The following is an 84165-nucleotide window of genomic DNA, read 5'->3' as shown; positions in this document are numbered from 1 at the left end:
CAAGGCTTGACAAGGGCCGGGGGTTTTGCTATCTTGGTAGCGTGCCCACTATCAGCCGAAGGGCACAAAGGGGGTTAGCATGGCTGAGCTTTCGGGGGGGGTACGGCCCTCGTAGGGCTCCTGCTTCCCTCTAGCCTCTGGGGAGTGACCGCCGTCTCCGGCACCGTCAGCCTGGAGTTCTGGACGGCCTCGGCGGAAAACATCCCCGTGACCGTGGAGATCCGGCAGGGAAACCTCACGGTCCAGACCACAACAGTGAACCTCGCCTCGAACGGCGGATACACCGTCCCGCTGCTGCAACCCCTGGACTACGGAACCTACGACGTGACCATCAAGGCGAGCCACTGGCTCAGGGTGCTGGGGCAAGGCATCACGGTCCCCGGCGGCACGTTCGACGCAGAACTGAAGAACGGCGACGCCACCAACGACAACGTGGTGGACGTGCAGGACCTGAACTACGTGTTGGTCCGCTTCGCCACCACCGACCCCACCGCCGACCTGGACGGCAGCGGGCTGGTGGACCTTCCCGACATCAGCATCGTGCTCTTGAACTTCACGATGCAGGGCGTTCCTCCGGCGAACAACGGAGCGGCCGCGCCTTCTCTAGATGGGCTCTCGGGCAACGGGCGGAACCTGTTGTTCCTCGACTTGGGGCAGGGCGGTAACCCCTACGCTCCGTATCGCGTCTATAGGAAGGCGGGCGGGGGCAACTACTCGTTCGTCGGAGAGACCCCGATGCGGCTGTTCTTGGACACCTCGGCGACGAACGGCACGGCGTACACCTACAAGGCGTGCGTGCTGAACGCGAGCGGCGGGGAGGCGGCCTTCTCGCCGGAGGTGGTCCTCACCCCGACAGCCGATAACCCGACCTGCACCGCTACGGTCACGTCGGAGGGTGGCACTTCCGCGGCCTACGGCGCGGCATGGGCCAACCTGAGCGCCTGGTCCGACGGGGTCGAGGCGATGGCCTTGTGCTTGGACGGGGAGTACGTGGACTACTCAGGGAACGCGCAGCCCTCTCTCTCCTACGATTCGGAATGCGGGCGCAACGGGCTCCGTGCCGCAGTGGTAGTCGTGTGGGATGACGAGGAGCGCTACGGCTTTTCGAACATCACCCCCATGACCTTCGTGAACGAGTTCTCGCTCAAGTCGCTGACAACCTACGAGCTCAACCCCTGGAGCTACCCTCCGGAGACAACGGCTTTCGCGTGTCGTCTCAAGTCCCCGGAGGACTACCGCGTGGAACTGGTGGACATGGACGCACTCAATGTGGTCAGGACATGGGAGTCCACAGCCCCCGCCGTAGTGGTTGCCTGCGAGTGGGATGGAACGAACGCCATCGGGGATCCTGTAGACGACTCGACCTATGCGTTCATCGTCACCCTTAGGAACAAGGTGCCACCCGTCCCCCCGAGCGCACCAGAGAGCCTGGAGGCGTGCAGTGTAACTGAGCCCAGGGCGGTCATCGTCAACACTTTTCTCCACGAGGGCGTGGGCGGCGACCCTGCGCTGCGGGGATACGAGTTCGTTCGACACATCCGCCAGGCGTGCAACAGGGCAGGCATCTCTGTGAAGGTGTTCAACCCTGGCAATGCGTACTGGGAGGACTACGGCCCGGACAATCGGTACCAAGGAGTCGCCTCCCTGTTGGAGTCAGACCGACTCCGCATGTTCTTCTTCCTTGGACACGGCACGCACAACGTGACGCTGCAGAGCCCGAATGACCTCACATCGTTCAAGATCCGGAAGCGCCCACCGCCACCCGGCACGGAAAGGCCCGTCGCTCCGGCATGGGGTTGGATGGCAGTTCGCAAGCCAGATCTCCAGCAGCTCACCATCGAGGCTGGCAAACTACGACTGGTGTGGATCCACACCTGCGGCTCCGGGCGTTACAAAGGCAGAGTCGCCGTTGACTACCTCAAGGACCCCGACGCGTGGCGCAACGTGATTCCCCACGAGATGAACGATCTCGCGGAGGGCTTCGGGATTCAGCGACCCGAGTACAGACTCGATCCCTCATTCTACATGGGCTTCTATGGGTACGCCTATGCTCGAGACTCGCATCCTACCTACCTGAATATGGTCCAGGCGTTCTTCGAGCGATTCTCCTTACCGGACGGATACGGCGGAACGCTCTACACCATCGGAGAGGTTTTGTCGTGGCTGAACGTGCAGAGCGAACACGACGTCAGGTCGGAGTTTCCTGGACGGCCTCCTACCATAGTCTGGGACGATCCGAGGCTGTGGCTCAAGAACAGCCCACCTTACTACAACATCCGCGTGTTCAGCGACACGGACCGAGGCACGGGGCCGTACTACGGTGACTTCAAGATGCAGCATCTGCGGCAGTAGGCGTGGGAGGTAGTGTGACATGAGTGTTAGACGACTGCTCAGCGGCGTTGCCGTCCTAAGCCTAACCGTCACGTGCGGGCCTTTCGGGTGCGGCACGACCTCGGGAGGGGATATGCAGCGTGCCGAGCAGAAGGAAGGCCCCTTGGCTCCAAAGGATCTGGCACCGAAGAGCCAAGATGATATCGAGTGGTTCCTGATCGGTCAGTACCTCTTCCGAGGCGACTACGACCCCGAGCTGACCAAGTGGGTGTTCACTGCATTTCACGCGCCCATGCCGTACCTCCGATTCGAACCCGGCACCGCTGACCTCGCTCCATACACGACCACACCGTTCGCTGTCGGGGTGCGCGACGGCCGCGTAGTCCTCGCGTGCTGGGATAGACTGATGCGGCACACGATCGGACGGGAGGTGTTCTCTCGTGCTAGGCGGCACATCCCAATGGGACTCACCGATGCCGAGCAAGAGGGTGCGTTGGGACTGACGCCTTCGGAAGACATGCGGCTGCGCCCCGGCTCCTGGCGGCTCATCGCCATCGGCGTGAAGTCCAGGCGTCCATCCGAGAGCTGGGACGCATGGAGCGGCCCCGTTCCTGCTGACTGGCGCAGCCGCATCGCTACCGCTCTGTCGTCCGCCAGGCGTATCTACTTCTCGCTGGATCCGTACTCCTCATTGGAGGGCCGCACTATGGCGCCTACCGGCTACGCTGCGGCAGGGCGGCCCCCCTGGCGCATCGAGTTCGACTCGCCTATGCCCATCGAGGTGATCCCCGTGGAACAGTGGGACCCGTACTACTACCTTGAAGGGCGCGAGGGAATGCACCGAGATCACCTTCGGGAGCCTCAGCCCAGAGCCGTGCCTGGCCGAACGCAGGCACTCAGCGTGAAGCTCGAGCGTCGCCACGTGGATCAAGCCGTCATCCTTCCGCAGCGAGCGTATCCAGACACGGCTCAGGTGTACGTACGGATATCCGACACGAAGCAGTGGCTCAACGCGGGCATCGTGCCGCTGAAGTATCCGTAGACGACGCGCGGGTGTGCTTGCCCTCCGCTGCGCTACCTCAGCTTCCTGAACGGTTCTGGGAGGAGCGAGTTGAGTGGGAAGGTGCGGGCGGTCGGGTTGGGCCCGTCCGAATACACTCGTAGCGGGATGTCGGGTGCGGCGGCGTGCTCCGAGATCACCTGCAGGCACGCGCCACAGGGCAGGGCGCCGTTCGAAGTCACCACCACCAGCTGGGCCACCTTCCGTCCCCCTGCAGCAACCATCGCGGCCACCGCGTTGCGCTCGGCGCACACCGTCAGCCCGGAGCTAGCGTTCTCCACGTTGCATCCCACGTGCACCCGGCCCTCCGTATCCAGCACCGCCGCGCCCACCGGGTAGCTCGAATAGGGGCAGTAGGCATGGTCGCGCGCCGCATTGGCAGCAGCTACCATCCGTTCGGTTATCTCGTCCTCAATCACCATCGACACCCCTCAATCAATATCATGCGGAGCAGATGCCTCTTCGGCCCCCGCTATGGAGGTCGCAGGCTACCCCTCACTACAAGGACCATCCTCTCTAGCTCGTGCTGTGGACGCATGGATGGGCTCTCTCATCTCGTGCTGCGCCCTTCAATCATTATCGGAGGCCTCACCGCTTCAATTCCGCGATGGTCACGCCGGCTCCGCCCTCGGAGGCCGCGCCAAGCCGATAGCCCGCAACTCCCGGATAGTTACCCAGGAACTCGTGCACCAGCTTCCGCAGGGTCCCCGCGCCCTTGCCGTGCACGATTCGCACCCTGTCTAGCCCTGCCAGTACCGCATCGTCCATGTACCTTTCCAGTTCCTCCAGCGCGTCCTCCGCCCGCATCTGGCGAATGTGCAGCTCGGGCGAGATGTCCACGGCCCGGCGGAGCGCCATCCGGCCCGTGCCCGTCGGGCGGACGGCCTTCTTCGGTTCCTCCAGCACCTCGAGATCCTCCAGACCAACCGTCAGCTTCAGCGCACCGACCTGCACCTGCACACGCCCGTCTGCAAGGTCGGACACCACGCGTCCAGTCTGGCCATAGGACCGCACGCGCACCGTGTCGCCCTTCGCGGCTGCACGACCGACGGTTGGCAACGTCGGAGTCTCCTCCATCTCTTCTACGAACTCGCGCGCCACGGCATCTAGAGCTTTCAGGTCTTCCCGCGCCTTCTCGGTCTCGCGGCTCGGGCTGGGAGCAGCCCGCAGTTTCTCGAACAACTGCTCGGCCTCGGCGCGCAGCTCCTTGCGGATGGCCTCCATCTGCTCGGCCACGCTCTCCCGAGCCTTGCGCCTCGCCTCGTCAGCCTCGCGTATTCGTTCCTGCAGGGTGCGTCGCTCCGCCTGCAGCTCTTTCGAGAGCCTCTCCGCGTCCGCCCGCGCCGAGTCGGCCTGCTTCTGCGCGAGGTCCAGCTTCTCCAGCATCTTCATCACTTCTTGCTGCTCCACCGACAGCCCGGCTCTGGCCTCCTCCAGGATCTCGGATGGGATGCCGTAGCGCTGCGCGATGGTGAGGGCGTGGCTGGCTCCCGGAATGCCGATGCGCAGGCGGTAGGTCGGCCGCAAGGACTCCACATCGAACTCCATCGACGCATTCTGCATGCCATCCGTGTTATAGGCAAAGGCCTTGAGCTCGCCGTAGTGAGTGCTGCACAGCGTCAGAGCGCCGACTCGAAGTAGGTGGTTCAGGATGGACTTGGCGAGCGCCGCGCCCTCGGTCGGGTCGGTGCCCGCGCCGATCTCGTCCAACAGCACGAGCGCGCCCGGCTGAACTGCATCCAACATCCTCTGTATGTTCCTAAGGTGCGCGCTGAAGGTAGAGAGCGATTGCTGAAGGCTCTGCTCGTCTCCGATGTCCGCCCAAACCTGTGGGAAGACGCTCAGCACTGCGTCGGCGGCCGGCACGTGGAGCCCACACTGCGTCATCGCCACTGCCAGCCCCGCCAGCTTCAGCACCACCGTCTTACCGCCCGTGTTGGGTCCCGTAATCAGCAGGCACCGATAGCCCTGCCCTACGTCCAGGTCGGTGGCTACCACTTCGTCGGGCGGGAGGAGAGGGTGTCGGGCCTGCCTCAGGCTGAGTCTGGGCGTATCGCTAATCCGAGGCGGAACGCAGCGAAAGTCCAGCGACAGCCGCGCCTTCGCGAGAATGAGGTCCAACTCTTTGCACGCTGCCAGTGAGCCCAGGATGTCCTCCGCTCGCGTTCCTACCAACCCCGAAAGCTCGCGCAGAATCCGCTCGGTCTCGTGACGCTCCTGCGCCTCCACCTCGCGAAGCTCGTTGCCGATGGCCACCACCTCTTCCGGCTCCACGAACACCGTCATGCCCGTCGCGCTGGTGTCGTGAACGATGCCACGCACCGCGCCCTTGTGGTCGGAGCGGACCGGCAGGCACCACCGCCCCGATCGCTGTGTGACCACCGAGTCGGACAGAGAGTCTCGATAGCGATTGCATAGTGCCTGCATCCGCTCGGTCACCCTTCCGGCCAGCACCGCTTTCTTTGACCGAAGCCGTGCCAACTCGGTGCTCGCCGAATCCTTCACCTGTCCATCCGGCAGCACCGTTTCCGAGATACGCCGCTCCAGGTCGGGCTGCGGGACGATGCGGCTTGCCACGTCGGCAAGCGTCGGCGCGGCTGCGCTCTTGCCCATGAAGTAGGCATGGGCCTTGCGCGCGGTCAGAAGTGTCTCGTAGACGCGGAACAGCACGTTGCCCGGCACGTGCATGCCCCGTCGGGCACCATCCACCGCAGCCCCGACGTCCCGAAAGCCGGAGAAGGAGACCACCACGTCGGTCTCCAGCAGCCGACGCGCTTCCGATGTCTCGTCCTGAAGCCGCTGCACCGTAGAAGGCTCAGTGCGTGGCTCGAGCGCTCGTGCAGCCGAGGCTGCTGCCTCGGTCTCGCAGCGGTCGGCGAGCAGCTCCAGCACCTGGGCAAACTCGATGGCCTCGAGGGCATGGGGGTCCACAGTGGGATTGTACCAACAGGCCCCAGAGCGACCTAGCGGCCCAGCATCGGGATCACGGCGTCGAGCACGCGTTCGGCCACCTCGCGCTTGGAGAGCAGCGGCAGCTCCTCGGTCCGCCCGTCCTTGAACAACAGCGTCACGCGGTTGGTGTCGGTATCGAAGCCCGAGTGCATATCGGTGATGTCGTTGGCCACGATAATATCCAGGCCTTTGGCGGTCAGTTTGTGCCTCGCGTTCTTCACCAAGTCGTCACTCTCCGCGGCAAAGCCGACCAACACCTGCCGGTCCTTCACCGCGGCCAGCCCCGCGATGATGTCCTCGTTCGGTTCCAGCGACAGGCTGATAGCAGCATCGCCCCGTTTGATCTTGCGCCCGGACACCTTCTTCGGTCGGAAGTCGGCCACAGCGGCCGCACCGACAAACAGGTCGCAGTGTTGAAAGGCTTCACGTGCCGCCCGCGCCATCTCCGCTGCGGTCTCTACATGTTGCGTGTCCGCGCCCGCTGGATCGGGCAGTGAAGTGGGGCCGCTGATGAGTGTCACTTTCGCGCCACGGTCCAGCGCCGCCCGCGCCAGCGCATGACCCATCTTGCCGGAGGAGCGGTTCCCGATGAACCTCACTGGATCGATGGGCTCGCGAGTGGGACCGGAGGTAATGACGACGTGTAGACCAGCCATGGACATACCCGTGCCCAGTGCCGCCAGCGCTTCTTCCACGATGGCTTCTACCGATGCCAGCTTGCCTTCACCCACTTCACCGCAAGCGACCGTCCCGCTCTCCGGCATCACGAAGTGCGTGCCACGCTCCTGCAAAATGCTAACGTTCGCTTGCACCGCAGGGTGGTCCCACATGCTCGGGTTCATCGCTGGTGCTACCACAGTGGGACCGTGATAGGCGAGATACATAGCACCTACCAAGTCGTCTGCAAGTCCCAGTGCCATCTTTGCCAATGTGTGAGCACTGGCAGGGGCGCAGAGAAACAGACTGGCCTGCCGCGCCAAGTCAATGTGTGCCATGCCGCCCGGTCTCGGCTCTTCGAACATATCGTGCACGGCGGGTCGTCCGGTCAGCCACGTGAACAGTTCGGGTGTGACGAAGTGCTGCGCGGCACGCGTTAGCACGCACTGAACACCGAAGCCGGAACGCATCAGCTCCCGCGCGACGTCTGCAGCGCGGTACGCAGAGATGCTACCAGTTACGCATAGCAGTACCACGCCTCGCTCACTCTCCACGGCTGGACCTCGCTTCCGTTACGATGGCATCCACCTCGGCCACAGCGCGCTGGAGGTCGTCGTTCACTACCACGTGTTCGTAGTTGGACGATGCCTGCATTTCACGCCTTGCGTTCTCGAGGCGCAATCGAATAGCCTCCTCGCTGTCCGCGGCGCGCTCGCGGATCCTTCGCTCTAACTCCTCCCAGGAGGGTGGGGCGAGGAAGATCGTGAGTGCCTCGGGTCGTGCTGCTTTGACGGTGGCTCCGCCTTGCACGTCAATTTTAAGTACTGCAATCAGACGGCTCTCCACCAACTCGTCGGTTTCACTAGCAGGTGCGCCGTAAAAGTTGCCATGCACGCTCTTGAACTCCAATAACTCCCCCGAGGCAGCGCGCTTCTGAAACTCCAAGGGATCGAGGAAAGTGTAGTCCACACCATCGCGCTCGCCAGGTCGCGGTTGTCGCGTGGTACAAGTTACTACCCTGCGCACGTCCGGGTTGCGCTTCTGCCACTCGCCGATCACGGTGTCTTTGCCGACTCCCGAGGGCCCCGACAGTATCACGATAATCCCCTTCATCGCTTTGCACCTCCCACTCGAAGGATCGCCTCGGTCAGCCTCACCGGGTCGTGTCGAACCACGTCCGTTTCCGAGATAAAGTCTCCTACCACCGGCTTGAGTCCCATCGCACGGAGTCGGTCGGCATCCGGCACGACCAGCTCCTGGTTCGAAGCTCGGTACTTTTCGATGAGTGCCTCACCGGGAATCGCCTTGTTGACGATCACGTACTGAAACACATGCCGGCCGGTGTGTGCTTCGATGGCTCGAACGTGATCCGCAGCGGTGAAACCGTCCGACTCTCCTGGCTGCGTCATCACGTTGCACGCATATACCTTTACGGCCTTCGAAGCCGCGATCGCATCCGTCATCCCTCGAACCAACAGGTTCGGTATCACGCTCGTATATACGCTGCCTGGCCCGATTACGATGATATCGGCGTTCCTTATCGCATCCAATGCCTCTTCCAGCGGCGGTGGGTCGGCAGGCACGAGTGACACCTTCCGGATACGGAGGGGCGACTCCACGATCGCGGTCTCGCCGTCAATCAGCGACCCATCTTCCATCTCGGCACGCAGTGTCACGTGCGCGAGCGTAGAAGGCAGCACCATCCCCCGAATGTTCAGGACCTCGTACAGCTTCTTGACACCCTTCTCGAAATCTCCCTCGATGTCCGCCATCGCCGCGATCAGCAGATTGCCGATAGAGTGCCCTGCCATCCCCCCACCGCGCTGGTCGAATCGGTGTTGAAAGAGCGCAGTCATGGCCGGCTCGGCGTCTGCCAGAGCAACCAGGCAGTTGCGAATATCGCCGGGCGGGATCATCCCCATCTCACGGCGCAGCAGCCCGGAATGCCCGCCGTCGTCCGCCACGGTCACGATAGCCGTGATGTTGGAGGTGCGTTGCTTGAGACCGCGCAGTAGCGTCGAAAGACCTGTGCCTCCTCCGATTACGACTACACGCGGGCCAGAGAGCAGGCTGCGTTTGCGCATGTACGCGTCCATCACGCGGCCTTCCATCTTCGGATTGATGACTCGCGTGAGCCCGCGAAACGCTTGGCGGAACGAGTGGACGAGCAGCCCGACCCCTACCACGGCCAATAGCACCGCCACCACGCCGCGCACCGTGGGTAAGTCCTGCATCGAGGCAAAGCCGAGCAGTGCGCGGTCCGTTCCTTCCGTCAGCCGCAGAACGAAACCGCCCAGTGCCGCGCCGAAGCCCACCACGATTGCGACGAACAGGACGGCGAGGCCCAGGGCCGTCAACCCCCAGATGGTCAGAATTCGAGCTGACAAGGGACCGCGTTACTCCTTCCTATCGGGAAGCAAGAAGCCGAGCGCCGTGCTGAAAACAGACACGCACAGCGTGCCGAACAGCGCTCCCCAGAAGTTCACTACTTCGAGACCCAGCCCCAAATGCCCTACCCAATAGAATAGCGCAACGTTGATGACAAACGTGGATGCGCCGAGAGTGGCGCAGTGCAGCGGCATGGTTATCAGCTTGAGCAGCGGCAGCACCAAGGCGTTGATCAAGCCGATCAACACCGCCGCGAGCGGCAGCTTCCACACGGCTTGCTCAGTCAGGTTCAGACCCACCTTCAGTTGCTCGCCCAGCAGTCCGGTCAAGAGCAGAGCCACCGAGATCAGGGCCCATCGCCACACCAGGTTCGTCACGTCGCCTCCTGCCCCGTATTCTAGCCAAACCCCCTTCGAGGTGTCCACTCTCGTTTGACACTCCGTTCGGCTCCGGGTTATAGTCACCGCACCCATGATCGAGCGGCGCGCCCACACACCCATGATGCGTCAGTACTTCGAGGCCAAGAAGCAGGTGCCCGAGGCACTGCTCGCCATGCGCGTGGGCGACTTCTACGAGTTCTATGGCGAGGACGCCGAGGTGGCTGCGCGCGAACTGGAGATCGTACTCACCGCAAAGGCCGACGGCCCGAACGGCAAACTGCCGATGGCCGGAGTGCCCTATCACGCGGTAGAGCGCTACGTGGCTCGGCTGTTGGCGAAAGGCATCAAGGTCGCGCTGTGCGACCAAGTGGAAGACCCGAAGAAGGCGAAAGGACTGGTCAAGCGGCGGGTCACTCGGGTGATCACGCCGGGCACCGTGCTGGAAGACTCGATGCTGGACGCCTCGTCCGACAACTACCTGGCGGCTGCAATCCCTGCGGAAGACCTATTCGGCCTCAGCTACGTGGACGTGACGACTGCCCGCTTCTTGGCGACCGAGGTAGGCGGAAAGCAGTCTTTGGAACGCACACTGGCCGAACTTGCCCGCCTAAGCCCGGCCGAGCTGCTCTTGCCCCAGGGATGCGACGACCTGGCCGAGGCGGCACGGAGTGCCTGCGGAGCCGCAATCACCACCCTAGACGCAACCCCGAGCCCGAACGCTGCACGCACCATGCTACAGGAGCAGTTCCAGGTCGAAACGCTTGCGGGCTTCGGGTTGGACCAGTACACGGCGGGCGTGCAAGCAGCAGCCAACGTACTCAACTACCTGAAGCGCAACGAGATTGCCGTCGCGGCTCATCTCCGCTCCATCGCCACCTACAGCGTGGACAGCTTCATGCGCTTGGACACGACGGCCCGGCGCCACCTCGAGCTAGTACGCAACCTATCCGACGGGGGACGACGGTTCACGCTCATCTCCGTCATCAACGCCACATCCACGGCGATGGGTGCCAGGCTGCTTCGCCGCACGGTTCTCGAGCCGCTGCTGGACCGCCAAGCGCTAGAGGCCCGCCACGACATCGTCGAGGCACTCGTCTCTCGTCACTTGTTGCGCGATGAGCTGATTGGTCTTCTTCGATCGGTTCAGGATATCGAACGCATCACCTCGCGTGCGGCAACCGGCCTCGCATCTCCACGAGACCTAGCGGCACTCCGCGACTCCTTGGCCGTGATTCCAGCCATCCGCGCCGCGCTCACGAAGGAACAACAACCAGTTCTCAGTGCTCTCGCCGAGCGCCTGGACCCACTGACTGGCATCCAGGACCTACTCACGCGCGCCATCGTGCCGGAACCGCCTGCCACGGTGCGCGAGGGCGGCGTGATATGTCAAGGTTTCAGCCAAGAACTAGATCTTATCCGGCAAAAACGAGTGGGTGCACGGGAATACATCGCATCGCTCGAAGCCAAGGAGCGCGAAGCCACCGGCATCGGCAGCCTAAAGGTCGGGTTCAACTCCGTCTTCGGCTACCACATCGAGGTGTCCAAGGCAAACCTCGCCAAGGTCCCCCCGCACTACATCCGCAAGCAGACCACGGCCTCGGGCGAGCGCTACATCACGGCGGAGCTGAAGGAATACGAGTCCGCAGTCCTGGCTGCCGACGAGAAGATTGCCGAGTTGGAGGCAGACCTGTTCGACAGCGTTCGATCCGACATCGCCGCCTCGGCGCCACGGCTACTGGAGACTGCTGGTGGGCTCGCCGAAGTGGACGTCCTCTTAAGTCACGCCGAGACCGCTGTGCGCTACCGTTACGTACGGCCAGAACTGCATGACGGCGATGCAATGGAGATCATCGAGGGACGCCATCCCGTGGTAGAGAGCCAGGACCCGGGGCGCCGATTCGTCCCGAACGACCTGCGCCTCAGCGACGACTTTTCACTCATGATTCTCACCGGACCAAACATGAGCGGCAAGTCCACCTACCTGCGTCAAACGGCTCTCATCGCGCTTCTCGCGCAGATCGGCAGCTTCGTCCCCGCGAAGTCCGCCCGGCTGCCCATCTTCGATCGCATCTTCACTCGCGTCGGTGCCCACGACGAGCTTGCGACGGGGCAAAGCACGTTCATGGTGGAGATGGCAGAGACGGCGAACATCCTGCACCATGCAACGCGCAAGAGCCTGGTCATCCTGGATGAAATTGGACGGGGCACTAGTACCTACGACGGCCTCGCCCTCGCTTGGGCGACTGCCGAGCGTCTTGCCGACGTGCGCGCCAAGACCCTGTTCGCAACCCACTATCATCAGCTCAACGATCTCGCCGAGAGCTACCCCAACGTGCGCAACTTCCGTGTGGCGGTCAAAGAGGAGAGCGACCGAGTGGTATTCCTGCATCGAGTGCTGGAGGGGGGAACGGACCGCAGCTATGGCCTGCAAGTGGCGCGCATGGCGGGGGTGCCGCCGGACGTGCTCGCCCGCGCAGCCGAGGTGCTGCGGGAGCTCGAAGACGCACACGGCCCGCGCCGTGCCCCGCAACCGACAACGGTACAACTAAAGCTGTTCGAAGCCGAAGAGCCCGACATCATCGCCGAATTACGCGACCTTCACACCGAGCAGATGACCCCCATCGAGGCACTCACCAAGCTGGACGAGTGGAAGCGCCGTTTCGGCGTGTAAGTGGCAAGAATCCCGCAAGGTCTCGAGCCCTCTCCGCCGAAACGACCCTTCGTGACCGAGCGCTACGATATCGCCGACGTAGTGGTGGACGTCCGGGTGAAGGAAGGCAAGCCAGCCTACTCCTACCGCGTCCCACCCAACCTCGACCGCGAAGCCACTCCAGGGACTCCGGTCGTGGTGAGTTTCCACGGACGGACTGCCCTCGGCTATGTGGTGGGGCGTCGTACGTGCTCGGTGTCCGAGTTGCCCATCCCGCTAGACGCGCTCAAGCCCCTGCTGGGTGTGGCTCGCGGCGCGCGACTTCCCAATGACCTGCTGGAGCTGATTCGGCACGCCGCCGAGGAGTACGTGGGCCCGCTCTGGCTGGCCGTCCAGACCGCCGTCCCGCGAGCCTCGCGCTCCCGCGTTCGCCCCTTTTGGCAGGTGGTCCCTGATGCGAAGAGACCTGACCTTGCAGCAGAGGACGAGGCCTTGCTCGGTCGTCTGGAGGAGCGCGGCGGCGAAGAGTTGGAGATCACCCTCTTTCGCACATTCGGAGATATGGCCCGTGACGGCCTGGAGCGCCTGAAACGCAAGGGCATCGTTCGCAAGGGATGGGAGCTGGTCGAGCCCCCGCGGCCTCGCACAACGGTCACCCACTATGCAGTCGCCCCTTCGGATGCTATCGAGAAGTTCGTCTCGACTTGTACCCGCAGGCCCGCCCAGGCGCTGGCCGCCACCGCGCTGTTACCTCACGCCAACGAGGTGCTGTCCGTTGCCGAGATGGCAAGCCTGGGTCTGCGAAAGGCAGTACTCGACAAGCTGGCCGTCGCAGGTGTATTAGTGCCTGCAGATCCCAAGGCGATCCTGGCGCGATTCGCGGTGTCCGACCGGCGGCTCGTCGGCGCACAGGCCCATGCGGTAACGGAGATCGTCGGCGCACTCGAAGAGGGGCGAGCCGAGCAGTTCTTGCTACATGGTGTCACGGCTAGTGGCAAGACGGAGGTGTACTTACGCGTCATCTCTGCGTGTCTACGCCTCGGCCGAACTGCGATCCTGTTAGTGCCGGAGATTGCCCTCACCGGGCAGGTGGTCCAGCGTGTGCGCGAGCGCTTCGGGGACGCTATCAGCGTGTTACATAGCGGCATGGAAGGCTCGCAACGGTTCAGTCAGTGGCAACGCATCGCACGGGGTGACACCCCCATCGTCGTAGGTCCTCGCTCGGCGGTGTTCGCGCCTCTGCCCGCGCTGGGACTGATCCTGATAGATGAAGAGCACGACTCGTCGTACAAGCAGTCGAATCTGCTTCGGTACGATGCACGGGGGCTGGCTAAGGTTCGTGCGCGCGAGACCGGTGCGGTCGTGGTGCAGGGCTCCGCCACCCCCTCGTTGGAGAGCACGTACGCTGCGAAGGCGGGGCGCATGAAGCTCATCTCGATGCCGGAGCGCGCCAGTGGCTCTGCACTCCCTCCTCTGGAAATCGTGGACCTGCGAGCCGAAGGCAAGATGAAAACTGCCTTCAGCACGTACCTGGCAGAGGCCGTCGAGCAGGCGCTCAGCCGCGGTGAGCAGGTGGTGCTCTTCCTCAATCGCCGAGCCTTCGCACCGTTTCTACTTTGTCGCGAGTGCGGCTACGTGCCGCGCTGCGAGCGGTGCTCGGTGTCACTCTCGTTCCACAAACGCGACGGGCTTCTGAAGTGTCACCACTGCGACGCTCGGGCCAAGCCCACCGACCGCTGTCCGCGCTGTAACTCCACACGATACATCCCGCACGGTCTGGGCACCCAACGAGTGGAGCAGGACGCGATGGACCTCTTCCCCACTGCGCGCGTGGGCCGCCTCGACCGGGATGTGAAAGCCCAAGAGGATGTATTGTCCAGCTTTCGTGAGCGAGACTTGGATATTCTGGTCGGCACTCAGATGGTGGCCAAGGGCCTCGACTTCCCCGGCGTTTCCTTGGTCGGCATCATGAATGCGGACACGGGCCTCAACATGCCGGACTTCCGAGCGTCCGAGCGCACCTTCCAACTTCTCGTTCAGGTTGCCGGGCGGGCGGGTCGTGCCGATGTGCCGGGACGGGTCATCGCACAGACCTTCGACCCCGACAGGCCCGTTATCCGCTTTGCTCAGGCCTACGACTACGAGGGGTTCGTGGACTACGAGATGAAGGAGCGCGAGGCTGCCGGCTACCCACCGTTTCGCAGGCTCGCCCAGGTCGTGGTTTCGAGCGAGGTTCGGGCGATAGCCCTTCACGACGCAGCTACCGTGGCTCGAGCAATGGCACCGATCCCGGGTGTCGAGGTGCTTGGCCCGGCCGAGGCAGTCCCCGAACAGGTGATGGGCGTGTACCGGCGGATTATCCTCGCCAAGTTTGCCCCGGATGCCCGACCCGGCCCCCTCCTACGAGATGCGCTGCGCGGCGGCAAGTTTCGCGCACGGTTGGCCGTAGATGTCGACCCGCAGACCCTCGCATGACCCTACATCGCTTCGGCCCGGTACAATCTTCTTCGTGAACAGTATCGTCGCAACAGAGGTGGTGATCCCGGAGCACGTCGCCGACTTCTATGCATCGGCCAATCCGGGCGTGGTGAAATACCCCGATCCGGTTCTGCGCGCCGTTGCCGAGCCAGTCAAGCGAATCTCGCCGGACGTACAGGATCTCATTCGGCGCATGATCACTATCCTCAAAAGGGCAAACGGCCTGGGTTTGGCAGCGCCGCAGGTCGGCGTGTCAGAAAGGGTTATCCTTGTTGCCCCCGTTGGAGAGGACATCCATGTGCTGATCAATCCCGAGGTCGTGTCGGAGAGCGGGGCGATCTTGGGCCAAGAAGGGTGCCTGAGCCTTCCCGGACTGTACGGGGACGTCGAGCGCGCTGCCGAAGCCGAAGTGCGTGCACTAAACCGCAAGGGCAAGCCAGTGCACCTGAAGCTGAGCGGCATGCCCGCACGCATCGCATTGCACGAAATCGATCATCTGAACGGCATTCTCTTTACGGACCGCGCAGTCGCCTCCAGCCTCCACTGGCACATTCCGGAAGACGACGAGGGCGAAGAGCCCGAGATATGAGGGTTCTGTACTTCGGCACCGCCCCGTTCGCGGTGCCCGCCCTGCGAGCCATCGCCAACTCGAACCACGACCTGATTGGCGTGGTTAGCCAACCGGACAGCCCCTCGGGTAGGGGTATGCGACTGCGTCCCAGCGCCGTCACCGAGACTGCGACTGAACTGGGAATCGAAGCGTTGCGGCCAGAGAGCTGTCGATCCGAAGAGTTTCTGCGACTGGTGACCGGGCTGCGTCCCGACGTGCTGGTAGTCGCCGCCTACGGACAGATCATGCCGGTGACGCTCCTGGAGGCCGCTCCGCTCGGAGGCATCAACATTCACGCTTCGCTGCTCCCGCGCTGGCGAGGCGCAGCCCCCATCCCGCGAGCCATCGAGCATGGTGATGCCGTGACCGGAATCACGATCATGCTGATGGACGCTGGAATGGACACGGGCGACATTCTGCTGCAGGAAGAGACCCCGATCGGTGAGGACGAGAACGCTGGACAGCTCACGGAACGTCTAGCCGTGATGGGTGCGCATCTGATTGTTCAGGCTCTCGATCTTCTCCCGGATGGACTCACTCGCACTCCGCAAGACTCGGCGCTTGCCACCAAGGCGCCCAAGGTGAAGAAAGAGGAGGGCCTCCTGGATTGGGCTTTGTCGGCCCGCACCCTGCACAACCGGGTCCGGGCGTTCACTCCACAGCCGGGAGCGCACACCACGTATCAGACCAGCAGTGTAAAGGTCTGCGCCACTAAGTTGATCGATTCCTTCGTGTCGGCCGAACCGGGGAGTGTTGTGGCAGTCGGACCCGACGGCATCGGGGTCGCTTGTGGGGACGGTGCACTGCTGCTAACCGAGATTCAGCCCGAGGCGAAGCGGCGGATGACCGCCCTCGACTTCTCCAATGGGTACGGCGTCCGCCCCGGCACTCGCTTCGGGACGTAGGGCGCTCATAACCTCCGTGCCCTGGCCCGCGTTGGCCGCGCTCCACCCACCGAACGAGCATTGCCAACCCTAGGGGGCACGACCCGGACGTGCCGCGCCAGTGCAGTCATCGCGTCATTCAACAGGCCCGGGCCGGAAGGAATGCGGGTATGGACAGGGAAGTGGGTGGAGCCGGGGCTAGCCCCGACGAAGGCTGCACGAATGAGAACTACCAAGACACTCCTTTGGCTCGTGGGGCTAATCGCTTTGCTGCTAGGCTTCTGGCTGCTCTCGACCTGGGGCAAGGGGCAAGCGCCTATCCTCCCCGCCAACACCTCGGGATGGCTGGCCTTCGTCTCGGATCGCGAAGGCCCGGCTCACATCTGGTTCCTCAAGCCCGACGGGACCGAAGTGCGGGCAGAGCCCGACTCCAGTTCAGAAGACCTCGAGCCAACCTGGCAGTTGCCCGACGGCAAGACGTTGTTCTTCGTCTCGAACCGCACAGATCGTATCTTCCAGATCTTCCACCTGAGCCCGAGGGATGGAACGGCGAACCAACTCACCGTGAGCCACTCGCGAAAAGCAGAGTTGTCATCCGATCCTACCGGTCAGCGCATCCTGCACACGGCGGGTGGGACGGTATCCGTGCTGTACCTGGGCGAGCGGCACGCGGCGCAGCTTATCCCGCCACCTACGATCAGTCCAGGAGAGCGAAAGGCTCTTATGGACGCATGGCAAGCCGAGTTCGGCGCATCGTCTTTTCGAAAGGTGACATGGGGGCGCAGTGCGGGCACGCTGGTGGGGGTGATAAGTGGAGACACCGGAGATGTACTCATCGTGCAGCAGTACGATCTGCGGGCGCGACAGCAGAAGCCTCCGGTGGTATGGCTCTACGCCAAACGCATAGATATTGCGTACCATCCGACGGAAGACAAATTCATCGTGGCATACGTGGGTGCCCAAGCCAAGGAGACGGAGGAGGCCGGACGCTCATGGGAAGCAGGGGAGACCGTCCAACCGGAACCCGAGGGCCCCACCGACGCGTTGCTCATCGTTAGCCTCGACAACGCCAAACTGACTCCCGTACCCGTTTTCGCGGAAATCGGCGCGAAATCGGTTCTCGTCTCGCCCTCTTGGTCTCCGGACGGTTCGCAAATCGCCGCGATCATGGCCAAGGTCGAGGGCGACGAAGTAGTACCAGAGGCCTTAGTATTGCTGCCTGCCCAGGAAGGTGGCGTCAGGTTACTGACAGAAGCCGATGTGGGGTTGTGTGGTGACCCGCAGTGGTCACCCGATGGAAGGAAGATCGCCTACACCAAAGGGCCGTCTGGGCAGCGGGACATCTGGCTGTACGAAAGCGATCGCGAGCCGAGAAAACTCGTCGGCAGCGCGGGAGATGATTTCTGGCCTCGATGGTCACCTAAGGTGGACCGGTGAAGGGGGAGTGAGTTGAAGACGATAGGGTTCATCGGACTTGGAGTGATGGGGCGGCCGATGGCCGCCCACGTGCTGAATGCCGGCTACGATCTGTGGGTGCACAATCGGAGCCAGCAAGCCGTCACCGAGTTGGTTGGCAAGGGGGCGAAGCAATCCGACCCGGTGGAGATGGCCGGCAGATGCGATGCCGTGCTCCTCTGCCTGCCGACGAGCGTTGAGACCGCCGAGGTCACCGAGCGACTATTGGCCTCTGCACAACCAGGGCTCATCGTGTGCGACCACTCCACCATTCAACCGCGTGTGGCTAAACGTCTTGCACAGCATGCCACCCGCTTCGACGCCACCTTTCTGGACGCACCGATCACGGGCGGAGAGAAGGGCGCGATCGAAGGGACGCTAAGCACCATGGTCGGGGGGGACCCAGAGGCGCTTGCCAGGGTCGAGCCCGTGCTGAAGGCGTTCTCCGCCAAGGTCACTCACGTCGGAGAGTCGGGTTCGGGCCAGATGACCAAACTGGCCAACCAAATCGTGTGCGCAGTGACCATAGCAGCCGTGGCCGAAGGCCTAAGTTTTGCGAAAGTTCACGGCCTAGATCTAGACAAAACCATCGACGTGTTGTCCGGAGGCGCCGCAGACTCGTGGACCTTACGCAACCTCGGATCGAAGATGGTGAGTCACGACTTCCGCCCTGGATTCTCCCTACGGCTCGCACTCAAGGACCTGAGGTACGCCATCGAATCCGCGGCCGATTGCGGAGCATTCGCTCCCGCCACCGCCCTAATCCAGCAGCTCTTCGGCTCGCTCGTCGCGCAGGGCCGAGGACAGGAGGGGATCACGGCCATCTACGATCTCTACTGCCGGCTAAGTACACCGGAGGCAGTCTCCGAGTGAGTCCCGCGGTCCGGATGTCGGGGGTCACCAAGCGATTCGGTCGGCTTGTGGCATGCGACCGAGTGGATCTCGAGGTGGCAAGGGGGGCGACACACGCCATTGTCGGCGAAAACGGTGCGGGCAAAACGACCTTGATGCGCGTCCTGTACGGGCTGTACCGACCCGATGCGGGAAACATCGAGATTGCGGGCAAGCCGGTGCGCTTCGGCAGCCCCAGCGAGGCCATTCGCGCCGGCATCGGCATGGTCAGTCAGCACTACAGCATCATCGGCGAGCTCACCTGCCTCGACAACCTGATGCTAGGCGCCGAACTCGCTCACCTCGGCGTCCTGAAGCGCTCGGAGGCCGTCGAGCGTGCACAGAGACTAGCTGCCCGCATGGGTTTTCAGTTCGACTGGTACGCTCCTGCTGAGACCCTCACTCCCGCAGGCTGCCAGAAGTTGGAGATTCTCAAGTTGCTATGGCGGGAGGTGGAGATCCTCATCCTCGACGAACCCACCGCAATGCTTTCGCCGCCGGACGCGCAAGCGCTCTTTTCCAGCCTCCGCGAGTTGGCTGATGACGGCAGGACCATCATTCTGGTCACCCACCGGCTGCGCGAAGTGGTAGACCACTGCGACCGCGTTACGGTGCTGCGAGCGGGCCGCAAAGTGGGTGAGTCGGATGTGGCCGACACCGACGTAGTCCGCCTGTCCACGTGGATCGTCGGTGAGGAGATGCGTCCTCGTCTCGACGTCGGGTCTTCCGTCCACGAAGCACCCGTGCTCCTGGATGTGCGCGACTTGCACGTTCTCGGCGATCGCCGCAACCGCGCCGTCGCGGGGTTGAGCCTGCAAGTCCGAGCGGGAGAAGTGGCAGGTATAGCGGGCGTGGACGGCAACGGTCAGGCCGAGCTGTCCGAGGCACTCATCGGAGTGAGGCCCACCCTGTCAGGAACCATTCGACTACTGGAGCGTGATGTAACACGCGAACCACCGGTGCGACGGCTTCGCCTCGGCTTGCGGTTCATTGCTGCGGACCGCCACAGGCATGGTCTCATCGAGACATGGGACCTTCTGAACAACGCGATTCTGGGCTTGCAGAGGTTGCCACCCCTGGCACGCGGTCCGCTACTGAGCGCGCGAGAGCAGATGGATGCCGCAAAGGAACAAGTGGAGCGATTCCATATCAAAGTGGACTCTCTGCGTGCGCCCGTCTCCGAGCTGTCGGGGGGCAACCAGCAGCGCCTGGTCGTAGCGCGCGCCCTGCATCTCGATGCGAAGCTGTTGCTCGCATTCCAGCCTTCACGAGGTCTGGACGTACGAGGTACCGCATCGGTATACGAGCAGATTCGCACCCAGTGTCTGGCAGGCATGGGCGCACTCGTTATCTCCTTCGACCTCGACGAACTGATCGAGAATTGTGAGCCTATCTATGTGATGCGCGATGGTCGGCTTGTGGCCGAGCTACGAGGAGAGCAGATCGATAGGGAACGGATCGGTCGCTTGATGGTAGGCGTAGAAGAGGGGGCCGCTTGAGGGGTTGGCGTCTCCTTGCGTTAGTCGTGGTCACACTCGGTGCGTTGGGAGCGCTGGTGAATATGGCCGGAGTCTCCCCGTGGGACGCGCTTGTTGCCGGGGTTCAAGGCTCTTTCGGCGATCCCGGCGGACTCTCGGGCACCTTCACTCGAATGACACCGCTGCTGTTCTCCGGGCTGGGAGTCGCCTTAGCGTTGCGTGCCGGCCTCTTCAACATCGGTGTAGAAGGACAGTTGCTCGTAGGTGCGCTTGCAGCGGCGGCGACCGGCATTTACCTCACCGGCCTACCGGCGCCTCTGCACGTCACACTGTCCGTTCTCTCGGGTGCACTGGCAGGAATGCTGTGGGCTGCACCCGCGGGCCTGATCAAAGTGTGGCGGGGCGGGCACGAGGTGATCACCACCATCATGCTCAACTACATCGCCCGTAGCTTCACGAAATACATAGCAGCCAACCCCATGCAGGATCCCTCGTCTGACATGGCCACGACGGTGTATGTTGCCGATGGCGCGCGCCTAGGGCTCGCATCAACCACTCCCGAGATCAGTTGGGGCCTGGTGTTAGGGATTGGCATCGCCGTGTTTCTATTCTGGTGGATGCGACGAACGGTGGCAGGGTACGAGTTGGGGGCCGTTGGTGCGAACGCCGATGCAGCTCGAGCAGCAGGGGTCAACGTCAAGAGGACCATAGTCTGGGCGATGGCCGCATCAGGCGCGTTGGCGGGAATCGCTGGTGCAATGCAGGTGTGTGCCTATGAGTTTCGGTTCTACGATGGCATCTCTCCTGGATACGGCTTCGACAGTCTGGCAGTAGCACTGATAGCACTTGCCAATCCTCTGATCGTGTGTTTATCGTCACTTCTCTTCGGCGCACTCGCTCAGGGTGCACAGTCTGCACAAGTCGTCACGGAGATACCGAAGGAGATCGCCGCCGTGGTACAAGGTGTGGTCATCTTGCTCGCTGCTGGTATCGGGTGGCAGCGTCTGCGGAGGTCCGACTGATGGACGCACTGATTCGTGCACTCATCGAGGCGACCCTCCGCGGAGCGACACCACTCACCTTCGCGGCGATGGGTGGATTGATTTGTGAACGTTCGGGTGTCATCAATATCGGCCTGGAAGGCCTAATGCTCTTTGGTGCGTTTTTCGCGGCGCTCGGAAGCGACCGGACTGGCTCCCCTATCCTGGGACTGCTGACCGGGGTACTAGCGGCCGTCGCCCTCTCGTCCCTCCACGCGCTGAACACCCAACGCCTGCGGATCGATCACGTAGTCAGCGGCGTCGCGGTCAACGCGATCGCCTTCGGAGGCACTGCGTTTCTAATCTTGCCCCTTTTTGGGCAGCATGGCAGCACGCCCGAAGTACCCGCCATGTCTCAGTGGGTTTTCATAGCGGTGGCGCTGGCGCTGCCCGTCGTCGCATGGCTGTGGCTATTCAGGACCCGAGGGGGCCTGCACGTACTAGCAGTTGGCAACGATCCTGACAAAGCGGCGGCGATGGGCCTCCACCCCGTCCGCATCCGAACCGGAGCCGTGCTGATGAGCGGGGTCTTGGCGGGGCTCGGCGGGGGCTTCCTCTCTCTTGCCTACGTCAACCAGTTCTCGGAGGCCGTAACGGCGGGGCGCGGGTTCATCGCCCTGGCTGCACTCGTGCTAGGACGCTGGCATCCGCTGGGTGCGTTCACGGCCGCTCTAGGCTTCGGGCTATTCGATGCGCTGCAGATGCGAATGCAGGGTGTTCCCATCCTCGGGATGACGGCGCCCTCCGAGTTCTGGTCCAGCCTGCCTTATGCCCTCACCATCGTCGCGCTGATCGTGTTTGCGAAGCGCGCCCGTCCGCCAGCGGCGCTAGGGAAAATTTAGCCAGACTAATCAATCCTGTTACACTACTGGTTGACATGGGTCCCGTTCCCGGTATAATGAACACCGATCGATTTGTTTGGGGCCCGAGATTATGGGGCCTTCGTTCCGCGCGGCGCCTCGGAAGAGCGACGAAGAGGGCGCGTCGAAGCGGGGAGTGCATCGGCTGGAAGCCGACCTACATGCCGAGCCCGCAGCAGGGCGGGTGACCTCGGATCCGTAATCTAGACTTACGGGGAGACATGGATGCAATCCGCACGACGGTGTCCTTTGGCGCAAGGAGAGGCTGCCATTGTTGCTCTCGAAAATCCTCCCACTCCTTGGCTCATTCCGTCCGCGCAGCTCCGCCACGAACCTGCTCGGTGGGGCTCCTGCGTCCGAACTTCCTGGCATCACGCTGAGCGCTTCCGCGGAGGCAGGCAGTGCCACTCCTAGTAGGTTCTCTTGCCGCTCTGGTCGCGCTCGTTGCCGCGACCCTCACACAGGTGCACTGGCAGTTCGCTTTGACGCGAGGAGGAATCGCGTTCGTTGTTGGGTGGGTACTCGGGACAATATGGCAGGCCGTCTTCGCTCAGATCAAGCCGCTGACGGAGTCTGTCGAGTCGAAGGGCAAAAACGAATGAGAGGGATGCACTGCTAATGGCGATTCAACCGCAACTGCTTCCGGAGTATTGGCGAAAGTACAAAACGGAAAACGATCTGGATGCCCGCCTACAACTCATTGATCACTACAAATACCTGGTCAAGATCACGGCGGGTCGGGTCGTAAGCAGCCCACCACCGGGTCTGGACCGCGAGGACCTGGTGGGAGCCGGCGTGCAAGGGCTCATCAAGGCTATCGATCAGTTCGACCGTAGCCGCGAGGTGAAGTTCGAGACCTATGCTATCGCGCTCATTCGCGGAGCGATTCTGGAGATGCTACGAGACGAGGATTGGGTGCCTCGCTCGATCCGCGAGCGACTGAAGTTGTTGGAGCGCACGCACATGCATCTCGAGGCGAAGCTGGGTCGCCCTCCTCGGGAAGTCGAGGTGGCGGAGGCCATGAACATGACCCTCGAGGACTATCATCAGCTCCTCATCCAACTAGGGCGTACCACCCTGGCATCCATAGACGACGTGTTGGCCAGCAACGAGGCGGAAGACCAGCTGCGGGTGTCCGACATTGTCGAAGACCGACACAGCAACCCGGAAGGGGAAATTCACGGCAAGGAAATTCGGCGTTTGCTCACCGACTGCATAGAGCGACTTCCGGAGAGAGAACACCTCGTGATAACCCTGTACTATTACGAGGGTCTGACATTCAAGGAAATCGGGAAGGTTTTGGGTGTGTCGGAGAGCCGCGTTTACCAACTCCACACGCAGGCAATGCTACGCCTGCGTGTCGGCCTGTCCGACAATGTAACGATGTTCGCGCATCAGTAACGCACACCGAAGGTCTAAGGGAGGCCGTGACCCATGGCTGTGGATGGCGGCGCCCCGCTCAGCCGCGTAACGCCCACATCCGGCTCCAACGCCGTGCGACCTGCGGACCGCCGAGAAGGTCGGCAGGATCGCGCGCATTCCGAAGAGGAAGAGCCGCGCGATGTGGTCGAGATTGCCGAAGGCGAGGACGACACGCCTCAGCCTGAAGCGGAGCCGGAATCGGAGGAGATGGTGGAAGGCGCGAAACCCAAACTGGACATTCGGGCCTGACTTGCCATGGGAGAGTGCCTGCTACTTGCTCAACTGCTCTTGCTCCTTGCCGGATGGTTCTCCTTCCAGCATTTCAGCCGCAGACTTCAGGAGCAGGCTCGCAGCGCGTCACTCGCCCCCGAAATCGAGAGGCTGGAGCGCGCCGCCGAACAGGTATTGAGTAAACTGACTGCCGAGTTCGAGCGGGTAAAACGCGAATTGGACGCTCGGCTAAGAACCACGGGGGCCGCGAGTGAGGCGCAGGCTGGAGAACGGCCTTGGCAAGACACGGCAGTCGCTCTCGTGGAGACTGGACTTAGTCCAACGGAGATTGCCGAGCGTGTTGGAAGACCGCTCAGCGAGGTCGAACTAATGATGAGAGCTGTGCGGAGTACCTCCGGCGTCCCGCTGGCTCACTCTGAGCGCCAACAGGAGGATACGTGAACGGGACTTACCGTGCTCTAGCACTCGTTGGAGTGGCCGCTTTGGGGGTAGTTGCCCTTGTCGGGTGTGAGAAAGAAGACGTTCTGGCTACTGTCAACGACGATGTCATCACGCGTGCGGAGTGGAGCCGTCGGTGCGAAGTGGCTATGGAGAACTACCTCAGCTTCGCCCAGGTTCGACAGCGCTTCGGAAGGCCGATCTTGCCGGTCGGTTACTTCTGTCTCGAGCAGATGATCGGCGAAAAAGTCGTGGCGCAGATGGCGAAGAAAGAGGGCGTATCTGCCACCGACGAGGAAGTCAACGACATGCTCGAGCGCCTGATCCGCCAGGAGCCCCAGTACCTCGATCAACAGAAGGCCGCGGGCCGCACCAGAGCAGCTGTGAAGGAAACAATCAAGCACGAAATCAACGAGTTCAAGCTGCGAACCAAAGGTGTCGAGGTCTCCATGAAGGAGGTCGAAGACTACATCCGGCTCCATCCGGAGGACTTCGAAGAACCGGCTCGCGTGCGTGGCAAGGTAATTGCAGTCACCTCCGAGGCAGCCAAGCAGGCCGTGGACAAAGAACTTGCCGGCGGTGTCAACTTTCAGATCGTGGCTACGAATATGTCGGAGGACCCGTCTCGTGAGCGTGGTGGCTCCTTTGGGCCAGTACCGATCCAGAGCCTATCGGTCGACATCCAGCCGATTATCGAGCAGACGCGTGTTTTCGGAACGACGCCGTGGATTCGACAGGGCAACGGCTGGCTCAAGTTTTACATAGACGAGAAAACCGAGAAGCGCTACAAGGCACCGAACGAGGACGTCAAGTGGAGTCTGCGGCGCAGACTGATGTTGGAGAAGGCCTCGGCGCTCAACGACTACGCGGCAATTCTCACAGATGCTGTCAACTCCGCCAAGGTCAAGATCAATGAGGGCTGGCTCGAAGGGCTTTGGAAGAGTGAAAAGACCCAACGGCTCGAGATGATCAAGCAGCGGGAGAAAAGGGAGAAGGAAGCCAAGGAGACAGGCACCCCGAAGCTTCCGGGGGGCAACTCGTCACCGCTCGGGGGTCAGTAGTTCGAGGGTGGCAGGCGACACCCATGTGAGTAGTAAAGCCAAAAGCGTCTCCCCGATGATTGCCGTGGTCGGCCTCGGTCCCGGTGGGGCCGAGGCCATTCCACCGAATTCACTCGATGCAATGCGCTCGGCATCGTCCGTTCTGCTTCGGACCGGCCGGCACCCCGGCGTCGAGACCCTGTCGTCTCGGGGAATCCGGTTCGGCACAGCCGACGACTTGTATGAATCCGCCGACGCATTCGAGGCCGTCTACTCGAACATCGCCTCTCGCGTAATTGACCTGGCACGCCGGACAGGACATGTAGCTTACGCGGTCCCTGGCCACCCACTCTTCGGGGAGCGGAGCGTCCGGCAGTTGCTGAACGCCGCTAGCGAGCAGGGCATCCGCGTCGAGATCGTCGGCGCAGCGGACTTCCTGTCTGCCACGCTCGAGGCGCTCCAGGAACCTTTCGACAACCACCTTCAGGCCCTCAATGCCTACGACCCCGAGGGAATCCGTCCCGACCCGCGAGCCCCGACAATCGTGTACCAAGTGGACTGCAGGGAGGCAGCTTCCTCGGTCAAGCTCGCTCTCATGCGGCACTATCCGGATGAACACGGAGTACGCATCGTCACATACGGGTATCCGGTCGTGGAGGTGCCTCTCTTCGAGTTGGACCATGCCGAGTTCACGCATCTCACGTCGGTGTTCGTCCCGCCGTTGGACTTACCCCGTTCGCCAGGCTTCTACGGCTTGGTGGAGATCGTGGCGGCGTTGCGCGGCCCTGGAGGATGCCCATGGGACCTGAAACAAACACACCAAAGCCTGAAGACGCATCTCGTCGAGGAGACCTACGAGGTACTGGCCGCGATCGACTCGGGGGACCCCGACAAGCTGTGTGAGGAGCTGGGCGACTTCCTCCTCCAGGCCCTCATGCACGCCCAGATTGATAACGAACAGGGCCTTTACGATATCGAGGACGTGATTCGCAACCAGAGCGACAAACTGCTGCGTCGCCATCCGCATGTCTTCGGCGGTCTCGACGTCGCCGGGGTCGAGGACGTTCTGCAGAACTGGGACCGCATCAAGTCCGAGGAAAAGGGTGGGGCGCCGAGATCGGCCTTGGAGGGGGTACCCGACGCGTTGCCTGCGCTCCTTCGCGCCTACGAGGTCTCGAAGCGAGCCGCCCGCTTGGGCTTCGATTGGCCCGATCTCAACTCCGTGTTGGACAAGGTGCAGGAAGAACTGGACGAGCTTCGCCGAGAGGCTGCCACGCCTAACTCAGACCGGCTCCTGCACGAGGTGGGTGATCTGTTGTTCGCCGTGGCCAACGCCGCGCGCAAGGCAGGGCTTGAGCCGGAAGATGCCCTCCGCAACATGCTGCGTCGCTTCACCCGACGATTCGGGTGGATGGAGGCGGAGTTGGGACGGCTCGGCAGAGACCCGCGCTCGCTGACCGCCGAGGAATGGGACCAACTTTGGTCCCGAGCCAAGGAGGCGACCGGGTAAGATCGATTGACCCTCTGCTCGCCGCCGAGGGTCCCCTAATGACCCCCCGCCGGACGTCGTGCCTCCCGCGAGCGAGTCCTGCGGACACAAACACTGCAAGGAGTGGGAATGATGAGCACCAAGCGCGTGTACCTCTTCCGAGAGGGCGATGCATCCATGCGCGACCTCCTCGGAGGGAAGGGCGCGAACCTCGCCGAGATGACCAACATTGGGATGCCGGTCCCCCCGGGCTTCACGATTACCACCGAAGCCTGTAACGAGACGCTCGCGCTCGGCCGGATGCCGGACGGATTGATGGACGAAGTCAAGACGGCGCTCGCCGACGTGGAGCGGGAACTCGGGAAGAAGTTCGGGGACCCGACGAACCCACTCTTGCTCTCTGTCCGCTCCGGATCAAAGTTCTCGATGCCGGGAATGATGGACACGATCCTCAACCTCGGGCTAAATCCCACCACCATCGAGGGCCTCGCGAAAACCGCCGACGAGCGGTTTCTTTATGACGCCTACCGCCGCTTCCTCATGATGTTTAGCGACGTGGTGCTCGGCATCAAGAAGCAGCAGTTCGAGCACAAGTTCGACGCGTTGAAGGCCAAGATCGGTGTGCGTCTGGACACCGAGGTGGGGGCCTCCGATCTGAGAGCCCTCTGCGAGGACTTCCGTGAGTTGGTGCGTAGCTCCCGTGGCGAGCCCTTCCCGGACGACCCGATGGTGCAGCTCGAAATGGCAATCAACGCGGTGTTCAATAGCTGGCACAACGAGCGGGCGATCATCTATCGCAAGAAGGAAGGCATCCCGGACGACCTCGGCACGGCATGCAACATCCAGGCGATGGTGTTCGGCAACATGGGGGACGACTGCGGTACCGGCGTGGCCTTCACCCGCGACGTGGCAACTGGCGAGAACGTGCTGTACGGTGAGTTCCTGATGAACGCGCAGGGCGAAGACGTGGTCGCCGGCGTGCGCACCCCCCTCAAGATCGCCGAGCTGAAGGAGAAAATGCCAGAGATCTACAACGAGTTCGAGGCGATGGGCCGCAAGCTCGAGCGGCACTACAAAGACGTGATGGACCTCGAGTTCACTATCGAGAAAGGTCGCCTCTTCATGCTCCAATGCCGCGTCGGGAAGCGAACCGGTCCCGCGGCGGTGCGAATCGCGGTCGAAATGGTGGAGGAGGGCCTCATCACCCGCGAGGAAGCCGTGCTGCGGGTCGAGCCGAACCGACTGAACGAACTCCTCCACCCGCGCATAGACACGTCGAAACTCGGCCCGGCCGACAAGCCCATCGCTACCGGGCTGGGAGCATCGCCCGGAGCCGCGAGCGGGGTCTGCGTGTTCGAGTCTAGGCGCGCCGAGGAACTGGGTAAGGAGGGGCAGCCGCTCATCCTGGTTCGTGCCGAGACCAACCCCGACGATATCCGAGGCATGCTCGTCTCAAAGGGCATCCTTACTCAGCGGGGCGGCATGACCAGCCACGCCGCGGTCGTCGCCCGCGGCTTCGGCGTCCCCTGCGTCTCCGGCTGCGAGGCGCTGGAAATTGACGAGAGCGCTCACACGCTGAAGGTCGGCGATAAGCTCTTCCGCGAGGGCGACTGGATCACGATTGATGGCTCGGCCGGAGCCGTGTACGCCGGACAGGTTCCTACGGTTGCCCCGGAAGTGTCCGGCCACCTAGCCACGCTGCTCGGCTGGGCAGACGAGTTCCGCAGGCTCAGGGTCCGTACCAACGCGGACAACCCGACCGACGCCGCGCGCGCCGTCTCTTTCGGGGCCGAAGGCATCGGCCTCTGCCGAACCGAGCACATGTTCTTCGAAGACCGCCTGCCCATCGTTCAGGAGATGATCCTGGCCGAGTCGGAGGAGAAGCGTCGAGAGGCACTAGATCGCCTTCTGCCATTTCAGCGCGGAGACTTCGTCGGCATCTTCAAGGCGATGGCCGGCAAGCCCGTGACCATCCGACTGATCGACCCGCCGCTGCACGAGTTCCTGCCTCAGCACGACGACCTTTTGCGGGAAGTCATCGAGATGGAGGTTAGGGGTCTCGGGGGCCCCGAACTGAAGGCCAAGCAGGAACTTCTGGCGAAGGTCGAGGCGATGCGTGAGGCAAACCCGATGCTCGGTCTCCGGGGGGTGCGCCTCTCTATCGTCTTCCCAGAGATCGTCGAGATGCAGGTGCGGGCCATCCTAGAGGCCGCCATCGAGGTGCAGCGTGAGGGAATCGAGGTGCTGCCCGAGATCATGATCCCGCTCGTGGGACATGTGAACGAGCTGAAGGTGGTTCGCGACAAGCTGGAGGCCGTGGCGCAGACCGTGCTGGCCCAGCACAACGCCCGCGTGGATTACCTCTTCGGTACCATGATCGAACTGCCGCGCGCGGCCCTGACCGCTGACGAGATCGCGCAGCACGCCCAGTTCTTCAGCTTCGGGACCAACGACCTCACGCAAACCACCTTCGGCTTCAGCCGGGACGATGCAGAAGGCAAGTTCCTGGAGCGATACGTCGAGACCGGCATTCTGCCAGAGAACCCGTTCGCCGTGCTAGACCAGAACGGCGTCGGGAAACTGGTGGAGATGGCGCACGACCTCGGCACCAAGGCGAACCCCGACATCAAGATGGGCATCTGCGGCGAGCATGGAGGCGACCCGAAGTCCATCGAGTTCTGCCACCGAGTGGGTCTGCAGTACGTGAGCTGTTCCCCCTTCCGCGTGCCCATCGCCAGGCTGGCCGCCGCTCAGGCTGCGCTTCGGGACCGCGTGAAGGTGGCCGTGGATAAATAGACGGCGCGTTGCACGAACTGGCGGCGGCACTGAAGGCGCGCGTACTGGCCGAAGGCTTCGACCTGGCCGGGATCGCGCCCGCAACGCCGCCGCCGCACTACTCCACCTATCTCGAGTGGCTGGCGGCCGGCATGCACGGCGCGATGGAGTACATGCAGCGCCAGAAGCACCTTCGGGCGCATCCCGAGAGCCTGCTCCCGGGGGTCCGGAGCATCGTGGTCGCTGCCATGAACTATGCTCGAGGCCCGCACCCCGCCCGGCCCGGACTGGGTCGCATCGCCGCCTACGCATGGGGCCGCGATTACCATAAGGTCTTGAGAGCCAAGCTTCGTCGTGTGGCGACATGGCTGCTCGAACGCGAGCCCCAGGCACAGTCTCGTATCTGTGTGGACTCGGCGCCCCTCATGGAGCGAGACTACGCTGCACTCGCGGGCATCGGGTGGTTCGGGAAGAACTCGTGCATCATCAACACCCAGCGCGGTTCCTACTTCTTGTTCGGCTGCCTTCTCACCACGTTGAGCCTTCCGCCGGATAGGCCTGCCGAAGGCGGTTGTGGCACCTGCCGTCTGTGCCTCGATGCCTGTCCGACCGGTGCAATCGTCGGCCCAGGCGTGGTGGATGCCCGCCGCTGCATCAGCTACCTCACCATCGAGAAGCGAGGCCCAATCCCAGAAGACCTGCAGCCGCTGATGCAGGACTGGGTGTTCGGCTGCGACGTGTGTCAAGACGTGTGCCCGTTCAACCATCCGCGCGAAAACGCCCCGCTGCGCGGAGCAAGGACAACCGACCCAAAGATGTCCGCGTCCGTGGACCCATCGCCCAAGCTGACCGAGCTCGCCGAGCTGACGGAGGAAGAGTTCGTCCGCCGCTATGCCGGCACCGCGCTGATGCGCTCCAAGCACGAAGGTCTCGTCCGAAACGCCCACATCGCACTCAGAAACGAAAAAGGGGCTTGACGCCCGCAACCATATGCGCTAGATTCAGTGAGTTCGATCGGTTGAAAGGAGAACGCTGCCCATGAAGACCATCCCTTGCATCCTCGGACTCTTGCTCCTGCCGCTTTCAACGCTCGCTGTTCCCAACTGGGATATGAGCGGAACGGCCTACGAGGCCACCATCTCGTACACCTTCACAACGTCGCCCTTCCCGCTATCCGACAGCGACACCAAGACGGGTCCGCTTCTGTTCGGCCAACAGGACGAGGCAGGCAACGTGCCCGTCGAAGTGACGCTGGCAATCGGAGACGGCGTGTTTCCCCTCAATTGCTCCGGGCTCGTCGAGGGTGACAATATCCACGTGTACACCCCCGAGCCGCTGCCCGGGCCGTTCTCCTATCGGACCAGTTTCTGGATCGGCCCTGTAGAGTGCATCATGGATGTCGTTCTGACGAACGTGGTCGTGGATATGGACCTTCGGGTGGCGAACGCCACGTTGCTGGACTGGGGCGACGGAACGGTTGATTGCGACTTAACGATCACATCACCCAACTGCTGGCTTCCGACCATCGATCGGGGCCATGTAGACGTCACCGCGTTCAGCGCCACCGGTGGCCCAGCTAAGCGCTTCGTGACGCTGAGCGGCACCGCTTCCCTCGGCGGCTATGTGGGCTTGCTCACGGAGAAGGACCTGTCGCTGTCGCTCTCTGGCCCCTCGCCAATAGAGGTGGCGCTCTCTATGAATGCGTCTGGTGAATGGTCGAAGCGGGTTGCACTCATCCCAGGGACTTACGCGCCCCTGTTTTCCTCGCAGTATTACCTGCGGCGGGCGCTGCCGGCCCTCGCTCTCACTGGTGACACTACTGGCCTGGACGCGACGCTGGTCGGTGGCGACGCCGATTCCAGTAACCAGGTGACGATCGCCGATCTCAATGCCGTGCTGGTCGGCTTCGGCGGCCCGAACCCAGACCTGAACGGAAGCGGCGTCGTTGACCTCGGCGACTTGAACATGGTGCTTCTGAACTTCTCGAAGGCCGGAGACTAGGGCCAACGTGCCATCTGGGGTATCCTAAGGCCCCGTGCCGCATGGACCGCGCGTCGGGAGCATGTCGGCGTGAGGAGGTGGGAGAATGGCAAGCAAGGCAAAGGGCAATCGGGTGATCATTAAGCTCAAGAGCACCGAGAGCCCACACTATTACACAACGTGGAAGAATAAGCAGAAGACACCGGATAAGCTGGAGCTGAAGAAGTACGATCCGGTCGTTCGCCGCCACGTGCTGTACAAGGAAGGGAAGTAGCCCCCCCTCGTACGTCTCGACTCCATACCCCTGCCCTCACCGCGTGCGGCGGTGGGGCTTTTGCACTTCTCACCTCCACGTTCTGATGTCCTGACCCTTGCGTCGGCACTGTCGTGTTCCTAGCCGATGCCGCCTTCGTCTGCCGCCCTCTACAAACACCCAGGGGGAAGTCCAACGAGCGCGCCAGGGCATGTTCTGGCGATGCCGTGGCTCCGCCATCCTCACGCTGCAAGTGCGCCTCTACTGGCAAGACTTGTCCGTTGAGGTGGCCCCTCTATTCCTCACCGCCCGCAGAAGATGGGTCAGTTACGAGGCACGAGCCTCCGGCTACTGCGACTGAAGGGATCTGCAACCCACCGTCCGCTCGCTCCGTATATGACTCTGGAGGTGATGACCTTGAAGGTTTTCTTTCCACCTCCTCCGCAGTAGGCCGGCGCCGATGACGACGGCGACCGCAGTATCCTCCGGAGGCAAAAACAGTAGAGGAGGGGCTCCCGGCTAGGCCCCAATCGCGGCAAGGCAGGGCATGGATCGTCACGAGACGGCACCCCAGAGGTGCCGTCTTTGGCTCATGCCGGCTGCCCGAGGGCATCCACAACTCCGGCCTCCTCTCTTGTTCTCCAAGTGTCTCTATCCCTCACCACTGCCCACCCTCTGCGAGTGGTGAGGGATATCTGCCGGAGGGTCGGGGCATAGAACCGTCGCTCAACCCGGTCCTACCCCCACCGGTCAAAGAGGCTGCTGACGGACATGTCGAGATGGACGCGGCGGATGGCTTCGGCGAGGAGCGGAGCCGCGGGCAGCACCGTCAGCTTCGAGAAGCGCTTCGTTCGGTCGATCGGCACCGTATCCGTACACACCACCAGCGAGATGCCCGAAGACTCCAGTCGTTTCGGCGCGTCTCCCGACAACACGCCGTGCGTGCAGCACGCCACCACGTCCACCGCGCCTCGATGGAACAGCGCGTCGGCGCCTTGCACGATGGAGCCCGCCGTGTCTATCATGTCGTCAATCATGATGCAGGTCTTGCCTTCCACCTCGCCGATGATCTCCATGATGTCCACCTTGTTCGGCTCGGGTCGGCGCTTGGCGATGATGGCGATGGGCGCGCCGAGCTGCTCCGCCAGGCGTCTCGCCCGCGGCACGCCGGCCACGTCGGGCGAGACCACCACCGTATCCCTCAGGTGCATCTCGTGCTCGATCAGGTACTGCCCGATGAGCGGTCCTGCGTACAGGTGGTCCACGGGCAGGTCGAAGAAGCCCTGGATCTGGTCCGCATGCAGGTCCACGCACATGATCCGATCCGCGCCGGCCTGCGTAATCAGATTGGCTACCAGGCGCGCGCTCACCGGCTCGCGCGGCTTGACCTTCTTGTCCTGCCGAGCATAGCCGTAGTAGGGCATGACCACCGAGATGCGCCGAGCAGAAGCACGCCGGAACGCATCCAGCATGATCAGCAGCTCCATGAGGTTATCGTTCACCGGCGCGCAGGTGGGCTGGATGATGAACACGTCATCGCCGCGCGTGCTCTCCTCGATCTGCACGCGAATCTCACCGTCCGAGAAGCGTGAGCACCGGATCTGCCCCAGCGTGGTTCCCAGCGACTCGGCGATGCGCTCCGACAGCTCCGGGTTGGCATTGCCGGTGAACAGCTTCATTCCGGTCGGTTCGCCGATGTCCATGTGGATTGCTGCTTGTGCCTTGTCTATTGCGTGCTCCGCCATTTCCGTGCCCACTCCTCTTTGTTCACTTGCCGCGCTCTGGCCACAGCAAGTGCGTCCGGTTCGACGTCCTCGGTGATCGTGGAACCTGCCGCCGTAAAGGCCCCGTCTCCGATCTGCACCGGTGCAACGAGCGTGTTGTTCGACCCGATGAACACGCCTTTGCCGATCACCGTCCGGTGCTTTCGCTTTCCATCGTAGTTGCAGGTGATGGTCCCCGCTCCGATGTTGGTACCCGAGCCGACGGTCGCATCTCCGACGTACGCAAGGTGCCCTATGCTCACCTCGTCCCCTATCTGGGAGTTCTTCAGCTCGACGAAATCCCCTATCGAGCACTTGCTCCCGACCTTCGTTCCCGGGCGCAGGTGAGCGAACGGGCCGACCCGCGTGCCCGACCCGATCTCGCTCTCCACCACGTTGCTGCTCAACACGGTGGTTCCATTCTCGACGACGCCGTCCACGATTCGCGTACCGGGGCCGATCGTGCAGTTGCGCCCGATGCGGGTCTCCCCCTTCAGGCAGCATCCTGGCTCCACGACCGTATCCTGGCCAATCTCCACGTCCATGTCCACGTAGCAGTTCTTCGGGTCGGTGAGAGTTACGCCGTTCTTCGCCAACTCCCTTAGCTTGCGCATTCGCAGGACCTCGGCGGCTTGGCTGAGTTGCCAGCGGTCGTTCACACCCATCAACAGCGTTGGGTCCGGGGTCGTCCAGGTGGCCACGCGGTACCCGGCCGCTGCTGCGAGGCCGATTATGTCCGTAAGGTAGTACTCCTTCTGAGCGTTGTCGGCTCGCAGCTTCGGCAGCAGGTCGGCCAGCAAGGCCACCTCGAAGCAATAGAGCGAGGTGCAGACCTCCTTGATGAGGCGCTGTTCGGGAGTGCAGTCGCGCTCTTCGACGATGCCCACCGGTTCGCCGTCCTCGTTCCGTAGCACGCGCCCGTAGCCCGTCGGGTCGTCATACTGGCATACAGCGAAGGTGATCTGGGCCTCCGTCTCCTCATGCGTCCTCAGCAGCGACGTCAGCATCTCGGCGGTGATAAGGGGCGCGTCCCCGGGCATCATCAGCGCGCGCGTGGCACCCTGGTTGCGCAGCGCGGGAAGCGCTTGCATCAGCGCATGCCCTGTGCCCAGTTGTTCGCTCTGCGTTGCGTAGTCGTTGTGCGAGCCGAGCACCTCCTGCACTCGCTCTGCCCCGTGTCCGACCACGACGATGGGGCGAGGGACCCCGGCGGCGCGCATTGCGCGCACGCAGTGCTCGGTCAGAGGGATGCCGCAGACGGGGTGGAGGGCTTTGGGTAGTTCGGACACCATGCGCGTACCCTTACCTGCGGCGAGAATCACTCCGGACAGCGTCAAGACCGTGTGGCTCCTTACAGTAGCGGTGGCTGGCGGGGGAGGATTCGAACCTCCACAAGCAGAACCAAAATCTGCTGTCCTGCCCTTAGACGACCCGCCAGTGCGGCTTGGATTATACCGTTGCGGGAGTCACTCCACTCGCCAAAATGGAAACGGGAAGCCGCACCGTGCGGCTCCCCGGAACTCTCGGCGCGTTTGCCGATGGGCTAGCGGTTGCGTCGCCCTCGGAGCATGCGAAGCCCGACCAAGCCGAAACCGATGGTAGCGAGCGTTGCAGGCTCAGGTACGAGACCAGGAACGTACACACCGACGTTCTGACCCGAGTACCCGCCTCCAGACGCCGTCGCGACCCAGAGGATCCCCGCATCGGGCTCGTACAGGCTATGGATCTGGAACATCTGTGCGGTATCGCCGACGTCGGGTGACGCACTTCCGACACGGACGGCGCTTCCGACGCTCCCAGCCCACTCGGCATCGCCAGCTGCCTCATCGCCGATAAAAAACCACGGGATGTACGTGGTTCCCCCGCCCTTGCCGCCGCCGTTGCCTAGATTGACGAACGGCGAGATGTCGGTCAAACCGAGATACGTAATCGCGGAAGGCGCACCGGTGATGCTGCTGCCGGACACGTTTCGAATCCTGTACGAATAGAAATAGCCCGGGTCCCCCGCATGGGTGAAAGCCCAGTAGTCAATATAGACATCCCCCAGGGAGACGCCCGGCACCGGGTCGAGAAGCACGGAACCCTGGTACAGAATGGTGACGTTGGGGTCTAAAACATCGGGGTCTACATACGACACGGCACCCGCCTGGACTGCAAGCCCGGACAGGGTGACCGTAACGATCATTCCCCAGAATAACCTTCTCACGGACACGGCCATCGCGTACCTCCTTGATGTTCGCGATAGTTCCGAGAGTGCGGCATGAAACTCAGAAGCCGTCGAAAACTCTCCTTCAAACTATTCGCGCTGGACCAGACTATTAAAAGCAAATTAGAGACATGGGGCAATGTCCCCAGTCTCCCAGGTTGCGGCCAAAACAACGAAGTCAGAGCTAGCTCATGACCGCGACTTACAAAGGCTGCGCGGCTGCCGTATCCTCCGGACGACACTACACCGACCGGACGGCTTATGCTTATTCTACACCAGGTTGCCCTGAAATGGTACAGGAGCGGTCAAAAAACTGGGAAAACCGTGCCAATCCCTGGGGGGATCGCCTCTGTGCGCAATGCTGCGCGAACCGGGTACCGTGCTCTCAATGAGCCACATGCTGGACGAGGTGAAGCAACAACCCCAGGTTCTTCGTACCGCGGTAGAGAGGCTGTGGCAGCGCTCGGTCGAGGCCGCGAAGGCTTCTAGGAACTGCCCGTTCGCGGCGATCGCTGCTCGTGGCACATCGGACCATGCGGCAACCTACGCCAAGTACCTCCTCGAGATCCGTTGCGGTCTGCCGGTTGCATTGGCGGCGCCGAGCGTTCTCACGCTGTATGGAGCGCGGCTCCGTCAGAATGGTGCGCTCGTAATCGGAATATCCCAGTCCGGCGCCGCTCCAGATGTAACGGCAGTCATCGAGGAGGCGCGACGCGCTGGTGCGGTGACCCTGGCGATGACCAACGATGAACAGAGTTCATTGGCGCAGGCTGCCGAGCACCTGCTGCCTCTGGGCGCAGGCCGTGAGCGCTCGGTGGCGGCCACCAAGACCTACACGGCGACCCTAGGTGCGCTACTCGTCTTCGCACATGCGCTGTCGGGAATCGATGCGCCAGAGCAGGCACTCGAGGACGCGGCAGCAGCCGTGGAATCCGCTCTTCAAGCGGCTCCCGAGATCGAGCGTGTCGCAGAGAGGTTCCGTTTCATGGAGGAGTGCGTGGTGCTCGGACGCGGTTACAACTACGCGACCGCACTCGAGACCGCACTGAAGATCATCGAGACGAGCTATGTGATGGCGAAGTCCTACTCCGCCGCCGACTTCATGCACGGCCCGATGGCGCTGTTGCGGCAGGGCTTCCCGTGCCTGCTGATGGCCAACTCCGGTCCGAGCCTGCCGGCGGTGCGGGATCAGGCCGCCAGGCTTCTCGAGCGCAAGGCGGAGCTGATGGTGTTCTCCGATGATGAGGAGATGCTGCGGCTGGCGCGCGTGCCCATCCGCGTGCCCTTCTCGCTCCCCGACGAGGTTGCGCCGATCTCCTATGTCGTGTACGGGCAACTTTTCGCCTACTACTTGGCGAAGACCCGCGGGCTCAACCCAGATCGTCCTCGTGCGCTCAGCAAAGTGACCCGCACCCTCTGATGACCCCAAGCGTTAGGGCCCGGCGCTCGCGAGCGCCGGGCCCTCGGAAGTCAGCGATTCGCCTACTGCGTGATGTCCCACTTATATGCGTCTATGTCAGTGATCGGACCCGCGTAGTTGGCGACTACATTCGGAACGCCCGCAGCAATCTGCTGGATCGTCATGGACTTGGCGTGGCCATCCACGAACACGGTAGTACACTTATCGGTGTGCCACGGCCAGCAGCCGCCGAACACGTCCCACGCGTTCGGAAGCTCCGGGTGCCAGCCCGAGTATGGGTAGTAGTTGTTCCCGGGCAACGGCCAGGTGTCCACGCGCGTTCCGTCCGGCTTAACCCAAGTTCTGGCGGGCGGAATGGCAATCCAGTTACCGCCGCCGAAAGGCTTCCCGCTCGCGTCACGGTTCCAGACCGTGTCGATGTGCAGGAAGGTGTTGGCAGTCGAAGCGATGCGACCTTCCTTTGTCGGGACCGAGCCCCAACCCGAGGATGTGGCGTAGACAGGGCTCAGGTAATACGAGTTCATACCGACGTTGGTGCGCAACGACCATTCGTAGTTGCGTTCCCAGCGGTTGGCGGGTGGAGGGCACTCGCCTTCGTTACCGTGCTGGGACAGTTCCTTGTCGTTGGCAGTCGGGTCGGACGGGCAGCGAAAAACTGTCCACTCCTTCACATAGCCCTGAAGGGACGTCACCCATACCTGGTCCCTGTAGTCGTAGGAACACCCGGCCCATGCTGCCGTGTGATTGGTAAGAACGAACTTGCCGTCATTGTCTCCGCGATACTGCGCCTGGGCTATCGCAACCTGCTTGTAGTTCGAAATGCACTGCGAGACCTTCGCCGCCTTACGCGCCTGCGAGAAGACAGGGAATAGGATTGCAGCAAGAATCGCGATGATTGCAATGACAACCAGTAGCTCGATGAGTGTGAATCCGGTCTTCTTCATGATATCCGTCCTTCGTGTCTAGCGTCGGCTCTTGTCGCCTGCACCAGGGAATGGTGGAGGCGTGCCATACAACTGGTTGTTGTCGAGCACGTCTTTCGCTTTCGGGTCACTGGGCGGCATCAGGTTCGTAACGTCCGAAGGACTGTCCGTATCGGGTGCCATGCGCACCACAGCGAACCAGACCCCGAACGCCACGACCGCCACAGCGACCACGATGCCGATAACCTTGCCCGCAGTCGTATCAAAGAAGCTCATACTGGCCCCCTTCTTCGAAAGGCGGCGCTAATCCTGCAAATCCCAGATGTACGCGGACTGATCGGTGATCAATCCGTCCCAATTCTGGAGGCGAGAACAGCCCGCCGCGAGTTCGCCCGGCGTCAGGCGCCGAACGTGACCATCAGCGAAAACGACCGTGAACCCACCGTTGTGCCAGTTCCACGCCCCGCCATAGTAATTGCTCGACTTCGGGTCCGCTTCCCATCCCTTCGGCGCCATTCGCCAGTAGTACTCGTTCTGCCAGACAATCCGCGGGAACGTGTCACGGTTCAGCGGAGTCGCGGCGAGATAACGGCAGGGTGGCGTGACGATCCACTGGCCACCGCCGAATGGGCGCCCCAGATGGTCTCGGCCCCACACACTATCCACAAGAACTAGCGTCCGCGTTGGGCTGGCGATGCTGGAGAAGCGGTTTGGGAACGCCAACCAGCCGAGAGTGACGTCTCGCACCAGCGGCGAGAGGTACATGAAGTTGAGCCCCATGTTTGTCCGTAGAGAACGAATATAAAACTCGCCCCAGTCATCGTCCGGTGCGGCATCCACATCGTCCCACCGTCCGACGCGAGCTGGTGTTGCACGCCCGGTGTCACCGGGGCACTCGAACACTTCAACCGACTTGATGTATGGGTAGAGAACCTGAACCCACGTTCGGTCGTCGGGGTCGACGACCTCTGGAATGTAAGCGTGGTAGTTGGTGGGCGGGAACCGATCGCTATACTCGTCCATGTACATCCGCATGGCCTTCAGTACGGCGCTGAAGTTCTCGGCGCACGAGGCACGGATCGCAGCACCACGCGCCGCGCTCATGACAGGAAACAGCAGCGCCGCGAGGATAGCTATCACCGCCACGACGACGAGAAGCTCCACCAGCGAGAAGGCCTGCCGATGCCTCAGATTATCGCCTCCCACACTCGATACGCGAACAGTATATCAAAAGTCCCGGTTTTCTACAATAGCCGCAGCGCGAGATGTTGTCGATTCGTACGCGCTGCCGCCCCACTCCCAGTAAATAAATCGGTACCAAGCAACCGAAACTCAATCACGTTTGAACTGAGCCGCTGCTCCATGAGTGTCGCAGCGCTGCCCGTCTCACAACACGAAGTGCCAGACAACTCCCGGAACTGTGCGCTTCGGGTGGGCGACGGCTCCGACCGAAAACCCCAATGGCCCTTTCCAGCCGGCGAACAGCACCGGTCCCCGCGTTGTCAAGAACCCGCTTGCATAGAAGTCTCCTCGCGAGTTCGAGCGCCATAAGTCCAAGCCGGCCGCAACTTGCAGGCCAGATTCTTGATCCAGCATCAGGCCAATCCGAATCGTCGGAGCGTCTATCGAAGTCGGCGGCGAATACGTCTCGCCTGCAAACCTGGCCGCGAAGAAGTCCGCAACCACTCGAAGCAACCGGCGCTCCACGAAAACCGCTCCATAGTGCCCTGTCTCCAGCCACAGCATCGGAGGGCTACCGAGGGCCCTGTGCAGTTTGTCCGTGTCCGTCGCCGGCACCACCGTGTCGAATAGCGCGCCCACCAGGAGCACGCGCTCGCCGATCTCCTCGTTCGCGTACGACAACGGTTCGACGGCTTTGAGACGGGCCCGCAGGCGCTCCTCCGTCCATCCGTTGCGTCGCAACACCTCTCGGACAGAGATGGTAAGGGAACTGTTCCACAGGATGTGCGCTACATCTCCGCCGCCGAGCAGAAACACCCCGAACCGGAGCCTAGGCTCGGCGGCCATCCCTAGGGAAGCGATGATGGCTCCGAGACTAACCCCTAAGACGCCGATCCGGTCAGCATCTACGAATCTCTGCGATTCCGCCCAGTCCACTGCGCGCCGCAGGTCGGACACTGATTGGCGCACCATCTCCTCGAACGCGTCGACATCGGGCCGCAACGCTAGCGCCCCACTCCGATACCCCGGTGGGCTGCGCTCGATGTGATAGGGGAGGGTGACCAGCAGTGCGGCGATCCCGCGGTCGTTGAGTCGCTTGGCGATCCGCTCTTCCAGAAAGTGGTCCGCCACGCCCAGCCCGTGCAAGAGGATGACGATAGGCATCGGCTCCTCGACCCCTGCAGGACGGATCAACCTTGCTCGTACGACGTTGTTCTCAGGCCACTCGGTGCGATGGGCAGAGGGAAAGCTGACATCTAAGAAGCCTGCCTTCTCCGCGATCTGTACCGCAAACTCCTTCGGCGGCGGTGGAAAGGTGTCGCCCGCGACCTGGCTCCACGCTGTCGCCACGCACAGGGAAGCCACGGCAGGAAACAGCGCGCGAAGCGGTAACAAGATGGAAGGTACAGGAGGTATCCGCATGGTTGGCCTGTTGGTTGCCGCTCTCTCCCTGAGCACTCCTCTCGACGATGCCGCCGCCCAAGCCCTCTCCTTGGCCGGACTGACGACTGAGACGGCGCGCTTTGATCAGAACCTATTGCGCTTCTTCGACTTCGATGAGTTCGTCCTTGGCTCCTTCAACGCGTACTGGGAGGCTCCGTGGCGGATTCCGACATTCGAAACCGGCATGACACAGCGCATCGTCGCAGCCATGGCAAAGCCCTCCGAGATCGTAATGCTCACTGGATGGCAGATCGGCATCGGTACGCGACGGACGCTTTTGGGCAATCCCATCGCTTCCATGGAGCAGTCTGCCGAGCAGAGCCCGGACTTCGCCTCGGCGCTCGCGGCTGTCGATGCATTTGCTGGAGGGGACGGCAACGTCGAGCGGTTTCGCGCGGGCGCCGAAGCGGTGCCGAAGGAGGTTGCGAAAGCAGTAACCCTTTTGGCAACCGCTGCATCGGCTGTCGTGAAGGCTCGCGAGGTGACCTTCGATGCTGCCGACGGTGCGGCAAAAGCTTGGGAGACGCTGACCCGAGGAGACGACGAGAGCTTTGCAGCCGTGGAGCGAAGCCTTCGTTCGGCTCGTGCGGTAGACATCCGTTACATGACCTCGGCCGCAACAGACCTGACGATGGCGTGCGAGAAGGCGGCCGAGTGGCTTCGTGCCGCTCCGAAGGCGGACTTCCGGTACGAGGTCGAGACAGCCTTAGGCTGGGTCTGCCTCCGCGGCGCGGGCTCGGACACCTACGAGGCCCGTCCCTACTTCCTGATCATGGACCTCGCGGGAGACGACACTTATCTGGGCGGCGCGGCGAACACGTCAGCCCAGAACGGCATCAGCCTTCTCTTCGACCTCGAAGGCAATGACCGGTACCTGTCCGATCAGGCCCTTGCCGGTGCAACCGTCGCCGAATCGCCGCTCCGAACCAAGGGCGGCTCGGTTCCCACGTCGGGCGGCGCACTCTGCGGCGTCTCCGTGCTCTTCGACCTCGGCGGAGACGACCTCTACCGGTCGGTCGCGATGGGACAAGGGGCGGCGCACTACGGCGTGGCGGTCCTTTGGGACACCGCAGGCAACGACACCTATGACGGTTACGCGCGCTGCCAAGGCTTCGCGGAACACGGTGTCGGGGTGCTCCTCGACACGACTGGCAACGATGCGTACTCCTGCTTCAACCTGGCTCAGGGCTGCGGTCGCATGCGGGGCTTCGGCCTGCTCGCAGACGGAGCTGGCAACGACCGCTACGAGGCGAACGACACCATACTGGACTTCGCCGCTTCTCAAACGAAAGACCACAACACCAGCATGGCGCAGGGCTGCGGCTTCGGCAGGCGCGCGGACTACAGCGACGGGCATTCCCTCGGGGGCGGCTTCGGGGTGCTGTGCGACGTGAGCGGCGACGACCGGTACTCCTGCGGGGTGTTTGGCCAAGGAGTCGGATACTGGAAGGCTGTCGGGCTGCTCGCCGACCTAGCCGGTAACGACGTGTACCAGGGCATCTGGTACGTGCAGGGAGCGTGCGCCCACTTCGCCATCGGCATATTGCACGACTACGAGGGCGACGATCAATACGAGGCGACGATGAACATGGCGCAGGGCGCGGGCCACGACTTTTCCATCGGCCTTTTGCTAGACGGGGCCGGAAACGACCGTTACCGCGCACCGAACCTCTCGCTAGGCGCAGGCAATGCCAATGGCATCGGCATCTTCGTGGACTTCGCGGGCGCCGACGAGTATCGAAGCAGTGGTACGACGCTGGGAAAGGCGAACGCTTCGACCGGCGGAGTGCGAGATATCGCCATCTGCCTAGGTGTCTTCATGGACCTCGGCGGAAACGATAGCTATCCCGATGGCAGTCCCTGGGCGAAGAACGGGGCCGAAGTCGTGAACTGGACAACACAACGGGCCAAGCCCTCGGAGTCGCAGGTCGGGGTGTTCCTAGACAGGCAGTAGGGGGACTTGCGGGCTTTCGGCCTCGCGTGCCGGCATTTCTGGTCCGATAGTACAGCGGGTGTCGAATGGCATTTAGCTTGCCGAAGATTCTTTCGGAGAGCGAGCCGGCGGATGTAAGAGTACCGGACACCCCGCCGGCCTCCCGACTTGACCACGGTCAATCCAAGCGCGAAAGGCCCGCCGGGGGAGGCCTTTCGCGCTTCCTATTTCTCGCCCACGCCCCACAGGCGAACTCGGAACGTGGGGGCCTGCGAAGCCGGGAGGGGGCATCCTGGGATCGAGTGGAAGGTTATCCCTGCAGCGAAGCCACCCAATCCTGTACACGGTTGCGGAGAACCGACAGGGGCATCGGACCCGCCAACAACAACACGTCGTGGAACTCCTTCAGATCGAACCGTTCGCCTAGGGCATCGGTCGCGTGCCGGCGCAACTTCTGGATCTCGATCTCTCCGATCTTGTACGCCACGGCTTGTCCCGGCCAAGCGATGTAGCGGTCTATCTCGTTCACCACGTCCAGCTCCGTCTTGGGCGAGTTCTCGAGGAAGTACTCAATCGCCTGCTGTCTCGTCCACCGCTTCCAGTGAATGCCGGGGTCCACCACCAACCGGATCGCGCGCCATATCTCGTAGGTCAGCCGTCCGAACTCGGCGTACGGGTCGTCGTACAACCCCAGCTCGTGGCCGAGAGACTCCGCATACAGCGCCCAACCTTCGATGTATGCCGTCCAGTGCCCGTGCCGCCGGAAATTGGGAAGGTCCTTCAGCTCCATCGCCAGTGCGATCTGGAAGTGGTGGCCCGGGACGGCTTCGTGAATGGACAGCGCGGGGATCTCGTGCGTGGGCCGCGACTCGGGCTGATACAGGTTGACGCGATAAGAGCCTGCGCGCGACCCATCGTCAGCCGGAGGCTGGTAGTACGCAGCGGTGGTGTCGGGCGCGACGGCATCGGGGATGGGGTCCACGCCGTACGGCATACGCGGGATGGTTCGGAACACCTTCACGAGCAACGGGTCGATCCGCTTGGCGAAAGCGCGGTAGGCCGTGAGCAGGTCCTCGGCCGTCTTGTGGAAGAAACGCGGTTCTGTGCGAAGGAATTCGAAGAACTCGGTCATGCTGCCCGTGAAGCCCGACTTTGCCTTCACCTTTTCCATCTCGGCTCGGATGCGGGCGACCTCTTGCAGACCCGTCTCGAACACCTCGTCGGGAGTCATGTCCGTCGTGGTGTACTCCCGAACGAAGTGGCGATAGATGTCCTCGCCACCGGGCATCTGCCATACCCCCACCTGCTCGTAACAATCCGGCAGGTATTCCTCGTTCACGAAAGCGAGTAACTTGCGAAAGGACGGCACGACGCAGTCAGCGATCGCGCTGCGAGCCGCCTTGCGCAGCCTCTCCTGTTCCGCATCGGGAATTGTGGGCATAGACCGGAATGGGCGGTAGAAGCGGCTTTGCTCTGCATCATCCACGATCTGACTCTGGACTTGCCGCGGGACGCGTAGCATCACGACGCGGGAGTGCTTGATGCCGCGAGCCAGTCCCTCACGCAATAGGTAGATGGTCTGGTCCATCAGCTCCGGCAGCGCTTCGAGACGTGCGATCCAGTCCTCGTAATCCTTGGTGCCTTCGAACGAGAGCTGCTCGGAGAAGTTATCCAGAGTCTGGATGCCACCGCGCGCATCCAGCGCGATGTATCGCCAGTTGGTGGCGTATTCGTCTGCGGCGGTCTTCTGCTCGTCCTCGAACAGGTCGTAGTTGAGCTGGTCCTCGACAGAGAGCGCGGCTCGGTCAATCTCGCGAAGGCGTGCAAGGTTCTGCAACGTATGCTCGTGCCGAGATTGAAAGCCTTCCTCGCTACGGTCGGTCCAGCGATCGTTGTAGCGCTTGTCGCCCAGGTACGAAGCCCACTCGGGGTGCGAGCGCATGCGGTGTTCCCAGTCCTCGCGGAACAGCTCGTGAAGTGTTCGTGCGGCATCGTTGCTCATGCTCAGACCTCCCCGTCTCCAATTGGAGTGTACCCAGGGACTGGGAGAACCGATGGGAGGAAGCAGAGCGCGGAAGAGCGAAGCGAGGCCTCAGACATCGAGCCTATGGAGTTGCCCCTATGATTGGTTTCACCACCCTCTCGAACCTCGCTACGATCCGAAGGTACACCTCTCGCCGCGCATCCAGCTACGACGTGGAGGGCAAGAACGCCGACGCGTGGCGTCTGAAGCCCGGCGAGTGCCGCGAGATCTTAGTGACCGACAGGCCCGGATGCATCAAGCATATCTGGTCTACGCTGGGTCCCGAAGGACCGGAGTACGCCTATCCGCGCAAGATCGTGATCCGCATGTATTGGGACGGCGAGGAGACGCCTAGCGTGGAAGCACCCATCGGCGACTTCTTCGGCATGGGGCACGGGATGTTGAAGGATTTCGTCAGTGCCCCATTGCAGATGGGACCATCCGGAGGGCGTGGGATGAACTGTTGGTTTCCCATGCCGTTCGACTCGGCTCGGATCACGGTGACGAACGAGTGTTCGGTGGATCTGCATCTGTTCTTCTACATAGACTACGAGGAGTATGATGCACCGCACGGACCCGAGATCGCCCGGTTCCACGTGCAGTGGCGTAGAGAGAACCCGACGCAAGGTTGGCTGACCACCCGACTAGGTCCCGGACACATGGAGCCTTGGCAGACCGCAAACCTGAGCGACAAAGACAACTATTTGATTTTGGAGGCGTCCGGTGAGGGGCACTATGTGGGATGCCACCTAGACATAGACTGCTTCCAACGGCAAGGCAACGATTGGTACGGCGAGGGCGACGACATGATCGTGATAGACGGCGAACCGTGGCCACCGCGCATGCATGGCACCGGCACCGAAGACTACTTCAGCATGGCCTATTGTCCGCAGACGGAGTATTGCGCCCCCTACCACGGGCTGATCCTGTATTCCGGCAACAAGGACTGGCCGTTCAAGGGCAAGAACTCGATGTACCGCTATCACATCGAGGATCCGGTGCGGTTCACGAAGTCTATCCGTGTTAGTATCGAGCACGGACACGCGAACAAGCTGTCGTACGACTACTCCAGTACGGCGTACTGGTATCAGGTCGAGCCGCACGGTCCGTTCCCGAAGCTTCTGCCCGTCGAAGAGCGCCTGCCACGACCTAGCGAGCCGGGCTTCCCCGACAACTCGGTACCGATCCCACCGTCAATCTAGACGAGGTATCTGGAGGAGGAACTAGCGCGCGAGCGAGCGACCGAAGGGGAGACAGCGATGGATAGAGACATTCACGATTTCTGCAGATTAGGCATCGTGCACTTCATGGCCTTTCCACCGTGCATGAAGGGTGAGGGACCCATCCTGGAGACCATTACGCGGATCGTCGAAGACCCCTTCTTCACCGCCATCGAGATCACGTGGATCAGAGATGACAGCGTGCGGGAGCAGGTCCGCCGCGTGCTTGGAGACTCCGGTTGCGCCTATACCTACGGCGCGCAGCCCCCGCTGCTCAGCCAGAAGCTGGACCTGAACCATCCCCTACCCGCGGAGCGAAGGCGCGCAGTCTCCCAGGTCCTGGAGTGCGCGGAAGAAGCCGCCGAGGTAGGTGCTTCCGCCATCGCCGTTCTCAGCGGCAAGACCCCGGAAGATGGCGACTTCGCGGCAGCCGAGCAGCGACTCATCGACTCGCTCATCGAGATAGGCGAGCGAACCGAAAGCCTCGGCATCGGTCTCACGCTCGAAACCTTCGACTGCAAGCCCTTCGGCAAGAACTGTCTTATCGGCCCGACAGAGCGAGCGGTCAGGGTGTCCGAGCAAGCCCGCGAGCGTGTGCCTCACTTTGGGTTGATGCTGGACCTCTCGCACCTTCCGCTGCTCGAAGAGACGCCAGGCCAGGCCCTCGGAACAGCCCAAGAGCACCTAGTCCACGCACACATGGGCAACTGCCTATTCAGCGACCCGAACCATCCCGCATATGGTGACGAGCACCCGTTCTTCGGGGCCGAAGGCGCGTGCAACGGCGCCAACGAGTTGGCTGAGTATCTGCGCGCACTGATGGAAGTGGGGTACCTTGCGCCGGGCGGCCAACGCATCCTCAGCTTCGAGGTGAAGCCCATCGTGGCTTGGGGGCAGACATCCGAGGACGCCATTCAGAACTGCAAAGACACCCTCGCCGCAGCATGGGCGATGGTCTAGGAGGAACCGAATCATGATGCTCGTCGTTTCGCTCGAAGACTTCCTCGAGGCGATCAAGCGCCACGATCCCACTGGGCAGCGGACCGTCTACCGGCACGTAACCAACATCCCATCTGCGGCAGGCTCCAGTTCGCTGTTCGGCGGTGGTCCGTCCAACCAGGGTCACATCTTGCACGTGACGTACGGAGTGCCGAGGGAGGGGTTCGTCATCGCCGCGGAGGGGCTCGTCGGGTCCATGCAGGAGGTGTCAGACTTCGAGCACACGCTGAAGCAGCAGGGCATCACCGTGGTAGAAGGGGTATGGATGGACCAGCCGCCTCAAGCTGGGCGTCAGCCTGCCGCCGAACGGGTCGCCCCCTCGGGGCAGCAGTATTGGGTCGCCGCCGTAGCCTATCAGAGTGCCGAGGACGAGCCCGGCCTTTGGATGGACGCGTTCGACCGCGAACCCACCGAGGAAGAGGTGCTGCGGGCGATGTACGACGAGTTCGTGCGCTCAGGCGACCTGGTGGATGCGAGCTACGAGGACTTCACGTCGGAAGCCACGCCGACCGTGCAGATCGCGAGCGCCCGCGACATCCAGGAATGGATGCGGGACTAGACCTCGATCTGGCGCCTACAGCACGTGATCACTGCCGATGTCGGTGAGCGTCCTGAATTTCGCGCCCTTCACCCTTAGCGCTGCAACGGCATCTCGCAGAACATCCACCTGGCTTGCGTAATCGTGCGCCCCAAGCACGATCACCTTGTCTGCTTGCGCCTGATTTTCGACTACATCGGCAATCGAATCCGGCTTGTCTGTGAACGCAGGCTGGTTCTTACCGATGCTGACCGGGATGCACAGTAGCTTGGATGGCCCTGGCTTCCTCACGTCGTCGGGATCGGGATGGTATGGCTGATGCGGAGCGCCGGTCCAGTCCACGAACAGTTTGTACTCGCTATCGGGCACTGGGCTCGAGTCCACCAGCACCCCAACGTCCTCCAAATACTTGATGTCCGAAGGTTGCAGAGCGAAGCAGCCGGCTCGGAACGAAGTGGGTTTGATGAGGTGCGACTTCAGCACGTCCTTGGCCATGCGAATGATGGCGCCGCGTTCGCGCTCGTCTTCTACATAGCCGCTCTGATTCTCGAAGTGCACGTGCATTCCGATTTCGTGCCACGAGGGGATTCGGTGTAGATACTCCCTGTAATAAAGGTCTGCGTTCGCAGTAGGGACTTTCTCGGAAACGTAGATGAGCCACGTGATGGGAACCATGAACTCCTCGGCGATCTTCACGATCTCCGGTGTGAAGCAGCGGTTCTCATTGGCTGCTTCACAGTCCACGGTTATTGCTACCGTCGGCATCGCGGGTTAACCTCCTTCGTCAATCCGCACCTCGTTGTGAGTGAGGCGGATGTCATAGATCTTTCCTCTCAATCGGACCCCTTTGAGGGTCAGGCTGCTCCAACGGGCCGGGAGCATGGAGCCTGCTCGCAGCGTGTAACCCCCGCTGAGTAACTTCTCCGCGTTGGGCCGGTCTCCTCTAGCCTGGGGTGCCGCTCCCGGGGGAAGAACCTCCAGCCCGGCGAAGCCATACAATACCGCCTGGAGGCATCCTCCTGCACCCGTAAGGAAGTATGTCCGCGGAGTTCCTTTGCGTTTCTCCGAGAACTGCAAGCCCGGGCTGTTCATGAACCTCTCATAGCTTTCGCGAAAGAGCCGCTCGGCCTCTTCTCGCCGGCCCAAACGCGCGGCGATAATGGAGTGAATGGCGTCGGCCATTGCAGGTCCCGTCTCGATCACCTTGTCCTTGTACCGATCGAACATCCGTTCTCGCCCAGCCACGTCCATAGACATGCCGAGAGGGTAGAGGGTGAGCAGGGCGGCAGCCTGCTTGTACGAAACGACTTTGTCGCCCTCGTAGGTCAAGAACAGTCCGTCTGCGTCGCGCGGGAAGTAAATACCGTCCGCGAGCGCACGCCATTCTCTGGCTTTGGGCGGATGGTGGCGCGCCGCTTCGCGCAAGCACCATGCGGCTAGCGCGTTGGTGTATAGGTCATCGTCCACCACTTCGCCCTCGTCTGGGCTGATCACGCGTCGGATGTGACCGTTCTCGAGTCTCGAAGCCCAGAACTCGGCGACCCGCCGCGCGAGTTCGGGATACCCCTGCAGGCCAATGCCCCAATCGAGTGCTTGCCTTGCCGCAAACAGCACGTCGCCCGTGATGTGGATCTCCTGCTGGAACTCGGGCGGCGCGCCCTCATCGCCATTCGGAGTCGACTCCCAAGGGTAGAGCGCGCCTTCGAACCCCTTCGCCTGCGCGTTCGCGACGGCCTTCGGCAGCAGGGCAACCCGCTTCGCGAGCGCCTTCTCCACGGCCTTAGGGTGGAAGGGGAGCAGCGCCGGCAGCATCCATACCTCTTGGTCCCAGAAAATGCGTCCGCCGTACCAATCGGACGAGAAGCCCATCGGCGGGAAGAAGCCTGCCGAACAGGTCTGATACAGGTTGAAGAGCCAACTTCGCACGAGCTGCTGGTCTGCGACGCTCCCATCGATCTCGATGTCACCGCGCCACAGCTCGCTCCACGCGGCCTTCGAGTCGGAAAGCGCCTCTTCGAAGCCGGGCGGCTCGGCGGGCTCCTCGGGATTCGTCAGGCGAATCGAGTGTTCGAGCACCAGCCGGTCGCCAGACCGGAGCCTCCCACTCCATGCCCAGTGCTCGCCGTCGAACACGAGCTTCCCCGAGCCGCCTCGTGAGGAAGCGGCTGACGACCAATAGGACGGCATCGCGCCTGAAGGAGCATACCGGCACAGGACGATCTGTCGCGCTGCCTCGATGACCGACGCAATGTCGGCCTCCTCACCGGTCGGGGCTAAAACCACCTTCAGGGTGCACTCTCTGTCTACGCTGACGGAATACCGAACCGAGGCGACCTCGGGCACGGCTCGGCTGAGGAACAGGCCGACCGACACCGACCCTTGCACGCGACCTGCACGCCACCGATAGCGCGTCTGCAGCAGGCCATCCTTCATACCCAGCTCTTGCCGATACCCCTTCCCCATGTCAGGTCGAATGGGGTTTCGATTGACAATGAACCTGGCCATCAGTGGGTTGGGCTGCGGTGCGATGCTGAGACCGGCGTACCGGTCGGCACGGTACAGTGGCAGGCTCTCCCCGTCCGACCCGGTCCCATCACTCAGCGGCCCCACCTTCAGTCCCATCAGCCCGTTCGAGAGGTAGATGCCCTCGGGCGGTGGGGAGTTGCACACGATGGACCACGGTTCGGGCGGAGCGGGTGGCGTGGGCGCTGGGGGCGATGCACGGTGGCAACCGGAAACCACGGCGAGGAGCGGCACCAGAGCGATGAGGCGCATGATGGCATTTTGGCAGACCGGGTAGACCACAGAGTGCGGAGGACACGGCTGCCGCGAGCGGTCATAATAGCCCAGAAGCCGATCGTTCGCCGAATCGTCAAACTCTGGACACCTCATCACTGGGAGATTGCCGTTGAGAAGGTTGACGTCCCTGCTCGTCATTCTGGTGGCCCTTGCCTTGCTCGTCGTCGTCCCGGGCTGCGGTGGGGGCGGGGGCCTGATCCTCGGCTCGCTGCAGTTCGTGGTGCAGTGGGCGGGCGATGGCCCGAACGGAGAGACTCCCGGTAGCGTGCGCGTTACGCTCTACCGGGGAACGCAACAGGTGGCACAGGGCGTAATCCCGCGCACGGGGCCTGCGGATGCGGGTGAGTTCGGGTCTCTGGCGGCTGCCACCTATCGAGTAACGGCCGAAGCGTTCACCTCATCCGATGGCTCCGGAGTTGCCTTTGCGGCGGTCGACACCTTGCAACAGGTAACCGGTGGCCTACCTACGATGTTCGTGTCGGCAGTGGGCCCGACGCCGACCTCCGTTTCGCTGGCGCCGACCACCGCGACCGTTCGTGTGGGCGAGACCGTCCGCCTGTATGCGGTGGCCAAGGACGCGACGGGATCCGCGGTGTACACGGCTCCCGGCAGCTTCGAGTGGAGCTCCGAGAACGAAGAAGTCGCGGTGGTGGATGCAGGGGGGCTCGTGCGCGGGATGTCCACGGGCACTACCACTATCACCGCTCGCCACGGACCGACCGACCTCAGCGCACAGGCAGGTGTCACCGTCAGTGGTGGCACACGCACCAAGTACACGATTTTGGTCTTCCTGAACGCGGCGAACGACCTGGACACCTTTTCGGACCTCAACGTCAACCAGATGGAGCTAGCAGCGAGTAACCCGCAGGTACGTATCGTCGTGCAATGGAAGCGCATCGGTCAATTCTCGCCGCCGTGGACCGGAACGAGGCGCTACCTGATCGCGCATGACACCAATTCCAGCGTCGTCAATTCCCAACTGCTGGAAGAGATGGGCCCGAACGTTGACATGGGTGACTGGCGAACACTGCGCGATTTCGTGGACTGGGGCATGAGCAGCTACCCGGCCGACCACACGGTGTTAGTAATGTGGGACCACGGCTCCGGGTGGCGCACCCGAGCTGCAGGCGGCTCGCGAGGCGTGTCGTTCGACGATGGCACCGGCAATTACATCAAGACTTGGGAACTGGCGCAGGCACTGGAAGCAACACCCAAGATCGACATTCTGGCATGGGATGCGAGCCTGATGCAGATGCTGGAGGTAGCATACGAAGTGAAAGATGTCGTCAACTACATCGTCGGTTCGGAGGAGAGCCCACCGGGTCCCGGCTATCCCTACGACGCGATCATAGCGCGGCTTGCTGCGAACCATAACATGACGCCGCGTGATTTCACCAAGGTGTTCGTCGAGGAGATGATTCGGGCGTACGGCTCCAACTCGAACATCACGCAGTCCTCGCTCGACGCTTCGAAGATAGGTGCGCTGGGAACCGCGGTATCGGCATTGGCAGATGTTCTGATCGCCAAGCGACCCTTCTACCCGATACAGATGCAGAACGCACGGCAGTCTGCCGAGAGCTACTCTTACTACCCCGAGTATAAGGACCTAAGCGATGTTTGCTCACAGCTCGCGCAGAAGACGGGTGACAACGAAATCGCCAATGCATGTGCCGTAGTGCAGGCCGCAGTGTCCGCAGCAGTCGTAGCGGAAGCAAGTGGAAGCTTGCACCCGAGAAGCCATGGAGTGTCTATCAACTACCCGTCGGCTGCGCAGTTTTCGACTCAGAGGTCTGCGTATAGCTTACTCGCCTTTGCGCGCCTCACATCATGGGATGAATGGCTGCTGGTGGCTCCCTAGGACGGTAGTGATGGACGTACGAAGTCTGCGTTCTGCTTTTGCGGTTCTGTTCGCATGGCTCGGCGTCACCTGTCATGCCGTGTTCTCCGGTACCTACGTAGACGCATCGGGTCAGACGCACTCATGGAGCGTGACCGCCGAGAACGCACTGGTGTGGGATGGACGCCCCTGGGTCCCCCTGGGCCCAATCGTCCGGGCCTCGGAGACGGAACGCCTGACAGCCGTTGCGTCGGCAGGGTTGACAGGTGTGTTGCTACGCTTCCCGCTGGACGCACCGCTTGCCACCGTAACGGATGCCGCCGAGAGCGCTGGCCTGCCCTATGTGTTGTCGCCCGATGGAGCCGCTCCGATGGCCTCGGGGTACTACGTGATGCCGCAGTCGTACCGTGTCGCGAACATCAAGGGCGAGATGGATTTGCGATTGCGCGTGCCCGGGTCCGACACCACCTTCTGGGTGCTGGTGGAGGCAGATACCTATGGCATCGTCACGGTGGGCCACGCCAAGGTGGACGCGGGGTTCGCCACCATCCTTGTCAGGCCGAGACGAACCGGCAACTACGTGCTACTGCTCTATCCGCACGCTACGGCAGGCAACGTCGTAGACCTGTGGGAAGGCTATGACCTGCGCCGTGACACGCTGTTAGCTAAGCTCCGTGCGACGCGGCTCGGCCCGGGCCTTCGCGCGATTGCCGACCCATTAGGGGATCATCCAGCATGGCATGACTTCCGTCGCCGCTTCGTTCCGGAGTCCACGCTCTTCCGACTAGAGTTCGAGAGGTACCTTGCCCGCACGTACGGAGCCATCCACAAGCTAGCCGATAGATGGCAGTTGCAGGGTATGGATCTGGACAGCTTCGGCGATGCCGCACGCATGGTACCGCTGTTTGCGGAGGGCCGCGGCATTCCCTATCTGTGGGACCCCGATACGGACAAGCTGCGCGCAGTGGCCCGAACGTCCAAGTACTGGCAGGACATGGAGGCGTTTCTGCAAGGCGCGGCCGTGGAACGAGCTTCGAACCTCGCTGCGGCGATTCGTAGGGTGGCGGACGTTCCCGTGGTGTACTCCTGGCGTGGCTGGTCGGCGACTACGCAGGACAAGACGGCATCGGGACAGGGGTTAGGTATCACCGGGTTCGGGAGCGGGTTTTCTGCCGCTTCCACTTATGGCGCACATGCCGTGGGTGCTTCGCTGACGTGGCTCGAGCCTCCGTGGCTTCCCGCACTCGTCATAGCACCGGACCAGGCGGGTGGAAGGTTCGACTCGGCGGCTCCGTGCGCGAGCGCGGTGGCAGTTCTCGCATCCGTAGGCGCCAAAGGCTTCTTCGTCCGCACTGCGCTCGATGATGACAGTCTCAAGGCGCTCTCCGCTGCATCCCACGGCATCGCCGACGCTGGCTACAGCCCGAAGACGCTGGAGTTTCCAGAAACCGCCCAGACACCGGCCGACGTGATGCAGCTTCCCGGCGGTGTGTGGTGGGTGCCGAGCCCTCGCGCGGGCGCACGGCTCGACTTCGGCGAAACGTTGGAGGCGTATCGCATGACGCGACCCGATGGTACTGCTACGGTGCTATGGTCGCGTGCCGGAAGGCAACAGGTATCGCTGAGGGCGTTCGAGCCGCGCAGCGTACGTGTGGCCGCTGCCGACGCAACCCTTATCGAGCCCAGGGTGCGACGCGACGGCCTCACCGTGGTGGTCGAGGAGTCGCCGATCGTGTTACTAACACAAGGCGAGATCCCAGTGCCCGATGCAGTGTTCAAAGAGACCGACGATGCTCTGCGCGCTCTTTTCAAGGACGACACGCTGGTCGGTACCGACCTATCGGACCTGAAGTACGACTACAACCTCGCAGTCGAGAGTGCTGCTCGCAGCCCCGGTGCGGCGTACGTGAAGTTGCGAGAGGTGTATTGGAAGCTGTTAGGTCGCCTCGGGCGATACATCTGGATCGAGGGCGAGTCGCCATCGAAAACCACCTTCGGCTATGTGGAGTCGTCCGCCGCTGCGATGGAGGGCAGTTGCCTAGTAGTAGATACCCCCTTCGAACCGTTAGGCGGGGCGTACACCGCATCTTATGTGGTCAACGTTCCGACCGATAGCACCATGCAGCTCTTCCTGGCCGGTAGTCTGCGCGAAGGTGGCACCCTACGGTTCGAGGTTCAGATTGACGACGGGCCGTCGGTGCCGTTTCGCACAGAGCCCCTCTCGCGCTACGGAGGGCGCTTCGCATGGTATGACGGCGGGGTGGTGTCGCTGAAGAAGGGCAGGCGCACCCTAACGATCTCCGTTCGTGGCGAGCTAGGGGCCTACTACGATGCGGCGATTGATGCCGTGACGCTGACGACGGGCGACTTCCGGCCGGTGGGCACCCGTAAGCCCTCAACGCCGAAGTGACCGCCCAGCCCGGCACCTGCGGTCCTCGCTCCTCCCCTTGCGCCACTCGCTAAGCCTGTGCGCGCGACAGCGAACGTGAGTGTTTCGGCACTAGCTCCAGTAGCGTGGCTCACAAAGCGACTCCTGAGACAGTCCAGCCCTCGACATGATGCAATGCTCATGCATGTAATGACCCCGGTACTGTCGAGGTTGCCGGGATGTTGCACCACGATGTTCCGCCTTTGGCCCCACGGTGCTTACGTCACGACTGGCGTCGGTTGACCGTGTTTGTCGTGTGGATGCCGCTTGCCGTCCTTGTGGTGGCCCTGGCCGCCGGCATCGCGAGCAAGCAGTTGGAGGCGCAGCGGGTCCCGAGCATTGCTTCTTCACTCCGTTGGGTCTTCCTTACTCACCCCACCTGCCCGGAGTGTGCGGAACTCGAAGCGGCGACAAGGCGTACTCCTGCGATTGAAGTCCTCGACTGGTCGAACTCCGCCGATCGGGCTAGCTATCGGCGGCTTACAAGGCAGCGAGTCGTGAGGGAGGATGAGCGCGTTACGCTGCCGATGCTCGTGGTCGTTGCTTCGAACGGCACCACGCTGCAGTGGGTGGGCGCGGTGCTGACTCGTGAACCCGTGGCGGCGGCCGGGCGGCCGACCGACCCTGATGCCGTCGCCCGAGCGCGGCGCGAAGCACAAGCTTTCGTGGGGAAGCCTTCAACTTCGTTTCTCGTCATCCGCGGACAGCCAGTCACCGCTGGCTCCACTGTAATGGTTCTGGGGGCCCCAGGGTGCCCGCCGTGCGAGGCCGCCTTTGATCACCTGTCCGGCGTCGTCGAGACCCCTGTGATCTTCGTTCGCCCAGCGGATGATAGCCGGGATATCAGTGGGTTGTGGCCATTCCCGGCAAAGACCCCTCGTTCCGAGTATCGCTGCACCAGATCCATTCATACGGCGCCAATCACGCTTGTGACCGACTCCAACGGGAAGGTCGTTTGGACCCCTCCGTTCTGGCCTACTGGCGAGGACGATGTGGATGTATGTATTTGTGAACGAACTTATGAACCATCTCGACATAGGAGGAGAGAAGTGATCGGGATACGTCTCTGGATTAGCCTGGCTTGCATAGCCCTCGCGGTCTGTCACGCTAACCCGTGGTGATCCCCACGGCGGGCCAGCGGGAGGACCAGCGATGGGTGGACTATCCGGTGAGCTACTACTATGCTCGCCACGAGCCACCCATGCACGGGGACGGGTGGCCTGTCGTCTTGCGTAGATGGCCGCGCTTGGCGCTAGTCGTGTGCCCTTGGCACGGCCAGCGTGTCAACATAAGAGGTCTACCTGACGACTTCCCGTATTACGTCGGTTTAGTTGTCCGCGTACGCACCGACGGTTCGATCGCGGCCGGCACCGGTATACCCTTCGAGCCTGGCGCCCCGGACCAGACGATCTTCGCCACCCGCGAGCTGTTCTATCTCGGAGGTGGAGAGTGAACACAGATACCACCGCCGCGCGCGCCTGCGTGTGGGTAAGGAGGGTGCAGAGCGTCGGCATCGCTCTTGCGGTCTGGTTCGGGGCAGGATTCGTCGCGGGGCTCGTGTTCATGTCGCTTGGCGTCGTTGTCCGTAGCTACGCGCACGTCGACCTGCTGGGTCCTACGATTCTAGGAGCAGCCGCGCTCGTAGTCTTCGGGCCTGTCAGCTATGTGCTACGCCGGCGTCCCCTCGCGGCAATCGTGCTCGCCGCCATCCTAGGATGGCTACTGATGACAGTGTTCTCGAGTCTCGCAGGTGCCCCCATGGGCTGGACGGGGGCGATCGCCCCTAGGATCTATCGAGAGGCGTTTCCGGCTCTGGTGGGTGGCGGCACGGCCTGGCTGTGCCTCAAGTGCTATCGGTGGCAGGGATGGCAGTGACCCTAGCCATCCCAAACCGACAGCCTGCCTCCACCGCGATGGGTGATCGTCGGTCGGCTGCCCTCGTGATGCTACGTCATGGCACGCGTGCGAGCCGAACCGCGGCACCCCCGCACGGGGCGAGCGTCAGCTTGATAGCATCGCTCGATGTCACCGAACGCTCTTCGACCACCAGCCTCTCGGGATGCTTGTCGGCATCGGGCGCGTCGCGATAGATGTGGGCGCTGTAGCGCCCCTTCCCCAGTACGCGGAGCGGCACATCCAGGTCCCGCGCCTTCGAATCGGTCATCGCGCCGATGTACCACTCATCACCCGACCGGCGAGCCAGAACGATGTACTCGCCCACCTGTCCCGACAGATATCGTGTCTCGTCCCATGTCGTAGGCATCGAACGCAGAAACTCGAGGCCCGGCTGCCCACGATAGTGCGACGGATGGTCGCACGCGCACATGTATGGGCTCTCGTACACTACGAACAGCGCCAGTTCGTTCGCCCTGGTACCTATCACCTGCGTGGGGCTGCCCATCCGAAACTGCTCCGGTGTACGATTCAGAAAACCGCCGGGGGTGTAGTCCATCGGTCCGCATAGCATACGTGTGAACGGAAGTGTCACTTTGTGCTCGGGCGTGCACCGGGTGGAGAACTTGTTATACTCATTGCCCAACACCCCTTCGCGAGTCATCAAGTTGGGATACGTCCGACGTAGCCCCGTCGGCTTGTATGCGCCGTGGAAATCTATCATGAGTCTGTGTTTCGCTGCTTTCCGAACCACCTTCTCGTACCAGTTCACCATCTCCTGATCGTCTCGCTGCATGAAGTCGATCTTTACCCCCGCAATCCCCCACTTTTCGTACAACGCGAAGGCTTCGTCCAACTTACGGTCGAGATCGGACCACCACGTCCACAGCCACAATCGCACACCCTTCTCCTTAGCGTACCGAGTGAGTTCTGCCATATCAATCTGCGGGATCACCCTTGTCACGTCCGAATCGGGCTTGTCCGGCTCTCCATACCACTGCCAGTCCACTAACTGATAAGGCCACCCCATCTCGGCTGCAAAATCTATGTACAGCTTGTTCGTCTCCATGTCCATCTTGGCGTCGCCGGTCCACCAGTGGTCCCATGCCGACATGCCCGGGCGAATCCATGACGTGTCCTCGATGGCGCACGGCCTGCTGAGATTCAGGATGATGTTCGACTCTATCAGCACGCCGGGGTTGCGCCCTATCATCAGCACGCGCCACGGTGAGTAGTGCGGTGTTCGCGCTACCACGAGCCCTTCGCCCGATGGCAGGGGTGACAGGATCGTTCGCACTGCCGACACTTCGGCACGGTCATCGGATGACGAACCGCAAACATACATGCCCGCCCAATCGGTCAGCTCCGCCTCGGTAATGGCTACATACGCCCGCTCGGTCCTCACGAGCAGCGGCATCCCAATGATGTCGGTGGACTTCAGGTCGCGCATCGAGCCCTTCGCATACTCCGACTCCTGGTGCGATACGTAGGAACCGTGATGCGCAGCCCACACGGTCGGGTTGCCGTCAAAGCGAAACTCGGTGTCCTCGCGTAGCAGCGTAAAGCGCTCCATCCCCTGCTGCCGCGGCAGAAACACGCGGAACGCCACCCCGTCATCGTACGCGCGTACCACCACGTCGAACGTCAGACCCGAGGCTTCGCGGAAGGACGCCCGCATCTCGTTGCACTCGTCGCGCACCCGCTTGCTCTTGCCGCACACGGTCTCCCACTCACGCGAGATGCGTGAACGCGTAACGGCTGTGAGCACCGGTTCTGCTCCTAGTGTGAGAGCGCCCTCGAATTCCATCCGGATGGGCGATTCGAGCACGACCGGACGTCCTTCCAGGTAAACCGAGTAAGCGAATGGTGGCCCGAGGCCCAGCTCGATGCGCAGCGACTCGTCGGGTGAGCAGACGGCGATGTCGGCAGGGGCTTCGTTAGCAGCCATAAGTATTGCGGTGAAGAGGCTCAGGTTCATTCCTTGCGCTGATTCGATGTCACTCGCGGAGCACCTCCCCCTCAAGCACCCTGCAAAGATCGCCGATAACTTCCTTGCGCCCCACCCCGGCATCTCCGCCGGAAAGCGACGCCCTGTAGGTTCTCACCGGGCCCCGTCGCGCCTCGATGTGGAACACGCCCAGCGAGGGACTGTGCCATTGGTGAGAGGAGGCTGGAATGGTTCAGGCTATCCGCAGAATCAGCATCGAGAGTTACGCGATCGCCTTCATCGCGCTGTTGGACCTCGTTGTCACCCTCATGCTGGTCGGTGGACAACACGCCTACGAGGGCAATCCCCTCATGCGCTACTACCTCGGTCATGGTGTGGAGTTCTTCGTTCTCGCAAAGCTCGTATTTACGGCTATGCCCATCATCATCCTCGAGTGGGCGCGCAATCACCGGCCGAACTTCGTTCGGCGGGTCTCGCGGCTAGCCATCGCAGGGTACGTCGGGTTGTACGCAGTGATGTTCGTGAAGGTGAACGTCCCGACCATCGTCGCGGACTACCATCGCCCGCAGTATCACTGGATCGAGATGCCGCTTCCCAACGCCGAAGAGATCACTACCACCGGGCCACTGATCATGGGGCCGGTACTTCTCTTGCCGCACTTTGGGCACGTCGACTGAGGAACATGTCGCCGTAGAACGACCACTGCGTGCTGGTCTGGTTGATCCGGCGAATCCACGCGCAGTAGACGTATTTGCTGTCTGCCGCCACCCCGATGAAGTCGAGGTTCGGTCGGACACATAGGAACGGTTCTGGGGTTACGGCGTCTGGAATCTCCCACTGGTCCGAATCATAACGCGCCTGTGTATGATACACGGACCATCTGCTATTCAACACGCCGGGGTTCTGGCCGTAGCGATTGTCGAACCATACGACGTGCACATTGCCGTGTGGGTCAACACATGCCCACGGCTGGTGCTGGATGTAGTAGGGAAAGATGGTGGAGTTGTTAGTCCAACGCGTGGCTTCGTACTGCCGAATGGCCGCCTCGATATCGCTCAGCGGAGCCACCGTTCGTGCAGGCTCCCAAGTGATCCCCCCGTCCCGACTGCGTCGGTAGTACAGCAGCAACGCCTTTCGTGACTGCCCATCCACCATAACGGTGGCATAGTTCTGATACACCGCGATGAATGTATCGTTGGGTGCGCTCACCATAGGTATCTGTGCCAGCCACCGCTCCTGCGTGTCTCCAATAGCGGAGTCGTAGGTTGCCAAAACGGTGTGATTGGTGAACGTCTGCCCACCGTCCGCCGAACGAGCCACCTTGAACTGACGCACCGTGTTCCGGTCGGTAGAGGTGTTCCAACCGGCGGCAGTTATATTCTCATTGCATGCGATCGAAGGGTCTACCGCCTCGCTTCCCACCGACTCGTCGTCCACACGCACATATCCGCTGAAGTTGGCACCGTTATCCGAGCTCGTCGAGAAGATGACACCCTTCGATACCGGCCCACCGATGTAGCCGTCCGAGTACACGATGTCTATGTTGTTCCCTCGGAATCCGAACCACTCCCTGTCGTACGGACCGGTCAGCACCTTCTTCACCTGATAGAAGCTCGACCCGTAGTTGTTCGACACGGCGCACACCAGCCCGTCAATCGCCGAGGTCATGTACACTACGTACACTCTTCCGTCCGGGCCGACCTCTACCTGAAAGTCACAGCACGCGCTCGTGAAGGAACGGCTTACCGGAAACGTCTTTCCTCAATCCGACGATGCGTAGAACACCCCGACACCGCTCTGCCCGTTCAGAATGTGGCCGGTAACGTACACGTGGCCCTGGTCGTCCGTCGCGACGTAGCACTCGCCGGCACGCCCGAGCGACGTATGCTCCCACTTCGGGATGGCCAGCCTCGGCACGTCGTCTCGAATCTGCCCACCGATCTGAGTTTGAGCGGCCGCCGATAAGGCCGTCGCCACAGCAAACAAGAATCCGAACGCCTTCACGAGTTCACCTCTGAGATCCAGTTCCAGCCTCTATGGTAGCCGAGCATTGCCCCCCGCGCCACCGTTCGGCTGGATACCGGGGTTAACACCGGTATCGGGCCTACGGTTCCGCTACCCGCCCCAGCCTGACCTGAGGATGAGGCATTGGGAACCGACTCCCTTTGGAGCGAAGTGGCAGGGGGAGGGTTGGGCTGGCGTCAGGTCCCATACCTCCGCTGCTTGCGTGGAGGCTCGGTCGAGAGGCTGATGCCTCCATTCGCCCTCGGATGGAAGCTAACCGCGCCTCGGGAGCACAAGTCGGGCCTGCGCATCTCTCCGCCCGAGGGTGGGCAGAGAGATAGCGAATCAACACAAGCCAGCGAGCTCGGACTTCCCTACTCCGGGCCCATGCGGTCGAGGGAGAGCCAGATGCGAAGGGCCATGGCGATGGCCCCCACGAACACCCCGAACGAGATGCCGCGCTGCACGGCCGAGTTCGCCAAGTCCAGATACCACTGCCGGATGGACGCCATTCCCCACGACTCCTCGATCCCGGGCGGAAGCCAGGACGTCAGCAAGTCGCCGATGGGCACCTGCGCTAGCATGATGACCGTGGCCGAGATGGCCAGCACCGTGGCGTCCCGTCCGCGGATGCGGAAGGCACGATACGCCGCCGATACCAAGAACGCGGCCAGCAGCGAGAACATCGTGGAGCCCAACGGCACCGTCAGTTTCGCCCACAGCAGGTCGTACCACTGCCCCACCGCATCACGGTAAGCGGGGTCCACCACCTCGGTGCCGTTCACGGGTGGCAGCCGCTTGTACATGATCACTACCACGCACATCGCCACCATCGAAACGAGGAACGCGACCGAATCGAACCAGCCCTTCTGCTTTCGGCCCAAGCGAACCAGGTGGATGCGCAGAAGCCCTATCAGCCCGATGCCCACCGAGAACGCTGAGACGATCTGCAGCCACTTGGCGACCGTCTCGACCTTGAGCGGCATCACGCCCGCGCCCTGCTTGCCCGGCCCCACAGGCGTACCGAGCACGCGCCAGGCAGAGCCGCCATCCCCCTCGTACACGGCCAGCGACTGACGGTTCTTCTCGCCCAGATAGGAGACCAGCAGCCTGTAGCCGCCCCCGTCTCGGATCGCGTCCGCCGAGGCGTACCGGCGATCCGATGGGGTGGCCGGCAGCGCCAAATGCTCACCCTTGCCGGCTCCTGGCTCCAGCACCATCAGCTTGCCGTCACCCACGATGAACAGTCGCCAGCCACCGTCCACTGCCACTGCCGATACGGAGCCGATGTTCACGAAATCATTCGGCCAAGGCAGCGGCTGCTCCGACAGCGTCCATTCGCGCCCATCCGTGCTGGTGGCGGTGCCGATGCGGTCGTACTCGGCACCGACACCCACGAACCACATTCGATAGACGTCGCCATCGCGACGCACACACACGCCGTTGATCCCCTTGGCGACCCAGCGAGTCTCACGACGGAGCTCTGCCACCCTCTGTTCATGAGCGGATTTCAGCTTTGCCAGGTCGTCGGCGACTTGCTCACGGGTGCGGCCGTCGCGTGCGAGCAGCGCAGCCCGGTCACGTTCCGACTGTCTCTGAAGGGCTTTGAGACGCGCCTCGGCACCGAGGGGATCCTCGATCACGCGAACGGGGGTAGACCACTCCTTGCCGTCCCGGCTCTCCGTGTACAGCACGCCAGGCTTGCGTTCCTTGTAGTCCAGCCCGATGTACCACATGCGCAGCAGCCCGTCTTCCTCGAGAATCGAGGGGCTCTTACTGCCGAAGTAATCCACGCGGCGGAAGGGCGAAGGGGCCAGCACCACCTCGCGTTTGGTCGGATCGTCCAACGGGAATCGAGTGATGCGGTACTGCATCAGCTTCTCGTCGGGGGTGTCGTCGGCTTTCTTCGGGCCGGAGAGGGCGGAGTAGTAGACGGTCCAGGCGCCCTCGCGGTACACCGCGGTCGCTGCGCCGACGCCATTTTTATCGAAGGCGCCGCCGATCTCGGCGGGCAGCATGAATTCCAGGATGTAGTACAGCCCGAAGAGGAACGTGAGGATGACGATGAGTCTCTTCTTCCAACGACTCATTGGCCGAGCAACCCGAGGACCCAGGAGAAGTCAGGCGACTGCCCGCGAAGGACGGCGAACATCGCGGCTGCGGCGCCGACCACGATCAGCAGGCAAACGGCCAGCTTGCCGATATCCTGACCGCTGATGCTTCCGAGCTGCGTCGGCTCGCGACCCAGATAGGCGCTCGCGGCGAACAGTTCTTCGCCGATGAGGGTGTAGTCGCAGGCGCACAAGAAGAAGGGAATCTGAAAGGCGTCGTTGGTGGCGGCAACCTGGATCGCCCCGACGCGCTGACCGGTCTCCGCGAGCAGCAGCGATTCAAAGCCGAACGAGCCGAAGTAGAACACTCCGGCGATGCGGTCGCGCTCGATGATGCCGGCGGCAGCCGCTGCGAACGCGCTCTGGCTGTCCGAGAGGAACCGAACGTCGTTCGGGTCGTAGACGTCCAGCCTGTCTTCTGCCCGACACACATCTTGATACATGTCCCGCGCGACGGGCAGCACGACCGCCGACAGGATGGGCACGATCATGCGCACGCCGAAGCGAGCGCACTGCCGCCCGACGTACTGCATCACCTGTAGGCCCGCGGGAGTGGCCATGTTGTTGAAGTCCGCGATGCCGGGGACGAACATCACGGAACGGCCCATCTCGGTGGCTCGTCCGACAGCCTCCTCCAACGCGTCTATGCCCCGGATTCGGCGGATGAAGAGCTGGGCGCCGCGTCGGGCGGCCAGGATCCGGCCCAACACCGCGAAGGTGAAGAGTGCGAACAGGATACGAATTGTCCAGCTAGCGTGGTCCAAACGGGCTCACCGATGGTGTCCCATTCGACGGGTGCCCTGAGCCTCCTGCTCGGGGGGGGCCACCGGCGGGATTGGACGAGGCAAGCACGCACTTTTTTCAGGATTCCTTGTTCCGGAGTCTTGACAACGTGGGGAAACACCGTTATATTCTTTGCGGAAATAAGTGCGTGTACACTTCCGGCATTTGCTTAGCTACGCGAAGAAAAGGTGAAGGTCGGCATGGGAAACCATAGACGATTTGTTGGGCCGCAACTCGCGGGCCTACTTCTGGCGGCCTCCATGGTGCTTGCGACACCGCTGGTGTCCAGTGCGGACACCGAACAGGACCTGAAGGACGCCTACCAGATGATCCGCGACGGCAAGTACGAAGAGGCGCTGGCTAAGTACCGCGACATCCGGGACTCCGACCAATCGCCGGACGTCCAGCACAAGTGCCTCTTCTGGAGCGGCATCGCGCTGGAGTGCCTGGGGAGGAATGACGAGGCCATCGGCAACTTCGAGGCACTGACGGACGTCGCCCCCGAGTTCCGCTGGTCGGAGGTGCTGAACAAGCTTGCCGTGCGCTACCGCGCAAAGGGGGACACGGCCACTTCCGACGCCTACATCTCGCAGATGTTGGAGAGGCGCAAGGGAGTGACCGATCCGAAGGAGGCGGCGAGGGCCGACCTGTTGATCGGCGACTGCCTGAAGCTGAAGGCCGACTGGCCTGCTGCCCTGGAACACTACCGCAAGATGCAGCCCCTATATCCCGAGCACGCCGAGGACATCCTGTTCCACATTGGGGCCACCGCTCATGCAGCGAAGCAGTACGATGCGTCCCTCCAGGCCTATCGGGAATACATGGGCAAATACGGGGACAAGCCGCGATTCGAAGAAGTCGCCCTTCGGGTCATGGAGGTCTACCGCGATGCGGGGAAGCCTTCAGAGGCTGTCGCGCACCTTGACCGAATCGCCTCGGAGTACCCCAACCTGCGGGGCCGCGCGCTGATTGCGAAGTGCGAGATTCTTGCGGACAGCCTGGGCAATGCGAGTGCCTCTACGGACCTTGCCGATGCCCTCGCCGCCGAGAATAGCGACCCCTACATCGTGTACTTGGCCAAGTACCGAGCTGCGGTGAACGACCTGTACTACAAGAGGGATGCCGGAAGCGCCCGAGCCAAGCTCGTTGAGATCGTGGACCTCTACCCGAAGGACCATCTCGCCGTCGAGATTGCGCACGACATCGCTTTCAGCTACTACCAACAGGGCGACTACCTCACCGCGGCGGAGCGTTACCTGCACGCGATCGCCAAGTATCCGTGCCCTGTGCCCTCCTGGGACGCTCTCACTCGCTACATGGCGGGCCACTCGTACAGCTTGGCGGGCGACAGGGTCGAGGCGAAGCGGGTGTGGGACGACCTCGCGAGGCGACACCCTGACAGCTCCTGGACTCGCCAGGCGCGCATGGAGGAGGAAGCATGGACAAACGACGGCCAGTAATCCTCGCCTGCGTGTGGCTGCTTGCCGGCGTGGCGCAGCTTCTGCCCGCCGTGGCGCAGAACTGCCGGGCGAACGGGTTCAATAATGGCGCCATAGGACACGACGCCCCCACCGCGTGCACCCCGGTGCGGTTCTGGGTAACGACCACGGACCCGGATTACTGCGGGGACGACCCCGACGCTCTTTACGACGACATCAACGTGAGGTGGGATTGGGGAGACGGGAGTTCCCAGGAGACCTTTCTGGCCAGAACTACGGCGACAACGTTTCGACCCCACGCAGGACAATCATCGGCAACGTGTACCACACGTACGCGTCGTGCGGAACGTTCACGGTCCGAGCGTGGGTCTGGGACAAGGGGAACTTCGCGCAGGACATCGACCCGGATTCGCCCCGCCTGCTGGTTGACCTCCAGATCGAGGTATCTTCGGACTGCTCACCGCCGAACATCAACCTGGTGAAGCCGGCGGTGGACAATGAGTACGTCGGCGGAATGGGCGACCAGGACGACATGGACCCTTACGACTGTGATTCGGTCTTCGTGAAGGCCTACATCACCGACCCGTCGGGAGTGTTGTGGGTGAAGTTCTACGTTGATACTGTGTACAAGGGGAACATGGCCCAGGAAAGCGACTACTGGAAGTTCGTCTGGGACGTGTCGGGCACGCAGCCCGGCACGCATCGGATCAAGATCGAGGCGTGCGACAACTCCGCGTGCCACAACATCGCGTACGTGGAGCGGGACGTGTACGTGAAGCCGCAGTTGGACACCGACTGGATCGAGTGGCAGCACGACCACGACCTGTGGCGAAGGAACCCACTGCCTCCGTCATCGGGTGATCGAGCAATCCTCCCACCTCACTGGACCCCCACCAACACGGAGCCCTTTGCCTACACCATCAGTGAGCCAATGACCTGCAGTGTCCGCGTCATCTCTCCCGACCAGTCGGTTACGGGGAGCGTACATGTGCGGTATGTCGTCGTCAACACGTGGAGCGACGATCATGTGGAAGGGCCAGCGATATGGGACGGGTCGGGGACCGTGCCTTTGGCAGTGCCGCACCAGATAACTGCCCGTCCGAAGGTGAGGCGTGCGTATTCCATCAGCCAGGAGTACAAGTTCTACGTGCGGCGCTCCGAGCAGAGCGACTGGGCGTGTGCGGGTACCCGGGAGGTTTTCCACCCGTGGGTATTCCTCACTTTCCGCGGTCCCGTCCAGCCGTGGGGACCCCCTAACAATCCGAGATCCTGCTGGTACGAGGTGCTGCTCGATGCGTGCATGTGGATGCCGCTCGGCGGCTACGACTCCACACAAGAACGGGATGCGATGAAACGACTAGCGGAACGCGCATACTGGGATGGGGGTAAGAACTATGATGGTTCCCGATCCCACTACGTCCTTTGGCCGACATCGGGTCCTCCATACACGAGCACTCGTTTCCGCCTCTGGGCGTTGATCGGAGAGGCGGCCAATGATTGGGCTGACTGCCGCGACATGGCCCTTTGGTGGCAGAAGCTCTGCCATGCCGTGGGCTTAGCCACGGACGGCCGCTACATTATCGGGCCGTTCTGGTACAACGAACTGGATCCCGTCGGGAGTCCCGATTGGCAGGGCGGTGGTCCATACGATGCGTGGAACTTCCACATGATCGGATGGTCGGCCAGTGTCTTTGATCCGTGCATTCGGCTGAATCGCGCTACGCCCAGAGTGCCCACTGATGAGGGCCTGGCCGACCCATACTACGTGGATCTCTACCGCGCTGGTACGTGGTATCCGCTCGATTCGTTCAGACTCGGCAACACGGACAACCGGGTCAACCTTCCATCCGAGGTGGATTAGGATGCTGCGCGTAGCAAAGAGGATATTGTGCGCTGTAGTTGGATGGCTTCTTGTCAGCGTGGTGGTGGCGTGGTGCACACGTGTGTCGCTGGCATACTGGCAGGGCTCAGATGCAGTGGTTCCGGATGCCGGGCAAGCTCGCGCACGACACCTGATAGTCGGTGAGTCCGAGCTGCCGCTACCCGCGGTGCTAAGCTCGTTCGGCATGACTGCTTCGGGTTACTGGGCGTGCTGGGCGCAACCGTACGCTGGGGCCCGGCCTACGGCTGGCGTGAGCGTCAACCTCAGTGCTGGCTTCTGCGACTCGGTGGAGCAAGCTCTCGAGGGCGCACGAATGAAACTGGACACTGCTGTGACGATACCCGAGGTGACGGGGCAGGCGACGGAATACGGCAACCTGGGTGATCGGGTTTGGCATAGTGGCGCTAGGATCGTATTCGTCAAGGGCACTGTGTTGGTGGACGTCTATGCGTCCGTATCCGGCGACACGGACCAAGAGGTGGTGATCGCACTACACGTTGCAAAGGTGCTATCACGGAAGATCGATGCCGTGCTTGCCGGCAAGCCCGAGCCGGTGCCAGTGATCCCATTCCTGTCGTCAAGAGGCACGCGTGACGGCGTGACGACGGAGGAGCAAGGTGTCGAGTGGGCGTGGGCGGTGAAGCGGCTGCAGGAGTCTTGGGGCGAGCAGGGCACCACGCTGGTGTTCATCGACTCCAACGGCCTCCCCCGCGGCATCCCTGCGAAGCGACTCGGCGAGAAGGAGTACCTCGTTCACCTGAAGCACGCGGTGAAGCTGCTCGACCCGAAGGGCTCGATAGACCCCCACCTTGCAGGTGCCACGTTCCACGGCCCGCGGCCTAACTACCACGAGGTGACCATGCTGGGCAAGAAGCTACGTGTGACGCGCGGCGACGCCACCGTCACAGTGGAGGGCCAGCAGGTGGCACTCGATCACCCGGCCGAGACGGTAGGGGAGATCGTCCTGGTCCCTATCTCCTCATTCGCCGAAAAGGCCCTGGGGGTGAAGGTGGAGTTCTCCAAGCACGGCGACCTTCCCAAGATCACCCTGAAGCCCGGAGGCGCAGTGGGCAAGTGACGCGCCCCACCGTTCGGCTCGGGTCTGCGCAGCTCGCGGGCTCCCCTGCCCGCGCCACCGCAATACCGAGGCATTCGGTACCCCCATAGGGCACCGGGCAGGTCAGTCCGCCAGGGTGGCTTCGAGGAAGCGGACAGCGTCGTCGTTCACCACGCGGTGAAACTGCGCGACGTCCTCTACCAGCAGCTCCAGCGAAACGGGAGCCTGTCCGGAGGCCGATAGCTTCAGGAAGAAGCGCGTGGCGTTCTGGAAGTAGGGCTCCACGTTCAGGTCGCAGATGTACGGCGGGCGCTCGAAGTTGATGCGGAGCCCGACGCCACGCAGGCCGTCGAACCGCGCGCGCATGTCGTCTTCGGGCAGAGGCGAAAAGCAGTGCACGGACTGCTCGGTGGCCGAGCCCTCCGCCTCCACGTGTGCGACGATCTGCACCATCGCAGGGAATCTATCGTCCAGCAGCAGCGCCTCGCGCAGACCTCCCAGCGAGTGGAACCAGTTCGAGGCGTCGTACTCCAGCGACTCCCCATCGTGCGTCGCGTTCAGCTGCGCCTCCGCCACGAATACGGTCTTTCGGTGGGCGTGGTTGACCATCAGCATGGAATTGGGCAGAGGCGTCGGCTGTGGAACGTACTCCGGGCCGAGGAACTCCGCAACCCGATGCCGGCGCGCCTCTGTCAGCGGCCCGATCGGCGTATTTAGGACAATCTGGATCTGTTTCGTCTCACCGTACATCTCGCACCCTCCTTTCCATACGGCTGGTCGTCAGTTTCCGTTGTCGGTGCCGAGGTCTTCGTCGGGAGTGGGATCGCCGTAGCGGTCCAGCTCGGTACCGTGATAGACGCTAGTCACGAAATCGAGGCGGTCGAACGGGGGAAGCACGCACGAAACCAATTGGTCATCGATCGTCGCGACCAGTTCCGAGATGCGGTCCTCCCCGAGAACGCGGGTGAGGATCAGCGTCGCGTAGCCAGTTCCCTGTCCGAAGTGGATGTCCACCTGGCCAACCGGCTCATCGTCCTCGAAAATCGTGTAGCTTTCGGAACTCACGGTGCGCACGGTGCGCGTGAAGTTGAATGGAACGGGCCTATCCACACATGCCTCCTCGCCCATGATAGCAGGTTTTCTGGCACCGCCGTTGGCGGTATCCTACCGGCGTGCTGCTTCCCAGTCCCATCTACGCTCTTCTGCTTCAACGTGGCGCCCGCTTGGAGGGCATGGAGATCGCCGACTTCGGCGACCCCTTCGGTGAGTACGAAGCCATGGAAAACGGCGCCGGCCTCGTGGACCGCTCTCACCTAACGAAGCTGCGCATTTCCGGCAGCGATGCCACCGATTGGCTGCAGGGCCAAGTGAGCAACGAAATGCGCAATCTGCAACCTGGCGGGAGTCTGTTTTGCCTCGTATGCACACCAACAGGGCAGATCGTCGCGGACTGCTCGTTGTGGCGGTTGGAGGACGGCTTCGTGATGCTCGCGTCCGGCTCGCAGCGCTCCGCCCTGCTCGAACGCTTGGAGCGGATGCTGATCTCGGAGGACGTGAGGATCGAGGACGTCACGGAGCGCTTCGCCCTGCTCTCGCTGATCGGACCCGAGGTAAACGAGACATGGGCCGAGGGCCGCCCGTATGCACCGACGAACGCTGTGCGCGGCAACGGGCTGGACGTGCTGGTTCCTAACGAGGGCGAGGAGGACTATCTGGCGTCGCTGGTGGAGCGGGCATCGCCCGTGGGGAACACCGCCCATCACGTCCGGCGCGTCGAGGACGGCATCCCGCTTTATGGAGCCGAGATGGATGCCCGCACGTTGCCGCAAGAGATGGGCACCGATTTCGAGCGAGACTACATCTCCTATACGAAGGGGTGCTATACGGGTCAGGAAGTGATCGCGCGCATCCACTCGCGGGGACACACCAATCGGCAGTTGTGCGGCGTTCGCTGGGAGGCCGACGTGCCGCCAGGAGCACGGGCATCGATGGGTGGCACGGAAGTCGGAACGATCACGAGTTCATGCCGCTCTTTCGCGCTTGGCGTGCCGATATCGCTGGCCGTGTTGAGACGCGAGGCGGCCGAGCCGGGTACGAAAGTGCAAGCCGAAGGGGTCGAGGGCCAGGTGTGCAATCTGCCCTTCGTGCGCCGATGAGAGAGAACTTGGGCCCGGCTTGGCGACGGGATTTCGCGATTCTATGCCTGATGAACGTCTGTTGGGCCCCGGTGTTCTTCTTCCTAAAAGACCTGCGCGAGGTGATGTCGGACACCGGCGTGGGGCTGGCCCGCTTCGGGTATGCGGCGTTGTTCTTCTGGCTCGTGGTGTCGTCGCCTCGGTTTCGCCAGATGCTGCACATCCGCATGCCGAAGAGTTGGGGTGAGCGTCTTTGGAGCATGGCCATCGGCGCTGCGTTCGTTGCGCCCGCGCACCTGATGTACTTCTGGGGCTTGAACACCTCACTGGGTACCGAGGCGACGTTGCTGGGTGCGTCCGGCCCCATCATCATGGCGTTGGGTGGAGCAGTGTTTCTTAGCGAGAGGCTGACGCTCGGGCAGTGGATCGGTGTCTTCCTCGGCTTCGTTGGCGTGTACGGGGTGGTAACGGGCAAGTGGGCGTGGATCGAGACGGGTGGTACCAATCGGAGCGGTAACGTCTTGGTGCTGAGTGGGTTCGTGCTCGAGACGACAGCGACGCTACTCGCGAAACCGTTGGTCCGCCGTTCGTCGGGCCTCGGCTACACGGTTTGGTCCTTTACGGGAAACGCGCTGGTGTTCGTGGTGCTCACCATTCTTTGGAGCCGGCCTATGTTCACGGCGATGCCTTCGGCGTCGGATGTGATGAAGTTGCTGTATCTGGCGGTGTTCTCTGCGAGCATTCTGTGGGCAGTGTGGTTCTGGGTGATGGAGCGGCTGCCTGTCGGGTTGATGGGGGTGTCCCTCTACTGCCAACAAATTGCCGCAGCGCTGCTGGGGTACTTGGTGTATGCGGATCGGCTTGCGGCCGCGGCGTGGCAAGGCGGTCTGCTGATTCTGTTCAGTATCTGGCTGTGCACGCGGAAGAGCCGCACGCTGGGGACGCCCGTGCGAGAGGCGGTTTGAGTCGCGCAGGACGCCTGCTCTGCCACAATGGGGTTGCTACGAAGGAGCGCGCTCCGGAGCGGCCCGGGCGTATCGAGCCCAGGGGTCTGGACTACTATAAGGAACGATCGATTGCAGTTGGTGGGAGAGTGAGGATGCAAGGGAAACTGGGAGCCGTCATGCTGTATGCGGCGGACCACGTCGGGTTGGCCACGTGGTACCACGAGGTCCTTGGCTTGCCGCAGGCCAAGCAATACGAAGAGACGCACTTGGGCTGCGTGCACGAAGACATGTACTTCGGGTTCAACCGGCACACTCCGCAGCCGGTCCCTGGGGCCGTGTCGCTGTGGTTTTGCGTGGACGATTGCGACGCGGAGTTCGCTGAGGTCAAGGGCAGAGGGGGCGTGCCAGTACACGAACCCCACGATACGTCCTGGGGCGCACGCGTCTGTTGCTTCTTGGACCCTGCCGGGAATCGGGTGTGGCTCTACACTTACCTTCCGAAGGAGTAGGCACAACGGACGCTCGCGAGTTCTCGGCACGGCGAGAGGCCGATTGGAAGAGGCTTTCCGAGCTATTGGATTGGGTGCGCTCCGGTCGGAGAGCCTCCATGACCCACGACGATCTGAGCGAGCTGCAGACTCTGTATCGCCGCGTTGGCGGCGACCTCGCCTACGCTCAGAGCAACTTCAGCGACGAGCGGGTGCTCGACTACCTAAACGACCTCGTGGCACGCGGCCACGCGCTGATCTACGCTCCCGAGAGGAAGAGTCCGGCCTCCGTGCTGCGCGAACTCGCCCATGCGGCGCCGTTCGCCATTCGCCGGAGGATGAGCTACGTGGGTGTCGCGGCGCTGATCACTGCGCTAGGAGCAGTGGTCGGGGCGCTCGCGCAGAGTACCGACTCGTCTTGGATGGACGTGATGGTGCCGGGGGCGCTGCGGGAGTCCATCGAGATATGGCAGACCGGGGAATTCCCCGAGGCGACGGGCTCCCAGCAGTTCGGTTTCATGGCGGCGCTAAACCTGAACAATAGCTGGGTCGCTATCCTGATGCTCGCGTCGGGTCTAACCTTCGGCTTGCTGACCACGTATCTTCTGGCGATCAACGGCATGGTGCTGGGGGTCGTGATCGTGGAGGTAGGTCGGGCCGGCCACCTGGGCCACCTGCTCGCCGGGATTGCGGCGCACGGCGTGCCCGAGTTCGGGGCAATCCTGATAGCGGGTGGAGGAGGGCTGGTGCTGGCGGACGCACTGCTTCGGCCAGGAGAGCGCTCTCGACCAGATGCGCTTCGTGAGGCTGGCCCCGATTGTTTCTGGATGATCGCCTTCGCGCTGTTGTTGCTGGTGATAGCAGCTATCCTGGAAGCGTACGTATCGCACTCGGGGCTACCTCGTGGCGTGAAGCTGGGCTTCGCCGCATTGCTTCTGGTGCTGTTGGCGGGTTTCGTGTACGGTGTCAGGCGGTGATGGAACGAACCGGTCGGGCTAATCCGAAAGGTCCGACATGTCCCTACCCCACCGACATCGGCATGATCACGTAGAGGAAGGTGGGCTGATCCACCGCGGGCTTGAGCACTGCGGGACGGACCGGTTCCGTCATCTCTACACACACGCCCTCCGAGCCGAGCACTCCCAGCACGTCCAGCATATAGCGAGCGTTGAAGGCCACCTGTACGTCCCCTCCGTCCGCCGCGATCTCAAGTCGCTCTGTGGCCGTCCCGAAGCCCTCGGCACGTGCCGAGAGCGTGAGCATCTGCCCCTCGCTCTGGAAAGCCACGCGGTGGGAAGCCTGCTTCGCCACGATGTCCGCACGCCGAATGGCCGCGGCGAACTCCTCGGTGGGGACCGTCCACCTGCGATTCCACTCCTGCGGCACAACTCGCTCATAGGCGGGAAAGCCGCCGGGGATCAGGGTTGCGACGAGCTGGTCCCTGCCGACCTCCATGCGCACCCGATTGCCTTCGATGGCGATCTGCACCTCGGCATCCGGTCCCGCTCCCGAGTGGAGCATCGTGTCGAACGCTCGCTGCGGAATAATGGAACTAACGGGCACCCCAGAAGCTCCTGGAGGAGCGGGAGCGGTGCGCATCGCGAGGCGGTGAGTGTCCGTCGCGACCATCCGCATCTGGCCACCCTCGCATTGGAAGAGGACGCCGGTCAGAGCGGGCCGGGCCTCGTCCTTCGATACCGCGATGCTCACCTGATCGAACATGTCTTTCAGCAATCCGAGGGAAATGCTGAACCTGGTTTCTGGAGCGAAGTCAGGCATAGGTGGGAACTCCTCGGCGCTAAGGCCCATCAGGGTGTAGCGCGCGGTACCGGATCGGACCTCGATTTCGTTTCGCTCTCCGATAGTGATCTGCGCGTCCCCTTCCGGGAGCGCGGAGAGAATCTCCGCGAACATGCGCGCCGGGACGGTGGTGGCACCGACCTCTCCTGGGACCGACGGCAGAGACCTTCGTACCCACATCTCCAGATCGGAGGACATCAGAGCGATGCCGTCGTCTTCCGCAGCCAACCATACGTTCGACAGGATGGGCAGCGTGCTGCGTGCCGAAACCCCCTGGCCGACGAACTGTGCCGCTTCGAGAAGGTCCTTTCTAGGGCATGTGATCTGCATCTCGCTCACTCCTCACTCGCTTCAAACTCGCTGATGGGATTGGTTCTATTCTGCGCCGTTCCACGGGTCCCCTGCAAGTGCCGACGGAAAGCACCTCAGTAGCGTGCCGCTTTGGCCCCTGCTTCCAGCAGGCGCAGGTTGCCCGAGTTGGTGCCGTCGTATTGCGGCCACTCGCAGACCGAAACCTTGCGCCCTTGCGAAACAGCGTGCAGGCCGATCTCATGCATCACCCCGCCTTCGCGCACCTCGACGAAGACCAACTCCTCCGCAACTGCCGCGATCAGCCAGTCGCGTGCCTTGTTGTGGGTGCCGAGCAGATGGTCGGCAGGTCGGTGTGCCGAGATGACGAGGTCGGTCTGTGGGTCGAACCGATATCGCCACAGCCTCGCCGTGGAGAACGGCTCACGGTCCAGCTCCTCGCTGAGCGCATCGAACATGCCGCAGTCGAGCACCAGGATGCGTGGGCTTCCCCATCGGAGCGGTACGACGGCGGCTCGGCGATAGGCAGTCGTGTCGTGCCCCGCCACCAGTACTCCCGGCTTCAGCACCCACTTCTCTACAAGCCGCTCCAGCCGCTGCAGCGCGTCCGTCGTGGCGTCCCGCGACGCTAACGCCGCGAGCGTGGGCCTTTCGAGCAGTGCGCGATTACCGTACAGGTAGAGCACGGTGGGCGGATCGGGGTGTCTCTCCGCGACACAAGCCGGGTAGGAGGCGTCGTGCCGAGTGACCCATTCGACGCCGAGCGCCCGCAGTTTCTTCTCTGTGGGCCCAAACGCTTCCTCGAGAACCGAGACCGGTCGGCTCAGCGCCGTTGCCACCGAAGCGCTCAGTCCGAACCCCTCGCGCTTTCTATCTGCCGGAAGGCGAAGGAACTCCTCTGGGCTCAGCCCCTGCAAGGCGAGCCGGTCCAAAATGCGCCCGATGCCCTTCTTGCCTAGGCGCGGCGTGAGGCTGAGCCAGAGGACGAGACGTCGAACAGAGACTTCGGCCATCCGCCCTTCCGGCTATTGACGATAGCGGCGCAGGAACGAAGGGATGTCTATCGACTCTTCCTCCGCAGACTGATGAGGCGGTCGCGGCGGCTCGGCCTGCGTAGGCACGGCTTGGGGCTGGCGGATGTGCTGCTCGAGGCGGTAGCCGCTGTCTCTCTCGCCGTGTCTCGGAAGCCCTGCTGCCAGCACGATGACCCGTGCTTGGCCTTCCATCGCCGGGTCGCACACGTGCCCCATGATGATGTTGCCGTCATCGGGGTCTACGAACTCCTGGATGTACGACATCGCATCGTTGGCTTCTCCCAGCGTTAGGTCCTCGCCGCCGGTCAGGTTCACGAGAACCCTGCTAGCGCCTTCGATACTGCGCTCCAGCAACGGGCTGGAGACCGCTCTGGACGCTGCATCCATCGCCTTGTTGTCGCCTCGCCCGTGGCCAATACCCATCATTGCCGGGCCCGCCTCGCTCATGATAGAGCGCACGTCCGCGAAGTCCACGTTGATAACACCTGGCACCAGCACGATGTCCGTGATGCTCTGCACTGCTTGCCGCAGCACGTCGTCCGCGCAGCCGAACGCCTCGTTGAGCGTGGTCGTCTTCGACACGACATCGAGCAGCCTGTCGTTGGGCACGCAGATGATGGTGTCCACGGAGTCACGCAGTTCGGCTACGGCTGCTTCGGCGTTGCGGCATCGCTTCGGTCCCTCGAAGGTGAATGGCTTGGTCACGACAGCAACGGTGAGCGCGCGCTCTTCGCGACAGATTCGGGCCACCACGGGTGCTGCTCCAGAGCCGGTGCCTCCACCCATGCCGCAGGTGACGAATGCCATGTCCACGCCTGCGACACACGCCCGAATCTCTCGCTCGGCCGCCTCGGCCGCCTCTCGTCCGATCTCCGGGTTGCCTCCGGTGCCGAGACCTCTGGTGACGTCCTGCCCAATCGCAAGCCGGGTGGGAGCCGAGGACCGGGCTAGTGTCTGAACGTCCGTGTTGAGAGCGACGAACTCCACGCCGGCGACTCCTGCGCCAATCATGCGCTCCACCGCGTTGCACCCGCCGCCCCCGATACCGAAAACCTTGATGCTAGCCTGCACGTCGTACAATCCCCTTTGCTGCATTTGCCGTGACCATCAGTGGGTTCGACCCGTGACCCGATTTCCCTTGCCAGAGTCGCCGGAAGAGATAATAGATAGGCTCGAGTAGGCCTGCGATGCGTAACAGCCGCACTTCGTGCCCGCGCTCGCGCTCTGTCAGACCGGTGTTTCCACCCATCCGAGCACAGCGCGACGCCCTTTCTTGGATGGGGCTTCCGCTTGACATTTGCCCCACCTGCGCGATGCCACTCATCGTACGCCGACCTCTGCCGGCGACCAAACACTACTCGAGCCGATGTCACCTTTCGGCGACACCCTAAAGGCTACACAGGGAGCGGTCTGGAAGTCAACACCCCGCCCTATCGGTAGATTGAGATGTTCACGGTGAGACGGCAGTTACAATGGGCGCGCCGTCAGCCCGCCGGTTGCGGCGATGCTGCGAGCAACGGAGTACAACGTTGGCCCTAACACCCCGCTAATAATCAGCCTTTTCGTCATAGGGAAAACGAAAGTACCATTGGGCAGTCTGGAGGTCGTCGGGCACTTTTTCGAGAATCTTGTTGCGATTCGCAGTGAACGGGCGAGCGGAGAAATCAGCAGGAAACAGCTCATATTCAACGTAGAGCGGGTTTTTTCGGACTCGATGATCTCTTGACTCATCGCCTTCGCCTTGTCTACACTGAGCATACTGTTGAAACGTGGCGGCTGCACCCCCGTGCACCGTGACGGCAAGAATGGGCCGAGTGCCTTACACTTATTACACCATTTCTGGTGATTATTGGGAGAAGTTGTGGACTGCGAGTATGCGACGAAGGCGGTTGGTTGTACTAACGGTCTCGGCGGTGTCCGTCACGCGGTGGCAGACATCTTAGTCTCGCCCCAAACCGCGGATACCGGACTTCGGCTAGGCGATTGGGCACGCGGCATCGCAAAGGCTCCCTGCAATCTCGAAGCTCTTGCTGCGGCCCAGCACTTCTTGGACACGGATGACGCTCGGCTTTTGGTCTGCGGGCCGCACGGTTCCGGGAAAACGCTGTTGCTCCATGGGATTCAGGCTGCATTGGTAAGTCACTCGCGCCGCAGATCGGTACGGATGTACCGAGCCGACCAGTGGTTACTTCAGCGGCAGCCCGTTCGAAACGTGAGGGCCTTGATCGTGGACGACGTCCACGCGATCCTTGGTGTGCGCTCTGCTGCCGAGGCGCTTGCCGATGCCGTTCGTCAAGTGGTGGACGCAGGGGGGCAAGTGATCCTGAGTTGCCTGAAGCCTCCGACAGCGAAAGAGCGTGAGCGCTTCGGACTCGGAGGGGAAGGCTGGACCTATGCCGTGCTGCATCAGCCGGATTTTGCGGACCGCGTGCTGCTGATGTCGCAGATGGCCAAGCAGAGCGGGCTCCAACTCAACAGTGAGTCTGTTCGCCTCATCGGTGAACGCGTCCGCGACGGTCTGCACGGTCTGCAGGGAGCGCTCCACAGGCTACTCGTCCTGCATGACCACGGCGGGCAGGCGGCACTGAACCCAGCGAGAGTTGCCGGGCTGCTCGGCCCGTTGGAGTGCGGGGGCGCCTATGCCGAGCTTCCCGAGGCGGTGGACTCCGTGCTGGCCAGGTTCGGGATCGCCGGCGAGGAGGCGGTGAACTGGGCAGCATTCTTGCTGACCCGGTACGCAGGCGTGACCGAGGCCATCGCAGCCAACTGGCTCGGCGTTAGCCGCTCGCGCGTGCACCACGGCGCTCGGCAGATCGAGGCGGTGGCCGACCTCGACCCCGCCGTCAAGGCCACGATGCGCGCCCTCACTGCGGCGCTGGACGCGGAACTGCTAGGCGACGCCTCCCTGCCCTGCTGAAAACCGGCATAGGCCCTGCAACTTCCCTCTGGCAGGCTTACCGAACGTGGGGCATAATGAAGTGCCGAGGAAGGAACCGAAGGCGGCAGCCATGGAGCGGCAGTGAACAAGCCAGAATACGCGCTCGTGCAAAGGGGACGACCCCTTGTGCCGGCTATTGAAAGACGACCTGCGGACGTGAAGCTGGTTTCCGACGTGATGGAGGCACCGCTTTGGCTGTGCCCCGACCATACGGTTCGAATGGCCCTCGCGATCATGAAGGGCCTTTCCGTCGAACTGGTTGCCATCGTCGAAGGCGGCGCGTATCTCGGCACCGTAGACTGGAAGGACCTCATTACCGCACCCCCAGATGAGCCGCTGCTGCGCGTGATGCGCAAGGACGCTCCGTATCTGCCGCCGGATGCCTCCGTTCGCGAAGCGGCCGAGTTGCTGACGAACCAGAAGCTGAGCAGGGTGCCGGTAGTCTCCAACGACGCGCTCATCGGCTTGGTCGGGGCGGTGAACCTGCTCAACGAGGTCGGGCGGTCCGAGGACCCACTGACTGGTCTGCCTTGGTCCGACAGTCTGCGGGACTGGGCGCTCGCCAAGTTCCGCACTGGCAAGGAGCTTTCCATCCTGTTCTTCGACCTCGACAACTTCGGGCAGTTCAACAAACTGTTCGGTCACCTGATAGGCGACCAGGTGCTGCAGGAGGTAGCGGGTGCCCTGCGCGACGGCGTGGACACTCATATGGACTTCCTTTGCCGATATGGAGGGGACGAGTTCGCGATCGCGACCATGCGACGCTCAGAAGCGGCGAACGCCCTGGCCGCGGACCTGGCGCACGCGGTAGCGTGCCTCCGACCCATCGGCTCCGAGGACCCGATCACCGTATCGTGGGGTGCGTTCGGTGGACAGCGTGACCGAGAGCGCGAGGACATCCACTACGCCGCGACGCTCGATGCGTTGATCAACCAGGCAAGCAAGAACTGCCAGAAGATGAAGGAGCGCAAGAAGGAAGAGGCCCAGATCGCCCCCCCTGCACAGGCCGTGGTCACCGTGGACGTCGGTGACGTAGGTCCTATCGCTCTTCGTTCGCTGAGCGTGGTGGCGGGCGATGGCGACAGCGTGGTTTCGGTGGAGCTGCGAGTGGGCGAAAGCCTTTTCAGTGCCACGCTATCCGGCCCTCCGGATCACGCCTCCACGCTGAAGACGGTGGCGCAGGTGGTTGCTGATGCAATCAGCCACGCTCTGCCCAGCGATTGCACAATGGTGGTGCACGACTGCCACGTCTCCTCGGGTGTGGATGGCAGCGAGTTTGTTAGGGTCTCTTCCACGCTGTACACTGCGGATGCGATGCGGGAGCTGACAGGATCTCATTCGGTGGAGGGAGATGCTCAGCGGGCGGTCGCGTTGGCCACGATTGCATCCGCCCAGGCCGAGGTTCTGGCCGCGATGGAGCGCGGCTCCCTCCGCGAGAACGGCCCCTCACCCGTCTCCTAGCCGGGCCATCTGTAGCCTGCACCGCACCATCCCCCGACAGTCGGCTTGCGTCGTTGCCGTGCGTCCGGATGGTAGCTGTCTGCTTCGAGCCGCGTGTGTCTCCGCCTTCCTATTGTCCGATGCGGCAAAACGGCACGCCGCAGGGATGGACCGTGAACCGCCGAACCTAGCTGTCCGAGCGCCCGTCGGTCACCACGGGCGGCACCCGAGCCCGAGCAAAGGAGGAGCCCCTCATGGCCCGGTGGCAGGACCCCACACTCACAATAGACCAGCGCGTCGAAGACCTGCTCTGCCAGATGACTTTGGAGGAGAAGGTCTCGCAGATGATGCACGAGGCCGCCGAGATCCCCCGCCTCGGAGTGCCCGCCTACAACTGGTGGAACGAATGCCTCCACGGCGTCGCTTGGGCGGGTAACGCAACGGTCTTCCCGCAGGCCATCGGAATGGCCGCCACATGGGACGAGGCACTCATCCTCCGGGTAGCTGAAGCCATCTCGGACGAGGCGCGCGCCAAGCACCACGACGCCGTCAAGCGCAACAACCGCGGCATCTTCTTCGGCCTCACTTATTGGAGCCCCAACATCAACATCTTCCGCGACCCGAGGTGGGGACGAGGCCAGGAGACATGGGGCGAAGACCCTTATCTCACGGGCAAGTTGGCTTCCGCCTTTGTCCGCGGTCTCCAGGGCAACGACCCGAAGTACCTGAAGCTGGTTTCCACGCCCAAGCACTACGCCGTGCACAGTGGGCCAGAGCCCCTGCGCCACGAGTTCGACGCCGTCGCCGACGAGTACGACCTTCACGACACCTATCTGCCCGCGTTTCGAGAGACCGTGGTCGAAGCCAAGGCACACTCGGTCATGTCCGCCTACAACAGCATCAACGGCGAGCCCGCTAGCGCAAACAGGTATCTGATGGAATTGCTTCGCAAGGATTGGGGCTTCGAAGGCTACGTGGTCTCGGACTGCGGAGCCATCCACGACATCTTCACCGGACACAAGTTCACCGAGAGCGCCGAGGAGGCTGCAGCGGTGGCAGTGAAGGCGGGCACAGACTTGAACTGCGGCGGCACCTATGCGGCGCTGACCAGGGCGGTGGAGCAGGGCTTGATCACCGAGACCGAGTTGGACGTGGCCCTGCGCCGCCTGTTGACGGCCCGATTCCGCCTCGGCATGTTCGACCCCGATGAGAAAGTGCCGTACGCCCAGATACCGATGAGCGTGGTCTGCTCGCCGAAGCATCGAATGGAAGCGCTTCGCACCGCCCGCGAGTCGATCGTGCTGTTGAAGAACGACGGCTTGCTTCCCCTGTGCAAGGGCCTTGGCACCATCGCGGTTATCGGACCGAACGCCGACGTCGCACAGCTCGGCAACTACAGCGGAACTCCGGTGGACCCGGTCACCCCCCTCGCCGGCATTTGCGCGAAGGTTTCCGCCGATACGAAGATACTTTACGCGAAGGGCTGTAGGTTGACTGGCATGGAATTGGAACCGGTCCCGACCGAGGCACTGATTCCGGCCGGAGGTCAGCCCGGCCAGACCGGCCTGCTCGGAGAGTACTTCGCCAACCGCGACCTGCAGGGCGAGCCGGCCCTCACACGACTGGACGAGACGGTCAACTTCGACTGGGAGACGCGCCCACCGGACTCCACCCTCCCCAAAGATCACTTCTCAGTGCGCTGGACCGGCAAGCTGAAGCCACCGGTGAGCGGCGAGTATGACCTCGCCTTTGCGTCGGGCGACGGATTCCGAATGTTCTTGGACCGCGAGTTGCTGGTGGAAGACTGGACGGAGCATTCGGTGACCACCTCGCGCCGCAAAGTCCACCTAGAGGCCGGACGGGAGTACGACCTGCGAATAGAGTACTTCGAACACGAAGGCCAAGCGGCGGCGAAGCTGCTGTGGGCGGTCCCGAGCAAAAACTTGCTGGCGGAGGCCGTGGACGCCGCCAAGCGAGCGGACGTTGCCATCGTCTGCGTCGGCCTGTCACCGGAACTGGAGGGCGAGGAGCTTCGGCTGGACATCGAGGGTTTTTACGGGGGCGACCGCACGTCGCTCGACCTCCCGAAAGTACAACAAGGTCTCCTGGAGGGGGTGCATGCGACAGGCACCCCCGTGGTCGTCGTTCTCATCGCCGGTTCTGCTGTGGCGCTGAACTGGGCGGACGATCATTGCGGCGCCGTGCTGTGCGCCTGGTACCCCGGCGAGGAGGGCGGAGCGGCGATTGCCGACGTGATCTTCGGCGACTACAACCCAGCCGGCCGCCTGCCCGTCACCTTCTACCGATCGGTCGCCGACTTACCGCCCTTCGACGACTACTCGATGAAAGGCCGGACGTATCGCTATTTCGAGGGTGAGCCGCTCTACCCGTTCGGCTTCGGGCTGAGTTACACGCGGTTCGCCTACAGCGACCTTTCCATCGATCCTGGAATCGCGACACCGGGCGAACCGGTAAGAGTGCGCGTTACTGTGCGAAACGAAGGCGACCGAGCCGGGGATGAGGTCGTTCAACTCTACCTCGCTCACGCCGCGGCGACCGGCCGCAAGCCGCTGCGAGCGCTGGCGGGTTTCCGGCGCGTTCATCTGAAGCCGGGTGCCGAGGCCCGCGTGGAGTTCGTACTCGGTCCTCGCGAGTTGTCGCGCGTGGACGAAACTGGTAGCCGTTGGGTCGAAGCGGGAGGAATTCAAGTATTCGTAGGGGGTAGGCAGCCCGACGAGGTGAGTAGTCGCCGTGTTACGCATACGGGAATGTGCGTCGGCGCGCTGCGGATCGAGGGGGAGAGGATGCTGCTGTCCAGATAGCCGCACGGCAAGAATGCGCGTGTTCGTTCGTTTTGGATCAACCCGCTTGTGCTATCGGTTGCCATATAGCGAACCTGGTGAAGTTTTGTGCAGATAAGAATCGGCAAAGTCCCGGCTTCGCTCCCGGATTCTCTCCCAGTTCCGCAAAAAACGGACATTTGGGTTTGACAACTGGCCCGAGTCGTGCTATCATGTATTGCGGTTTTCTCAGTAGACCGACTAGTTTTGAGGCTAGAAAGGACTAAGGACAAAGATGGTTACTCGCTCCTTGACGCTTCTCGCTGCCGCGTGCCTCGTCACCGCGGCGTTCGCTGATGGCGTGATCAACGCGACCAAGATGCCCGAGAACATTCCCACCAAGCACGTTCACGTTACCGTGGGCCCAGACGGCATCGGCCGCGTGGATAGCGGTGTCGGCGTGCAGGCGAGCAGCACGAACCTGCCGCTTTACTCCGTGATCAACGCCGGCCCTGAGGGCGATAGCGGCTACTACTTCCCGGCTGCGGCTTCCGACGGCTGGTCAGAGAGCATCGGCATCCCTGCGCCAGCGCAGATCAACGAGATCGTGGTTTGGTACTACGACGGTTCGGGTGCCGGCCCTGCCGACACGGTGGACCTGGACCTTTTGATCTATGATGCCACCGCGGACGACGACTCGGACATTTACGACCAGGGCTGCACTGCCATCGGGGGCCTCGCTCTCGCTGCATACACCATCCCTGGGCTACCGCAGGATAGCGGCTTCTCGTGGATTGTCACGATCGACGTAAGCGCTTCTCCCACGATTGTGGCCGGCCGCATCTGGGTACAGCATGGCTACTACAATCACACGTTCGGCGCCGGCAACACCACCGGTCCAATCCTGATGAACGGTGGCGACGGTGTGCCGCTGGGCCGCTACGTGCAGTACACCCGCGGTAACTACGCGTATCAGAACGGGCCTTCCGTCAGCGACAACGTTATGTACAGCTTCGGTCTGGCAGGCTGCTACTGGTTCGGCGGCAACCCGCGCGCCAACTTCTCGTACGCGTTCAATGGCCAGTATGCGTTCCGCGGCGAGCTGGCGGGCGACTTCGGCCTGCTTGGTGGCGTTCCTGCCTTCCCGCAGAACACCTGCTACGTGACTGTGACGGACAGCTCGGGCTTCGCCGAGACCAACCTCGTGTATCTGTACGGCCCGAACGGTAATGAGTTCTCGCTGCCCTTCAGCAGCACCGGCCCGTTCGACATCCGCGTCGAGGCGTTCAACGGTTACCTGAGCCGCTCGCTGTTTGGCGTGACTCCGGACCCGGTAGGCTTCACCACCACCGGTGTGTTCAACCTGCGCGCTGGCGATGCCAACTACGACAATACCGTCAACATCGCCGACCTCAACACGGTCCTGATCAACTTCGGTCAGAGCGGCAACTAGTCCGCACCCTAACCGATAACGTGGCTTACGCCCCCGCTCCGGCGGGGGCGTTCGCTCTTAGCGCCGAAGCCTTCACCGCCGGCGGTGGAGGCTTCGGCGCCTTCCATACGCCTTTTGCAGCGTGATTGGAGCCCTTCACTCATGTGCTCAACGCGCGTTGATCACCTGCGCGTGCCCCAGGCCCTACCCCCTGTGAATGGTGGGATAGAGCTGGTGCTAGCCTAACACCTCGAGTGAGACCGAGCCGCCTCGAGGGAATGTGGCGTCGCTGCCGATCAGACACGAGTCGGCCGTGCCGCCGTTCAGATCTACGCGCACGCCAGGGAGTAGTATGCAGTTGCGCAGGGTGCCATTTCGCGCCTCGGCTAGCTCGCCGATGGAGCAGTAATCCGCCGCCTCACATGAGTCTAGCTGCGCACCGGGTCCGAGTAGAGCATCTCGGACACCTTGCTTCTCCATCCAGTAGCGGTTGGCCAGGAGCATGCCCTCGAGAGTTCCGGTGTCTTGCCACCACCCATCGAATCGGAATGCGTACACTGCTCTGCCCGCCTCCACCATCGCGTGGATGGCATCCGTGATCTCCATCTCGCCTCGCGCGGAAGGGCGCAGTTCGACGAGCACGTCCCAGATGGCCGGTCCGAATACGTAAGCCCCGGCCATCGCCAGATTAGAGCGAGGGTCGGAGGGTTTCTCTTCTAGATGGACGATGCGCTCGCCCTCCACCACCGCAATCCCGTAGCGCTTCGGGTTGTCTACGGGCGCCACCACTGACACACAATCTGCTTGCAGGTCCTCGAACTGCCTACGGAGCTCTGCTAGCGGAAGGTCGTGCAGCGTATCTCCCAACAGCAGCATGAACGGCTCGTCTCCCAGCGATTGTTCGGCGCACTGCACGGCGTGAGCAAGTCCTCGCGGCTCGGGCTGTCGGGCGAACCGGACTGGGTCTCCGCTAAGCCGTGACAGCGCGTCCTCCAGCACCTCGGCGTGGTGTCCCGTGACGACGGTGATCTCCCGGATGCCGGCGTCCCACAGTGCTTCGATGGAGTAGTGAATGGTAGGCTTGTTCGCGATGGGAAGCAGCGGCTTCGGCACCCGATTGGTGACGGGGCGAAGTCGCGTTCCCAAGCCTGCCGCAAGAATAAGACCTCGCATCAGCGGCCGTTCAGCATAATCTTGCTGCCGTCCCGTGCCAGCGAGAATTCCAACTCGCGCATGTCGCTCAACGCACTACGAACCGCCGCTTGTCTGTCCGGCGCGCAGAATAGCAT

Annotated in this window: 69 protein-coding genes and 1 tRNA gene; 42 read left to right on the top strand and 28 right to left on the bottom strand. The window is 62.6% G+C overall.

Going from position 1 to position 84165, the window contains the following annotated elements:
• The first annotated feature begins 144 nt into the window (after positions 1–144).
• Positions 145–2352 (top strand): hypothetical protein, encoded by a 2208-nt coding sequence (locus HRF45_02400; protein ID MEP0765381.1) that lies wholly within the window; start codon positions 145–147, stop codon positions 2350–2352.
• 19 nt (positions 2353–2371) lie between these two features.
• Complete coding sequence (locus tag HRF45_02395; protein MEP0765380.1) at positions 2372–3373, top strand: hypothetical protein; 1002 nt, start codon at positions 2372–2374, stop codon at positions 3371–3373.
• Between the two features lie 32 nt (positions 3374–3405).
• Here the strand turns inward: HRF45_02395 and HRF45_02390 are convergent, their stop codons facing one another.
• The 6 genes from HRF45_02390 to HRF45_02365 form a co-directional block, all read right to left on the bottom strand.
• Complete coding sequence (locus HRF45_02390) at positions 3406–3813, bottom strand: cytidine deaminase (GenBank protein ID MEP0765379.1); 408 nt, start codon at positions 3811–3813, stop codon at positions 3406–3408.
• A gap of 166 nt (positions 3814–3979) precedes the next feature.
• Positions 3980–6322 carry an endonuclease MutS2 gene (locus HRF45_02385; GenBank protein MEP0765378.1) on the bottom strand — a complete coding sequence of 781 codons (2343 nt, stop codon included), beginning with the start codon at positions 6320–6322 and terminating at the stop codon, positions 3980–3982.
• A gap of 32 nt (positions 6323–6354) precedes the next feature.
• The gene (gene coaBC / locus HRF45_02380; protein ID MEP0765377.1) at positions 6355–7554 is read right to left on the bottom strand and encodes a bifunctional phosphopantothenoylcysteine decarboxylase/phosphopantothenate--cysteine ligase CoaBC; all 1200 of its coding nucleotides are present in this window, start codon (positions 7552–7554) and stop codon (positions 6355–6357) included.
• The gene (gene gmk / locus HRF45_02375; protein ID MEP0765376.1) at positions 7544–8113 is read right to left on the bottom strand and encodes a guanylate kinase; all 570 of its coding nucleotides are present in this window, start codon (positions 8111–8113) and stop codon (positions 7544–7546) included. Before gmk ends, coaBC begins: the two co-directional genes overlap by 11 nt.
• The gene (locus HRF45_02370; protein ID MEP0765375.1) at positions 8110–9069 is read right to left on the bottom strand and encodes a YvcK family protein; all 960 of its coding nucleotides are present in this window, start codon (positions 9067–9069) and stop codon (positions 8110–8112) included. Before HRF45_02370 ends, gmk begins: the two co-directional genes overlap by 4 nt.
• A 327-nt stretch (positions 9070–9396) precedes the next feature.
• Positions 9397–9765: a phage holin family protein gene (locus HRF45_02365; GenBank protein ID MEP0765374.1), complete on the bottom strand. Its 369-nt coding sequence runs from the start codon at positions 9763–9765 to the stop codon at positions 9397–9399.
• Positions 9766–9859: 94 nt separating this feature from the next.
• On the opposite strand from HRF45_02365, the gene mutS reads away from it, so the two are divergent.
• The 19 genes from mutS to rpmG all read left to right on the top strand — a co-directional run bounded on the left by mutS (position 9860) and on the right by rpmG (position 31763).
• Entirely contained in the window at positions 9860–12439 is a 2580-nt protein-coding gene (gene mutS / locus HRF45_02360) for a DNA mismatch repair protein MutS (GenBank protein MEP0765373.1), read from the top strand.
• Between the two features lie 51 nt (positions 12440–12490).
• Positions 12491–14893: a primosomal protein N' gene (gene priA, locus HRF45_02355; protein ID MEP0765372.1), complete on the top strand. Its 2403-nt coding sequence runs from the start codon at positions 12491–12493 to the stop codon at positions 14891–14893.
• Positions 14868–15485, top strand: a complete 618-nt coding sequence (gene def / locus HRF45_02350) for a peptide deformylase (protein ID MEP0765371.1) — start codon at positions 14868–14870, stop codon at positions 15483–15485. Before priA ends, def begins: the two co-directional genes overlap by 26 nt.
• Complete coding sequence (locus HRF45_02345; protein ID MEP0765370.1) at positions 15482–16411, top strand: methionyl-tRNA formyltransferase; 930 nt, start codon at positions 15482–15484, stop codon at positions 16409–16411. Before def ends, HRF45_02345 begins: the two co-directional genes overlap by 4 nt.
• Before the next feature lie 201 nt (positions 16412–16612).
• The gene (locus HRF45_02340) at positions 16613–17827 is read left to right on the top strand and encodes a PD40 domain-containing protein (GenBank protein ID MEP0765369.1); all 1215 of its coding nucleotides are present in this window, start codon (positions 16613–16615) and stop codon (positions 17825–17827) included.
• Positions 17828–17839: 12 nt separating this feature from the next.
• The gene (locus HRF45_02335; protein MEP0765368.1) at positions 17840–18718 is read left to right on the top strand and encodes an NAD(P)-dependent oxidoreductase; all 879 of its coding nucleotides are present in this window, start codon (positions 17840–17842) and stop codon (positions 18716–18718) included.
• On the top strand, positions 18715–20235 hold the full coding sequence (locus tag HRF45_02330; protein MEP0765367.1) for an ABC transporter ATP-binding protein: 1521 nt from the start codon (positions 18715–18717) through the stop codon (positions 20233–20235). Before HRF45_02335 ends, HRF45_02330 begins: the two co-directional genes overlap by 4 nt.
• Positions 20232–21236, top strand: coding sequence for an ABC transporter permease (locus tag HRF45_02325; GenBank protein ID MEP0765366.1), 1005 nt, complete (start codon positions 20232–20234; stop codon positions 21234–21236). The genes HRF45_02330 and HRF45_02325 overlap by 4 nt, the downstream gene beginning before the upstream one ends.
• The gene (locus HRF45_02320; GenBank protein MEP0765365.1) at positions 21236–22096 is read left to right on the top strand and encodes an ABC transporter permease; all 861 of its coding nucleotides are present in this window, start codon (positions 21236–21238) and stop codon (positions 22094–22096) included. Before HRF45_02325 ends, HRF45_02320 begins: the two co-directional genes overlap by 1 nt.
• A gap of 419 nt (positions 22097–22515) precedes the next feature.
• A complete protein-coding gene (locus tag HRF45_02315) occupies positions 22516–22716 on the top strand; it encodes a hypothetical protein (protein ID MEP0765364.1) in 201 nt (66 codons plus the stop codon).
• 22 nt (positions 22717–22738) lie between these two features.
• Positions 22739–23515 carry a FliA/WhiG family RNA polymerase sigma factor gene (locus tag HRF45_02310; GenBank protein MEP0765363.1) on the top strand — a complete coding sequence of 259 codons (777 nt, stop codon included), beginning with the start codon at positions 22739–22741 and terminating at the stop codon, positions 23513–23515.
• Between the two features lie 33 nt (positions 23516–23548).
• Complete coding sequence (locus tag HRF45_02305; protein MEP0765362.1) at positions 23549–23785, top strand: hypothetical protein; 237 nt, start codon at positions 23549–23551, stop codon at positions 23783–23785.
• A gap of 6 nt (positions 23786–23791) precedes the next feature.
• On the top strand, positions 23792–24208 hold the full coding sequence (locus tag HRF45_02300; GenBank protein ID MEP0765361.1) for a hypothetical protein: 417 nt from the start codon (positions 23792–23794) through the stop codon (positions 24206–24208).
• Positions 24205–25266 carry a SurA N-terminal domain-containing protein gene (locus HRF45_02295; protein MEP0765360.1) on the top strand — a complete coding sequence of 354 codons (1062 nt, stop codon included), beginning with the start codon at positions 24205–24207 and terminating at the stop codon, positions 25264–25266. Before HRF45_02300 ends, HRF45_02295 begins: the two co-directional genes overlap by 4 nt.
• Positions 25267–25291: 25 nt before the next feature.
• Complete coding sequence (gene mazG / locus HRF45_02290; protein MEP0765359.1) at positions 25292–26755, top strand: nucleoside triphosphate pyrophosphohydrolase; 1464 nt, start codon at positions 25292–25294, stop codon at positions 26753–26755.
• Between the two features lie 108 nt (positions 26756–26863).
• Positions 26864–29530 carry a pyruvate, phosphate dikinase gene (locus HRF45_02285; GenBank protein MEP0765358.1) on the top strand — a complete coding sequence of 889 codons (2667 nt, stop codon included), beginning with the start codon at positions 26864–26866 and terminating at the stop codon, positions 29528–29530.
• An 8-nt stretch (positions 29531–29538) separates the two neighbouring features.
• A complete protein-coding gene (gene queG, locus HRF45_02280) occupies positions 29539–30486 on the top strand; it encodes a tRNA epoxyqueuosine(34) reductase QueG (protein ID MEP0765357.1) in 948 nt (315 codons plus the stop codon).
• A 61-nt stretch (positions 30487–30547) separates the two neighbouring features.
• Entirely contained in the window at positions 30548–31510 is a 963-nt protein-coding gene (locus tag HRF45_02275; GenBank protein ID MEP0765356.1) for a hypothetical protein, read from the top strand.
• Positions 31511–31595: 85 nt separating this feature from the next.
• The gene (gene rpmG / locus HRF45_02270; protein MEP0765355.1) at positions 31596–31763 is read left to right on the top strand and encodes a 50S ribosomal protein L33; all 168 of its coding nucleotides are present in this window, start codon (positions 31596–31598) and stop codon (positions 31761–31763) included.
• Positions 31764–32479: 716 nt separating this feature from the next.
• Here the strand turns inward: rpmG and HRF45_02265 are convergent.
• The 4 genes from HRF45_02265 to HRF45_02250 all read right to left on the bottom strand — a co-directional run bounded on the left by HRF45_02265 (position 32480) and on the right by HRF45_02250 (position 35723).
• Positions 32480–33421, bottom strand: a complete 942-nt coding sequence (locus HRF45_02265; protein ID MEP0765354.1) for a ribose-phosphate pyrophosphokinase — start codon at positions 33419–33421, stop codon at positions 32480–32482.
• Between the two features lie 47 nt (positions 33422–33468).
• Entirely contained in the window at positions 33469–34842 is a 1374-nt protein-coding gene (glmU, locus tag HRF45_02260) for a bifunctional UDP-N-acetylglucosamine diphosphorylase/glucosamine-1-phosphate N-acetyltransferase GlmU (protein MEP0765353.1), read from the bottom strand.
• 26 nt (positions 34843–34868) lie between these two features.
• Positions 34869–34942 (bottom strand) — tRNA-Gln (locus HRF45_02255).
• 106 nt (positions 34943–35048) lie between these two features.
• Positions 35049–35723: a PEP-CTERM sorting domain-containing protein gene (locus HRF45_02250; protein ID MEP0765352.1), complete on the bottom strand. Its 675-nt coding sequence runs from the start codon at positions 35721–35723 to the stop codon at positions 35049–35051.
• 346 nt (positions 35724–36069) lie between these two features.
• Here HRF45_02250 and HRF45_02245 point away from each other — a divergent pair, with 346 nt between their 5' ends.
• Positions 36070–37131: an SIS domain-containing protein gene (locus HRF45_02245; protein MEP0765351.1), complete on the top strand. Its 1062-nt coding sequence runs from the start codon at positions 36070–36072 to the stop codon at positions 37129–37131.
• A gap of 62 nt (positions 37132–37193) precedes the next feature.
• On the opposite strand, the gene HRF45_02240 is transcribed toward HRF45_02245, so the two are convergent.
• The 4 genes from HRF45_02240 to HRF45_02225 all read right to left on the bottom strand — a co-directional run bounded on the left by HRF45_02240 (position 37194) and on the right by HRF45_02225 (position 40631).
• Positions 37194–38075, bottom strand: coding sequence for a prepilin-type N-terminal cleavage/methylation domain-containing protein (locus HRF45_02240; GenBank protein ID MEP0765350.1), 882 nt, complete (start codon positions 38073–38075; stop codon positions 37194–37196).
• Between the two features lie 18 nt (positions 38076–38093).
• Positions 38094–38330, bottom strand: coding sequence for a hypothetical protein (locus tag HRF45_02235; GenBank protein MEP0765349.1), 237 nt, complete (start codon positions 38328–38330; stop codon positions 38094–38096).
• Between the two features lie 27 nt (positions 38331–38357).
• A complete protein-coding gene (locus HRF45_02230) occupies positions 38358–39260 on the bottom strand; it encodes a prepilin-type N-terminal cleavage/methylation domain-containing protein (GenBank protein ID MEP0765348.1) in 903 nt (300 codons plus the stop codon).
• A gap of 180 nt (positions 39261–39440) precedes the next feature.
• A complete protein-coding gene (locus tag HRF45_02225) occupies positions 39441–40631 on the bottom strand; it encodes an alpha/beta hydrolase family protein (protein MEP0765347.1) in 1191 nt (396 codons plus the stop codon).
• Between the two features lie 25 nt (positions 40632–40656).
• On the opposite strand from HRF45_02225, the gene HRF45_02220 reads away from it, so the two are divergent.
• Complete coding sequence (locus tag HRF45_02220; protein MEP0765346.1) at positions 40657–42633, top strand: hypothetical protein; 1977 nt, start codon at positions 40657–40659, stop codon at positions 42631–42633.
• 289 nt (positions 42634–42922) lie between these two features.
• Here the strand turns inward: HRF45_02220 and HRF45_02215 are convergent, their stop codons facing one another.
• Positions 42923–44614, bottom strand: a complete 1692-nt coding sequence (locus HRF45_02215; protein MEP0765345.1) for a DUF885 domain-containing protein — start codon at positions 44612–44614, stop codon at positions 42923–42925.
• 119 nt (positions 44615–44733) lie between these two features.
• Here HRF45_02215 and HRF45_02210 point away from each other — a divergent pair, with 119 nt between their 5' ends.
• The 3 genes from HRF45_02210 to HRF45_02200 are packed head-to-tail and all read left to right on the top strand — an operon-like array spanning position 44734 to position 47413.
• Positions 44734–45837 (top strand): DUF2961 domain-containing protein, encoded by a 1104-nt coding sequence (locus HRF45_02210; GenBank protein MEP0765344.1) that lies wholly within the window; start codon positions 44734–44736, stop codon positions 45835–45837.
• Between the two features lie 57 nt (positions 45838–45894).
• The gene (locus HRF45_02205; protein ID MEP0765343.1) at positions 45895–46815 is read left to right on the top strand and encodes a sugar phosphate isomerase/epimerase; all 921 of its coding nucleotides are present in this window, start codon (positions 45895–45897) and stop codon (positions 46813–46815) included.
• A 13-nt stretch (positions 46816–46828) separates the two neighbouring features.
• Positions 46829–47413 (top strand): hypothetical protein, encoded by a 585-nt coding sequence (locus tag HRF45_02200; protein ID MEP0765342.1) that lies wholly within the window; start codon positions 46829–46831, stop codon positions 47411–47413.
• Between the two features lie 15 nt (positions 47414–47428).
• Here HRF45_02200 and HRF45_02195 read toward each other — a convergent pair whose 3' ends face one another.
• Both HRF45_02195 and HRF45_02190 read right to left on the bottom strand, forming a co-directional pair.
• Positions 47429–48157: a hypothetical protein gene (locus HRF45_02195; protein ID MEP0765341.1), complete on the bottom strand. Its 729-nt coding sequence runs from the start codon at positions 48155–48157 to the stop codon at positions 47429–47431.
• Positions 48158–48163: 6 nt separating this feature from the next.
• Positions 48164–50167: a glycoside hydrolase family 65 protein gene (locus tag HRF45_02190; GenBank protein ID MEP0765340.1), complete on the bottom strand. Its 2004-nt coding sequence runs from the start codon at positions 50165–50167 to the stop codon at positions 48164–48166.
• A 133-nt stretch (positions 50168–50300) separates the two neighbouring features.
• Here HRF45_02190 and HRF45_02185 point away from each other — a divergent pair, with 133 nt between their 5' ends.
• From HRF45_02185 to HRF45_02170, 4 genes are all read left to right on the top strand, one after another.
• On the top strand, positions 50301–52049 hold the full coding sequence (locus HRF45_02185) for an Ig-like domain-containing protein (protein ID MEP0765339.1): 1749 nt from the start codon (positions 50301–50303) through the stop codon (positions 52047–52049).
• A 10-nt stretch (positions 52050–52059) separates the two neighbouring features.
• Complete coding sequence (locus tag HRF45_02180) at positions 52060–54438, top strand: hypothetical protein (protein MEP0765338.1); 2379 nt, start codon at positions 52060–52062, stop codon at positions 54436–54438.
• A 1174-nt stretch (positions 54439–55612) separates the two neighbouring features.
• Complete coding sequence (locus tag HRF45_02175; protein MEP0765337.1) at positions 55613–55909, top strand: hypothetical protein; 297 nt, start codon at positions 55613–55615, stop codon at positions 55907–55909.
• Positions 55906–56331, top strand: coding sequence for a hypothetical protein (locus HRF45_02170; protein MEP0765336.1), 426 nt, complete (start codon positions 55906–55908; stop codon positions 56329–56331). The genes HRF45_02175 and HRF45_02170 overlap by 4 nt, the downstream gene beginning before the upstream one ends.
• Positions 56332–56407: 76 nt before the next feature.
• Here the strand turns inward: HRF45_02170 and HRF45_02165 are convergent, their stop codons facing one another.
• On the bottom strand, positions 56408–58327 hold the full coding sequence (locus HRF45_02165; GenBank protein MEP0765335.1) for a glycoside hydrolase family 97 protein: 1920 nt from the start codon (positions 58325–58327) through the stop codon (positions 56408–56410).
• A gap of 197 nt (positions 58328–58524) precedes the next feature.
• Here HRF45_02165 and HRF45_02160 point away from each other — a divergent pair, with 197 nt between their 5' ends.
• Positions 58525–58974, top strand: coding sequence for a hypothetical protein (locus HRF45_02160; protein ID MEP0765334.1), 450 nt, complete (start codon positions 58525–58527; stop codon positions 58972–58974).
• Here the strand turns inward: HRF45_02160 and HRF45_02155 are convergent.
• From HRF45_02155 to HRF45_02140, 4 genes are all read right to left on the bottom strand, one after another.
• Positions 58928–59980, bottom strand: a complete 1053-nt coding sequence (locus HRF45_02155) for an exo-alpha-sialidase (protein MEP0765333.1) — start codon at positions 59978–59980, stop codon at positions 58928–58930. The genes HRF45_02160 and HRF45_02155 overlap by 47 nt on opposite strands.
• 78 nt (positions 59981–60058) lie before the next feature.
• Positions 60059–60301 carry a hypothetical protein gene (locus tag HRF45_02150; GenBank protein MEP0765332.1) on the bottom strand — a complete coding sequence of 81 codons (243 nt, stop codon included), beginning with the start codon at positions 60299–60301 and terminating at the stop codon, positions 60059–60061.
• A gap of 374 nt (positions 60302–60675) precedes the next feature.
• Positions 60676–62391 carry a hypothetical protein gene (locus HRF45_02145; GenBank protein MEP0765331.1) on the bottom strand — a complete coding sequence of 572 codons (1716 nt, stop codon included), beginning with the start codon at positions 62389–62391 and terminating at the stop codon, positions 60676–60678.
• Positions 62388–63176 (bottom strand): hypothetical protein, encoded by a 789-nt coding sequence (locus tag HRF45_02140; GenBank protein MEP0765330.1) that lies wholly within the window; start codon positions 63174–63176, stop codon positions 62388–62390. The genes HRF45_02145 and HRF45_02140 overlap by 4 nt, the downstream gene beginning before the upstream one ends.
• Positions 63177–63395: 219 nt before the next feature.
• On the opposite strand from HRF45_02140, the gene HRF45_02135 reads away from it, so the two are divergent.
• The 3 genes from HRF45_02135 (at position 63396) to HRF45_02125 (ending at position 67594) form a co-directional block, all read left to right on the top strand.
• Complete coding sequence (locus tag HRF45_02135; protein ID MEP0765329.1) at positions 63396–64655, top strand: tetratricopeptide repeat protein; 1260 nt, start codon at positions 63396–63398, stop codon at positions 64653–64655.
• Between the two features lie 211 nt (positions 64656–64866).
• Entirely contained in the window at positions 64867–66495 is a 1629-nt protein-coding gene (locus HRF45_02130) for an Ig-like domain-containing protein (protein ID MEP0765328.1), read from the top strand.
• Position 66496: 1 nt separating this feature from the next.
• The gene (locus HRF45_02125) at positions 66497–67594 is read left to right on the top strand and encodes a hypothetical protein (GenBank protein MEP0765327.1); all 1098 of its coding nucleotides are present in this window, start codon (positions 66497–66499) and stop codon (positions 67592–67594) included.
• A gap of 102 nt (positions 67595–67696) precedes the next feature.
• Here the strand turns inward: HRF45_02125 and HRF45_02120 are convergent, their stop codons facing one another.
• Complete coding sequence (locus HRF45_02120; GenBank protein MEP0765326.1) at positions 67697–68323, bottom strand: hypothetical protein; 627 nt, start codon at positions 68321–68323, stop codon at positions 67697–67699.
• 30 nt (positions 68324–68353) lie between these two features.
• Positions 68354–68683: a hypothetical protein gene (locus HRF45_02115; GenBank protein MEP0765325.1), complete on the bottom strand. Its 330-nt coding sequence runs from the start codon at positions 68681–68683 to the stop codon at positions 68354–68356.
• Positions 68684–68745: 62 nt separating this feature from the next.
• Between HRF45_02115 and HRF45_02110 the strand changes: the two genes are divergently transcribed.
• The 4 genes from HRF45_02110 to HRF45_02095 all read left to right on the top strand — a co-directional run bounded on the left by HRF45_02110 (position 68746) and on the right by HRF45_02095 (position 72120).
• Entirely contained in the window at positions 68746–69729 is a 984-nt protein-coding gene (locus HRF45_02110) for an aminomethyl transferase family protein (protein ID MEP0765324.1), read from the top strand.
• 50 nt (positions 69730–69779) lie between these two features.
• The gene (locus tag HRF45_02105; protein MEP0765323.1) at positions 69780–70673 is read left to right on the top strand and encodes a DMT family transporter; all 894 of its coding nucleotides are present in this window, start codon (positions 69780–69782) and stop codon (positions 70671–70673) included.
• Positions 70674–70807: 134 nt separating this feature from the next.
• A complete protein-coding gene (locus tag HRF45_02100) occupies positions 70808–71164 on the top strand; it encodes a VOC family protein (protein ID MEP0765322.1) in 357 nt (118 codons plus the stop codon).
• A gap of 98 nt (positions 71165–71262) precedes the next feature.
• Positions 71263–72120, top strand: coding sequence for a stage II sporulation protein M (locus tag HRF45_02095; protein ID MEP0765321.1), 858 nt, complete (start codon positions 71263–71265; stop codon positions 72118–72120).
• Between the two features lie 43 nt (positions 72121–72163).
• Here HRF45_02095 and dnaN read toward each other — a convergent pair whose 3' ends face one another.
• The 3 genes from dnaN to ftsZ all read right to left on the bottom strand — a co-directional run bounded on the left by dnaN (position 72164) and on the right by ftsZ (position 75381).
• Positions 72164–73273, bottom strand: coding sequence for a DNA polymerase III subunit beta (gene dnaN, locus HRF45_02090; GenBank protein ID MEP0765320.1), 1110 nt, complete (start codon positions 73271–73273; stop codon positions 72164–72166).
• Positions 73274–73368: 95 nt separating this feature from the next.
• Complete coding sequence (locus HRF45_02085) at positions 73369–74265, bottom strand: DNA-processing protein DprA (GenBank protein ID MEP0765319.1); 897 nt, start codon at positions 74263–74265, stop codon at positions 73369–73371.
• Positions 74266–74277: 12 nt separating this feature from the next.
• Positions 74278–75381 (bottom strand): cell division protein FtsZ, encoded by a 1104-nt coding sequence (gene ftsZ, locus HRF45_02080; GenBank protein ID MEP0765318.1) that lies wholly within the window; start codon positions 75379–75381, stop codon positions 74278–74280.
• Between the two features lie 766 nt (positions 75382–76147).
• Between ftsZ and HRF45_02075 the strand changes: the two genes are divergently transcribed.
• The 4 genes from HRF45_02075 (at position 76148) to HRF45_02060 (ending at position 82897) form a co-directional block, all read left to right on the top strand.
• A complete protein-coding gene (locus HRF45_02075; protein ID MEP0765317.1) occupies positions 76148–77203 on the top strand; it encodes a hypothetical protein in 1056 nt (351 codons plus the stop codon).
• A 177-nt stretch (positions 77204–77380) separates the two neighbouring features.
• Positions 77381–78685, top strand: coding sequence for a GGDEF domain-containing protein (locus HRF45_02070; GenBank protein MEP0765316.1), 1305 nt, complete (start codon positions 77381–77383; stop codon positions 78683–78685).
• Between the two features lie 233 nt (positions 78686–78918).
• Complete coding sequence (locus HRF45_02065; protein MEP0765315.1) at positions 78919–81486, top strand: glycoside hydrolase family 3 C-terminal domain-containing protein; 2568 nt, start codon at positions 78919–78921, stop codon at positions 81484–81486.
• 253 nt (positions 81487–81739) lie between these two features.
• Entirely contained in the window at positions 81740–82897 is a 1158-nt protein-coding gene (locus HRF45_02060; GenBank protein ID MEP0765314.1) for a hypothetical protein, read from the top strand.
• Positions 82898–83113: 216 nt separating this feature from the next.
• On the opposite strand, the gene HRF45_02055 is transcribed toward HRF45_02060, so the two are convergent.
• A complete protein-coding gene (locus HRF45_02055) occupies positions 83114–84049 on the bottom strand; it encodes an NTP transferase domain-containing protein (protein ID MEP0765313.1) in 936 nt (311 codons plus the stop codon).
• Between the last annotated feature and the right edge of the window lie 116 nt (positions 84050–84165).

The organism is Fimbriimonadia bacterium (assembly GCA_039961735.1).
Lineage (GTDB): Bacteria > Armatimonadota > Fimbriimonadia > Fimbriimonadales > JABRVX01 > JABRVX01.
Note: the sequence above shows the minus strand (reverse complement) of the source record. Positions and strands in the feature narration are given on the sequence as shown.

Bases quoted from the DNA above. Each gene is read 5' to 3' on its own strand.
- gmk (MEP0765376.1), bottom strand. From the start codon at position 8,113: ATGAAGGGGATTATCGTGATACTGTCGGGGCCCTCGGGAGTCGGCAAA.
- HRF45_02165 (MEP0765335.1), bottom strand. From the start codon at position 58,327: ATGAACCTGAGCCTCTTCACCGCAATACTTATGGCTGCTAACGAAGCC.
- HRF45_02065 (MEP0765315.1), top strand. From the start codon at position 78,919: ATGGCCCGGTGGCAGGACCCCACACTCACAATAGACCAGCGCGTCGAA.
- HRF45_02320 (MEP0765365.1), top strand. From the start codon at position 21,236: ATGGACGCACTGATTCGTGCACTCATCGAGGCGACCCTCCGCGGAGCG.
- HRF45_02220 (MEP0765346.1), top strand. From the start codon at position 40,657: ATGGTTGGCCTGTTGGTTGCCGCTCTCTCCCTGAGCACTCCTCTCGAC.
- HRF45_02205 (MEP0765343.1), top strand. From the start codon at position 45,895: ATGGATAGAGACATTCACGATTTCTGCAGATTAGGCATCGTGCACTTC.
- HRF45_02390 (MEP0765379.1), bottom strand. From the start codon at position 3,813: ATGGTGATTGAGGACGAGATAACCGAACGGATGGTAGCTGCTGCCAAT.
- HRF45_02395 (MEP0765380.1), top strand. From the start codon at position 2,372: ATGAGTGTTAGACGACTGCTCAGCGGCGTTGCCGTCCTAAGCCTAACC.
- HRF45_02120 (MEP0765326.1), bottom strand. From the start codon at position 68,323: ATGTACGGTGAGACGAAACAGATCCAGATTGTCCTAAATACGCCGATC.
- HRF45_02250 (MEP0765352.1), bottom strand. From the start codon at position 35,723: ATGGCCGTGTCCGTGAGAAGGTTATTCTGGGGAATGATCGTTACGGTC.
- HRF45_02145 (MEP0765331.1), bottom strand. From the start codon at position 62,391: ATGAGTCGTTGGAAGAAGAGACTCATCGTCATCCTCACGTTCCTCTTC.
- HRF45_02100 (MEP0765322.1), top strand. From the start codon at position 70,808: ATGCAAGGGAAACTGGGAGCCGTCATGCTGTATGCGGCGGACCACGTC.
- HRF45_02125 (MEP0765327.1), top strand. From the start codon at position 66,497: ATGCTGCGCGTAGCAAAGAGGATATTGTGCGCTGTAGTTGGATGGCTT.
- HRF45_02095 (MEP0765321.1), top strand. From the start codon at position 71,263: ATGACCCACGACGATCTGAGCGAGCTGCAGACTCTGTATCGCCGCGTT.
- HRF45_02105 (MEP0765323.1), top strand. From the start codon at position 69,780: ATGAACGTCTGTTGGGCCCCGGTGTTCTTCTTCCTAAAAGACCTGCGC.
- HRF45_02245 (MEP0765351.1), top strand. From the start codon at position 36,070: ATGCTGCGCGAACCGGGTACCGTGCTCTCAATGAGCCACATGCTGGAC.
- HRF45_02235 (MEP0765349.1), bottom strand. From the start codon at position 38,330: ATGAGCTTCTTTGATACGACTGCGGGCAAGGTTATCGGCATCGTGGTC.
- HRF45_02265 (MEP0765354.1), bottom strand. From the start codon at position 33,421: ATGAAGCTGTTCACCGGCAATGCCAACCCGGAGCTGTCGGAGCGCATC.
- HRF45_02190 (MEP0765340.1), bottom strand. From the start codon at position 50,167: ATGCGCCTCATCGCTCTGGTGCCGCTCCTCGCCGTGGTTTCCGGTTGC.
- HRF45_02275 (MEP0765356.1), top strand. From the start codon at position 30,548: ATGAAGACCATCCCTTGCATCCTCGGACTCTTGCTCCTGCCGCTTTCA.
- HRF45_02285 (MEP0765358.1), top strand. From the start codon at position 26,864: ATGATGAGCACCAAGCGCGTGTACCTCTTCCGAGAGGGCGATGCATCC.
- HRF45_02240 (MEP0765350.1), bottom strand. From the start codon at position 38,075: ATGAAGAAGACCGGATTCACACTCATCGAGCTACTGGTTGTCATTGCA.
- def (MEP0765371.1), top strand. From the start codon at position 14,868: ATGTCGACCCGCAGACCCTCGCATGACCCTACATCGCTTCGGCCCGGT.
- HRF45_02300 (MEP0765361.1), top strand. From the start codon at position 23,792: ATGGGAGAGTGCCTGCTACTTGCTCAACTGCTCTTGCTCCTTGCCGGA.
- HRF45_02305 (MEP0765362.1), top strand. From the start codon at position 23,549: ATGGCTGTGGATGGCGGCGCCCCGCTCAGCCGCGTAACGCCCACATCC.
- HRF45_02180 (MEP0765338.1), top strand. From the start codon at position 52,060: ATGGACGTACGAAGTCTGCGTTCTGCTTTTGCGGTTCTGTTCGCATGG.
- mutS (MEP0765373.1), top strand. From the start codon at position 9,860: ATGATCGAGCGGCGCGCCCACACACCCATGATGCGTCAGTACTTCGAG.
- HRF45_02195 (MEP0765341.1), bottom strand. From the start codon at position 48,157: ATGCCGACGGTAGCAATAACCGTGGACTGTGAAGCAGCCAATGAGAAC.
- rpmG (MEP0765355.1), top strand. From the start codon at position 31,596: ATGGCAAGCAAGGCAAAGGGCAATCGGGTGATCATTAAGCTCAAGAGC.
- ftsZ (MEP0765318.1), bottom strand. From the start codon at position 75,381: ATGCAGCAAAGGGGATTGTACGACGTGCAGGCTAGCATCAAGGTTTTC.
- HRF45_02210 (MEP0765344.1), top strand. From the start codon at position 44,734: ATGATTGGTTTCACCACCCTCTCGAACCTCGCTACGATCCGAAGGTAC.
- HRF45_02060 (MEP0765314.1), top strand. From the start codon at position 81,740: ATGGTTACTCGCTCCTTGACGCTTCTCGCTGCCGCGTGCCTCGTCACC.
- HRF45_02085 (MEP0765319.1), bottom strand. From the start codon at position 74,265: ATGGCCGAAGTCTCTGTTCGACGTCTCGTCCTCTGGCTCAGCCTCACG.
- HRF45_02160 (MEP0765334.1), top strand. From the start codon at position 58,525: ATGGTTCAGGCTATCCGCAGAATCAGCATCGAGAGTTACGCGATCGCC.
- HRF45_02340 (MEP0765369.1), top strand. From the start codon at position 16,613: ATGAGAACTACCAAGACACTCCTTTGGCTCGTGGGGCTAATCGCTTTG.
- HRF45_02135 (MEP0765329.1), top strand. From the start codon at position 63,396: ATGGGAAACCATAGACGATTTGTTGGGCCGCAACTCGCGGGCCTACTT.
- HRF45_02200 (MEP0765342.1), top strand. From the start codon at position 46,829: ATGATGCTCGTCGTTTCGCTCGAAGACTTCCTCGAGGCGATCAAGCGC.
- dnaN (MEP0765320.1), bottom strand. From the start codon at position 73,273: ATGCAGATCACATGCCCTAGAAAGGACCTTCTCGAAGCGGCACAGTTC.
- HRF45_02215 (MEP0765345.1), bottom strand. From the start codon at position 44,614: ATGAGCAACGATGCCGCACGAACACTTCACGAGCTGTTCCGCGAGGAC.
- HRF45_02345 (MEP0765370.1), top strand. From the start codon at position 15,482: ATGAGGGTTCTGTACTTCGGCACCGCCCCGTTCGCGGTGCCCGCCCTG.
- HRF45_02055 (MEP0765313.1), bottom strand. From the start codon at position 84,049: ATGCGAGGTCTTATTCTTGCGGCAGGCTTGGGAACGCGACTTCGCCCC.